At 60.6% G+C, this 115,343-nt stretch carries 101 protein-coding genes (2 of these 101 running past the window's edge); 53 read left to right on the plus strand and 48 right to left on the minus strand.

Annotation, left to right across the window (positions count from 1 at the left end; translation table 11 throughout):
- Nucleotides 1–2,190, plus strand: the 3' portion of a protein-coding gene (locus KCG87_RS22860; protein ID WP_210558931.1) for an RHS repeat-associated core domain-containing protein. The gene continues 663 nt to the left of window position 1, outside the view; only the last 2,190 of its 2,853 coding nucleotides appear in the window; the start codon falls outside the window, past its left edge; the stop codon is at nt 2,188–2,190.
- A 74-nt stretch (nt 2,191–2,264) separates the two neighbouring features.
- On the opposite strand, the gene KCG87_RS22865 is transcribed toward KCG87_RS22860, so the two are convergent.
- From KCG87_RS22865 to yaaA, 13 genes are all read right to left on the minus strand, one after another.
- A complete protein-coding gene (locus KCG87_RS22865; RefSeq protein WP_090281856.1) occupies nt 2,265–3,716 on the minus strand; it encodes a mannose-1-phosphate guanylyltransferase/mannose-6-phosphate isomerase in 1,452 nt (483 codons plus the stop codon).
- Nucleotides 3,717–3,841: 125 nt separating this feature from the next.
- Entirely contained in the window at nt 3,842–4,498 is a 657-nt protein-coding gene (locus tag KCG87_RS22870) for an alginate O-acetyltransferase AlgF (protein ID WP_007969549.1), read from the minus strand.
- A gap of 15 nt (nt 4,499–4,513) precedes the next feature.
- Nucleotides 4,514–5,686: an alginate O-acetyltransferase gene (locus tag KCG87_RS22875; protein WP_210558932.1), complete on the minus strand. Its 1,173-nt coding sequence runs from the start codon at nt 5,684–5,686 to the stop codon at nt 4,514–4,516.
- A 10-nt stretch (nt 5,687–5,696) separates the two neighbouring features.
- Entirely contained in the window at nt 5,697–7,262 is a 1,566-nt protein-coding gene (locus tag KCG87_RS22880) for an MBOAT family protein (RefSeq protein WP_007969546.1), read from the minus strand.
- 322 nt (nt 7,263–7,584) lie between these two features.
- Complete coding sequence (locus KCG87_RS22885) at nt 7,585–8,697, minus strand: mannuronate-specific alginate lyase (RefSeq protein WP_098967296.1); 1,113 nt, start codon at nt 8,695–8,697, stop codon at nt 7,585–7,587.
- 8 nt (nt 8,698–8,705) lie between these two features.
- The gene (locus tag KCG87_RS22890) at nt 8,706–10,166 is read right to left on the minus strand and encodes an alginate O-acetyltransferase (protein WP_210558933.1); all 1,461 of its coding nucleotides are present in this window, start codon (nt 10,164–10,166) and stop codon (nt 8,706–8,708) included.
- A 10-nt stretch (nt 10,167–10,176) separates the two neighbouring features.
- A complete protein-coding gene (gene algG, locus KCG87_RS22895; RefSeq protein WP_097086741.1) occupies nt 10,177–11,748 on the minus strand; it encodes a mannuronan 5-epimerase AlgG in 1,572 nt (523 codons plus the stop codon).
- 26 nt (nt 11,749–11,774) lie between these two features.
- Nucleotides 11,775–13,256 (minus strand): alginate export family protein, encoded by a 1,482-nt coding sequence (locus KCG87_RS22900; protein ID WP_027610925.1) that lies wholly within the window; start codon nt 13,254–13,256, stop codon nt 11,775–11,777.
- Nucleotides 13,253–14,758, minus strand: coding sequence for an alginate biosynthesis TPR repeat lipoprotein AlgK (gene algK / locus KCG87_RS22905; protein WP_210558934.1), 1,506 nt, complete (start codon nt 14,756–14,758; stop codon nt 13,253–13,255). The genes KCG87_RS22900 and algK overlap by 4 nt, the downstream gene beginning before the upstream one ends.
- Nucleotides 14,759–14,773: 15 nt before the next feature.
- Nucleotides 14,774–15,943: an alginate biosynthesis protein Alg44 gene (locus tag KCG87_RS22910; protein ID WP_098967301.1), complete on the minus strand. Its 1,170-nt coding sequence runs from the start codon at nt 15,941–15,943 to the stop codon at nt 14,774–14,776.
- 35 nt (nt 15,944–15,978) lie between these two features.
- Nucleotides 15,979–17,460, minus strand: a complete 1,482-nt coding sequence (gene alg8 / locus KCG87_RS22915; protein ID WP_171061828.1) for a mannuronan synthase — start codon at nt 17,458–17,460, stop codon at nt 15,979–15,981.
- An 83-nt stretch (nt 17,461–17,543) separates the two neighbouring features.
- A complete protein-coding gene (locus KCG87_RS22920; RefSeq protein ID WP_047601441.1) occupies nt 17,544–18,860 on the minus strand; it encodes a UDP-glucose/GDP-mannose dehydrogenase family protein in 1,317 nt (438 codons plus the stop codon).
- Between the two features lie 811 nt (nt 18,861–19,671).
- Nucleotides 19,672–20,451 (minus strand): peroxide stress protein YaaA, encoded by a 780-nt coding sequence (yaaA, locus tag KCG87_RS22925; protein ID WP_108181747.1) that lies wholly within the window; start codon nt 20,449–20,451, stop codon nt 19,672–19,674.
- Between the two features lie 325 nt (nt 20,452–20,776).
- Between yaaA and KCG87_RS22930 the strand changes: the two genes are divergently transcribed.
- The 6 genes from KCG87_RS22930 (at nt 20,777) to KCG87_RS22955 (ending at nt 26,055) form a co-directional block, all read left to right on the plus strand.
- Nucleotides 20,777–21,901, plus strand: coding sequence for a polysaccharide deacetylase family protein (locus KCG87_RS22930; protein ID WP_210558935.1), 1,125 nt, complete (start codon nt 20,777–20,779; stop codon nt 21,899–21,901).
- Nucleotides 21,902–22,238: 337 nt separating this feature from the next.
- On the plus strand, nt 22,239–23,633 hold the full coding sequence (locus KCG87_RS22935) for a PhoH family protein (protein WP_027610931.1): 1,395 nt from the start codon (nt 22,239–22,241) through the stop codon (nt 23,631–23,633).
- A gap of 237 nt (nt 23,634–23,870) precedes the next feature.
- A complete protein-coding gene (moaC, locus tag KCG87_RS22940; RefSeq protein ID WP_027610932.1) occupies nt 23,871–24,344 on the plus strand; it encodes a cyclic pyranopterin monophosphate synthase MoaC in 474 nt (157 codons plus the stop codon).
- Nucleotides 24,341–24,583, plus strand: coding sequence for a molybdopterin converting factor subunit 1 (moaD, locus tag KCG87_RS22945; protein WP_027610933.1), 243 nt, complete (start codon nt 24,341–24,343; stop codon nt 24,581–24,583). The genes moaC and moaD overlap by 4 nt, the downstream gene beginning before the upstream one ends.
- 3 nt (nt 24,584–24,586) lie before the next feature.
- Complete coding sequence (gene moaE / locus KCG87_RS22950) at nt 24,587–25,039, plus strand: molybdopterin synthase catalytic subunit MoaE (protein WP_103484926.1); 453 nt, start codon at nt 24,587–24,589, stop codon at nt 25,037–25,039.
- Between the two features lie 239 nt (nt 25,040–25,278).
- The gene (locus tag KCG87_RS22955; RefSeq protein ID WP_027610934.1) at nt 25,279–26,055 is read left to right on the plus strand and encodes an ABC transporter substrate-binding protein; all 777 of its coding nucleotides are present in this window, start codon (nt 25,279–25,281) and stop codon (nt 26,053–26,055) included.
- A gap of 100 nt (nt 26,056–26,155) precedes the next feature.
- Here the strand turns inward: KCG87_RS22955 and KCG87_RS22960 are convergent, their stop codons facing one another.
- From KCG87_RS22960 to KCG87_RS22980, 5 genes are all read right to left on the minus strand, one after another.
- Nucleotides 26,156–26,782: a PAS domain-containing protein gene (locus KCG87_RS22960; RefSeq protein WP_098967310.1), complete on the minus strand. Its 627-nt coding sequence runs from the start codon at nt 26,780–26,782 to the stop codon at nt 26,156–26,158.
- A 92-nt stretch (nt 26,783–26,874) separates the two neighbouring features.
- Complete coding sequence (locus KCG87_RS22965; RefSeq protein WP_210558936.1) at nt 26,875–28,002, minus strand: FAD-binding oxidoreductase; 1,128 nt, start codon at nt 28,000–28,002, stop codon at nt 26,875–26,877.
- 150 nt (nt 28,003–28,152) lie between these two features.
- Nucleotides 28,153–29,097: an ornithine cyclodeaminase family protein gene (locus KCG87_RS22970; protein WP_210558937.1), complete on the minus strand. Its 945-nt coding sequence runs from the start codon at nt 29,095–29,097 to the stop codon at nt 28,153–28,155.
- 137 nt (nt 29,098–29,234) lie between these two features.
- Nucleotides 29,235–30,707, minus strand: a complete 1,473-nt coding sequence (gene rhlB / locus KCG87_RS22975) for an ATP-dependent RNA helicase RhlB (protein ID WP_210558938.1) — start codon at nt 30,705–30,707, stop codon at nt 29,235–29,237.
- Between the two features lie 96 nt (nt 30,708–30,803).
- A complete protein-coding gene (locus tag KCG87_RS22980) occupies nt 30,804–31,460 on the minus strand; it encodes an alpha/beta fold hydrolase (RefSeq protein ID WP_134785490.1) in 657 nt (218 codons plus the stop codon).
- Nucleotides 31,461–31,928: 468 nt separating this feature from the next.
- On the opposite strand from KCG87_RS22980, the gene KCG87_RS22985 reads away from it, so the two are divergent.
- The 4 genes from KCG87_RS22985 to KCG87_RS23000 all read left to right on the plus strand — a co-directional run bounded on the left by KCG87_RS22985 (nt 31,929) and on the right by KCG87_RS23000 (nt 36,093).
- The gene (locus KCG87_RS22985; RefSeq protein WP_007965188.1) at nt 31,929–32,960 is read left to right on the plus strand and encodes an amino acid ABC transporter substrate-binding protein; all 1,032 of its coding nucleotides are present in this window, start codon (nt 31,929–31,931) and stop codon (nt 32,958–32,960) included.
- A gap of 65 nt (nt 32,961–33,025) precedes the next feature.
- Entirely contained in the window at nt 33,026–34,207 is a 1,182-nt protein-coding gene (locus KCG87_RS22990; RefSeq protein WP_027610940.1) for an amino acid ABC transporter permease, read from the plus strand.
- A 10-nt stretch (nt 34,208–34,217) separates the two neighbouring features.
- Nucleotides 34,218–35,315 (plus strand): amino acid ABC transporter permease, encoded by a 1,098-nt coding sequence (locus KCG87_RS22995; RefSeq protein WP_007965184.1) that lies wholly within the window; start codon nt 34,218–34,220, stop codon nt 35,313–35,315.
- Between the two features lie 13 nt (nt 35,316–35,328).
- Complete coding sequence (locus tag KCG87_RS23000; protein WP_003221897.1) at nt 35,329–36,093, plus strand: amino acid ABC transporter ATP-binding protein; 765 nt, start codon at nt 35,329–35,331, stop codon at nt 36,091–36,093.
- Between the two features lie 69 nt (nt 36,094–36,162).
- On the opposite strand, the gene KCG87_RS23005 is transcribed toward KCG87_RS23000, so the two are convergent.
- Entirely contained in the window at nt 36,163–37,788 is a 1,626-nt protein-coding gene (locus KCG87_RS23005) for a S8 family serine peptidase (RefSeq protein WP_210558939.1), read from the minus strand.
- A 261-nt stretch (nt 37,789–38,049) separates the two neighbouring features.
- Between KCG87_RS23005 and KCG87_RS23010 the strand changes: the two genes are divergently transcribed.
- The 5 genes from KCG87_RS23010 to KCG87_RS23030 all read left to right on the plus strand — a co-directional run bounded on the left by KCG87_RS23010 (nt 38,050) and on the right by KCG87_RS23030 (nt 42,022).
- Complete coding sequence (locus tag KCG87_RS23010) at nt 38,050–38,709, plus strand: FadR/GntR family transcriptional regulator (RefSeq protein WP_098967322.1); 660 nt, start codon at nt 38,050–38,052, stop codon at nt 38,707–38,709.
- Nucleotides 38,699–39,985, plus strand: coding sequence for a CynX/NimT family MFS transporter (locus tag KCG87_RS23015; RefSeq protein ID WP_139053794.1), 1,287 nt, complete (start codon nt 38,699–38,701; stop codon nt 39,983–39,985). The genes KCG87_RS23010 and KCG87_RS23015 overlap by 11 nt, the downstream gene beginning before the upstream one ends.
- A 204-nt stretch (nt 39,986–40,189) precedes the next feature.
- A complete protein-coding gene (locus KCG87_RS23020) occupies nt 40,190–40,660 on the plus strand; it encodes a nuclear transport factor 2 family protein (RefSeq protein ID WP_027610944.1) in 471 nt (156 codons plus the stop codon).
- Nucleotides 40,661–40,699: 39 nt separating this feature from the next.
- The gene (locus KCG87_RS23025) at nt 40,700–41,002 is read left to right on the plus strand and encodes a GIY-YIG nuclease family protein (RefSeq protein ID WP_115986582.1); all 303 of its coding nucleotides are present in this window, start codon (nt 40,700–40,702) and stop codon (nt 41,000–41,002) included.
- An 84-nt stretch (nt 41,003–41,086) separates the two neighbouring features.
- Complete coding sequence (locus KCG87_RS23030; protein WP_098967328.1) at nt 41,087–42,022, plus strand: glutathione S-transferase family protein; 936 nt, start codon at nt 41,087–41,089, stop codon at nt 42,020–42,022.
- Between the two features lie 165 nt (nt 42,023–42,187).
- On the opposite strand, the gene KCG87_RS23035 is transcribed toward KCG87_RS23030, so the two are convergent.
- On the minus strand, nt 42,188–42,538 hold the full coding sequence (locus KCG87_RS23035) for a glutaredoxin family protein (protein ID WP_210558940.1): 351 nt from the start codon (nt 42,536–42,538) through the stop codon (nt 42,188–42,190).
- The gene (yejK, locus tag KCG87_RS23040) at nt 42,538–43,542 is read right to left on the minus strand and encodes a nucleoid-associated protein YejK (RefSeq protein ID WP_003221908.1); all 1,005 of its coding nucleotides are present in this window, start codon (nt 43,540–43,542) and stop codon (nt 42,538–42,540) included. The genes KCG87_RS23035 and yejK overlap by 1 nt, the downstream gene beginning before the upstream one ends.
- A 395-nt stretch (nt 43,543–43,937) precedes the next feature.
- Here yejK and KCG87_RS23045 point away from each other — a divergent pair, with 395 nt between their 5' ends.
- Nucleotides 43,938–44,219, plus strand: a complete 282-nt coding sequence (locus tag KCG87_RS23045) for an HU family DNA-binding protein (RefSeq protein ID WP_003221909.1) — start codon at nt 43,938–43,940, stop codon at nt 44,217–44,219.
- Nucleotides 44,220–44,405: 186 nt separating this feature from the next.
- Here KCG87_RS23045 and rlmF read toward each other — a convergent pair whose 3' ends face one another.
- The 5 genes from rlmF to KCG87_RS23070 form a co-directional block, all read right to left on the minus strand.
- On the minus strand, nt 44,406–45,425 hold the full coding sequence (gene rlmF, locus KCG87_RS23050) for a 23S rRNA (adenine(1618)-N(6))-methyltransferase RlmF (protein ID WP_098967331.1): 1,020 nt from the start codon (nt 45,423–45,425) through the stop codon (nt 44,406–44,408).
- Between the two features lie 234 nt (nt 45,426–45,659).
- A complete protein-coding gene (locus KCG87_RS23055; protein ID WP_210558941.1) occupies nt 45,660–48,506 on the minus strand; it encodes a valine--tRNA ligase in 2,847 nt (948 codons plus the stop codon).
- 252 nt (nt 48,507–48,758) lie between these two features.
- Nucleotides 48,759–49,145 carry a DNA polymerase III subunit chi gene (locus tag KCG87_RS23060; RefSeq protein ID WP_210558942.1) on the minus strand — a complete coding sequence of 129 codons (387 nt, stop codon included), beginning with the start codon at nt 49,143–49,145 and terminating at the stop codon, nt 48,759–48,761.
- Between the two features lie 8 nt (nt 49,146–49,153).
- Nucleotides 49,154–49,582 carry a DNA polymerase III subunit chi gene (locus tag KCG87_RS23065; RefSeq protein ID WP_210558943.1) on the minus strand — a complete coding sequence of 143 codons (429 nt, stop codon included), beginning with the start codon at nt 49,580–49,582 and terminating at the stop codon, nt 49,154–49,156.
- 61 nt (nt 49,583–49,643) lie between these two features.
- Nucleotides 49,644–51,134, minus strand: a complete 1,491-nt coding sequence (locus KCG87_RS23070; protein WP_210558944.1) for a leucyl aminopeptidase — start codon at nt 51,132–51,134, stop codon at nt 49,644–49,646.
- A gap of 308 nt (nt 51,135–51,442) precedes the next feature.
- Here KCG87_RS23070 and lptF point away from each other — a divergent pair, with 308 nt between their 5' ends.
- From lptF to pdxJ, 8 genes are all read left to right on the plus strand, one after another.
- Nucleotides 51,443–52,564 (plus strand): LPS export ABC transporter permease LptF, encoded by a 1,122-nt coding sequence (gene lptF, locus KCG87_RS23075; protein ID WP_098967341.1) that lies wholly within the window; start codon nt 51,443–51,445, stop codon nt 52,562–52,564.
- Nucleotides 52,557–53,618, plus strand: coding sequence for an LPS export ABC transporter permease LptG (gene lptG / locus KCG87_RS23080; RefSeq protein ID WP_007965162.1), 1,062 nt, complete (start codon nt 52,557–52,559; stop codon nt 53,616–53,618). Before lptF ends, lptG begins: the two co-directional genes overlap by 8 nt.
- Nucleotides 53,619–53,790: 172 nt before the next feature.
- On the plus strand, nt 53,791–55,587 hold the full coding sequence (gene lepA / locus KCG87_RS23085) for a translation elongation factor 4 (protein WP_003221926.1): 1,797 nt from the start codon (nt 53,791–53,793) through the stop codon (nt 55,585–55,587).
- 9 nt (nt 55,588–55,596) lie between these two features.
- Nucleotides 55,597–56,451, plus strand: a complete 855-nt coding sequence (gene lepB, locus KCG87_RS23090; RefSeq protein ID WP_096795193.1) for a signal peptidase I — start codon at nt 55,597–55,599, stop codon at nt 56,449–56,451.
- Nucleotides 56,452–56,634: 183 nt separating this feature from the next.
- On the plus strand, nt 56,635–57,324 hold the full coding sequence (gene rnc, locus KCG87_RS23095) for a ribonuclease III (protein WP_024011703.1): 690 nt from the start codon (nt 56,635–56,637) through the stop codon (nt 57,322–57,324).
- Complete coding sequence (gene era, locus KCG87_RS23100; RefSeq protein WP_003221935.1) at nt 57,317–58,219, plus strand: GTPase Era; 903 nt, start codon at nt 57,317–57,319, stop codon at nt 58,217–58,219. The genes rnc and era overlap by 8 nt, the downstream gene beginning before the upstream one ends.
- Nucleotides 58,220–58,388: 169 nt before the next feature.
- Entirely contained in the window at nt 58,389–59,078 is a 690-nt protein-coding gene (gene recO, locus KCG87_RS23105) for a DNA repair protein RecO (protein ID WP_007965159.1), read from the plus strand.
- A gap of 39 nt (nt 59,079–59,117) precedes the next feature.
- The gene (gene pdxJ / locus KCG87_RS23110) at nt 59,118–59,861 is read left to right on the plus strand and encodes a pyridoxine 5'-phosphate synthase (RefSeq protein WP_122595029.1); all 744 of its coding nucleotides are present in this window, start codon (nt 59,118–59,120) and stop codon (nt 59,859–59,861) included.
- A 127-nt stretch (nt 59,862–59,988) separates the two neighbouring features.
- Here pdxJ and mltF read toward each other — a convergent pair whose 3' ends face one another.
- A complete protein-coding gene (gene mltF, locus KCG87_RS23115) occupies nt 59,989–61,449 on the minus strand; it encodes a membrane-bound lytic murein transglycosylase MltF (protein WP_097086355.1) in 1,461 nt (486 codons plus the stop codon).
- Between the two features lie 285 nt (nt 61,450–61,734).
- On the opposite strand from mltF, the gene purL reads away from it, so the two are divergent.
- The 4 genes from purL to KCG87_RS23135 all read left to right on the plus strand — a co-directional run bounded on the left by purL (nt 61,735) and on the right by KCG87_RS23135 (nt 68,128).
- A complete protein-coding gene (gene purL, locus KCG87_RS23120; protein ID WP_210558945.1) occupies nt 61,735–65,631 on the plus strand; it encodes a phosphoribosylformylglycinamidine synthase in 3,897 nt (1,298 codons plus the stop codon).
- A gap of 5 nt (nt 65,632–65,636) precedes the next feature.
- Complete coding sequence (locus KCG87_RS23125; protein ID WP_098967364.1) at nt 65,637–65,948, plus strand: YqfO family protein; 312 nt, start codon at nt 65,637–65,639, stop codon at nt 65,946–65,948.
- Nucleotides 65,949–67,180: 1,232 nt separating this feature from the next.
- Entirely contained in the window at nt 67,181–67,543 is a 363-nt protein-coding gene (locus KCG87_RS23130) for a DUF6124 family protein (protein ID WP_210558946.1), read from the plus strand.
- A 138-nt stretch (nt 67,544–67,681) separates the two neighbouring features.
- Nucleotides 67,682–68,128 carry a hypothetical protein gene (locus KCG87_RS23135; protein WP_007967820.1) on the plus strand — a complete coding sequence of 149 codons (447 nt, stop codon included), beginning with the start codon at nt 67,682–67,684 and terminating at the stop codon, nt 68,126–68,128.
- Nucleotides 68,129–68,181: 53 nt separating this feature from the next.
- On the opposite strand, the gene nagE is transcribed toward KCG87_RS23135, so the two are convergent.
- From nagE to KCG87_RS23170, 7 genes are all read right to left on the minus strand, one after another.
- The gene (nagE, locus tag KCG87_RS23140) at nt 68,182–69,897 is read right to left on the minus strand and encodes an N-acetylglucosamine-specific PTS transporter subunit IIBC (RefSeq protein WP_210558947.1); all 1,716 of its coding nucleotides are present in this window, start codon (nt 69,895–69,897) and stop codon (nt 68,182–68,184) included.
- 35 nt (nt 69,898–69,932) lie between these two features.
- Complete coding sequence (gene ptsP / locus KCG87_RS23145) at nt 69,933–72,446, minus strand: phosphoenolpyruvate--protein phosphotransferase (protein ID WP_210558948.1); 2,514 nt, start codon at nt 72,444–72,446, stop codon at nt 69,933–69,935.
- 34 nt (nt 72,447–72,480) lie between these two features.
- Nucleotides 72,481–73,491, minus strand: a complete 1,011-nt coding sequence (locus tag KCG87_RS23150; protein ID WP_210558956.1) for an SIS domain-containing protein — start codon at nt 73,489–73,491, stop codon at nt 72,481–72,483.
- Nucleotides 73,484–74,590 (minus strand): N-acetylglucosamine-6-phosphate deacetylase, encoded by a 1,107-nt coding sequence (gene nagA, locus KCG87_RS23155; protein WP_210558949.1) that lies wholly within the window; start codon nt 74,588–74,590, stop codon nt 73,484–73,486. Before nagA ends, KCG87_RS23150 begins: the two co-directional genes overlap by 8 nt.
- Nucleotides 74,591–74,620: 30 nt before the next feature.
- Entirely contained in the window at nt 74,621–75,361 is a 741-nt protein-coding gene (locus tag KCG87_RS23160) for a GntR family transcriptional regulator (RefSeq protein WP_161794889.1), read from the minus strand.
- A 273-nt stretch (nt 75,362–75,634) separates the two neighbouring features.
- Nucleotides 75,635–76,150 (minus strand): L,D-transpeptidase family protein, encoded by a 516-nt coding sequence (locus KCG87_RS23165; protein ID WP_027610965.1) that lies wholly within the window; start codon nt 76,148–76,150, stop codon nt 75,635–75,637.
- A gap of 49 nt (nt 76,151–76,199) precedes the next feature.
- Nucleotides 76,200–76,751 carry an NUDIX hydrolase gene (locus KCG87_RS23170; RefSeq protein ID WP_210558950.1) on the minus strand — a complete coding sequence of 184 codons (552 nt, stop codon included), beginning with the start codon at nt 76,749–76,751 and terminating at the stop codon, nt 76,200–76,202.
- A gap of 146 nt (nt 76,752–76,897) precedes the next feature.
- Here KCG87_RS23170 and KCG87_RS23175 point away from each other — a divergent pair, with 146 nt between their 5' ends.
- The 5 genes from KCG87_RS23175 to purT all read left to right on the plus strand — a co-directional run bounded on the left by KCG87_RS23175 (nt 76,898) and on the right by purT (nt 80,195).
- Entirely contained in the window at nt 76,898–77,497 is a 600-nt protein-coding gene (locus KCG87_RS23175; protein ID WP_007967803.1) for a CoA pyrophosphatase, read from the plus strand.
- A gap of 47 nt (nt 77,498–77,544) precedes the next feature.
- Entirely contained in the window at nt 77,545–78,069 is a 525-nt protein-coding gene (locus KCG87_RS23180; protein ID WP_042606912.1) for a gamma carbonic anhydrase family protein, read from the plus strand.
- A complete protein-coding gene (locus tag KCG87_RS23185; protein WP_098967375.1) occupies nt 78,066–78,281 on the plus strand; it encodes a DUF1289 domain-containing protein in 216 nt (71 codons plus the stop codon). Before KCG87_RS23180 ends, KCG87_RS23185 begins: the two co-directional genes overlap by 4 nt.
- A 165-nt stretch (nt 78,282–78,446) precedes the next feature.
- On the plus strand, nt 78,447–78,914 hold the full coding sequence (locus tag KCG87_RS23190) for a VUT family protein (RefSeq protein WP_007967799.1): 468 nt from the start codon (nt 78,447–78,449) through the stop codon (nt 78,912–78,914).
- A gap of 99 nt (nt 78,915–79,013) precedes the next feature.
- Nucleotides 79,014–80,195 (plus strand): formate-dependent phosphoribosylglycinamide formyltransferase, encoded by a 1,182-nt coding sequence (purT, locus tag KCG87_RS23195; protein ID WP_115986555.1) that lies wholly within the window; start codon nt 79,014–79,016, stop codon nt 80,193–80,195.
- A gap of 105 nt (nt 80,196–80,300) precedes the next feature.
- On the opposite strand, the gene KCG87_RS23200 is transcribed toward purT, so the two are convergent.
- The 3 genes from KCG87_RS23200 to ccsA form a co-directional block, all read right to left on the minus strand.
- Nucleotides 80,301–81,617, minus strand: coding sequence for an MFS transporter (locus tag KCG87_RS23200; RefSeq protein ID WP_098967376.1), 1,317 nt, complete (start codon nt 81,615–81,617; stop codon nt 80,301–80,303).
- Between the two features lie 358 nt (nt 81,618–81,975).
- Nucleotides 81,976–83,208 (minus strand): transporter associated domain-containing protein, encoded by a 1,233-nt coding sequence (locus KCG87_RS23205; RefSeq protein WP_134785508.1) that lies wholly within the window; start codon nt 83,206–83,208, stop codon nt 81,976–81,978.
- A 12-nt stretch (nt 83,209–83,220) separates the two neighbouring features.
- The gene (gene ccsA, locus KCG87_RS23210; RefSeq protein WP_027610969.1) at nt 83,221–84,033 is read right to left on the minus strand and encodes a cytochrome c biogenesis protein CcsA; all 813 of its coding nucleotides are present in this window, start codon (nt 84,031–84,033) and stop codon (nt 83,221–83,223) included.
- Nucleotides 84,034–84,228: 195 nt separating this feature from the next.
- On the opposite strand from ccsA, the gene ffh reads away from it, so the two are divergent.
- The 6 genes from ffh (at nt 84,229) to KCG87_RS23240 (ending at nt 88,317) form a co-directional block, all read left to right on the plus strand.
- Nucleotides 84,229–85,605: a signal recognition particle protein gene (gene ffh, locus KCG87_RS23215; RefSeq protein ID WP_007967791.1), complete on the plus strand. Its 1,377-nt coding sequence runs from the start codon at nt 84,229–84,231 to the stop codon at nt 85,603–85,605.
- Nucleotides 85,606–85,866: 261 nt separating this feature from the next.
- Nucleotides 85,867–86,118: a 30S ribosomal protein S16 gene (gene rpsP, locus KCG87_RS23220; protein WP_003185073.1), complete on the plus strand. Its 252-nt coding sequence runs from the start codon at nt 85,867–85,869 to the stop codon at nt 86,116–86,118.
- 5 nt (nt 86,119–86,123) lie between these two features.
- Entirely contained in the window at nt 86,124–86,660 is a 537-nt protein-coding gene (gene rimM / locus KCG87_RS23225; protein WP_003221979.1) for a ribosome maturation factor RimM, read from the plus strand.
- A 3-nt stretch (nt 86,661–86,663) separates the two neighbouring features.
- Nucleotides 86,664–87,416 (plus strand): tRNA (guanosine(37)-N1)-methyltransferase TrmD, encoded by a 753-nt coding sequence (gene trmD / locus KCG87_RS23230; protein ID WP_003221981.1) that lies wholly within the window; start codon nt 86,664–86,666, stop codon nt 87,414–87,416.
- Nucleotides 87,417–87,461: 45 nt separating this feature from the next.
- Nucleotides 87,462–87,812: a 50S ribosomal protein L19 gene (gene rplS / locus KCG87_RS23235; RefSeq protein WP_003175895.1), complete on the plus strand. Its 351-nt coding sequence runs from the start codon at nt 87,462–87,464 to the stop codon at nt 87,810–87,812.
- A gap of 91 nt (nt 87,813–87,903) precedes the next feature.
- A complete protein-coding gene (locus tag KCG87_RS23240; protein WP_098967381.1) occupies nt 87,904–88,317 on the plus strand; it encodes an acyl-CoA thioesterase in 414 nt (137 codons plus the stop codon).
- 118 nt (nt 88,318–88,435) lie between these two features.
- Here KCG87_RS23240 and KCG87_RS23245 read toward each other — a convergent pair whose 3' ends face one another.
- Nucleotides 88,436–90,244: a sodium:proton antiporter gene (locus KCG87_RS23245; protein ID WP_098967382.1), complete on the minus strand. Its 1,809-nt coding sequence runs from the start codon at nt 90,242–90,244 to the stop codon at nt 88,436–88,438.
- 108 nt (nt 90,245–90,352) lie between these two features.
- Between KCG87_RS23245 and xerD the strand changes: the two genes are divergently transcribed.
- The 7 genes from xerD (at nt 90,353) to KCG87_RS23280 (ending at nt 97,657) form a co-directional block, all read left to right on the plus strand.
- The gene (gene xerD / locus KCG87_RS23250; protein WP_007967784.1) at nt 90,353–91,249 is read left to right on the plus strand and encodes a site-specific tyrosine recombinase XerD; all 897 of its coding nucleotides are present in this window, start codon (nt 90,353–90,355) and stop codon (nt 91,247–91,249) included.
- A 312-nt stretch (nt 91,250–91,561) separates the two neighbouring features.
- On the plus strand, nt 91,562–92,293 hold the full coding sequence (dsbC, locus tag KCG87_RS23255) for a bifunctional protein-disulfide isomerase/oxidoreductase DsbC (protein WP_007967782.1): 732 nt from the start codon (nt 91,562–91,564) through the stop codon (nt 92,291–92,293).
- Nucleotides 92,294–92,424: 131 nt separating this feature from the next.
- Nucleotides 92,425–93,729 (plus strand): homoserine dehydrogenase, encoded by a 1,305-nt coding sequence (locus tag KCG87_RS23260; protein ID WP_007908972.1) that lies wholly within the window; start codon nt 92,425–92,427, stop codon nt 93,727–93,729.
- 66 nt (nt 93,730–93,795) lie between these two features.
- Nucleotides 93,796–95,205: a threonine synthase gene (gene thrC, locus KCG87_RS23265; RefSeq protein WP_027610971.1), complete on the plus strand. Its 1,410-nt coding sequence runs from the start codon at nt 93,796–93,798 to the stop codon at nt 95,203–95,205.
- Between the two features lie 119 nt (nt 95,206–95,324).
- The gene (locus tag KCG87_RS23270; protein ID WP_210558951.1) at nt 95,325–96,689 is read left to right on the plus strand and encodes a transporter substrate-binding domain-containing protein; all 1,365 of its coding nucleotides are present in this window, start codon (nt 95,325–95,327) and stop codon (nt 96,687–96,689) included.
- A 116-nt stretch (nt 96,690–96,805) separates the two neighbouring features.
- A complete protein-coding gene (locus tag KCG87_RS23275; RefSeq protein ID WP_204894964.1) occupies nt 96,806–97,213 on the plus strand; it encodes a DNA-binding protein in 408 nt (135 codons plus the stop codon).
- 162 nt (nt 97,214–97,375) lie between these two features.
- A complete protein-coding gene (locus KCG87_RS23280; RefSeq protein ID WP_041063178.1) occupies nt 97,376–97,657 on the plus strand; it encodes a DUF3509 domain-containing protein in 282 nt (93 codons plus the stop codon).
- A gap of 175 nt (nt 97,658–97,832) precedes the next feature.
- On the opposite strand, the gene KCG87_RS23285 is transcribed toward KCG87_RS23280, so the two are convergent.
- Both KCG87_RS23285 and KCG87_RS23290 read right to left on the minus strand, forming a co-directional pair.
- A complete protein-coding gene (locus KCG87_RS23285; RefSeq protein ID WP_225137657.1) occupies nt 97,833–98,792 on the minus strand; it encodes a TIGR02285 family protein in 960 nt (319 codons plus the stop codon).
- Entirely contained in the window at nt 98,740–99,939 is a 1,200-nt protein-coding gene (locus KCG87_RS23290; RefSeq protein WP_095138297.1) for a CaiB/BaiF CoA-transferase family protein, read from the minus strand. The genes KCG87_RS23285 and KCG87_RS23290 overlap by 53 nt, the downstream gene beginning before the upstream one ends.
- Before the next feature lie 146 nt (nt 99,940–100,085).
- On the opposite strand from KCG87_RS23290, the gene KCG87_RS23295 reads away from it, so the two are divergent.
- The 3 genes from KCG87_RS23295 (at nt 100,086) to KCG87_RS23305 (ending at nt 103,768) form a co-directional block, all read left to right on the plus strand.
- Nucleotides 100,086–100,628 (plus strand): YaeQ family protein, encoded by a 543-nt coding sequence (locus KCG87_RS23295; protein WP_003222001.1) that lies wholly within the window; start codon nt 100,086–100,088, stop codon nt 100,626–100,628.
- 55 nt (nt 100,629–100,683) lie between these two features.
- On the plus strand, nt 100,684–102,393 hold the full coding sequence (recJ, locus tag KCG87_RS23300; RefSeq protein ID WP_097086375.1) for a single-stranded-DNA-specific exonuclease RecJ: 1,710 nt from the start codon (nt 100,684–100,686) through the stop codon (nt 102,391–102,393).
- A gap of 268 nt (nt 102,394–102,661) precedes the next feature.
- The gene (locus KCG87_RS23305) at nt 102,662–103,768 is read left to right on the plus strand and encodes an NADH:flavin oxidoreductase/NADH oxidase (RefSeq protein ID WP_134785512.1); all 1,107 of its coding nucleotides are present in this window, start codon (nt 102,662–102,664) and stop codon (nt 103,766–103,768) included.
- Nucleotides 103,769–103,975: 207 nt separating this feature from the next.
- On the opposite strand, the gene KCG87_RS23310 is transcribed toward KCG87_RS23305, so the two are convergent.
- On the minus strand, nt 103,976–105,604 hold the full coding sequence (locus tag KCG87_RS23310) for a glucan biosynthesis protein D (RefSeq protein ID WP_115988137.1): 1,629 nt from the start codon (nt 105,602–105,604) through the stop codon (nt 103,976–103,978).
- Nucleotides 105,605–105,996: 392 nt separating this feature from the next.
- Here KCG87_RS23310 and KCG87_RS23315 point away from each other — a divergent pair, with 392 nt between their 5' ends.
- Complete coding sequence (locus KCG87_RS23315) at nt 105,997–106,182, plus strand: hypothetical protein (protein WP_003222012.1); 186 nt, start codon at nt 105,997–105,999, stop codon at nt 106,180–106,182.
- A 49-nt stretch (nt 106,183–106,231) separates the two neighbouring features.
- On the opposite strand, the gene KCG87_RS23320 is transcribed toward KCG87_RS23315, so the two are convergent.
- Complete coding sequence (locus KCG87_RS23320) at nt 106,232–106,744, minus strand: Bro-N domain-containing protein (protein WP_210558952.1); 513 nt, start codon at nt 106,742–106,744, stop codon at nt 106,232–106,234.
- Between the two features lie 419 nt (nt 106,745–107,163).
- On the opposite strand from KCG87_RS23320, the gene KCG87_RS23325 reads away from it, so the two are divergent.
- On the plus strand, nt 107,164–107,409 hold the full coding sequence (locus KCG87_RS23325; RefSeq protein WP_082341390.1) for a type II toxin-antitoxin system PrlF family antitoxin: 246 nt from the start codon (nt 107,164–107,166) through the stop codon (nt 107,407–107,409).
- A complete protein-coding gene (locus KCG87_RS23330) occupies nt 107,409–107,810 on the plus strand; it encodes a type II toxin-antitoxin system VapC family toxin (RefSeq protein WP_103306411.1) in 402 nt (133 codons plus the stop codon). The genes KCG87_RS23325 and KCG87_RS23330 overlap by 1 nt, the downstream gene beginning before the upstream one ends.
- A 75-nt stretch (nt 107,811–107,885) precedes the next feature.
- Here KCG87_RS23330 and KCG87_RS23335 read toward each other — a convergent pair whose 3' ends face one another.
- The 6 genes from KCG87_RS23335 to ydcS form a co-directional block, all read right to left on the minus strand.
- Entirely contained in the window at nt 107,886–109,370 is a 1,485-nt protein-coding gene (locus tag KCG87_RS23335; RefSeq protein ID WP_210558953.1) for an amino acid permease, read from the minus strand.
- Nucleotides 109,371–109,589: 219 nt separating this feature from the next.
- On the minus strand, nt 109,590–111,014 hold the full coding sequence (locus KCG87_RS23340) for a gamma-aminobutyraldehyde dehydrogenase (RefSeq protein ID WP_097086388.1): 1,425 nt from the start codon (nt 111,012–111,014) through the stop codon (nt 109,590–109,592).
- 172 nt (nt 111,015–111,186) lie between these two features.
- On the minus strand, nt 111,187–111,996 hold the full coding sequence (locus tag KCG87_RS23345; RefSeq protein WP_007967757.1) for an ABC transporter permease: 810 nt from the start codon (nt 111,994–111,996) through the stop codon (nt 111,187–111,189).
- Entirely contained in the window at nt 111,986–112,921 is a 936-nt protein-coding gene (locus KCG87_RS23350; RefSeq protein WP_045122310.1) for an ABC transporter permease, read from the minus strand. The genes KCG87_RS23345 and KCG87_RS23350 overlap by 11 nt, the downstream gene beginning before the upstream one ends.
- 1 nt (nt 112,922) lies before the next feature.
- Nucleotides 112,923–113,960, minus strand: coding sequence for an ABC transporter ATP-binding protein (locus KCG87_RS23355; protein ID WP_134785514.1), 1,038 nt, complete (start codon nt 113,958–113,960; stop codon nt 112,923–112,925).
- Nucleotides 113,961–114,212: 252 nt separating this feature from the next.
- A protein-coding gene (gene ydcS, locus KCG87_RS23360; protein ID WP_096795797.1) for a putative ABC transporter substrate-binding protein YdcS crosses the window boundary here: on the minus strand, nt 114,213–115,343 show its 3' portion. It continues 21 nt past the right edge of the window; 1,131 of the gene's 1,152 nt are visible here — the last part of the coding sequence; the start codon falls outside the window, past its right edge — the gene reads right to left on this strand; it ends in the stop codon at nt 114,213–114,215.

A 115,343-nucleotide genomic window follows, 5' to 3' on the forward strand; every position in this document is an offset into this window, starting at 1 on the left:
CTGGGGCAGGTACTCGAACAAGTCGATGCACGTGATAATCGACAGGACCGCGAGTTGACGCTGGACGGTCAGTTGCGCGCCTGCCATCTGCAATTGCGGCACCAGACCAAAGCGCAAACGCTGGTGAGCGACATTCGTTACAACGCTGATGGGCAAGTCACTCAGGAACTGGCGGGCAATGGTGTGCTGACGACGCTGACCTATCAGCCCGAGGATGGTCTTCTGCTAACCCGCCATGCGAGGAAAGCCGGGGGCGAGATATTGCAACATCTGATCTACGACTACGACCCGATGGGCAACTTGCTGAGCATCGAGGACAAGTCACTGCCGATCCGGTATTTCGCCAACCAGCGTATCGATCCTGCCAGTCGTTTCGACTATGACAGCTTCTACCAGTTGCATGTGGCCACCGGTTGGGAAGCAGGTGCTGCTACTCAAGGTCCGGCGTCCATCGGACGTGACGATCCGGCAGCAGTGAGCAATTATCGACAGACCTTCGACTACGATGAATCCGGCAATCTGCTGCTGCTGACGCATGTTGGCGCGCGCAATGGCCGCGAGCTCAAAGCTGCGCGATCAAGTAATCGCTGTTTGCCTTACCGTAATGGCGTGCCACCGACGGAAGAGGAGATTGCCGCGGCGTTCGATCCCCGTGGCAATTTGCGAGCGCTGTACGCGGGGAGTTCATTGACGTGGAATCTGCGTAATCAGCTGCAATCGGTGACGCCGGTCGAACGTGCCAGCGGCCCCAATGACCGTGAACACTATTGCTACGACGGTGCCGGCCAACGTGTGCGCAAGATTCGCTCACTCCAGACGAATACCCGCGGCGTCACGGCCCAGGTGCGCTATTTGACTGGGCTGGAGCTACGTACCGACACGGCCACCGGTGAACAACTGCAAGTGATCTGCGTCGAGGGCCACATCAGCCGTGTACACGTGCTGCACTGGGAAAGTGCTCCGCCCACCGGTTCCAATGACCATTATCGGTACACGCTGACGGATCATCTCGGATCGACCTGCCTGGAACTGGGCGAGGATGCCCGGCTCATCAGTCAAGAAACATTCTTCCCGTTCGGTGAAACGGCGTGGAGCAAGGACACCGAGGCCAGTTACAAAACCCTGCGTTATTCGGGCAAGGAGCGCGATGCCACAGGTCTTTATTATTATGGCTATCGCTATTACATGCCGTGGTTGCAGCGTTGGTTGAATCCTGATCCGAAAGGCTTTATCGACGGGCCGAACCTGTATCAGATGGTGGGTAACTCGCCCATGAACCATGTCGACCCCGATGGGGGCGGGAAGACCGCCACATCTGAGTTGGCTGACAGTGTGCAAAAGCAGCAGGCATTAATGAGCACGATGACCTCGGCGGCAGCGGACGTCAGAAACTCATTGCTCAACCACACTCAGGCGCGACACCGGTTTCAGGCCCTGGTCAGGCGCGTCGGGACGCAACTGGCCAGCAGCATGTTCAGCGCAGGCGCTCAAGCCGCAGGGGGCACGATTGGCACTGCAATGGGCACCGTGTTCGGACCGGTAGCCGGTTCGCTTGGGGGCAAGATTGGCACGAAGGTCGCCGATAAGTTGGCGGGTGCAGCCATCGACAAGGTGGTGGACACCTATCAGTTGAACCGACCTATCCATTTCAAGGGCAGCGAATTGAATCCCAAGGCTCTGGTTGAAAGCGTCGAGCCGAAAAAGAAGCTGAGTCTTGCCACAGTGAAACTGCAATTGGCAGCGCATGATCCGCGCACAGCCGACGGTCGATCACGATTGACCCAAATGGCGCGCGCCAAGGTCGAGGGCAAAGTGATCGAGGCAGTCTCTGAAAAACTGGGACCAGAAACTCGGGGGCTGTTCCAGACGGGGCGGGAATTCATCCATGCAGCGCAGGGACTGAATGCTGAGGCGTTAAGCAACACTTACGAACATCTTTCGGCAGGCATCGACATGGTCGAGTTCAGGACGCAGGCCATCCTTACCGAGCTGGCAACCACCGGCAGCGCGGATCCGGAGCTTTTCGAAGCGGTCTCCGACTTGTCGATGCAAACGTCCAGTACGCTGCAGAGCCTGCAGCGGACCCAGGACTTTATCGGACTGCTCGCACCGGCTCCCTACGCGGGAAGGCGGCAATCGCTGGGGGGACATTTCCGGCCAAGACTGACTCGACAACATTCGTTGAGTTGAAAAAAAGCCCCCGCCCAACCCACTGCGGATAGGGGACGCAGCGGGCTGGACGGGGGCTTCTCATTGCCGGGTGATCACTGCGCGATGGTTTTCACCGACACGCCGCGTTCGATCGGGGTGGAGCGGCCGTAGATATCTTCGAAGCGCTCGATATCGTCTTCACCGAGATAGCTGCCCGATTGCACTTCGATGATTTCCAGCGGGATCTTGCCCGGGTTGCGCAGGCGGTGCACCGAGGCGATCGGGATGTAGGTCGACTGGTTTTCAGTGAGCAGAAAGACGTTCTCGTCGCAGGTCACTTCAGCAGTGCCACTGACCACAATCCAGTGCTCGGCGCGGTGGTGGTGCATCTGCAGCGACAGGCACGCGCCCGGTTTGACCGAGATGTGCTTGACCTGGAAGCGGCCACCCATGTCCACCGAGTCATACGAGCCCCACGGACGGTAGACCTCGCAGTGGTTCTGGGTTTCGCTGCGACCCTGCTCGTTGAGGGTGTTGACCATCTGCTTGACGCCCTGAACCTTGTCCTTGTGGGCGATCATCATCGCGTCCTTGGTTTCGACCACGACGATGTTTTCCAGACCGATCACCGACACCAGTTTGCCGTTGCCGTGGATCATGCAGTTTTTGCTGTCCTGGATCACCACGTCGCCTTTGCTGACGTTACCGTTGGCGTCTTTCTCGTTGACTTCCCACAGCGACGACCAGCAGCCGACATCGCTCCAGCCAGCGGTCAGCGGCACCACGCAGGCGCGCTGGGTTTTTTCCATCACCGAGTAGTCGATGGAGTTGTCCGGGCAGCAGGCGAAAGTGGCTTCATCCAGTGTGACAGTGTCGGCGTCCTGCTGGCTGCGCTCGAGGGTCAGCAGGCAGGTGTCGTAGATGTCCGGATCGTGCTTTTTCAGCTCTTCGAGGAAGCGGCTGGCGCGGAACAGGAACATGCCGCTGTTCCAGTAGTAGCCGCCGGATTCAACGTACTCGGTGGCACGTTTGACGTCGGGTTTCTCGACGAAGTGCGAGACGCGGCTGACGCCTTCCGGCAGCAGCGAATCGCCGGTGGACTTGATGTAGCCGTAACCGGTTTCCGGCTTGGTTGCCGGCACGCCGAACAGCACCATCTCGCCGTTTTCGGCGGCAACGGTGGCCAGGGCGAGGGCGCGTTGCAGGGCTTTCTGGTCTTCCAGTACGTGGTCGGCCGGCAGCACCAGCATCAGTTCGTCACGCCCTTCGTTGACCAGCATCATCGCGGTCAGCGCCACCGCCGGCGCGGTGTTGCGGCCGAACGGTTCCATCAGGATGCGCTGGCATTCGAGGTTACGGTTGGCCAACTGTTCGTTGACGATGAAGCGGTGATCCTTGTTGCAGACCACGATCGGCGTGTCCATGCCTTCGAACACCAGACGTTCCAGGGTTTGCTGGAACAGCGTGTGTTCACCGGTCAGGGCGAGGAATTGTTTAGGGAATTGCTTACGCGAAAGCGGCCAAAGACGTGAACCGCTACCACCTGACAAGATCACCGGAATCATATTGTTTACTCCATAAAATCGATTGGTTAGAGGCACGAACGTTGTGTCGTTTCACTCTTGTTTTTGTCTCGTATCCGAACTGACAACCCGATCAAGGGTGGGAGGGGGTCAGTCAGGAAAAATGATTAGCGAGTCGACACCGGGCGTTTCACCCAGACTGGCGACAGGCTGCTGCCGGAACCGGTGACGTACAGCACCGCTGCTTCACCGCGCTCCAGCGCGACCGGTTTCACGTCGCCGACTTTCTTGTCGCCTTCGTACAGCGCCAGGCTGACTTTCACCGGGTTGATTTCACGTTCGCCACGGCCCTTGGCCGCCACGTTCGGCACCACGTCGGTCTTGCCGTCGGCGGTCTTCAGGGTCAGCGGCTTGTCGCTGAGGTTCTGCACGCGCACCAGGGATTTCTGCTTGTTCTTGAACGGCGGCTCTTCGATCAGCTGCGGCGCGCCGGACGCGTTGTTGACCAGGGTGTAGTAGTGGTCGCCGGCGAGTTTGACCGGCAGGGTCTGGCTGCCGACCTTGGCGCTGTAGTCACCGCCCGGCATGAAGCTGAAGTCGCTGCTGGCCAGTGGTGCAACGTCGCTCAGGTTGGTGCTGCCGACGGTGGCGCTGACTTCGGCGTTGCTGGCGTTGTAGACCCGCACGAAGGTCGAACCTTTCGGTGCGGTCGGGCCGTACAGCGCGGCGTCGCCACCGGCGAAAGCCTGGACGGAAAGCACGCTGAGGCCTGCAACCAGTGCGAAGCGTTTTGCGAGACGACGAGGAGTAGTTGTGAAAGTCATGGTGTTACCTCTCTTTCAGTTTTGCGCCCGATCGGGCGTCTCGGATTTAGTGTTGATGGCTACGTTTTGTTGGCGAGCACCGGCTTGTTTGAGCTCTGCGACCCACTGTGGGTCGGCGTCGCCGATTTCGTTGTTCACAGGCAGATATCGTTCAGGAAACTCCCAGATCAGCACCTGTGGCGGGCTGTTCTTGAAGTCGTCGCTTTTCAGGTAGCTGAGCATCGGCAGGATCGGGCCGTGGCCGTCCTCGGCGTAATTGACCACGTCGCTGTGCAGCGCTTGTTTCAGCGCACCGACGAAGTTCCAGTTGGGGTTGGCGCTGTAGCTGGTACCGATCAGCGCGACCGGTACTTCGCTGCTGGCGAACAGCGCGTCGTCACCGGCAGGCTGCTCGGCGGCCACGGTGTTGCGCTTTTGCAGCGGCTCTTGCGCCGGCATCAGGTTTTCGAACAGCGGATCCAGCGGCAGGAACAGACGCAGGTCGCCCTTGTGCGTGACCTTCTCCGCTGGCGTGGTGACAAAGCGCTGTGGCTCGCCGCTGAGCGGGAACTTGTCGGCGATAGTCTTGGCCAGGGTGTTGGCGGCGATTTCAGCGCCTTCCGGGGTCCAGTGGGTGTCGGTGCGCAGGAACACTTGCTGACCGTTCTGCTTGGCCTGTTGCAGCGGGCCGAGCAGGTCCGGGGCGAGGATCTTGTCCGCCGCGACACGGGCGTGGAAGTCCTGATAGAGGTTAGCGTGGATGCTCGCCGGCTTCACTTCACCCAGGTGTTCCGGGTACAGGCGCACCTTGGCCGGCACGATCGCCATCACCAGTTTCACGCCTTTCTCTTTCAGGGTCTGGCGCACGCCTTCGACCAGCGCGTAGTTGCCTTGCAGGTTCAGCTCTTCGTTGACGATCGGGTTGAATTCCTCGTCGCTGTACAGCCACTGATCGCGACCAAGCACTACGCCCGGACGACCTTCGTTGAACAGTTTGAAATCCAGCGCCGCCCAGAGGTTGGTGCCCAGACGCTTGATCGGAAACTGATCGTCGTAGTGGGTTTCCACGGCTTTGGTCCAGCGACCGTTAAGCACGGTCGCATCGGCGTTGGTGCTGAAGCCGAAGAAGCTGCGCACCGACCACAGACCGAGCACCAGCAGGGTCAGCAGAAACAGCGCGATGTAGAAGATGCGTAATGAGCGGGTCATGTCAGATCCCTCAGAACTGGAAGTAAAGGAACGGCGAGAAGCTTTGCGCCGAGAGTTTGAGAATCGAGGCGATGAACAGCAGCAGGATCAGCCCGCGCATCACGTAGCGTGACCAGTCCGCCGTCCAGTAGGCCGGTTGCACCTGCGCCTCGACGCCGACGGTGTAGCCAGGCTCGTGGATGCTCGCCGGGTTTTCGCCAGGCGCGGCTTTGATCATGCCCGGGGTCGCGGTGGCAGGGCCGTTGGCTTCGACGTTGACTTCAGGTTTGCTCTTCACCGGAGGCTGGTTGGTGTACAGATCACGCAGGCCGAAGAACGCCAGGGTTGCGTACGCCACCACCAGGGTCGCCACTTGCAGACCGGTGAGGCTGGCGCGGTTGAGTTCCGACAGCGACCAGTCGCTGAAGCTGAACATCGCGCCGTACATGCGCCCGGCGACGTGCAGGTTTTCGGCACGGAAGATCACCCAGCCCATCACCACCAGCAGGAAGGTCAGCGCCCAGCGGATCGGGTTCAGGCTGCGCGGCGAGGTGTTGATGCCGAGCATTTTTTCGATCGCCAGCCACATGCCGTGCCAGGCGCCCCAGACGATGTAAGTGATGTTCGCGCCGTGCCACAGACCACCCAGGAGCATGGTCAGGAACAGGTTGCGATAGGTCATCAGCGTGCCTTTACGGTTACCGCCGAGGGTGATGTACAGGTAGTCACGCAGCCAGGTCGACAGGCTGATGTGCCAGCGGCGCCAGAACTCGGTGATCGACTGGCTGATGTACGGCTGCTTGAAGTTTTCCATGAAGCGGAAACCCATCATCAGGCCCAGACCAATGGCCATGTCGCTGTAGCCGGAGAAGTCGAAATACAGCTGCGCGGTGTACGCCAGCGCACCAAGCCAGGCATCCCCGGTGGTCGGGTTTTGCAGGGCGAAGCAGTGGTCGGCGACCACGGCGAGGGTGTCAGCGATGAAGACTTTCTTGATGAAACCCTGCATGAACCGCGTGCAACCTTCGGAGAACTTGTCGAGGGTGTGGGTGCGGTTGTTGAACTGGTCGGCGAGGTCGCGAAAACGCAGGACCGGGCCGGCAATCAGGTGCGGGAAGATCGCCACGAACGCCGCGAAGTCGATCAGGTTGCGGGTGGCCGGGGTGTCGCCGCGATACACGTCGATGATGTAGCTGATCGATTCGAAGATGTAGAACGAGATGCCGATCGGCAGCAGCACGTGGGTCAGGATGAACGGTTCCAGACCGAACGAGGTCATGATCGCGTTGATGCTGTCCACGCCGAAGTTGGCGTATTTGAAGTAGCCGAGGATGCACAGGTCGACCGCCACGCCGAGCAGCAGCCAGCGCTGTGCCGGTTTGGTGCGCACGCCGGCGGCACCGACTTTCAGGCCGATCCAGTAGTTCCACAGGGTGACGCCGGCGAACAGCGCCAGGAAGTCCACCCGCCACCACGCGTAGAACACGTAGCTGGCGATCAGCAGCAACAGGTTGCGATAGCGTTGCCCGCTCAAGTAGTACAAGCCGAGAAAGATCGGCAAGAACAGAAACAGGAACACGTTGGATGAAAATACCATCCCGATCTCTCCATGTTTGAACCAACAGTCAAGGGCCAAAGCCCCCCCAAACCCCCCGTGCTATTGGAGGGGTGATGCGTGTTTCTTTCAGGGTTGCGGAGGGACTTGAAATCTTTCCCTCACCCCCCGCCCTCTCCCGGAGGGAGAGGGAGCCTGATCTCTGGCGCTGCCAATATCGAGATCGACTCGGTATTTCTGTGCAGCCTGATCTCGATTGTTTTTCAACACCTGAGATCGACTGGATGTATCAGGTCGGCGGATTTCTCAAAAACACCTCGGTCAGTCCCCTCTCCCTCCGGGAGAGGGTTAGGGTGAGGGGCTTTTAGCCCTTCTCGTGGGACGGGTCGTAGACCTTGGTCAGGTCGCCACCGAGGCGGAAGGTCTTGAACGGTTGCATGCCGTGCTTCTTCTCGATCACATCCGCCGGGCAGGTGTAGAGGGTGCAGAACGGTTCGAGCCAGGCGAATTTCATGTCCTCTTTCAGGTCGGTCATGTCCTGCTCTTTGCCGTTCTTCTTCTCGAACTGATCCGGGTCTTTTACCCCGGCCAGCACCCGGTCACCCAGACGCTTGAGCGCGCTGTTGTTTTCCTGACGCAGATCGACACCGTTGACCTGGGCGAAACTGGCGATCATCGCCAGTGGCGGCAGGGCGTAGTTGTGATAGGCGAGGGCGCGTTGCTGGCGCTTCAGTTCGTTGGGCAGGAAGCCGTCGGCGTCGATTTGATTGACCCCGACCTTGTATTCCTTCACCGCCCAATCAAACAGGTCGCGACGGTTGGTGGCGATCGAGGTCGCCATCACCGACCACGCGGCCCAGTACGAGTGATTGTTGGTTTTTTCCAGCGGCAGGTTGTCCCAGTCGCTGACCACCTGATCGGCCATCTTGCTGAACCACGCCTCGATCTGCTGCGCTTCTTGCTGATGCGTGGCCAGCGGATGCGAGTCGGAGAACTTCAGGCGAATGTACGAAGAGGCCATGCTGCCCAGCGCCCATTTGCGCATCGATTTGCCGGTGTGGTTGAAGTCTTTCGACATCAACGCATCGGCCTTGGCCCACGCGGTCAGCCAGTTCAGCGTGCAGTCGAGCTGCTCCGGACGACCGTCGCGCATGAACTGCATCACTCGTTTGGCGGTGCCGCGCTCCAGCGTGGTGATGTCCTTGGTGGTGTCGCGGAAGGCTTTTTCCGACTGCACGTTCAGGGTCGCGCGGGCCTTGTCCGAGCCTTCGTACTTGCTGCGAAATTGCAGCGGCCCGGTGTACGGCGCGGGCATCGCATCGCAGCCTTCGCTGTTGTCGCCGCTCTTGAATTTATCCACAGGAGCAAAGTAGCCCTGCGGCGGACGCAGTGGCGCGGCGGCCTGAGTGGCCCCGGCGAACATCGCCAGGGTCAGCAGGGATGGCGCAAGCAAGTGTTTGATCGTTCGATTTCGCATAGCAGACCTCATTGCCCGAGCTGAGCGGTTTGTGGCCCAGCGCCCGGGAATACGTTGCGTTTGCAGATTTTCGCTTCGACTTTTTGCGGCGCGGTGCCCGCTTCCGGGCCCTGGACTTCGACTGCCAGCAGATTTTGCGAGGCCCAGTCTTCGTCCGTGCGCAGCTCAAAGGCGAAACGACCGTCGGTGTCGGAGGTTTCCGGTTTCTCGATCTTGATGTCCTCGTGGCGACCGTTCATGTACCAGAGGGTGGCTTGCAGGGTTTTCACCGAGGTGTCGGCGAAGCGGATGTCGACCTGATGGCTGCTGTTCTGCAGGTTCAGGTTTTTGCTGTTGACCAGCAGTTCCTGTTTGCCGCCAGGCTTGAGCGTGGTGCTGGCGGACATTTGCGCGTCTTTGCCTTCGCAGCCGTTGTCGAGAAGAGACATCATCTGGCGATAGATGGTTTCCTGGTCGAGGCGGTACAGCGGCGAGAATTCCCAGATCAGAATCTTCGGCGGAGTCTTCTGGAATTCGTCGCTACCGAGGTACTGCAGCATCGAACCTTCGAGACCACCGCCGGGGAAGGCGACGTTGAGAATGTCGGCGCCAATGGCCTCTTCGAGGAAGCCGGCGAAGTTGTAGTTCTTGCCGCTGTGCGAGGTGCCCACGAGGGTGATTTGCGGGTTGCCGGAATCACCGAACAGGTCGCCGTCACCGGCCTCGCCTTTCGGCTCGGTGGTGAACTGGTCCATGTACTGGATCGCGTAACTGGTGCCGCACAGTTGCCCGGCCATGTTGTGCAGGGTGCCGGTCTTGCCCATGCGTCCGGTGCGTTTGGTTTCGAATTCACGCTTGGGAATGTCGGCGAAGGCCGGGATCTGCTTGACCTTCTCGGCGACGATTTTCGCTGTGCGCTGAGCGCCGTATGGCGTCCAGTGCTGGTCGCCGCGGAAGTAGAAATCGTGGGCGGGCAGGGTGTCCGGCAGCGATTCGTTGGTCAGCGGCGACAGGTCCGGCACCACGTAACCCATCTGCGCGAAACGGCCGAGCATGGTCTTGTAGTTGCCCAGCGCTTTCTCGTAATCGAACGCGGCTTTTTCCTGCGGGTTGAGCTTGTTGCGGTTCACCAGGCCACGGGTCGGCTGATAGACGATCACCAGTTCGACGCCTTTGGCCTTGAACGCATCGTGCAGCTGTTGCAGGCGTTTGTAGCCGGCCGGGGTGGTGTTGAACTCGGTGCGCAAATCTTCCTGGGTACGGAACAGCCAGTCGCCCTGCGCCTGCACCAGGGTGGTGAAGTTTTGCTGATAACGCGTGGTGTAGTTCTTCGCGTCGTGCGCGGCCGGGCACAGGTTGCAGCACGGTTCGGCGCTGAATTTTGGCGGGGTGGCGCCCGCCGCGTCATCGGCGCGGGCAGCATTGCTGGCCGCCAGAATGCCCACGGTCAGGGCCGACAGGCTGAGTAATCTGATCAAGTGTGGGTGCATAAAATTATCCTCAGTCCTGCAATTCGGTCTGGCGTTCGACAGGGTCGATCAGCACGGCTTTCTGCTGGCGCACCAGCAGGTCGAGAATTTCATCCTGGCGCTCGCCGAGGATGCCGTTGAAGCTGATGCCGCTGGATTTGGTCGGCGCCAGCATCGATACGCGATACAGCTCGACGCTCAATGGCGAGTCGATGGCCATCGGGCCGCTGCCGTTGGCCGCCAGTTCACCGCCGACCACGATCAGCGAGACTTGCGCGTCGAACGGGTCGAGCTTGATGTCACGGTCGGTGTCGGTCAGGTCCTTGATGTGGCCGTAGACGCCGGTCAGCCCGTTGGCCATGGCGACGTTTTCGTAGAGGCGGATGTTCACGCTGTTACGAATGCGGATGCCGTGACGTTTGTTGCTGATGACCTTGTTGCCCCACAGCAGGTTGTCGGCGGACTCGTAAAGCGTGATGCCGTCCGTGTGGTTCTTGTAGATCTCGTTGTAGGCGATGATGTTGTTGACGCTGTTACGGTCGATCACCAGGCCCGAGAGGTGGTTGTCGTAGCTCTTGTTGTTGAAGATGAAGCTGTCGTTCACTTCTCGGGAAATGATGATGCCGTGCTTCTTCTTCGTACCGTGGACGGTGTTCTCGGCAATGATCAGACCGTGGGAACGGTCGTGCGGGTCGATGCCGTAGACGATGTTGTCCTTGTAGGTGTTGCCCTTGACCACGAAGTCGCGGGTCTCGTAGCAGTAGAAGCCGTACCACATGTCGGAGAACTCGGAGCCGACGATCCAGCCGGTCGGTTCAGGGCGCTTGAGCACCTTGGCCATGTTCGGCGTGTACTGGGAAATACTCACCCCGTACGACTTACTGTTGGCGTAGCCGAAACTGGCCATCTTGCTGTTGACGATGTAGGTCTCGGTGCCGCCCCAGGCCAGCAGAAACGGCCGGAATTCCTTCGGCGAACGGAAGGTGGCCGGGCCGTTGTCCTTCTCGCGCCAGCCGGTGACTTTGGTGTCACGCACGAACAGCTGACCGTCGTTGACCAGGAACGAGCCGGCCTCTTGCGACAGACGCAACTCCTGGGTCTGGCCGTCGATTTCGAGGATGCCTTTACGGCCTACCACGATTGGCAGCTTCGCCAGGTACACGCCCGGCGAGGTCTCGCTGAAGTACTGCTTGGGCAGCTTCTGCGCCAGATCCTTGAGGTTCAGGTAACCGTCGTCGACGAAGATCGCCTGCGGGATGCCGTGCTGACGCACCACCCATTCGGCCATCTTGTTGTCGCCGCCGATGAAGTCCTTCAGGGCGTCTTCCTGCATCATCCGGCGCACGCTGATCTTGCCCGGTTTGCTGCGATTGATCTTCGCGGCAGCGGCTTCGGCGGTGAAGCCGGAGAGGTCGGGCAGTTTCGGCTTGGCCAGTTCCAGCGCCTCGGTCGGCGCGCTGCTGACGGTGTAGGTCTTGGCTTGTTGCAGCTCTTTGGCGGTGGTCACAGGCTTGGCCGGTTCCACCGTGGCGAACGCGCCAGCGGAGGCCAGCAGCATGGCGCCGGCCAACAGGCTGAGCGAGCCTTTCCTTGCATGGTGCATGTCGGGCACTCCCTTGGCGGTTTGCATCAGAAGCGCCAGATCACGTCGATGAACGCGCGGTGCATGTACGAATCGACCTGGCTGCCATAGGCATCACCCGGCTTGAACACGCCGCCACGGAAACGCACCAGCGCCGACGGTTCGTCGATCGACTGGCTCAACGCCGCCGGCAACAGGCCTTGCTTGAAGTACTTGGTCACCACCAGATCCATTTCCTGGCCCAGGTCCTTGTTGCCATCCTGCAGCGGCAGCGAGGTGCTGGAGAGGATCGCGCCAGTGACGTCGTCGGTGTTGTTTTCCACGGCGTTGATGCCGTTGCTGCCCACCGGCTTGTTGCCGTCCACGCGCCAGAACTTGTGGTAGATCAGGCTGGCGTCGTACTGGTCGTTGAGCATCCACGAACCGAACAGGGTGGCAGTCTGCATGTTGTTCATTTCGCCACGGAACGCTTCGCCGAAACGGTGCACGCGCGAGCGGGTACCGGTGTAGTTGGAGCGGTTGCTTTCCAGACCGTTCTGCTGGTAATCGGCGCTGGCGCGAGCGTAGGCCGCACCGACCTGCCACTGCGGATCGAGGCGCAGGCGCACGCCCAGGTCGGTGGCCCAGCCGTTGATGTCATCACTGCGCTTGGCTTGGGCCGGACGGCTGCCATCGGCGTTCAGCGGGTTGACCGAATCGAGGTCGCCGCTCATGCCAGTGATGCTGCCCCAGTAGTTGACGGTGTTGGTGTTGCGCCAGTTGTAGGCGTCGCTGTCGGCGGTCAGACCGAGCCAGCTGATGTCGCCGTTCTGGGTTTTGTCGAGGGTGTCGCGGGGCACGCCCGGTTCGGCGTAATCGAGCTTGCCGTTGTCGTGGGTGTGATGACCGCGAATGCCGACCCAGTTACCCGGGGTCCACTGATAGGCGGCATCGGCGTAGGCGTGCAGGCGATCCTTGTCTTTCGGCGCGAGCTCTTTGAGGTCGGTGCGGTATTCGCTGAAGCGTTCGGCGACACCGACGTTGGCGCGCAACAGGGTGGTGTCGAAGGTCCAGTTCAGCGCTTCGATGTTGGTGTCGCGCCATTGCCCGTCGTCATTGCGCAGGCGCTGGCGACCGAGCTTGAGCATCTCGCCGGGGTACGGCGTCAGGCCGCTGTAGCCGACCCAGAACTCGCGCATCGCCAAGTAGTTTTTCTTGGTTTTGCGGTCGCTGTTGTCGGTGGTTTGCTCACCGTCCGACTGCTGCAAGGTGTCGGTCTCGATGATGTCGGTCGAGGTCACGGCCTGACCCATGGCGTAGGCACTCCACGCGCCGCTTTCGCCGTAGATCCAAGGACGCAGGTCGAGGCCCACACCGTTGACGTCGCCACCGCTGGCGGTGCCGAGGTCGCGGTCGTCTTCGGACTGGCCGGTGATTTTTACTTCCAGACCGAAGTTCTTGGTTTCAGTGATCGCGGCCAGTGTCGGGCAAGACCAGATCAGCGCGAACGTGAGGCCAATGCCGGCCTTCACAAAGGGATTCAACTTCATAGGGATTCCTCGCCGTCTTCTTCTTGCAGGGCGTGCAGTTGCAGCGTGTTCTGGTTCAGGGCGCCACGGCTGGCCTGTTCCTGTTGCAGCAGGCGCTGGGCTTCGGCCAGACGCTCGGGCGGCAATTGTGCTGCCAGGGTGGTCGCCAGTTCATCGGCTTGCGGGGTGTTCTGCGCCTTGGCCAATTGGCTGAATACGTAGGCGTTGAGCGGGTCGGGCTTGGTGCCCTTGCCTTGGGAAAACAGTTGGGCGATGGCGAAATCGGCGCTGTTCTGGCCATTGCGCGCAGCGGTCAGCAGGTGGTCGAGGGCCTTCTGCGGGTAGACCTTGCCCAGGTAACCACGGCGATAGATCTGGCCGAGGTAATAGTCGGCGGCGACTTCGCGGCCGACGGCTTTCTGGAAGTGTTCTTCGGCGACTTTCGCGTCGGCCGGCACCAGTTTGCCTTCGTAGTAGAGCTTGCCCAGCAACAGTTCGGCGCGCGGCTGGTCGGCGGCGCGGCCGTTGTCCAGGTACTTCATCATCTGATCGACGTCGCCCAGTTCCGGGAAGTCGTAGAGCAGTTGCGCGAGGGTCACCCACGATGCCGGGTAGCCCGGTGCGACCGGTTCGAGCAGCGACTGCGCGGTCTTCTCGTCGGTCTTGCCCAGGGTCGAATCGGCCAGCACGCGGGCCACCGAATCGACGCGCTGCGCGCTGACCGTGCCACGGCTGTAACCGGCCTGCATCTGCTTGATCAGCTCGGCCTGTTGCTCCGGCTGGGCGCGTTTCTGATAGACCGTGGCCAGTTCGACGTAGCAGATGTCGGTGGTGTTGAGCGCGGCCTTGCAGATCTTTTCCACGTCATCCAGATGCTGGTCGTAAGTGCCTTGGGTGCGATACAGCAGCACCTGCGCCAGACCGGCTTCCGGGTAACCGGATTTGCGCCACTGATCGATCTGCTGCTGAGCGTTGATGTTCGGGAAGCTGTGCGGGTATTGCAGGTACAGCATCGCCAGCGGGATCAACGTGTTGCCTTCGCCATTGGCGGCGGCTTTTTTCAACAGGCTTTCGGCTTCGTGGTGCTCGGCTTCGGTGGAACCCGGCTTGGCTACCAGCAGGCGCCCGAGACGGGCCTGGGCCCGTGGCGACACGTCGGCGGCGGCACGGTAAGTCGCCTCGGCCTGTTTGATCTGCTCGGGGTCGCGGCTGTCGACCTGGATATCGGCGAGACCGACTTGCGCCTCGCTGTAACCCAGATCCGCCAATGCGCGGTAGTTCTGCGCGGCGGTGGCAGTGTCGCCACGCTTGAGCGCTTCGTTGGCCAGGCGTTGGTCGGGCAGGCCGGCGCAACCGGCCAGACTGACTGCCAGTGCGACTGCACACAGCGGACCCATGTGGGAGCGGGCTTGCTCGCGAAGGCGGTGTGTCAGCCCAAACTGATTTTGAATGTTGAACCGCATTCGCGAGCAAGCCCGCTCCCACAAGGGCTGCGGCGTGTTCAAAAGAGTAGGAATCGTCACAGGCATGTCCTCGACTTAAAGACCGGCAGCCATGGCTTTGTCGATCAGCCAGTTCAGGTTCGGGCCACGGTCGCTGTTCACTTCCACCGGGCGGCCGGCGAAGCTGCTGTCCAGCGGTTCGTCCGGCTGGATCTGCACGCGGATGTCGGAGGACAGGTCGGCGCTTTTCAGGCTGGTGCTGCTGACGATCTTGCCGGTGCGGGTCTGGTCTTCGCCGGCAATCTGGAAGCTCACTGGCGTACCTGGGCGCACGTCGCCGAACTGGCGATAGGAGAAGCGTGCATCGACGGTGGCCTGGGTGTTGCGCGGCACCAGGGTGAAGATCACATCGCCCTTGCTCGCGTACTGACCGTCCGCCACCAGTTGCTGGGCCACGGTGCAATCGCACGGCGAAGTCAGGGTGCCGGTCATCTGCTTGCCGAACAGTTCTTCAACCTTGGCCGGTTGCAACTGGTCTTCGTCCAGATGGCCCTTGAGCACGTCGAGCATGCTGGTGCTGAAGGTCGCCAGCGGCGCGCCTTTGGCGGCCACGCCGTCAGACTTGACCAGGCTCTGCACGGTGCCGTCACGCGGCATGGTGATGTTCATTCCCGGCACGCTGACCAGACCTGCTTGCGCGTGGCTGACGAAGTACATGCCGTACACCGACTTGAAGACGAAACCGAAAGCGACCAGACCGATGGCGAAAATGCCGGCGCTGAAGGTCACCGCTTTCAGACGCCCGAACGGGGTCATGCCGCTGCCGCCGTCCTTGACCTTGCGCGCCTTGGTGAAGTTGTCGCGCTGCAGGGTCGCCAGCACTTCACCCATGCTGACGATGTCGCCGGCCAGGTGCGAAGTGATCAGGTGGCGCAGGGTGGAAATATCCTGCGGTTCCAGGTTCTGGAACTGGCAACCGGCGCGGCCGCTCTGGCGATCGTAGGAGCGCACTTGAAGTTCGACGTCCATGGCCAGACCGAGGTTGTCGATGACGAATTGCAGGCGTGCCTTGTACACCTCGCCGAGGGTCAGCGGCAGTTGCCCGGCGTTGAACGCCAGACCACCGGCGGACAGGTCGAGGACCCGCGCTTCGACCGGCGTCCGGTCGGGGCCGAAGAAACGCAGTTTGGCCGGGATTTTCACTCGGGCGTGCTGACGCTGGGCTTCGGATTCATGCACTACGTTGGCGTTGACGGCGGTATTCATGGGGGCGATTTCCTTGTTAATTCAATAGGGGCAGGTCAGACCATCATCAGCAGCACGGCGACGAAAATGCTGCCGGCGGAGAAGGTCATGGTCCGAGACGACCAGGTGTTGAACCAACGTTGAAAGCTGGCGAGATCACGGGTCAGGGAAGTGGGTTGGCGCGTCCAGGATTGCTGGTCGAGGCGGAAGAACACGTAGATCTTCACCAGCGCACCGACGATCTGGTTGTAATACAGAATCACGGGATAGGCCGGGCCGATCCGGTGACCGGAGCACGACAGCAGCAGGGTCAGAATCAGGCGGGTGATACCGATCCACAGCAGGTAGGCGAGGATGAACGCGCCGCCGTACTTGAAGCTGGCGATGATCGCCACGGTCAGGCCCAGCAACGACGTCCACATCGATACGCGCTGATCGAACAGCACCACCGAGGTGAAGGCGCCGAGGCGTTTCACACCCAGGCCCAGCGCTCGCGAGTTCTGGCGCAGGTTGTTGCCGTACCAGCGGAACATCAGTTTGCGGCTGGCCTTGATGAAGCTCTTTTCCGGCGGATGCTCAACGGTGTTGATCGCGGCGTCCGGCACGTAAAAGGTGTCGTAACCCAGGCGCATCAGGCTGAACCAGCTCGACTTGTCGTCGCCGGTGAGGAACTTGAAACGGCCCAGGCGCCAGTGTTGCAGGGAGTCGCTTTCGACGTCGGCGATGAATTCCGGGTCGGTGACCACGGTGGCACGGAACACCGACATGCGCCCGGTCATGGTCAGCACGCGCTTGGACAGGGCCATCGAGCACATGTTGATGTGACGCTGGGCGAAACGCAGCTTGTGCCATTCGCTCATGATGTAGCCGCCGCGCACTTCGCAGAACTCGTTGGTGGTCAGGCCGCCGACATTGCCGAACAGCTGGAACCACGGCACGGTCTTGCGTACGGTGCCTTCGCCAAGCACGGTGTCGCCGTCGATCACGGCCACCACGGCGCGGTCGTCCGGCAGGTGGCGAGAGATCGCGCGGAAACCGTAGGCCAGGCCATCGCGCTTGCCGGTGCCGGGAATGCGCACGAAGTCGAGCTTCACGCGGTCCGGCGGATTCATCCGCGCCCACAGCGCTTTCACCAGCAGCTCATCGGACATTTCGACGATCGAGCAGACCACGGTGGTCGGCAGTTCGCAGTCGATGGCTTCGCGGATCACCGAGCTGTAGACCTGCGCGGTGGTGAGCGCGTCGATGCGGAAACTGGTGACCATCAGAAACACATGCGACGGATCCGCCGCTTTACCCAGCTTGCGCACTTTGCGGCGCAGGTGCGGGTAAACGATGTAGAGAAAAATCATGCCGCGCACAAAGTGCGTTGCACCCATCGAATAGCGCCAGATACCCACGGCGCCAATCAGGAAAATAAAGTCCTTCGACTCGGAGTCGAACGTGGACGTGGGCAGCATCAAGGCCAGGCCCAACAACAGGCTTAGAAACAAAAGCCAGCCGGCGGATTGCAGAAAGAAATGTTTGAGCTTGGTCATCGACGTCATCCGAGGTAAGAGAGGCTTCGAGCTGCAAGCGAAACGCTTTGCTTGCAGCTCGAGGCTTGTCGCTTGGCGCTGCTTTACCAGCAGATACCTTCAGTGCGAGTACCCGGGTTGGTGGCTTTGGCCATGAAGCCGACCAGGTCGATGACCTGTTTGCCTTGCGGTGCTTCCTGGGCCAGCGCGCGGAATTTCTCGTCGCGGTTGCCGAGGATGATCACGTCGGAGTTGTCGATCACCGAATCGAAGTCCGAGTTGAGCAGGGACGACACGTGCGGGATCTTCGACTCGATGTAGTCCTTGTTCGCGCCGTGAACACGGGCGTACTCGACGTTGCTGTCGTAGATGCTCAGGTCGTAGCCCTTGCCGATCAGCATTTCGGCCAGTTCCACCAGCGGACTTTCGCGCAGGTCATCGGTACCGGCCTTGAAGCTCAGACCGAGCAGGGCGACTTTGCGTTTGTCGTGGCTTTCAACGATGTCGAAGGCGTTCTGCACTTGCGATTCGTTACTGCGCATCAGCGAGTTGAGCAACGGTGCTTCGACGTCAAGCGAACCTGCACGGTAGGTCAGGGCGCGCACGTCTTTGGGCAGGCACGAACCGCCGAAGGCGAAGCCCGGGCGCATGTAGTACTGGGACAGGTTGAGGGTCTTGTCCTGGCAGACCACGTCCATCACTTCACGACCATCGACGCCGACCGCTTTGGCGATGTTGCCGATCTCGTTGGCGAAGGTGACCTTGGTTGCGTGCCAGACGTTGCAGGTGTACTTGATCATCTCGGCGACCGCGATGTCCTTGCGGATGATCGGCGCGTCGAGTTCTTCGTACAGCGATTGCAGAACGTCGCCCGAGGCTTTGTCGAACTCGCCGATGACGGTCATCGGTGGCAGGTCGTAGTCCTTGATCGCGGTGGATTCACGCAGGAATTCCGGGTTGACCGCGACGCCGAAATCGACACCGGCCTTCTTGCCCGAGCAGTCTTCGAGGATCGGGATCACCACGTTGGCGACGGTGCCCGGCAGCACGGTGCTGCGTACCACGATGGTGTGGCGGGTGGTTTTTTCACGCAGTACGAAACCGATCTCGCGGCACACCGCCTCGATGTAGTTCAGTTCCAGGTCGCCGTTCTTCTTACTCGGCGTACCGACGCAGATCATCGACAGGTCGGTGTCACGAATCGCCTCGGCGAAGTTGGTCGTACCGCGCAGACGACCGGTCTCGATACCCTGAGCCAGAAGTTCGCCCAGACCCGGTTCCACAATCGGCGACTTGCCGGCGTTGATCATGTCGATCTTGTCTTTGGCAACATCGACGCCAACCACGTCATGGCCCCGTGCAGACAGGCAACCGGCACACACTGCGCCAACGTAACCCAAACCAAATATGCTGATGCGCATCGCAATTACCTCTGTGTTTTATCAAGCCATTAGATGGCCGGAGTTAATGGTGTTCAGCGGTCATAGTGCACTCGAAAGTGCGGCATACAGGCGCCACAATGCCGTGTGCAGGCATACTAAGTTCCGAGTGTCTAAATAAGTGCACTCAAGATGTGCGCAACTAGGCCTTAGTTGTTATGACTTGCCCTGTTATGCAGCGGATCTTCTTGCTGGAAGACTCTCGTGCATGTGTTCAGTCCACCTGATGTCGGACGAAAGGCCCGTAGATCAAGCGGTTGGGTGCTCAGGCGAGCACAATTACAGGGGCGCAGCCTTGGCCTTGTAGAGGATGTTTATGGTGCGTATCACCTATCCATCGTTAGTTGATCAGATGAGTGAACCATCTAGGCAAGTTGCTGTGACAACTTGGTTACATGGTTCTCCGCTCTGCGTAAGTTATCTCGTACAAACTCGGCGAGAATCGTTACCGGTGGTATGAGCTATGCATTTGGACATAGTTCCTACCCGCTCATCGCGAAATCTGAAATTTTTTGAAATATTGCCAAAGATGGCACTGGTCTCAATTTGATAGCACTTTCGATTTGGGCCTTTGTTAATCGGTGCGTAATCGAGCTAGATAGTTTTGTGCCACTACCGTAAAAAAATTTACGTGCCACTACTGAAAAAAAGTGCGGCTGTCGAGTGAAACTAAAATTAGAATTGGGCAGGACGATTTTATGGCGCCAATAAAACGGCGAAATGTTGCGAGGGATTTTTGACGTCGTGCGAGCTGCACGACTCTTTATAGAAAGAGTCGTGCAATGGGCATGCTTTATTCCGGGGCGTGGTCGCGCAGAAATACCAGATTGTCCGGTTTCGATTGCTCGGCGCTGTAGCGATAACCCTGCACATCGAACTGCTTGAGCAGGGCAGGATCGTTGATTTTTTCCTGAATCACGAAACGGCTCATCAGGCCGCGGGCCTTCTTCGCGTAGAAGCTGATGATCTTGTACTGGCCGTTCTTCAGGTCCTTGAAATCGGTGTTGATGATCCGGGCGTTCAGGGCGCTGCGTTTGACCGCCGAAAAGTACTCGTTGGAGGCCAGGTTCAGCAGCACATCGTCGCCCTGATCGGCCAGCGCTTCGTTGAGCCATTCGCTGATGCGCGTGCCCCAGAACGCGTACAGGTCCTTGCCACGGGCGTTGGCCAGTTTGGTGCCCATTTCCAGACGATACGGCTGCATCAGGTCCAGCGGACGCAGCAGGCCATAGAGACCGGAGAGCATGCGCAAGTGCTTTTGCGCATAGTCGAACTGAGCTTCGCTGAACGATTGCGCGTCGAGGCCGGTGTACACGTCACCCTTGAACGCGAGCAGCGCCTGCTTGGCGTTTTCCGGGGTGAAGGCGGGCGTCCAGCTGCCGAAACGCGCGGCATTCAGGCCGCCGATCTTGTCGGACACGTGCATCAGTTCGCTGATCTGTGCCGGGCTCAGTTCGCGCAGCTGCTGGATCAGCTCCTGAGAGTGATCGAGGTATTGCGGCTGGGTAAAGCGCTGGGTCGCCGGCGGTGTTTCGTAATCGAGGGTCTTGGCGGGGGAAATCACCATCAGCATGAAGTCGTCTCCTTTTATCGTGGGGGCGATTCTAGGGGGTTGGCCGAGTGGACTCCAGCTATGAGGGTAATAGGTATCAGGAAGCTCGGGCTTTTGCGACGGCTGGTGGATTTTCCCCTCACCCCAGCCCTCTCCCGGAGGGAGAGGGAGCTGACCGTGTTGTTCTAGAGTCATACATCGACCTGAAATATCCAGTCGAACTCAGGTTTGAAAACATGAAGATCGGCTCCCTCTCCCTCCGGGAGAGGGCTGGGGTGAGGGCAGCGTCCTTGAAGCTTGCACATCAGCTATAGTGCCGCGCGGGTTTGGTTATGGAGACACCCCTTTGCGCATTGTTCTTTTATTCACCGCGTGGCTGTTGAGCTTCGGGGCCATGGCGGCGCCGGGCGATGTGGCGACGCTGGATCGCAGCACCTGGCCGGAGCAACTGAGCAGCCCGACGCTGTTCGACGTCGCCTCGCGCGCGGAAATCCTCATGTTCGCCCGGGGCCTGCTCGGCACCGAGGCGCTGGACGAGGCCGCGCTGGCCCAGCGCCTTGGGCTGCGCACGGTCAACGTCGACGCGATCAGCCACCTGCGTCAGCGGCTTTGGGAACGTCTGTTGGCCAACTACAACTTCGCCCAGCAGAGCTGCGATCAGGATGCCTCGTTCTGCTTCCTCGTCGAAGACCTGCCTACCCTGCGCGAGCAGGCCGCCAAGTTCGTGGTCAGCGACGACAGCTATTACACCAAGTGGGCCGAGCCGAGCCGCTTGTTCCATCTGCAGTACCTGGACGAGCTGATGCGCAAGGCCGCGCTGTCGCCGCAGACCAGCAGCGAAGTCGATCATTTCGGCGACTACGAGCGCAACGGCGACGAGATGCACGATCGATTGTTTCTGCTGAGTTTCGACAGCGCTGCAAACCTGCAGCCGGACAACACCGACTGGATCGCCGACTACCTGCGCAAATCCAATCTCAGCGGCACGTTCTTCCTGTTGGGCAAGGATGTGCAGGCGCGTCTGGCCGATCGCTCGGTGAGCAACCTGCAATCGGAGTTCTCGAAACAGTGTGTGGGCGTGCAGGGTTGGGAGTTCCGTTCCCACAGCTATTGGCAGGACTGGCAGGACTCGGTGCGCCGCAGCGCCGATCTGGTGAAGAACAAGTTGCCGGAGAACTATGTGCCACTGTTCCGTCCGCCGGAGGGGCAGCGCCGCAGTGATGCCGGCAGCTTCTTCCGCAATCAGGGCCTGCAAGTGGCGCTGTGGGACATCGATGCCCAGGACGGCGCCGGCAAGCTCAAGGGCGCGCAGAGTGCGCAGCGGGTGCTGACCCTGATGCTGCTGTGGCGTCACGGGGTGATCAATTTCAACATGAAACAGGATGCGGTGAAGACCGCGTTGCCGTGGCTGATCACGCAAACTGCGCAAAGCGGCATCGGCTTTGAGGACTGTCAGGACGGGCTTCGCTGACAAACGGAAAAAGCCCGGAAACATTGGGCTTGGGGCGATTTTTCTAGAGAGTTCGATGCAGGCGGACTTCCGACTTTAGCGGGGTCTGGACGGTCCGCCAAGGGCTTTTCGTCACTCTGCAAAATAAACTTAAAAAAACCGTCAAAGTGCTTTTTTATGTCATGGGTTTTGGAGTATTACGAAGACAGACCGCCGAAACCTGCAACACAGGTGGCGTCTTCCAAGACTCCTTTTGTGTGCAGTTCATCCAGGCCCTCGTGGATGAATTCGGCAGTCACTTCGAGGCGCAGCACCGCCCAGGTATTGCGTCGAATGGCTCCCACAAAGGTGACCGAGTATGGATGATCACGGACGTAGCCCTTCTTCCAACCAGCCAATCCTTTATGTACTCGATACCAACGTATTGATTCACGATCCAAATGCCCTGCTGAATTTCGAAGAACACCACGTCGCGATCCCGATGACCGTGCTCGAAGAGCTGGACAAGCTCAAGAGCGGCCATCACAGCGTTGCTGCCGAATGCCGCCAGGCGATCCGGCTGATCGACAAGACCCTGGGCGATGCCTCCCCCGAGGACGTCGAGCTGGGTGTGCCGATTCAGCGCGGCAAGGGCGGGCCGAAGGGCTTGCTGTCAATTCTGATGAGCAAACAGGCCGAATCGAACCTGATTCTGCCCGAGCATCTGAACGACAACAAAATCATCAACCAACTGATCGACCTGCACACCCGTGATCCGAAGAAGGCCGTGGTGCTGGTCACCAAAGACATCAACATGCGCCTCAAGGCGCGCGCCTGCGGGATCGATGCCGAGGACTACAGCACCGACCAGTTGGTCGATGACGTGTCCCTGCTGCCCAACGGCTACCACAACATGACCGGCTCCTTCTGGGACCGCGTGAGCAAGGTCGAAACCCGTCAGGATCACGGCCGCACCTGGCATCAGGTGCAGTTGATCGACAACCTGCCGGCGGTGCACATCAACGAGTTCATCATTGACGAACAAGGCTTTGTCGGCTGGATCAAGGAAATTCAGGAAGACAAGCTGCTGATCCTCGACCTGCATCAGGAACCGTTGCTGCATCAGGAAGCCTGGGGCCTCAAACCGCGCGACATCTACCAGAGCCTGGCGCTGTATGCGCTGCTGGATCCGGATATCCACCTGGTCAACCTGTCGGGTGCCGCCGGTTCCGGCAAAACCATTCTGGCACTGGCCGCGGCGATCGAGCAGACCATGGTCAGCAAACGCTATCGCCGCATTATCGCGACCCGCAGCGTGCAGGGCCTGGACCAGGAAATCGGCTTCCTGCCGGGTACTGAAGCGGAAAAAATGGAACCTTGGCTGGGCGCCATCACCGACAACCTCGAAGCCTTGCACATGGATGACGAAAACACCCATGGCAGCGTCGATTACATCCTCAGCAAAGTGCCGTTGCAGTTCAAATCGCTCAACTACATTCGTGGTCGCAGCTTCCAGCAGAGCCTGATCCTGATCGACGAATGCCAGAACCTCACGCCGCACCAGATGAAAACCATCATCACCCGGGCCGGTGCCGGTTCCAAAGTGGTGTGCCTGGGCAACCTGGCACAGATCGACACCCCTTACCTGTCCGCGACCAGTTCCGGGCTGACCTACCTGACCGAACGCTTCAAGGATTTCCCCAACGGGGTGCACATCACCCTGCAAGGGGTGCCACGCTCGATTCTGGCCGAATACGCCGAATCGCATTTGTAACCCTCCACCAGAAAACGGGCGGCCTGACAGCCGCCCGTTTTTTATGGATGAACACATCACCCAATGTGGGAGCGGGCTTGCTCGCGAAAGCGGTGTGTCAGCCACCAAATGTGTGCCTGATACACCGCTTTCGCGAGCAAGCCCGCTCCCACAGGGGATAGTGGTGAATTCATAATCAGTGATGCGGAAATTTGACCCACAGGTTTACAATCCCTGCTCCTGATCAGGAGTAATCCCGTGCTGACTCATCTCGATTCCCAAGGTCGCGCCAACATGGTCGACGTCACCGAAAAAGCCGTGACGTTCCGTGAGGCGACGGCCCAAGCGCTGGTGCGCATGCTCCCCGAAACCCTGCAGATGATCGTTAGCGGCGGCCATCCCAAGGGCGACGTGTTTGCCGTGGCGCGCATTGCCGGCATTCAGGCGGCGAAGAAAACCAGTGATCTGATCCCGCTGTGCCATCCGCTGATGCTGACCGGGGTCAAGGTCGAACTCAGCGCTGAAGGTGACGACAGCGTGCGTATCGTCGCCCGCTGCAAGCTGTCGGGGCAGACCGGCGTCGAGATGGAAGCACTGACCGCTGCCAGCGTCGCCGCACTGACCATCTATGACATGTGCAAAGCGGTGGATCGCGGCATGATCATCGAAAGCGTGCGTCTGCTGGAGAAGGTCGGCGGCAAGAGCGGGCATTTTCAGGCGGAGCAGCCATGAAGCTGACGGTTAAATTCTTTGCCCGTTATCGTGAAGCGCTGGGCGTGGACTCGGTGGAGGTCGAAGGCGATTTCGCCACGGTCGACGCTGTGCGTGCACTGCTCGCGCAACGCGAGGGCGCCGAAGTGCTGAGCGAACAGAACCTGATGTGCGCACGCAACGAAGACCTGTGCCAGCTCGACGAGCCGGTGAGCGATGGCGACGAAGTGGCGTTTTTCCCCACCGTGACCGGAGGCTGAGGCATGGCGATTCGGGTGCAGTCCACGGCGTTCGATCCCGGCGCTGAAGTCAACGCGATGCACGCGGCGAATGTCGGTGTCGGCGCGGTGGTGAGTTTTGTCGGCTACGTGCGCGACTTCAATGACGGGCTGGATGTGGCGGGTATGTTCCTCGAGCATTATCCGGGCATGACCGAAAAAGCCCTTGGCAAGATCGCCGTCGAGGCCGAGCAGCGCTGGCCGTTGCTGAAGCTGGAAGTGCTGCACCGCATCGGCGCGCTGGAGCCTGGCGAGCCGATCGTGTTTGTCGGTGCGGCCAGCGCCCATCGCCAGGCGGCGTTCGACGCCTGCGCCTTCGTCATGGACTACCTGAAAACCCGCGCGCCGTTCTGGAAAAAAGAAACCACCAGCGACGGCCCGCGCTGGGTCGAGGGGCGTGACAGTGATCATGCCGCTGCGGATCGCTGGAAAAAATAGTTTTTATAGCGCCTTCAAGTCCGTCTTCGCGAGCAAGCCCGCTCCCACAGGAGAACGCATTCCAATGTGGGAGCGGGCTTGCTCGCGAAGGCGTCATCCGCCACGCAAAAAATCCTGCCTCTTTCATCTGATTGACGGTTTGTACGTAAAAGTCCAGTATGGATTTACAAGTACAAAATTCCGTTCCAGCTCTTTTCTTCTGTCTTGCCAAACCAACAACAACCCGCGAGAGAACGAACATGAAGAAACTCCCCCTGATCACCGGTCTGGCCCTGAGCCTGTTGGCGTGCACCAGCTCGTTTGCCGCCGAGAAAACCCTGCGCATCGGCATCGAGGCCGCTTATCCACCGTTCGCTTCGAAAACCGACAAGGGTGAAATCGTCGGTTTCGACTACGACATCGGCAACGCCCTGTGCGCGCAGATGAAGGTCAAGTGTGTGTGGGTCGAGGGTGAGTTCGATGGTCTGATTCCTTCGTTGAAAGTGAAGAAAATCGACATGGCTTTGTCGTCGATGACCATCAACGAAGACCGCAAGAAGTCGGTGGATTTCACCCACAAGTACTACTTCACGTCGTCACGGCTGGTGATGAAGGAAGGCGCCACGGTCGACGACCAGTACGCCAGCCTCAAGGGCAAAACCGTCGGCGTGCAGCGCGCCACCACCACCGATCGTTATGCTACCGAGGTGTTCGAACCGAAGGGCATCAACGTCAAGCGCTACGGCAATAACGAAGAAATCTACATGGACCTGGCGGCCGGGCGGCTCGATGCGATTTTCGCCGACACCATCCCGCTGAACGATTTCCTGTCGATGCCACGCGGCAAGGGCTATGCGTTTGTCGGGCCGGAGCTGAAGGATCCGAAGTACGTGGGCGAGGGCGCGGGGATCGCGGTGCGCAAGGGCAATACCGAGCTGGTCAGTGAGTTGAACACGGCCATCGACGGGATTCGGGCGAGTGGCGAGTATCAGAAGATTTCCCAGAAGTATTTCAAGTCCGACATCTACGGCGACTGATAGTCCGCTATCGCGAGCAGGCTCACTCCTACAGGGGAACGCATTCCAACTGTAGGAGTGAGCCTGCTCGCGATGGGGCCAGAACTGCCAATGCAGATCTTCAGCCCTTCAATTCCTTCAAATGCTTGTACACCGTCGCCCGCCCCATGTTCAGCACATTGGCCACATAGTTCGAGGCGCTCTTGCCCTTGAACGCGCCTTCGGCGTGCAGGGCCAATACCAGTTCGCGCTTGTGATCGCGGGTCAGCAGATTCAGGCTCAGCTGCCGCTCGCGCAGCCAGGCGTGGAGGAAGGTGTTGATGCGTTCCTGCCAGTCATCGCGAAACAGTGAATCCGGCTGCGGGATCAGTTTGCTCGGCGACAGGAACAGATCCAGCGCAGCCTTGGCATTCTCGAACAGCGAAATATTCAGGTTGATGCACAGCACCGCCAGCGGCCGCTCATCGTGGTCGCGCAGCACGGTGCTCAGGCTGCGGATTTTCTGGCCGTCCCAATTGAGCTTTTCGTACGGGCCGATGTTGCGCTCGCTGACCTCCTCGCTGAGCATGTCTTCAAGCGATGAATCGTCGCCGATCTCGCGCTTGGACAGGTTGTTGGCGATGTAGTCGACCTTCTGCGTGCGCAGGTCGTGCAGCACCACTTCGGCGTGGGGAAAGAACAGCGTGGCGATGGCGTCGGCGATGGCACGGAAGTTATCCAGTGCCGGATCGAATTCGGGGGCGGTCATGATTGTGGAGCTCCAGGCGGCGTCAGCGCCCCCGTGCACGGGGGCGCTGCGAGTGTGCCGCAATCCGTTGGGCGCGTCATCCGCAGGGGGCATCAGCGCAGTCGTGAAGGGGAGAGCATGGCGCTGCTCAGGCCGAACTGCTGCAACGACTCAGGCAACGGCTGACCACGCACCAATGCCGCGCTGGCCTGGCCCATGGCCGGTGAAGTCTGAATACCGTAACCGCCCTGGGCCGCGACCCAGAACAGCCCCGGCACCTGCGGATCGAAACCGCTGAGCAGATCACCGTCGGCGACGAAGCTGCGCAGTCCGGCCCAGGTGCGGGTCGGGCGGCGGATAGTCAGGGTCGTAGCCTCTTCGATCTGATAGATGCCCATGGCGATGTCCAGCTCTTCCGGTTGCACGTCATGCGGTTCGACCGGGTCGGCGTTGGCCGGCGAGCCGAGGAACATCCCGGCGTCGGGCTTCATGTAGAACGATTCGTCGAGGCTGACCAGCATCGGCCAGTGATGAATGTCCACGCCCTCGGGGCCGGCGAAAATGAACGCCGCACGGCGTTTCGGTTGCAGGCCCAGCGCCTGGGCGCCAGCCAGCGCGCCGATCTGGTCAGCCCAGGCGCCGGCGGCGTTGATGATGACCGGCGCGCGGAAGGTCTGACCGTTGGTTTGCACCTGCCAGAGGCCAGCGGCGTCGCGCGTCAGGCCCAGCACTTCGCAATCGGTGTGCACCTCGCCGTTGTTGCGGCGGATACCGCGCAGGTAGCCCTGATGCAGGGCGTCGGTGTCGATGTCACTGGCGGTCGGATCGTAGATCGCGCCGTGGACTTTTTCCCGACGCAGGATCGGCAGACGGGCGCAGGCTTCGTCGGCGCTGAGCAGCTGCATTTCTGGCACTGTGGCTTTGGCGCTGAGGTACTGGTTGTTCAGCTCGGCGGCGTCACCGCTGAAGTCCACGGTCATTTCGCCGCGCGGTGTCAGCAATGGGTGCTCACAGAAACCGCTCGGCGGATGGTCGAAAAACTCACGGCTGGCCAGTGTCAGCGCCCGCACCTGCGGCGTACCGTAGGCGGCGGTGTACAGCGCGGCAGAACGCCCGGTGGAGTGATAGGCCGGGTGCGATTCACGTTCGAGCACGATCACTTTGGCGTGGGGCGACAGCCAGAAACCGGTGGAAGCGCCGGCAATCCCGCCGCCGATGATGATGAAATCTGCCTGGCTCATGAAAGTCTCCAGTTGCTCGCAATATTGGAAAATTCGCTGATCCCCTGTGGGAGCGGGCTTGCTCGCGAAGGCGGTATGTCATTCGGCAAATGCGTTGCCTGATACGGCCTCTTCGCGAGCAAGCCCGCTCCCACAATGGGATTTGTGGTGTCAGTGGGTTAAGAGATAAACCGCATTCGCCAGCGCAATGTCTTCCAGGCCCAGGCCGATTGAACGGAAAAATACGTGACGGTCGTAATCAGGGCGCGGCACTTTCTCGCTGAGCAGGTCAGCAAGGTCACCGACAATCAAATCCTTGCTCCAGCCATGCTGCTCGGTCGCGATCAACATCTCACCGGCCGAGCCCGGCGTGGTCAGCCGATAGTCACAGAACACTTGCATGTCGCTCAGGCTCTGCGGCGGCACCTCATGGGCGCGTGGCGCGTTGGTGCTGATCGAGGTGATCAGCGCCGGTTTGCTCAAGCTGGCCGGGTCGATCACTGGGCCGGCGGACGAGGTGCAGAGCATGATCACGTCCGCGTCTATGTGGGCGACATCGCGGCTGTCGGCAATCTTCACCCCCGGGTAGATCTCTTTCAGCAGCGCCCGGGTTTCAGCGTCTTCCGACAGGCTCGGCGAATACACGCTGATGTTCTGCCAGTCGCGCAGACCTTTCACGTAATGCAAATGAGCCTGGGCAACCTTGCCGCTGCCGATGATCGCCAGTCGTTGGGCATTCAGCGGGGCGAGGGCATCGACTGCAACGGCGGTGGTCGCTGCAGTACGCGCGGTGGTCAGTTCACCGGCATCGCAAAGCAGCAGCGGTTGGCCGGTTTTCATCGACATTAATAGGGTCCACGCTGTCACCAGTGGCCCTTGCTCGCGGACGATGTAGGGCGAGGTCTTGACCCCGTACACGCCGTCCTCGGCCAGCACCCCCAGATAATTGATGAAGTCGCCGGCGCCCTGCGGAAACTCCACCAACTGCTGCGCCGGTTGCACGGCGTGGCCGGCGGCGAGGTCGCGGAACAGTTTGCGCAGGATCTGCGGCACGTCGATGCGCGCCAGCAGCTCGCGGGCCTGGGTGTGGTCGATCACGTAGGGTGTACTGGACATGTCAGGCTCCGCGGTCTGGATATAAACTAATTTGTCCATTATGGACTTTTAGTTGTCTATCGCAAGCGCCTGTTGAAAACGCCGGGCAAAAAAAAGCGCAGTCCGTTGCCGGCTGCGCTTTTTGCGTTACGGGGCGTTTACTGCGGCTGCGGACGCTTGCGCTCAACAGCGCGCAACAGGTGCGTCGGTGGTGTTTCGCAGCTGATCTTGCGACCGAGTTTCTCTTCGATCGACGGCAGTTGGTAGGAGTCGTCCTCGCCGGCGAAGCTGATCGACACGCCGTCAGCGCCCGCGCGACCGGTGCGGCCGATGCGGTGCACGTAGTCGTCCGGCACTTCCGGCAGGGTGAAGTTGATCACGTGGCTGATGCCGTCGATGTGGATGCCGCGACCGGCGACATCGGTGGCCACCAGCACGCGGATCTTGCCTTCGCGGAAGCCTTCCAGGGTCTTGATGCGCTTGTGCTGCGGCACGTCGCCGGACAGTTGCGCGGCGTTGATGCCGTCCCGCACCAGGCGTTCTTCGATACGGCGCACTTCGTCCTTGCGGTTGGCGAAGACGATCACGCGCTCCCAGCCGTTATCGTTGACCAGGTTGTAGAGCAGTTTGTATTTGTCAGCCGCGGCCACCGCATAGATGTGCTGCTCGACGTTTTCGTTGGCCACGTTGGTGACTTCGATTTCGACGATTGCCGGATCGGTGGTCCATTGCTTGGCCAGGTTCATCACGTCTTCGGTGAAGGTCGCGGAGAACAGCAGGGTCTGACGCTCGGACTTCGGCGGGGTCTGGCGAATGATCTGCCGCACTTGCGGGATGAAGCCCATGTCGAGCATGCGGTCGGCTTCGTCCAGCACCATCACTTCGACCATGTCCAGGTGCACGTCGCCGCGCTGGTTGAAGTCGAGCAGGCGGCCCGGGGTGGCGACGAGGATGTCGCAGTGGCGCGCTTCGAGGTGCTTGAGCTGCTTGTCGAAGTCCATGCCGCCAACGAACGTCATGACGTTGAGGCCGGTGTACTTGGTCAGGTCGGCAGCATCCTTGGCGATCTGCACCACCAGCTCACGGGTCGGTGCGATGATCAGCGCACGGGGTTCACCCATGTAGCGTTCTTTCGGCGGTGGCGTCTGCAACAACTGAGTGATGATCGAGATCAGGAACGCAGCGGTCTTGCCGGTGCCGGTCTGCGCGCGGCCGATGGCATCTTTGCCGGCGAGGGTGAAACCCAGCACCTGCGCCTGGATCGGCGTGCAGTACGGGAAGCCCAGGTCCTGGATGGCGTGCATCAGTTCCGGAGCGAGCTTGAAATCGTGAAAGCGGGTTTTGCCTTCCTGGGGTTCGACGACGAAATCTTCGAGTTTCCAGGGAATGACCGGTGCCTTGGGCTTCGGTTCGCGGCGCGGCCGGGGTGGTTTCGGCGCTTCGGCGCGGACCGGTTCGGTGGCGACGGCAGGTTGCGGCTCAGGCTGGGGTGTCGCTACCGGAGCCGGACGTTCAGCCTTGGGCACATCGCTGCGAGGGCCGGGGGCGTGCGACGGCGCACTGGGGACTGGCGCGAGCTGCTCAGCCTCGCTTTTACCGAACATTTTCTTGAGTGCTTTGAGCACGGTCATCTCATCAATTGGTTAAGGAATGTACGCCGGCCAGTGTAATGCAAGAAACGGGCGCGGCGTAGTGGGATGATCAAAGGGGCGTTCGCGCTGAAACGATCAACGCAGGCGTTCGCCCAGCCAGACGCCGATATCACGAATTTCTTCGGGTAACACTTCGTGCTCCATTGGGTATTCCTGCCATGTCACGGTGACACCATGCTTCACCAAATGCTCATAGGCACTGCGCCCCATCGAGTTCTGCACCACGCTGTCGAACTGGCCGTGCAGGCACAGCGCAGGAATACGCTGCTGACTGGCTGAAAGCTCCATCTCGTCAGTGAAGGTCGGGGCGTAGGTGGACAGGGCAAGTACGCCACCCAACGGACCTTGCCACTTTATATAAGCGGTGTGCAGAACGACGGCGCCGCCTTGGGAAAACCCGGCGAGAAAAATCCGCGAAGCGTCTATTCCGCTGGCGCGCTCCTTTTCGATCAATTCAATGATGCGATCCGCCGACGCTTCCAACTGGTCACGGTCAATCGACCGCGCCGGGCTCATGGCCTTTATGTCGTACCAGCTCGGCATCTCGTAACCACCATTGATGGTGACGGGCAGGGTCGGCGCTTGCGGCAATACGAAGCGCGTACTCAGCAGGCTTTCCTGCAGCGCTTCGGCGACCGGCAAGAAGTCATAGCGGTCCGCGCCGAGGCCGTGCAGCCAGATTACGCAGGCGTCTGCAGGCTTTACGGGTTGAAGAATCAGGGGCTCGGTCATGGCTGCTCCAAAAATGTGCGGGCGCTCTCAATAAGTGCGTGATTGAGGTGCGCGTCCGGTCGATCCGTTAAGAAGATGTCGCAAGGCTACAAGTTTTGCTATTGACCTGTCGCGCAATCGCTTCAGCAAGCGGTGTGGTACGGGCTTTGCTATGGAGGATTCTGTACGAAGCGTCCTACGCCTTGCGGTAACACTATCAGTGTACGTCTTGCGACGGGATTGCAAAGAATCCGGTGATGGATGTTCGCCAATGGCCGCTACGGGCAAAGCGAACGTGAAAGGGCTACAGCCCGTTCGGCCGATTGGTGAGAAGTGAGTTGTCCATGATGTGGATTTTCTCCTACTAGACTCATAGCGAAGGTCTTACGTCGGTTGACCCCAAAAAAAGCCAACACGGGTCAACAACGCCTCAAAAGGGTGCGACTGGACTCAAGCTCCGACACAACAAGAGCAAAACTGGAGGTTTGAATGAAGATGTTGAAATCCACTCTGGCGGTCGTGACTGCAGCAGCAGTACTCGGCGTCAGCGGGTTCGCTCAGGCGGGTGCAACCCTGGATGCCGTGCAGAAGAAAGGTTTCGTGCAGTGTGGCGTGAGCGACGGTCTGCCGGGTTTCTCGGTGCCGGACGCTTCGGGCAAGATCCTCGGGATCGACGCTGACGTCTGCCGCGCTGTGGCCGCTGCCGTATTCGGCGACGCCAACAAGGTCAAGTTCAGCCAGTTGAACGCCAAGGAGCGCTTCACCGCGCTGCAGTCCGGCGAAATCGACCTGCTCTCGCGCAACACCACCATGACCAGCTCGCGTGACGCCGGCATGGGCCTGAAATTCCCGGGCTTCATCACTTACTACGACGGCGTGGGCTTCCTGGCCAACAACAAGCTGGGCGTGAAAAGTGCCAAGGAACTGGACGGTGCAACCATCTGTATCCAGGCCGGTACCACCACCGAACTGAACGTCTCCGATTACTTCCGCGCCAACGGCCTGAAGTACACCCCGATCACTTTCGACACCTCCGATGAAAGCGCCAAGTCGCTGGAATCCGGTCGTTGCGACGTGCTGACCTCCGACAAGTCGCAGCTGTACGCACAGCGCAGCAAACTGGCTTCGCCAAAAGACTACGTGGTGCTGCCGGAAACCATCTCCAAAGAACCACTGGGCCCGGTCGTGCGTAACGGCGACGACGAGTGGCTGGCGATCGTTCGCTGGGTTGGCTACGCGCTGCTGAACACTGAAGAAGCCGGCGTGACCTCGAAAAACGTGTTGGAAGAAGCCAAATCCACCAAGAACCCGGACGTCGCTCGTCTGCTGGGTGCTGACGGTGAATACGGCAAGGACCTGAAACTGCCGAAGGACTGGGTTGTGAAAATCGTTTCGCAGGTCGGTAACTACGGTGAAATCTTCGAGAAAAACCTCGGCAAGAGCACTCCGCTGGAAATCGACCGTGGCCTGAACGCGCTGTGGACCAACGGCGGCATTCAGTACGCACCACCAGTGCGCTAATGGTTCTATCACCCGGCGGGCCAACCGCCGGGTGATGTTCTGTTCCATTTCTTCCGGGGCACTTCATGCAAAATTCAATCGGCGCACCAAAGCAGAGGCTCAGCCTCAGCGATCCGCGAGTGCGTGCGTGGCTGTTTCAGATCATCACCGTCGTGGCGGTGGTCGCCATGGGCTGGTATCTGTTCGATAACACCCAGACCAACCTGCAACACCGGGGCATTACCTCCGGTTTCAGCTTTCTGGAGCGCAGTGCCGGGTTCGGCATCGCTCAGCACCTGATCTCCTACACCGAAGCGGACAGTTACGCTCGGGTGTTCGTGATCGGCTTGCTCAACACCCTGTTGGTGACCTTCATCGGCGTGATCCTGGCGACCCTGCTGGGCTTCATCATCGGTGTGGCGCGGCTGTCGCCGAATTGGATCATCAGCAAACTGGCGACCGTGTACGTGGAAGTGTTCCGCAACATTCCGCCGCTGCTGCAGATCCTGTTCTGGTACTTCGCGGTATTCCTGACCATGCCGGGACCGCGCAACAGCCACAACTTCGGCGACACCTTCTTCGTCAGCAGCCGTGGCCTGAACATGCCGGCCGCGCAAATGGCTGACGGCTTCTGGGCGTTCTTCATCAGTGTGGTGCTGGCCATCGTCGCCATCGTGCTGATGTGCCGCTGGGCCAACAAGCGTTTCGAAGACACCGGCGTACCGTTTCACAAGTTCTGGACCGGCCTGGCGATCCTGCTGGTGATCCCGACCTTGTGCGCGCTGATCTTCGGTGCCCCCCTGCACTGGGAAATGCCGCAACTCAAGGGTTTCAACTTCGTCGGCGGCTGGGTGCTGATCCCGGAACTGCTGGCGCTGACCCTCGCCCTGACCGTGTACACCGCAGCGTTCATTGCGGAAATCGTCCGTTCGGGGATCAAGTCGGTCAGCCATGGCCAGACCGAAGCGGCGCGTTCGCTCGGCCTGCGCAACGGCCCAACCCTGCGCAAGGTGATCATTCCGCAAGCCTTGCGAGTGATCATTCCGCCGCTGACCAGCCAATACCTGAACCTGGCGAAGAACTCGTCGCTGGCCGCCGGTATCGGTTATCCGGAAATGGTTTCGCTGTTCGCCGGCACCGTGCTCAACCAGACCGGTCAGGCCATCGAAGTCATTGCCATCACCATGAGCGTGTACCTGGCGATCAGTATCAGCATTTCCCTGCTGATGAACTGGTACAACAAGCGCATTGCGCTGATTGAGCGGTGAGGAAACGCGCATGACAACCCATACTTTCAAACCCGACATGCCACCGCCGGCCAAGGTCTTCGGCCCGATGGCATGGATACGCGCGAACATGTTTTCCAGCTGGCTCAACACCCTGCTGACCCTGTTTGCGTTTTACCTGATCTACCTGGTGGTACCACCGATCCTCAGTTGGGCGATTCTCGATGCCAACTGGGTCGGCACCACCCGCGCCGACTGCACCAAGGACGGCGCCTGCTGGGTGTTCATTCAGCAGCGTTTCGGCCAGTTCATGTACGGCTACTACCCGACCGGCCTGCGCTGGCGCGTCGACCTGACCGTGTGGCTGGCGGTGATCGGTGTGGCGCCGCTGTTCATCTCGCGCTTCCCGCGTAAAGCGGTGTACGGCCTGAGCTTCCTGGTGATCTACCCGATCGTCGCCTGGTGCCTGCTGCACGGTGGCGTGTTCGGCCTCGACGCCGTGGCGACCAGCCAGTGGGGCGGTCTGATGCTGACCCTGGTCATCGCCACCGTGGGTATCGCCGGCGCCTTGCCGCTGGGGATCATTCTGGCGCTGGGCCGGCGCTCGAACATGCCGGCGATTCGTGTGGTCTGCGTGACCTTCATCGAGTTCTGGCGCGGCGTGCCGTTGATCACGGTGCTGTTCATGTCCTCGGTGATGCTGCCGCTGTTCCTGCCCGAAGGCATGAACTTCGACAAGCTGCTGCGGGCGCTGATCGGGGTGATCCTGTTCCAGTCGGCCTACGTTGCCGAAGTGGTGCGCGGCGGTCTGCAAGCGATCCCCAAAGGTCAGTACGAAGCGGCAGCGGCGATGGGCCTCGGTTACTGGCGCGCCATGGGCCTGGTGATTCTGCCGCAAGCCCTGAAGCTGGTGATTCCGGGCATCGTCAACACCTTCATTGCGCTGTTCAAGGACACCAGCCTGGTGATCATCATCGGCCTGTTCGACCTGCTCAACAGCGTCAAGCAAGCCGCTGCCGACCCGAAATGGTTGGGCATGGCCACCGAAGGCTACGTGTTCGCCGCCCTGGTGTTCTGGATTTTCTGTTTTGGTATGTCGCGCTATTCCATGCATCTGGAACGCAAGCTCGACACTGGCCACAAGCGTTAGGAGTTCTCTGTAAATGAGCGAAGCAATCAAAAAGCCTGTCGGCCCTGAAGGCATTATCCAGATGCAGGGCGTGAACAAGTGGTACGGCCAGTTCCACGTGCTGAAAGACATCAACCTCAACGTCAAACAGGGCGAGCGTATCGTCCTGTGCGGCCCGTCGGGTTCCGGCAAATCGACCACCATCCGCTGCCTCAACCGTCTGGAAGAGCACCAGCAGGGCCGCATCGTGGTCGACGGCGTGGAGCTGACCAACGACCTCAAGCAGATCGAAGCGATCCGCCGCGAAGTCGGCATGGTGTTCCAGCACTTCAACCTGTTCCCGCACCTGACCATCCTGCAGAACTGCACGCTGGCGCCGATGTGGGTGCGCAAGATGCCCAAGCGCAAGGCCGAGGAAATCGCCATGCATTATCTGGAGCGCGTACGCATTCCGGAGCAGGCGCATAAATTCCCGGGGCAACTGTCCGGCGGTCAGCAACAGCGTGTGGCGATTGCCCGCGCGCTGTGCATGAAACCGAAAATCATGCTGTTCGACGAACCGACCTCGGCCCTCGACCCGGAGATGGTCAAAGAGGTGCTGGACACCATGATCGGCCTCGCCGAAGACGGCATGACCATGCTCTGCGTGACCCACGAAATGGGCTTCGCCCGCACCGTGGCCAACCGGGTGATCTTCATGGACAAGGGCGAAATCGTCGAACAGGCGGCGCCGAACGACTTCTTTGACAACCCGCAGAATGACCGTACCAAACTGTTCCTGAGCCAGATCCTGCATTGATTGCCTGAGAAGCTCGCCTGACAAAAAGCCCTGCCGGTATGCCGACAGGGCTTTTTTCATGGGGGCGAATCAGCCCGCATTTGTTTTGCGTTCAAGTGCCAGGTGCACGGCACGCAGCGCGTTGAGTCGGCCGTGCCCGTAGTAGTGACTGTGGCCGTTTTCGTCGTACTGGCCGCGCGGCCCGTCATCGGGGTGGCCGATCTTGTCGCAGCAATCGGCAAGTATCTGGCGTACCGCAGAGCGATCAAGCTCGGGATTGACGCCGAGCACCAGCGCAGCGATGCCCGCGGCGCCGGGGCAGGCGCTGGAGGTACCGCTGAAGGTGTCGGTGTAGGCCGGCAATGTGGCGGCGGCAAACTTTGCGCTCAAATCAGTGGTACGGATACCCCGGGTCTGCGGGATCGAAGTCGCAGGCTTGAACTTCGGATCGGGGTGTTGCTGATCTCCGCTGGGAAAGCAGCACCAGAGCGACTTGCCATAGTCACTGTAGGCACTGCGCCGGTTCTGATCGTTGCAGGCACCTACCGCAATGACGTGGGGGTGGCTGGAATAGCCATCGTTATCGGCGCACTCGTTACCGTTTCCCGCGCCAAAAAAGATCACACAGCCTTTGCCATTGCGGCCCTTGGTGGCGGCGTATTCGATTGCCAGCCGCGTGCTGGCGGCCAGGGGAAACACTTGCGTGTGACGCGGGTCCGCCGGGTCGGCCCAATGCCCTTCAGCCGGCCCCCAGCTGCAGGAAATGACGTCGGCTCCCTGATCGGCCGCCCAGAAAAAGGCGTCGGCCTCCGCGCGGGCTCCCAAGGGTTTGGTGAGTTTCAATGGCATCAGGCTGGCTTTGGGGGCGACACCGCTGGCGCCGTCCTCGCCATTGGCGCAAGCCACCCCGGCAGCGGCCGTACCGTGGCGTTCCAGGGCGTTCAGTGGGCGCGGCCCGCCTTTGGCGTTACGTCGGTCAAAGTTCTTTGCACCGACCACTTTGCCTTCTCCGGAAAATTCGGGATGGTCAATATCAAACGCGTCATCGATGACTGCGATGACGATGCCTTCGCCCTGCGCGAGCTCATGCGCGGCTTCGACGTTGGCGCTGGCATCGATTTCAACCTGATAGGTCACGGTGGTTTTCTTCAGGTGCCACTGATTGGCATGGATCGCTCGGCGTTGACCCTGGCGCAGCAGCTCCGGGTGGCAGTACTCGATCTCGTCGCGTTCCAGCCATTCACTCGTGAGGGTGCAGATATCGATGCCATGGGTGGCGGGGTGATGCACAAAAAAGGCATTTTTTGCATACGGCACCTGTTGCTTGATCATCAGGCCCAGCGCTTGAAGTATGACCATGCACTCAGTGGCTTTCAGTGAGTCGATGAACTTCAAAAAGATATTTTCGGTATAGAGCACCGGCTCCTGATTGATGGGATCCACCAGCACGCTGCCCGCGAAGCGCACGTCGGGCAATTCGCGTAGCAGCGCCTTGCGTTGCGATGCGTCCGAGTGTCCAGGCAGTTTGAAAATCTGCACATCAGCGTCCTCGACATGCAGCAACAGCTCGCAACCTTCCAGCGCTGCGTGAGCAGATTCGCAGCAAAGCGTTTGGGCCAACTGCGTTCCCGCGTGGCTGCGGACTGCCAGCAATTGGCGATTTTTCTGCAGAACAAAAGGGCGGTCGTGCTGCTTGCCGAAATTGACTTCTACCATGAGCGTGCTTCTTCCTTTGGATAATGACGGGGCAAAATGCCCCTGGATCAATGTCCAAAGTCTGCAGTCCAGCGTCCGCAAGTGATGTCGGCAGTATTCCTGCGGAATGTGGGAAATCACTTCGCCTGTCAGCGGTTTTTACAACTCGACATGTAGGATTGGTGTCCCGGTTGTTCCTTCCTGCGTGGGGTTGTGTGGGGCGCCGCAGCTGACTAAGATGTCAGAAAATTCATCCTATGATTGGATGAAAGGGCGAATTTCATGACAGACATCTCACCTTTGATCAAGCGATCCCTGGTCGATCAGGCTCTGGATCAGTTGCGTCAGCGCATCAGCGATGGCGTGTGGCAGGTCGGCGAACGGCTGCCGACCGAGCCTGAGCTGTGCGCCGATCTGGGCATCAGCCGCAACACCGTGCGCGAAGCCATGCGCGTGCTGGCGTTTTCCGGGTTGATCGAAATCCGTCAGGGCGACGGCAGTTATTTGCGCGCAGTGGTCGATCCGATGGACACGCTCAAGGCGTTGTCCCGCTGCTCGCTGGAGCAGGCGCGCGAGACCCGGCACATTCTCGAAGTCGAGGCGATTGGCCTGGCCGCGTTGCGCCGCACCGATGAAGATCTCGCCGCATTGCGCGCAGCGCTCGGCACCAGCGGCAGCCACTACCACGGTGATCTCGACACTTACATTGCCTGCGATCTGGTGTTCCACCGCCGTCTGGTGGACGCCGCGCACAACCCCACCCTCAGCGAGTTGTATCGCTATTTCTCCAGCATCGTCGGCGCGCAATTGCGCCAGACGCTGAACATCGTCCCGCGCCGTCAGGAAGTGTTCGACCTGCACATCGAGTTGCTCGATGCCGTCGAACAACGCGACCCGGAACGGGCCAAAGCCATATCGAGGCAGTTGATCAATGAACCTTGAAAGCGAGAAAAACTTTTCAACCCCCAAGCGCACGGCGGAGCTCGAAGAGCTGCTGATCGACGCCGAGGCTGACGACGAACAAGTACAGCAAAGCCATCCGCTGGTGCGCCGGCCGTGGCTGTTGTTGCTGGGGCTGATTCTGGTGGCGCTGAACCTGCGCCCGGCGCTGTCGAGCATGGCGCCGCTGCTCAGCGAAGTGTCGAAAAGCCTTGGTCTGTCTGCGGCTCAGGCCGGTTTGCTGACCACGTTGCCGGTGTTGTGCCTGGGACTGTTCGCGCCGCTGGCGCCGATTCTGGCGCGGCGTTTCGGCGCCGAGCGGGTGGTGCTGGGGATTCTGCTGACTCTGGCTGGCGGGATCATTGTGCGCAGCAACTTCGGTGAGATCGGGCTGTTTGCAGGTAGCGTGCTTGGCGGTGCGAGCATCGGCATTATCGGCGTGCTGCTGCCGGGCATCGTCAAACGCGACTTCGCCAAACACGCCGGAACCATGACCGGCGTCTACACCATGGCCCTGTGCCTGGGCGCGGCAATGGCCGCGGGTTCGACCGTGCCGTTGAGCGAGCACTTCGACCACAGCTGGGCATTGGGCCTGGGCTTCTGGGTGATTCCGGCGCTGGTGGCGGCGCTGTTCTGGCTGCCGCAAGTCGGGCAGAAACACGGCGCGCACAACGTCGCCTATCGGGTGAAAGGTCTGCTGCGCGATCCGCTGGCGTGGCAAGTGACCTTGTACATGGGCCTGCAATCGTCGCTGGCGTACATCGTGTTCGGCTGGTTGCCGTCGATCCTGATCGGTCGTGGCCTGACTCCGACCCAGGCCGGCCTGGTGCTGTCCGGTTCGGTGATCATCCAGCTCGCCAGCTCCCTGGCTGCACCGTGGCTGGCGACCCGTGGCAAGGACCAGCGCCTGGCGATCGTGGTGGTGATGGCGCTGACCCTCGGTGGTCTGTTCGGTTGCCTGTATGCGCCGATTGAAGGGCTCTGGGGCTGGGCGATTCTGCTGGGGCTGGGGCAGGGCGGTACGTTCAGTCTGGCGCTGACCCTGATCGTGCTGCGCTCGCGGGATTCGCATGTGGCGGCGAACCTGTCGAGCATGTCCCAGGGCTTCGGCTACACCTTGGCGTCGATGGGGCCGTTCGCGGTCGGCGTGGTGCATGACTGGACCGGCGGCTGGAATGCCGTGGGCTGGATCTTCGGCATCATCGGCACCGGTGCGATCATTGCCGGCCTTGGTGCCGGCCGGGCGCTGTACGTGCAAGTGCAAAGCGAAAAGATCTGACACGGTTCAACTTGTAGGAGTGAGCCTGCTCGCGATAACGGTGTGTCGGTCAACATTGCGCTGACTGATACACCGCTATCGCGAGCAGGCTCACTCCTACAGTGGTTCTGTGTGCGGCTGATATTCGCTTTGCGAATGCCGATAGTGTTTCTGCGATTTGCAGCTTATCGTGCTGGCAATCTGTCCATTTCCTGGAGTTTGCCCATGAGCGAAGCCCACGCCGCCCTGATCACCCGCTTCTACCAGGCCTTCCAGCGCCTCGACGCCGAGGCCATGGCCGCCTGCTACACCGACGACGTGGTGTTCAGCGATCCGGCGTTCGGCGAGTTGCGCGGGCGGGATGCCGGCGACATGTGGCGCATGCTCACCACCCGCGCCAAGGACTTCTCCCTGACCTTCGACAATGTCCGCGCCGACGAGCGCAGCGGCGGTGCGCACTGGGTGGCGACTTACCTGTTCAGCCAGACCGGCAACGTGGTAATCAACGATATCCAGGCGCGCTTCGTCTTTCGCGACGGCAAGATCTGCGAGCACCACGACCACTTCGACCTGTGGCGCTGGTCGCGTCAGGCCTTGGGTTTCAAAGGCCTGCTGCTCGGCTGGACACCGCTGGTGCGCAACGCGGTCCGGGCGCAGGCGCTGAAAGGTCTGAAGGCATTTCAGGCTACTCGCTGATAAGATCGCGGCCTGTTTCCTACACGTCCAGATCCCGAAGTGACTAGCCTCAGCGAAAAACCGGTTGAAGTCGTCGAGCCAGTGAGCAAGTCCTGGTTCGTCTACCTCGTGCGCGCGGCCAACGGTTCGCTGTATTGCGGGATCAGCGACGACCCGGTGCGCCGCTTCGCCAAGCATCAAAGCGGCAAGGGCGCGCGCTTCTTCCTGTCCAGCCCGGCGATGGCGCTGGTCTACACCGAGCGTTGCCGCGACAAAAGCGACGCGCTGCGCCAGGAACGGCTGATCAAAAAGCTGCGCAAGAGCGCCAAGGAATGTCTGGTCGCGTCTTATCAATCTGACTGATTGGTTCCCATCAGGCAGATCTGTAGGCTGCTAATCAAATGCACGCTAAGCTGCCGACTCACTTTCTGTGCGGCGGAGCCGAGCATGTCCGAGTTGATTCTGCATCATTACCCGACCTCTCCATTTGCTGAAAAGGCTCGTCTGCTGTTGGGCTTCAAAGGCTTATCCTGGCGCTCGGTGCACATTTCGCCGGTGATGCCCAAGCCGGATCTGACCGCGTTGACTGGCGGCTACCGCAAGACCCCGGTGTTGCAGATCGGCGCCGACATCTATTGCGACACATCGTTGATTGCCCGTCGTCTGGAGCAGGAAAAAGCCCTGCCGGCGTTTTTCCCGGAAGGGCAGGAAATGACCAGCGCCAGCTTCGCCGCTTGGGCCGATTCGGTGGTGTTCCAGCACGCGGTCAGCCTGGTGTTCCAGCCGGAGTCGGTGGCCGTGCGTTTCGGCAAGTTGCCGCCGGAAGCGATCAAGGCGTTTATCGCTGACCGTGCCGGGCTGTTCAGTGGCGGCAGCGCCACGCGGCTGTCGGCCGAGCAGGCCAAGCATCAATGGCCAACGATCATGGCGCGGCTGGAGCAGCAGTTGCAGCGCGAGCAGGGCGACTTCCTGTTCGGTGAACCGTCGATTGCCGACTTCGCCCTGGCGCATCCGCTGTGGTTCCTCAAGGCGACGCATGTCACTGCGCCGTTGGTCGATGAGTATCCGGCCGTGACTGCCTGGCTGGCGCGCGTGCTGGGCTTTGGTCATGGTGCCGCGAGTGAGATGACTGCCGAGGAGGCGCTGGAAGTCGCGCGCAGTTCGACGCCGGCGGCGTTGCCGGATGAGCAGTTTGTCGATCCGAACGGTTTCAAGGCCGGGCAGCAGGTGGCGATTGCCGCGACAGATTACGGGGTTGATCCGGTGGTGGGTGAGTTGCTGTTTGCTGGCCGCGAAGAGCTGATCCTGCGCCGCGAAGACCCGCGTGGCGGCGTGGTGCACGTGCACTTCCCGCGCTTTGGATTCCGCATCGAAGCCCGCTGATCAGCAAGTAGCCTCTGCTTGAGGGGAGGGGCGCAATTGTGGTGAGGGGATTTATCCCCGATGGGGCGCGAAGCGCCCCCAAAAAACTGCACGCTTTACCATGCAGATTTTGCGACGGCTTCGCCGCCGATCGGGGATAAATCCCCTCACCACAGAGGAGCTGTGTTATTTCAGGGCAGCGAGAATTTCGTCCGGGTCAAACCCGCGAATCAACGTGCCATTCACGTCGATCAGCGGAATCCCGCGCCCGCCCAGCGCCTCATACGCCTTGCGCGCCTCGGCGTCCTTCTCGATGTCGAATTCCCTGAAAGGAATCCCCTTGCTGTCGAGAAAGCGCCTGGTCTGTTTGCAGTAGCCGCACCAGTCGGTGGCATACAGCACGACATGGGCCTGCGCCCGCGTCTGCTCAGAGACCATCTGCGACGGGTTGAACACCCGCTCGATCTTGCCCCAGTTCTGATAGACCACGACCACCAGCAGAACCAGCGCAACCTTCTTCAGCACATTGCCGAGCATCAGTTGCGGCGCTTGAGCTGATCGGTGAGCGAGGTCGGCAGGCCCTTGATGATCAGGGTGCCAGCCTCTTCGTCGTACTCGATCTTCGAGCCCAGCAGGTGCGCTTCAAAGCTGATCGATAGACCCTCGGCGCGGCCGGTGAAGCGGCGGAACTGGTTAAGGGTGCGTTTGTCTGCCGGAATCTCCGGCGACAGGCCATAGTCCTTGTTGCGGATGTGATCGTAGAAGGCTTTCGGCCGTTCTTCGTCGATCAGCTCCGACAGCTCTTCCAGGCCCATCGGCTCGCCGAGCTTGGCCTGGCTGCTGGCGTAATCGACCAGGGTCTTGGTTTTCTCGCGGGCGGAGTCTTCCGGGAGGTCTTCGCTCTCGACGAAGTCGCTGAAGGCCTTGAGCAGGGTGCGGGTCTCGCCCGGGCCATCGACGCCTTCCTGGCAGCCGATGAAGTCGCGGAAATACTCCGAAACCTTCTTGCCGTTCTTGCCCTTGATAAACGAGATGTACTGCTTGGATTGCTTGTTGTTCTGCCACTCGGAGACGTTGATCCGCGCCGCCAGATGCAGCTGGCCGAGGTCGAGGTGACGCGATGGGGTCACGTCCAGTTCATCGGTCACCGCCACGCCTTCGCTGTGGTGCAGCAGGGCAATCGCCAGGTAGTCAGTCATGCCTTGCTGATAGTGGGCGAACAGCACGTGGCCACCGACCGACAGGTTCGATTCTTCCATCAGCTTTTGCAGGTGCTCGACCGCGACTTTGCTGAACGCGGCGAAGTCCTTGCCACCGTCCATGTATTCCTTCAGCCAGCCGCTGAACGGGAACGCACCGGATTCCGGGTGGAACAGGCCCCAGGCTTTGCCCTGTTTGGCGTTGTAGCTCTCGTTGAGGTCGGCGAGCATGTTCTCGATGGCCGCGGACTCAGCCAGTTCGGAGTCACGGGCGTGCAGAACTGCGGGCGTGCCGTCGGGTTTTTTGTCGATCAGGTGGACGATGCAATGACGGATCGGCATGGGCTTCTCGGCTGGTGGAAGGGAGGAGGGCAGGCTCCCCCGAAAAAGCGCCCAGTGTACCGCAACCACTGGTTTTGGCGCGGGGTGAAGGGCAAATCCAGGGCGGGTGGGTGCCCTTATGCAGTTTTTTACCGATTTAGAGCAATAAACCTGACCAAATGGGTAGCTAGAGGCGGATATTTCCCCGTCTCTGTGCTAGTTTTGCCCGGTCTTACGCGAAGTCACTGCGTTAAGCGTGCAATCAGCATTTGTCAGGTCGAACCAAACCCTGATTTCGGCATCTATAACCCGACTCGTCGTGGTTATCGCCGAGGGTGCCAGATCCAGAAGATCGGGCTCGATGGCTGACACTGCACTCTGCAATCCATATGAATTTGATAGGGAAGGAACACTACATGGCTCTTACTAAAGACCAACTGATCGCCGACATCGCTGAAGCTATCGACGCGCCGAAAACCACCGCGCGTAACGCTCTGGACCAACTGGGCCAAATCGTTGCCGATCAGCTGGAAAACGGCGGCGAAATCACCTTGCCAGGTATCGGCAAGCTGAAAGTGACCGAGCGTCCTGCCCGCACTGGCCGTAACCCTTCGACTGGCGCTGCCATCGAAATCCCTGCCAAGAAAGTGATCAAGCTGGTTGTGGCCAAAGGCCTGACCGACGCTGTGAACAAGTAAGACGCAGCGATAAAAAAACCGTGCACCGGAGTGATCCGGGCACGGTTTTTTTGTGTCTGCGATTTGGCGATGCACCTCGAACCTTTGTAGGAGTGAGCCTGCTCGCGATAGCGGTGTGTCAGTCACCTTGATGTCGGCTGATACACCGCTTTCGCGAGCAAGCCCGCTCCCACAAGTAGCTCAGTGTCAGCGAACCCAGCGCTCGCGACGCCAGATCTGCTGCTCGGACTTGGTCTGGAAGGTCCAGGCCACGAAGCGGCTCTGTTTCTGCCCTTGCGACATCTCCACCACCTGGCTTTCCAGTACGCCGGCCTTTTTCAGCGCGGTTTCGATGGCAGGCAGGTTCGAGGCTTTCGACACCAGGGTGCTGAACCACAGCACCTTGTGCTGGAAGTTCGCGCTTTCGGCGATCAGTTGGGTCACGAAACGTGCTTCGCCGCCTTCACACCACAGCTCGGCGGACTGGCCACCGAAGTTCAGTACCGGCAGTTTGCGTTTTGGATCGGCCTTTCCCAGTGCGCGCCATTTGCGCTCGCTGCCCTTGGTCGCTTCCTCCATCGAAGCGTGGAACGGCGGGTTGCACATGGTCAGGTCAAAGCGCTCGCCCGGCTCCAGCAAGCCGATCAGGATGTGCTTGCGGTTTTCCTGCTGGCGCAGCTGGATCACCTTGTTCAGCCCGTTGGACTGGACGATGGCCTTCGCGGCAGCCACTGCGGTCGGATCGATTTCCGAACCGAGGAAGTGCCAGCGGTATTCGCTGTTACCGATCAGCGGATAAACGCAGTTGGCGCCCATGCCGATGTCCAGCACGTTGACGATCGCACCGCGCGGCACTTTGCCGTCGTTCATGCTGGCCAGCAGGTCGGCGAGGAAATGCACGTAATCGGCACGGCCCGGGACCGGTGGGCACAGATAATCCGCCGGAATGTCCCAATGCTCGATGCCGTAGAACGACTTGAGCAGCGCCCGGTTGAACACACGCACCGCATCGGGGCTGGCGAAGTCGATGCTTTCCTTGCCGTACGGGTTGGTGATCACGAACTTCGCCAGTTCCGGCGTGGTCTTGATCAGCGCCGGGAAGTCATAGCGACCCTGGTGGCGATTGCGCGGGTGCAGGCTGGCCTTTTCACGCGGCTCGACGGCTTTGGCCGGGGTCGCGGCATCAGGCTTCTTGCGCGCAGGTTTGGGTGTGCGGGGGGCGTTCATGGGTGTGATCGATTCGGGTATGGCTGAAAGTGGCGGGTATTGTCCCACATCTAAAGGCAACACCGTTCAAACTGTGGGAGCGGGCTTGCTCGCGAAAGTGGTGTGTCCGCCAACACATAGGTTGAATGACACACCGCATTCGCGAGCAGGCTCGCTCCCACAGGGGATTCGTGGCGATTCTTGAATAAAAAAGGGAGGCCTTTGCGGGCCTCCCTTTTTCATTGCGGCTTGCCCTTACAGGCTGGAAATCCGCGCGTGCTGCTCGGCCAGTTTGCCCAGGGCCTGTTCAGCCTCGGCCAGTTTGGCGCGTTCCTTCTCGATGACTTCGGCCGGGGCCTTGTCAACGAAACCGGCGTTCGACAGCTTGCCGCCAACCCGCTGGACTTCGCCCTCCAGACGCAGGATTTCCTTATCCAGACGTGCCAGCTCGGCGCCCTTGTCGATCAGACCGGCCATCGGCACCAGCACTTCCATCTCGCCAACCAGCGCGGTGGCGGACAGCGGCGCCTCTTCGCCGGCGGCGAGTACGGTGATCGATTCCAGACGCGCCAGTTTCTTCAGCAGCGCTTCGTTTTCGGTCAGGCGACGCTGATCTTCAGCGCTGACGTTCTTCAGGTAGATCGGCAGCGGTTTGCCCGGGCCGATGTTCATTTCGCCACGGATGTTGCGCGTGCCGAGCATCAGACCCTTGAGCCATTCGATGTCGTCTTCGGCGGCCGGATCGATGCGCGCCTCAACGGCCACCGGCCAAGGTTGCAGCATGATCGTCTTGCCCTGAATGCCGGCCAGCGGCGCGATGCGCTGCCAGATTTCTTCAGTGATGAACGGCATGAACGGGTGCGCCAGACGCAGCGCCACTTCCAATACGCGCACCAGGGTGCGACGGGTGCCGCGCTGACGCTCGACCGGAGCGTTTTCGTCCCACAGCACTGGCTTGGACAGTTCCAGGTACCAGTCGCAGTACTGGTTCCAGATGAACTCGTACAGCGCTTGCGCGGCGAGGTCGAAACGGAACTGATCCAGTTGACGGGTCACTTCGGCTTCGGTGCGTTGCAGTTGCGAGATGATCCAGCGATCCGCCAGCGACAGCTCATAGGCTTCGCCGTTCTGGCCGCAGTCTTCGCCCTTGTCCAGAACATAACGCGCGGCGTTCCAGATCTTGTTGCAGAAGTTGCGATAGCCTTCGACGCGGCCCATGTCGAACTTGATGTCGCGACCGGTGGACGCCAGCGAGCAGAAGGTGAAGCGCAGGGCGTCGGTGCCGTAGCTGGCGATGCCGTCGGCGAACTCGTCGCGGGTCTGCTTCTCGATCTTCTTCGCCAGTTTCGGCTGCATCATGCCGGAGGTGCGTTTCTGCACCAGGGCTTCCAGCTCGATACCGTCGATGATGTCCAGCGGGTCCAGGACGTTGCCCTTGGACTTGGACATCTTCTGGCCCTGGCCATCACGCACCAGGCCGTGCACATAAACGGTCTTGAACGGTACTTGCGGGGTGCCGTCCTCGTTCTTGATCAGGTGCATCGTCAGCATGATCATCCGGGCAACCCAGAAGAAAATGATGTCGAAACCGGTGACCAGCACGTCGGTGGAGTGGAATTTTTTCAGGAACTCGGTCTTTTCCGGCCAACCGAGGGTGGAGAACGTCCACAGCCCCGAACTGAACCAGGTGTCGAGCACGTCGTTGTCCTGTTGCAGCGCAACGTCCGGGCCGAGGTTGTGCTTGGCCCGCACTTCGGCTTCGTCGCGACCGACGTAGACCTTGCCCGACTCGTCGTACCAGGCCGGAATCCGATGGCCCCACCACAGCTGACGGCTGATGCACCAGTCCTGGATGTCGCGCATCCACGAGAAGTACATGTTTTCGTACTGCTTCGGCACGAACTGGATACGGCCGTCTTCAACGGCAGCAATCGCCGGCTCAGCCAGCGGCTTGGTGGAAACGTACCACTGGTCGGTCAGCCACGGCTCGATCACGGTGCCGGAACGGTCGCCTTTCGGCACTTTCAGGTTGTGATCGTCGACGCTGACCAGAAGGCCGGCGGCGTCGAACGCCGCGACGATCTGCTTGCGCGCTTCGAAACGCTCGAGACCGGCGTACTGGGCCGGGATCTGGCCATCGATGCTGTCGTTCAACGTGCCGTCGAGGTTGAACACCTGGGCTGCGGGCAGCACGTTGGCGTTCTTGTCGAAGATGTTCAGCAGCGGCAGGTTGTGGCGCTTACCGACTTCGTAGTCGTTGAAATCGTGGGCCGGGGTGATCTTCACGCAACCGGTGCCGAACTCTGGATCGCAGTAATCGTCGGCGATGATCGGGATGCGGCGGCCAACCAGTGGCAGCTCGACAAACTTGCCGATCAGGGCTTTGTAGCGTTCGTCGTTCGGGTTAACCGCGACGGCGGAGTCGCCGAGCATGGTTTCCGGACGGGTGGTCGCGACGATCAGGAAATTGTTGCCTTCAGCGGTTTTCGCGCCGTCGGCCAGCGGGTACTTGAGGTTCCACAGGAAACCTTTCTCGTCGTGGTTTTCCACTTCGAGGTCGGAAATCGCCGTGTGCAACTTGGTGTCCCAGTTGACCAGACGCTTGCCGCGGTAGATCAGGCCGTCTTCGTGCAGGCGTACGAAGGCTTCTTTAACCGCTTCCGAGAGACCGTCGTCCATGGTGAAGCGCTCGCGGCTCCAGTCCACGGACGAACCGAGGCGGCGGATCTGACGGCTGATGTTGCCGCCGGACTGATCCTTCCACTCCCAGACTTTCTCGAGGAATTTCTCGCGGCCCAGGTCGTGGCGGTTCTGGCCGGTGGCTTCCAGTTGACGCTCCACCAGCATCTGCGTGGCGATACCGGCGTGGTCGGTGCCCGGCTGCCACAGGGTGTTGCGACCCTGCATGCGGCGGAAACGGATCAGGGCGTCCATGATCGCGTTGTTGAAACCGTGACCCATGTGCAGGCTGCCGGTGACGTTCGGCGGCGGGATCATGATGGTGTAGGAATCGCCCGCGCCTTGCGGTGCGAAATAGTTCTCGGACTCCCAGGTGTTGTACCAGGAAGTTTCAATGGCGTGCGGCTGGTAGGTCTTATCCATGCGCGGCGGGACCCTATTGGCATTTATTCAGGAAAAGCCGGGAAGTATAGCGGGGCATGGGGCCGAGGGCGAGCGGGGGGGCGTCTGGGCGGACACTAATGTTGGAAGGAAACCTTTGTGGTGAGGGGATTTATCCCCGATGGGCCGCGCAGCAGCTCCAATATTTCATTCACGCTGCGTATTTGCAGGGTTCACGACTGCTGCGCAGCCGATCGGGGATAAATCCCCTCGCCACAAGGAGATCCATCCGGGTTATTCGTACTGGCTGAGGAGCCGCTCCATCCGCGCCTCGAGGCGGCGTTTGATTTCGGTTTCGATGTGCGGCGCGAAGTCGTCGATCACGTCCTGCATGATCAATTGCGCGGCGGCGCGCAGTTCGCTGTCCAGGTGCAGCAAGACGTCCGGGCCTTTATCCACAGGTGCAACAGCAGGTGCCGGGGCCGGAGCGGGTGGTGGTTCGATGGCGGGCGGCGTGGCGTCGACGGCCTCGAACAGCATCGGAATCTGTTCCTGTTCACCGTCATCGACCGTGTCGGTCAGCAGTGGCGGTTGCAGGTTGTCATCGCCGAGCAACTGGCGGATCGATTCGAGATCGTCCAACAGGTGTGCAGGCTTTTGCAGCGGTTTTGGAGTGTCCATCGGCGTACTCAGAGTCGCTGTAAACGGTGATCTTGCAGAGGATAGCCCTGTTCGCGGTAGAAACGGAAACTCTCCCGTGCCGCCGCGCGAATCGCCGGATCTTCCACCACCACTTCCGCCACGCGGGCGAATTGGCTGGCGAAAGCCGGGACTTTCAGGTCGAGGTTGACCAGCAGATCCTGATGCTCGCCGCAGTCAGCGCCCAGTCCCAGCACGATCAAACCATCCGGCTCGCTCTCGGCAGGGCCGTGCGGCACGAACGTTTCGCCCTTGAACGCCCACAGGCGCGCATCGAGATCGCCACGCTGAGCAGCATCGCTGCAATGCAGGTAGATGCGGTGGCCCATGCGCCAGGCTTTCTCGGTGAGCTTGCAGGCAAAGTCCAGGCGAGCCGAAGGATCGGCGCTGGGCAGGATATAGAAGTCGACTTTGGTCATTGCGGTTCCCTGAGCCTTGAGCGGCGTCACCGCAAAGTGACGCCGCCCAGGTTCATCGGTTTCAGGCTTTGGCGCGGTCCAGCAGGTATTGGGTCAGCAGCGGAACCGGACGGCCGGTGGCGCCCTTGTCCTTGCCGCCGCTGGTCCACGCGGTGCCCGCGATGTCCAGGTGCGCCCAGTTGAGGTTCTTGGTGAAGCGCGACAGGAAGCACGCGGCGGTGATGGTGCCGGCCTTCGGCCCGCCAATGTTGGCGATGTCGGCGAACGGGCTGTCCAGTTGTTCCTGGTATTCGTCGAACAGCGGCAGTTGCCAGGCGCGGTCGTCAGCAGCCTTGCCAGCGCTGAGCAGTTGCTCGATCAGTTCGTCGTTATTGCCCAGCAGGCCGGAAGTGTGTGCACCGAGTGCAACCACACAGGCACCGGTCAGGGTGGCGATGTCGATCACTGCTTGTGGCTTGAAGCGCTCGGAGTAGGTCAGGGCGTCGCACAGCACCAGACGGCCTTCGGCGTCGGTGTTGAGGATTTCCACGGTCTGGCCGCTCATGGTGGTGACGATGTCGCCCGGACGCGAAGCATTGCCGCTCGGCATGTTTTCGGCGCAGGCGAGGATGCACACCAGGTTGATCGGCAGTTTCAGTTCGAGCACGGCACGCAGGGTACCGAACACGGAGGCCGCGCCACCCATGTCGTACTTCATTTCGTCCATGCCGGCGCCCGGCTTGAGGCTGATGCCGCCGGTGTCGAAGGTGATGCCTTTACCGACCAGCGCGTAAGGCTTCTCGGACTTCTTGCCTCCGTTGTATTGCATGACGATCAGGCGCGGCGGCTGGGCGCTGCCCTGGCCGACGGCGTAGAACGAGCCCATGCCCAGGGATTTGATCTTCTTCTCGTCGAGGACTTCGACTTTCAGATCCTTGAACTCTTTGCCGAGGTTCTTCGCTTGCTCGCCGAGGAACGTCGGGTGGCAGATGTTCGGCGGCAGGTTGCCCAGATTACGGGTGAAGGCCATGCCGTTGGCGATCGCGGTGGCATGGTTCACGGCGCGCTGCACTTCGGCCTGCGCAGCCTTGATGGTCAGCAGGGTGATTTTCTTCAGGGCGCGCGGTTCGGCTTTCTGGCTCTTGAACTGGTCGAAGGTGTATTCGCCGTCCACTAGGGTTTCCGCCAGCAGACGGATCTTGCCGTAGCTGTCGCGGTTCTTGACGATGATTTCATCCAGGGCCAGCACGGCATCGCTGCCACCCAGACCTTTCAGGGTGTTGAGGATGCCAGCCACGATTTTACGGAACGGACGGTCGCCCAGTTCTTCATCCTTGCCCGCGCCGACCAGCAGCACGCGCTCGGCTTTCAGGTTCGGCAGGCTGTGCAGCAGCAGGCTCTGACCGACCTTGCCGGCCAGATCGCCACGCTTGAGCACGGCGCTGATCGCGCCACCGCTCAGCTCGTCGACCTGTCTGGCGGCGACGCCGAGTTTGCGGCCTTCGCCGACGGCAACCACCAGGGTGGCGGTTTTCAACGTTTCTGGGCTAACGCTTTTTACAACCAGTTCCATGTCCGGATCCCTGAATGAATGGTCAACACACAGGCGTTCGACGGTGTCCGCAGTCGCCTGCTTATAGATAGAAGAGGCGCAGGTCTGTGCCTGCGACGAAGGCGGCAGTTTGAACCTCGCTCACCGCGCCTGACAACCCTCGGTTGTGCGATCTTCAACGGAATCTACGCTTGGGTGAGTGTGCGCAGTGACAGGCGCCCTCAATCACAGGATAATGCCGCATCTTTTTTCGACGGCTCTGCCTTGCGGGTCGCTCGAAACGTTTGCTTGTTTGGCCGCCTTAGCCTGACAACCCTGGAGTGTCTGGTTTGATCGTCTTCCGTTATCTGTCCCGTGAAGTAATGTTGACCCTGAGCGCCGTCAGCGCCGTGCTGCTGGTCATCATCATGAGCGGTCGCTTCATCAAATACCTTGCCCAGGCCGCTGCGGGCCAACTCGATCCGGGATCGCTGTTCCTGATCATGGGTTACCGTCTGCCGGGTTTCATGCAACTGATCCTGCCGTTGGGTCTGTTTCTCGGGATCCTGCTGGCTTACGGCCGGTTGTACCTCGAAAGCGAAATGACCGTGCTCTCGGCCACCGGCATGAGTCAGCAGCGTCTGCTGCGCATGACCCTGTTCCCGGCGACGCTGGTGGCACTGGTGGTGGCGTGGCTGAGCCTGAGTCTGGCCCCGCAGGGCGCCAACCAGTTCCAGCTGCTGCTGAACAAGCAGGACGCCCTGACCGAATTCGATACCCTCGAACCTGGCCGTTTCCAGGCGTTGCGAGACGGCACTCGGGTGACCTACACCGAAAGCCTGACCGACGATCGCGTCAACCTCGGTGGCGTGTTCATCTCGCAGAAAAACCTCGGCTCCGATCAGAAGGACCGCGGGATTTCCGTGCTGGTGGCCGAAAAAGGCCGCCAGGAAGTTCACTCGGACGGCAACCGCTATCTGATCCTGCACAACGGCTATCGCTATGACGGCAGCCCGGGTCAGGCCGATTACCGCGCGATCAAATACGACACCTACGGCGTATTGCTGCCAAAACCTGATGCCAGTGACGAAGTCACCGACCGTGACGCGATCCCGACTTCGACCCTGCTGGGCGCCGACGACGAGCGTTCCAAGGCCGAACTGCAATGGCGGATTTCCCTGCCGTTGCTGGTGTTCATCGTGACCCTGATGGCGGTGCCGCTGTCGCGGGTCAATCCGCGTCAGGGCCGTTTCCTGAAGCTGCTGCCGGCGATTCTTCTTTATATGGCTTACCTGACCATCCTGATTGCCGCCCGCGGCGCCCTCGAAAAAGGCAAGATCCCGCCGGCCCTTGGCCTGTGGTGGGTGCACGGGATCTTCCTGGTCATCGGTCTCGGCCTGCTGTACTGGGAGCCGATGCGTCTGAAGCTGGCCAGCCGTCGCAGCGCTGCGCTGGAGGTGGCCCGTGGTTAAACTCGACCGCTACATCGGCAGCAGCGTATTCGTGGCGATCATCGCCGTGCTGGCGATCATTCTGGGTCTGGCGACCCTGTTTGCCTTCATCGACGAGATGAGCGACGTCAGCGATACCTACACGCTGACCGATGTGCTGAGCTTCGTCCTGCTCACCGCGCCGCGTCGCCTGTACGAAATGCTGCCGATGGCCGCGCTGATCGGCTGTCTGATCGGCCTCGGCAGTCTGGCCAGCAGCAGCGAACTGACGGTCATGCGTGCCGCGGGTGTGTCCATCGGGCGCATCGTCTGGGCCGTCATGAAGCCGATGCTGGTGCTGATGCTGGCCGGCGTACTTATCGGCGAATACGTGGCGCCGGCCACCGAAAGCATGGCCCAGGCCAATCGCTCGCTGGCGCAAGGCAGCGGCGACGCGCAGAGCGCCAAGCACGGCATGTGGCACCGTCAGGGTGAGGAATTCATCCATATCAACGCCGTGCAACCCGACGGCCTGTTGTATGGGGTGACCCGCTATCACTTCGACAAAGAGCGCCACCTGCTCAGCTCCAGCTTCGCCAAGCGTGCGGAGTTCGACGGCAAGCGCTGGCTGCTCAGCGACGTGACCACCACGGTGTTCCACGAGCGCAGCACCGAAGTGGTGAACGCGCCGAGCGAGGAGTGGGACGTGTCGCTGAGCCCGCAACTGCTCAATACGGTGGTGATGGCGCCTGAGTCGCTGTCGATTTCCGGTCTGTGGGGCTATATCCACTATCTGGCGGATCAAGGCCTGAGCAATGGCCGCTATTGGCTGGCATTTTGGGTCAAGGTGTTGCAGCCGCTGGTCACCGCCGCGCTGGTGCTGATGGCGATCTCCTTCATCTTCGGTCCGTTGCGCTCGGTCACCCTCGGTCAGCGAGTGTTCACCGGTGTGCTGGTGGGCTTCACCTTCCGCATCGTCCAGGATCTGCTTGGCCCTTCGAGCCTGGTGTTCGGTTTCTCGCCGCTGTTCGCGGTGCTGGTGCCAGCCACGGTCTGTGCGCTGGCGGGTGTGTGGTTGCTGCGACGGGCCGGCTGATGGCCGCGTTGTTGCCAACGCTTTAACCGCGAAAACGCCTCGGTCGACAGATCGGGGCGTTTTCGTATGCAATCGGGGTGACAGGCGAACGTGACGCTTGCGCCGTGTATCAGGTACAATTCCCGGCTATTTTTCGGCGGGCCAAGCCTGCAGCCTTTTTGAGTGTTGATCCGTGAGTGATTTGAGTCATATCCGCAATTTCTCCATCATCGCCCACATTGACCATGGCAAGTCGACGCTGGCTGACCGTTTCATCCAGATGTGCGGTGGCCTGGCCGAGCGTGAAATGGAAGCCCAGGTACTGGATTCCATGGATCTGGAGCGCGAACGCGGGATCACCATCAAGGCCCACAGCGTTACCCTCTATTACAAAGCCAAAGATGGCGTCACCTACCAGCTGAACTTCATTGACACCCCGGGCCACGTCGACTTCACCTACGAAGTCAGCCGTTCCCTGGCCGCGTGTGAAGGGGCGTTGCTGGTGGTCGATGCCGGTCAGGGTGTTGAAGCCCAGTCCGTGGCCAACTGCTACACCGCCATCGAGCAAGGCCTCGAGGTCATGCCGGTGCTGAACAAGATCGACCTGCCACAGGCCGAGCCGGACCGCGTCAAGGACGAGATCGAGAAGATCATCGGCATCGACGCCACCGACGCCGTCACCTGCAGCGCCAAGACCGGCCTGGGTGTCGACGAAGTGCTCGAGCGTCTGGTCGCGACCATTCCTGCGCCGACCGGCAACATCGAAGATCCGCTGCAAGCGCTGATCATCGACTCCTGGTTCGACAACTACCTGGGCGTTGTCTCCCTGGTGCGCGTGCGTCATGGCCGCGTGAAGAAGGGCGACAAGATCCTGGTGAAATCCACCGGCAAGATCCACCTGGTCGACAGCGTTGGTGTATTCAATCCGAAGCACACTGCTACCGCTGACCTCAAGGCTGGCGAAGTGGGCTTCATCATCGCCAGCATCAAGGACATTCACGGTGCACCGGTCGGTGACACCCTGACCCTGAGCTCGACTCCAGATGTACCGGTACTGCCCGGCTTCAAACGCATCCAGCCACAGGTTTACGCCGGTCTGTTCCCGGTCAGCTCCGACGACTTCGAGGACTTCCGCGAAGCGCTGCAGAAACTGACCCTGAACGACTCGTCGCTGCAGTACACCCCGGAAAGCTCCGACGCACTGGGCTTCGGCTTCCGTTGCGGGTTCCTCGGCATGCTGCACATGGAGATCATCCAGGAGCGCCTCGAGCGCGAATACGACCTGGATCTGATCACCACCGCGCCAACGGTAATTTTCGAGCTGGTGCTGAAAACCGGTGAAACGATTTACGTCGACAACCCGTCCAAACTTCCGGATGTGTCGGCCATCGAAGACATGCGCGAGCCAATCGTGCGCGCCAACATCCTGGTTCCGCAGGAACACCTGGGCAACGTCATCACCCTGTGCATCGAGAAACGCGGCGTACAGGTCGACATGCTGTTCCTCGGCAATCAGGTCCAGGTGACCTACGACCTGCCGATGAACGAAGTGGTCCTGGACTTCTTCGACCGTCTCAAATCCACCAGCCGCGGCTATGCTTCGCTGGATTACCATTTCGATCGTTACCAATCGGCTAATCTGGTGAAACTGGACGTGCTGATCAACGGTGACAAGGTCGACGCCCTGGCGTTGATCGTGCACCGTGACAATTCGCACTTCAAAGGTCGCCAGTTGACCGAGAAGATGAAAGAACTGATTCCTCGTCAGATGTTCGACGTGGCGATCCAGGCGGCCATTGGCGGTCAGATCGTTGCCCGGACCACCGTCAAGGCACTCAGAAAGAACGTATTGGCCAAATGCTACGGCGGTGACGTAAGCCGTAAGAAAAAGCTGCTTGAAAAGCAAAAGGCCGGTAAGAAACGCATGAAGCAGGTCGGCAACGTGGAAATTCCACAAGAAGCCTTCCTTGCCGTGCTCAGGTTGGAATAGTCAGGTCCTATGTCACTAAATTTCCCGCTGTTGCTGGTCATCGCCGTGTTGGTCTGCGGCCTGTTGGCGTTGCTCGATCTGCTGTTCCTGGCGCCGCGTCGGCGTGCTGCCATTGCCTCTTATCAAGGCAGTGTCAGCCAGCCCGAGCCCGTGGTGGTCGAGAAGCTGAACAAAGAGCCGTTGCTGGTTGAATACGGCAAGTCGTTCTTTCCGGTGCTGTTCATCGTGCTGGTGCTGCGTTCGTTCCTGGTGGAACCGTTCCAGATCCCGTCCGGCTCGATGAAACCGACCCTGGACGTGGGCGACTTCATTCTGGTGAACAAGTTTTCTTACGGGATCCGCCTGCCGGTGATCGACAAGAAAATCATCGAAGTCGGTGATCCGCAGCGTGGCGATGTGATGGTGTTCCGCTACCCGAGCGACCCGAACGTCAACTACATCAAGCGTGTAGTCGGTCTGCCGGGCGATACGGTGCGTTACACCGCCGACAAGCGTCTGTTGGTCAATGGCGAGTCGATTGCCGAGCAACTGGTCGGCTCCGAGCCGGGCACGCTGGGTAGCGCGGAACTCTACAAGGAAAAACTCGGCGCTGCCGAGCACCTGATCCGCAAGGAAATGAGCCGCTACCGCGCTACGCCGGACCATACCTGGACCGTGCCGGCCGGGCACTACTTCATGATGGGCGACAACCGCGACAACTCCAACGACAGTCGCTACTGGGATGACCCGAACATTCCCAAGGATCTGCTGGGCATGGTTCCCGACCAGAATATCGTCGGCAAAGCCTTCGCTGTCTGGATGAGCTGGCCGGAACCGAAACTCAGCCACCTGCCGAATTTCTCGCGGGTTGGCCTGATCAAGTAATCAATCACGGCGCTGTTGACCACAGCGCCGAATGCATTTCTGGAGTCGACACAAATCGGCACCAGGGCATGAAGCCACGATATTCAGGACGTCATTTTTGAACACAGCGTTAATTGTCCCAGGCCTGCGCCGTACCCCGGCGATGGCAGTGGAATCCAGCCACGAACTCAGCGTGGGTAAACCGTGAGCGTTTCTCTAAGCCGTCTCGAGCGCCAGCTCGGTTACACCTTCAAGGATCAGGAGCTGATGCTGCTGGCCCTCACGCACCGCAGCTTTGCCGGGCGTAACAACGAACGCCTGGAATTCCTCGGCGATGCCATCCTCAACTTCGTCGCTGGCGAGGCGCTGTTCGATCGCTTCCCGCTGGCCCGCGAAGGCCAGTTGTCGCGTTTGCGCGCACGTTTGGTGAAGGGTGAGACACTGGCGGTGCTGGCCCGTGGTTTCGACTTGGGCGACTACCTGCGTCTGGGCTCGGGCGAACTGAAAAGCGGTGGCTTCCGTCGCGAATCGATTCTGGCCGATGCCCTCGAAGCGCTGATCGGTGCGATCTACCTCGATGCCGGCATGGACGTCGCTCGCGAGCGCGTACTGGCCTGGCTGGCCGGTGAGTTCGAAGGCCTGACGCTGGTCGACACCAACAAGGATCCCAAGACCCGTCTGCAGGAACATCTGCAATCGCGCGGTTGCGAACTGCCACGCTACGAAGTGGTGGATATCCAGGGTGAGCCGCACTGCCGTACCTTCTTCGTCGAGTGCGAAGTGGTCTTATTGAATGAAAAAAGCCGAGGTCAGGGTGTGAGCCGTCGTATTGCCGAACAGGTAGCGGCCGCCGCAGCACTGATTGCCCTGGGCGTGGAGAATGGCAATGACTGATACAAACGCAACTCGCTGTGGCTACGTTGCCATCGTCGGCCGTCCCAACGTCGGCAAATCGACGTTGCTGAACCACATCCTCGGCCAGAAGCTCGCGATCACCTCGCGCAAGCCGCAGACCACCCGTCACAACATGCTCGGGATCAAGACCGAGGGTGACGTGCAGGCGATCTACGTCGACACCCCCGGCATGCACAAGGGTGGCGAAAAGGCCCTGAACCGCTACATGAACAAAACCGCTTCGGCAGCATTGAAAGACGTCGACGTGGTGATCTTCGTGGTTGATCGCACCAAGTGGACCGAAGAGGACCAGATGGTGCTGGAGCGCGTGCAGTACGTGACCGGCCCGCTGATCGTCGCACTGAACAAGACCGACCGCATCGAAGACAAGGCCGAGCTGATGCCGCACCTGTCGTGGTTGCAGGAACAGCTGCCGAACGCACAGATCATCCCGATTTCCGCGCAACACGGGCACAACCTCGACGCGCTGGAAAAGGTCATCGCCGATCACCTGCCGGAGAACGATCACTTCTTCCCGGAAGACCAGATCACCGACCGCAGCAGCCGTTTCCTCGCCGCTGAACTGGTGCGCGAGAAAATCATGCGCCAGATGGGCGCCGAGCTGCCGTACCAGATCACCGTCGAGATCGAAGAGTTCAAGCAGCAGGGCAAGACCCTGCACATCCACGCGCTGATCCTCGTCGAGCGTGACGGGCAGAAGAAGATCATCATTGGTGACAAGGGCGAGCGCATCAAACGCATCGGCACCGAAGCGCGCAAGGACATGGAGCTGCTGTTCGACTCCAAGATCATGCTCAACCTGTGGGTCAAGGTGAAGGGCGGCTGGTCCGACGACGAGCGTGCTTTGCGTTCGCTGGGTTACGGCGACCTGTAAGCAGCGGTTTTCCGAGACACCGGAGAACCCCCTGTGGGAGCGGGCTTGCTCGCGAATGCGCAGTGTCAGTCGACCTATGCTTTGACTGATTCAGCGCTTTCGCGAGCAAGCCCGCTCCCACAGTAGTTTTGGGTTGTGAGTAAAACCGCGTTTCTTCATCGAGAACTCCATGTCGCAAACCCCACCTCCCGCCCAACTCGCCTACGTCCTGCATTCGCGCGCCTACCGCGAAACCAGCGCGCTGGTCGACTTCCTCACGCCGCAAGGGCGGCTGCGGGCGGTGTTGCGCAGTGCGCGGGGCAAGGCCGGGACACTGGCGCGGCCGTTCGTGCCGCTGGAAGTCGAGTTTCGTGGCAAGGGTGAACTGAAGAATGTCGGGCGCATGGAAAGTGCCGGCAATGCGACCTGGATGGTCGGTGAGGCGCTGTTCAGTGGCCTCTATCTCAATGAGCTGCTGATCCGCCTGCTGCCTGCCGAAGACCCGCACCCGGCGGTGTTCGACCATTACGCTGCAACACTGCTGGCCCTGGCCGAGGGTCGCCCGTTGGAGCCGCTACTGCGTTCTTTCGAATGGCGCCTGTTGGACGATCTCGGTTACGGCTTCTCCCTGAATACCGATATCCACAGCGAACCGGTCGCGCCGGACGGTCTGTATCGTCTGCAAGTGGACGCCGGACTTGAGCGGGTGTTTCTGTTGCAGCCGGGCTTGTTCAACGGCACCGAGCTGCTGGCCATGGCCGAAGCCGACTGGACCGCGCCCGGCGCACTGTCGGCGGCCAAGCGGCTGATGCGTCAGGCACTGGCCGTGCACTTGGGCGGTCGCCCCCTCGTCAGCCGCGAGCTATTTCGCAAGCCCTGATATGCTGTGCGCCGAATCTTTCCCTTCAGGAGCGCATCCGTGACCACCAGCAATCGCATTCTTCTTGGCGTGAACATCGACCACGTCGCCACCCTGCGTCAGGCCCGTGGCACACGCTACCCGGATCCGGTCAAGGCAGCGCTGGACGCGGAAGAGGCGGGCGCCGATGGCATCACCGTGCACCTGCGCGAAGACCGCCGGCACATTCAGGAGCGCGACGTGCTGCTGCTCAAGGATGTGCTGCAGACCCGCATGAATTTCGAAATGGGCGTCACCGAAGAAATGATGGCGTTCGCCGAACGCATCCGTCCGGCGCACATTTGCCTGGTCCCGGAAACCCGTCAGGAGCTGACCACTGAAGGCGGTCTGGATGTAGCGGGGCAGGAAGAACGCATCAGGGCAGCGGTCGAGCGCCTGTCGAAGATCGGCAGCGAGGTGTCGCTGTTCATCGATGCTGACGAGCGCCAGATCGCTGCGTCGAAGCGCGTCGGTGCGCCGGCCATCGAACTGCACACCGGGCGTTACGCCGATGCCGAAACCCCGACTGAAGTTGCTGAAGAATTGAAGCGTGTGGCCGACGGCGTAGCGTTTGGTCTGGCGCAGGGCCTGATCGTCAACGCCGGGCATGGCCTGCATTATCACAACGTCGAAGCCGTGGCGGCGATCAAAGGCATCAACGAATTGAACATCGGCCATGCGCTGGTGGCGCATGCGTTGTTCGTGGGCTTCAAGTCGGCAGTGTCCGAGATGAAAGCGCTGATTCTGGCTGCCGCCAAGCCCTAAGCAACACCCCAGAACCCAATGTGGGAGCGGGCTTGCTCGCGAAGGCGGTGTATCAGTCAAAGAATATGTCGACTGACACACCGCCTTCGCGAGCAAGCCCGCTCCCACATTGGATTTATGCTGTTGGTTAGAGCGGGGCAGGCTCTTGAGCCGGTTTTGACTTGTCGATACCGGGCACATGCAGATTGCCCTCGGCCACCTGATCGCCTTCAAGCTGCGGCTGGGTCACCCAGGTCAGGATGTCGTAGTAGCGACGGATGTTCGCCACGAAATGCACCGGCTCGCCGCCCCGGGCGTAGCCGTAGCGGGTCTTGCTGTACCACTGTTTCTGCGACAGGCGCGGCAGCATCTTCTTCACGTCCAGCCACTTGTCCGGGTTCAGGCCTTCGCGGGACGCCAGTTTGCGTGCGTCATCGAGGTGACCGCTGCCGACGTTGTACGCCGCCAGGGCAAACCAGGTGCGATCCGGCTCCTGAATCGATTCGTCGAGCTGATCCTTCATGTAGGCCAGGTACTTGGCGCCGCCCATGATGCTTTGCTTGGGATCGAGACGGTTCGACACGCCCATCGCCTGAGCGGTGTTCTGGGTCAGCATCATCAAACCGCGCACGCCGGTTTTCGAAGTGACTGCCGGTTGCCACAGCGATTCCTGATAACCGATGGCCGCCAGCAGGCGCCAGTCGACTTTCTCTTTCTTGGCGTAGGTTTTGAAGTGCTGTTCGTATTTGGGCAGGCGCTGCTGCAAGTGCTGGGCGAAGGTGGTGGCGCCCATGTAGCCGAGGACATCGACATGGCCGTAATAGCGGTCTTTCAGGCGCTGCAGGGTGCCGTTCTTCTGCACCTTGTCGAGGTAGGCGTTGATCTCGTTGAGCAGGCTGTTGTCTTCGCCGGCGGCCACCGCCCAACTCTGGCTGCGCGCATCGCCGAGGTCGAAGGCCACGCGGATGTTGGTGAAGTACACCTGGTTCATCGCCACTTCGTTGGAGTCGACCAGCGTCAGGTCGATCTGGCCTTCATCGACCATGCGCAGCAGGTCGACCACCTCAACGGCGTCGGACTCTTCGTATTCGATGCCTGGAAATTTCTTTTTCAGCTCCGCCAGTTGTTCGGCGTGGGTGCTGCCCTTGAGCACCATGATCTTCTTGCCGACCAGATCGCCTGGGTCGGTAGGGCGCGACTGGCCGTTGCGGTAGATGATCTGCGGGGTGACTTCGAGGTAGGAGTGGGAAAAGCGCACCTGCTTCTTGCGATCCTCGCTGCTGACCAGACCTGCCGCCGCCAGCACCGGGCCGTTCGGCTTGCCGATCTGATTGAACAGGTCATCGAGGTTGTCGGCGGTCTCGATCTTCAGTTCAACCCCCAAATCGTCGGCGAAGCGCTTCACCAGCTCGTATTCGAAGCCGGTTTCACCGCTGCGATCCTGAAAGTAGGTGGCGGGGCTGTTACGGGTAATCACCCGCAGCACACCATCCTCCTTTACGCGCTCGAGTGTGTTGGGTTTATCAACACAGCCACCGAGCATCAGGAAGAGTCCGGTTGCGATCAGCCATTTGGCGTACCGCGGACGCAAAGCCGTTGGGAAAAACATCTGCGCAGTATACGCAAACGGCTGCGGGCGCCATATCTCGACAGTGAGCGGCTTGTCTGCTAGAGATCACAAAACCGCACGAAACCCCGCAGGAATGGGGCTGAACGGCATTTTGTGACAGGAAAAATAAGCGCGGCTCGTGCACCCTCGGAATTTGACTTCAAAGGCAGAAACACAGATTGATATCCGAGTGCAACCGTGCGTAGCGTTTCGGGTGATGTTGAGGGCGGTTTAGGCTAGAATGCACGGCCTCAAAGCACACCCCTTCCCGAGGCTGTCCCGAAGATGTTGATCCTGCGCGGCGCTCCTGCCCTTTCTGCCTTTCGCCACAGCAAACTCCTTGAGCAACTGAGCCAGAAGGTTCCAGCTGTCAGTGGCCTGTATGCTGAATTCGCTCACTTCGCCGAAGTCACCGGCGTCCTGACCGGCGACGAACAGCAGGTGCTTGCGCGCCTTCTGAAGTACGGCCCAAGCGTTCCGGTACAAGAGCCGACCGGCCGTCTGTTTCTGGTGTTGCCGCGTTTCGGCACCATCTCGCCATGGTCGAGCAAGGCCAGCGACATCGCTCGCAACTGCGGCCTGAGCAAGATCCAGCGCCTGGAGCGCGGCATCGCGTTCTACGTGGCCGGCCAGTTCAGCGACGCCGAAGTCCAGCAAATCGCCGACGTGCTGCATGACCGCATGACCCAGATCGTTCTGGGCAATCTGGAACAGGCCGCCGGTCTGTTCAGCCACGCCGAGCCGAAGCCGCTGACCGCGATCGACATCCTTGGTGGCGGTCGCGCCGCGCTGGAAAAAGCCAACACCGAGCTGGGCCTGGCCCTGGCCGAAGACGAGATCGACTACCTGGTCAACGCCTTCAACGGTCTCAAGCGCAACCCGCACGACATCGAACTGATGATGTTCGCCCAGGCCAACTCCGAGCACTGCCGCCACAAGATCTTCAACGCCAGTTGGGATATTGATGGCGAGAGCCAGGAAAAAAGCCTGTTCGGCATGATCAAGAACACCTATCAGATGCACAACGAAGGCGTGCTGTCCGCTTATAAGGACAACGCTTCGGTGATCGTCGGCAACGTCGCCGGCCGCTTCTTCCCGGATCCGGAAACCCGCCAGTACGGCGCGGTGCAGGAGCCGGTGCACATTCTGATGAAGGTCGAGACCCACAACCACCCGACCGCGATTGCCCCGTTCCCGGGCGCGTCCACTGGTTCCGGTGGCGAGATCCGCGACGAAGGTGCAACCGGTCGTGGCGCCAAACCGAAGGCTGGTCTGACCGGTTTCACCGTATCCAACCTGCAGATCCCGGGCTTCGAACAGCCGTGGGAAGTGCCGTACGGCAAGCCTGAGCGCATCGTTACTGCGCTGGACATCATGATCGAAGGCCCGCTGGGCGGCGCCGCATTCAACAACGAATTCGGTCGTCCGGCCCTGACCGGCTACTTCCGTACCTTCGAACAGTCGATCACTACTCCGCACGGTGACGAAGTTCGTGGTTACCACAAGCCGATCATGCTCGCGGGTGGCATGGGCAATATCCGTGAAGAACACGTCAAGAAAGGCGAAATCGTCGTTGGCTCCAAGCTGATCGTGCTCGGCGGCCCGGCGATGCTGATCGGTCTGGGCGGCGGCGCCGCGTCCTCGATGGCCACCGGCACCAGCTCGGCGGATCTCGACTTCGCTTCCGTACAGCGTGAAAACCCTGAGATGGAGCGTCGCTGCCAGGAAGTCATCGACCGTTGCTGGCAACTGGGCGACAAGAACCCGATCAGCTTCATCCACGACGTGGGTGCGGGCGGTCTGTCCAACGCCTTCCCGGAACTGGTCAACGACGGCGACCGTGGTGGCCGTTTCGAACTGCGCAACATTCCAAACGACGAGCCGGGCATGGCCCCGCACGAAATCTGGTCCAACGAATCCCAGGAGCGTTACGTTCTGGCGGTCGGCCCGGCCGACTTCGAGCGCTTCAAGGCGATCTGCGAACGTGAGCGCTGCCCGTTCGCCGTGGTCGGCGAAGCCACTGCCGAGCCGCAACTGACCGTGACCGACAGCCACTTCGGCAACAACCCGGTGGACATGCCACTGGAAGTGTTGCTGGGCAAGGCCCCGCGCATGCACCGTTCGGTGGTTCGCGAAGCCGAGCTGGGCGATGACTTCGATCCGTCGAACCTCGACATCAGCGAATCCATCGAGCGCGTCCTGCATCACCCGGCCGTGGCGAGCAAAAGCTTCCTGATCACCATCGGCGACCGCACCATCACCGGCCTCGTGGCCCGTGACCAGATGGTTGGCCCATGGCAGGTTCCGGTGGCCGACGTCGCAGTTACCGCCACCAGCTTCGACGTCTACACCGGTGAAGCGATGGCGATGGGCGAGCGGACTCCGCTGGCGTTGCTGGACGCTCCGGCGTCGGGCCGCATGGCCATCGGCGAAACCCTGACCAACATTGCCGCTTCGCGCATCAACAAGATCTCCGACATCAAACTGTCGGCGAACTGGATGTCCGCTGCCGGCCACCCGGGCGAAGACGCGCGTCTGTACGACACCGTGAAAGCGGTGGGCATGGAACTGTGCCCTGAACTGGGCATCACCATTCCGGTCGGCAAGGACTCGATGTCCATGGCCACCCGCTGGAACGACAACGGCGAAGAAAAAACCGTGACCTCGCCGATGTCACTGATCGTGACCGGTTTCGCCCCAGTGGCTGACATCCGTCAGACCCTGACCCCGGAACTGCGCATGGACAAGGGCACCACCGACCTGATCCTGATCGACCTCGGTCGCGGTCAGAACCGTATGGGTGCCTCGATCCTTGCCCAGGTTCACGGCAAGCTCGGCAAACACGCGCCGGACGTTGATGACGCCGAAGACCTGAAGGCCTTCTTCGCGGTGATCCAGGGCCTCAACGCCGACGGTCACCTGCTGGCTTACCACGACCGTTCCGACGGTGGTCTGCTGACCTCCGTGGTGGAAATGGCGTTCGCCGGCCACTGCGGTCTGAGCCTGAACCTGGACAGCGTTGCCGAAAACTCGGCCGAAATCGCTGCGATCCTGTTCAACGAAGAACTGGGTGCAGTGATCCAGGTTCGTCAGGACGCCACCCCGGACATCCTCGCGCAGTTCAGCGCGGCCGGTCTGGGTGACTGCGTGTCGGTGATCGGTCAGCCGATCAACAATGGCCAGATCAACATCACCTTCAACGGTGACACCGTGTTCGAAGGCCAGCGTCGTCTGCTGCAACGTCAGTGGGCCGAGACCAGCTACCAGATCCAGCGTCTGCGCGACAACGCCGACTGCGCCGAGCAAGAGTTCGACGCGCTGCTGGAAGAAGACAACCCGGGCCTGAGCGTCAAGCTGAGCTACGACGTCAACCAGGACATCGCCGCGCCTTACATCAAGAAGGGTATCCGCCCACAGGTTGCCGTGCTGCGTGAGCAGGGCGTCAACGGTCAGGTGGAAATGGCGGCAGCGTTCGACCGCGCCGGTTTCAACGCGATCGACGTGCACATGAGCGACATTCTCGCTGGCCGCGTCGACCTGAACGAGTTCAAAGGTCTGGTGGCCTGCGGTGGCTTCTCCTACGGCGACGTACTCGGCGCCGGTGAAGGCTGGGCCAAGTCGGCGCTGTTCAACAGCCGTGCCCGCGATGCGTTCCAGGGCTTCTTCGAACGTAACGACAGCTTCACCCTCGGCGTGTGCAACGGTTGCCAGATGATGTCCAACCTGCACGAGCTGATCCCGGGTAGCGAGTTCTGGCCGCACTTCGTGCGCAACCGCTCCGAGCAGTTCGAAGCGCGCGTGGCGATGGTGCAGATCCAGGAGTCGAACTCGATCTTCCTGCAGGGCATGGCCGGTTCGCGTATGCCGATCGCCATCGCTCACGGTGAAGGCCATGCCGAGTTCTCCAGCGAAGAAGCGCTGCTGGAAGCCGATCTGTCCGGTTGCGTGGCGATGCGTTTCGTCGACAACCATGGCAAGGTCACCGAAGCCTACCCGGCCAACCCGAACGGCTCGCCGCGCGGGATTACCGGTCTCACCAGCCGCGACGGTCGTGTGACGATCATGATGCCGCACCCGGAGCGGGTGTTCCGCGCGGTGCAGAACTCGTGGCGTTCGGAGGACTGGACCGAGGATGCTCCTTGGATGCGCATGTTCCGTAACGCGCGCGTCTGGGTGAACTGAGGCCTGTGTACAAGCTCGGGTTTTTTGTTCCTGACAGTCATGTCGAGGTGGTCAAGGACGCTGTATTCGCTGCCGGTGGTGGGCGGATCGGGGACTATGACCACTGTGCTTGGCAGGTGCTTGGGTCTGGTCAGTTTCGGCCTTTGGACGGCAGTCAGCCGTTCATTGGTGAGGCGGGGCAGGTTGAGCGGGTCGAGGAATGGAAGGTTGAGCTTGTCGTTTGTGACGAGTTGATTCGTGATGTGGTGGCGGCTTTGAAGTTGAGTCACCCTTACGAGACGCCGGCTTATGAGGTGTGGCGGCTGGAGGATTTCTGATCTTTTTGCCGCTGGAACGGGAAACCCGCAGATGAGTGATTGTCTGCGGGTTTTTTGTTGGCTGCGATTTGCTTTTCTGTAGGAGTGAGCCTGCTCGCGATGGCGCCCTGACAGGCGACCATGCTCTGTCTGATTGAGTGAATATCCGTTTCTGCGGGTGCTGCGGCTGGCGGTTTCGCTCTTACAGCGAGTCACTTTTGACAAACGCCTCAAAAGTAACCAAAAAGTCTTGCTCCTGCGTTCGGCCCGCTCGCTGAGGCTCGGGGTCCCTTCGCTCCGGGATTGATCCGGGCGCAGCGCCTCCGGTTTGCTTCGCTGCACCTCCTCTCGCTGTGTTTGGCTTCGCCAAACGGTCGCTGCGCTCCCACCCCCGGATCAATCCCTCCACTCAGCCTTCCGACGTCGCCCGTGGATCAAGATCAAGAGCTGCAGCCGAGCTTGCGCTCATCCTGGAGTGGGGCGGCTTCGCCGCATGGGGTGTGCGCTTGCTAAATTGTAGGAGCCAGCCTGCTGGCGATGGCGGCCTGATAGCCGACCAATTTCTATCTGAATAAACCGGGTTGAAATTGTGGGAGCGGGCTTGCTCGCGAAGGCGTCCTGCCAGCTCACTGATCCATTGCAGATGTACTCAACCCCTGTGGGAGCCTGGCTTGCCAGCGATGGCGGCCTGACAGCCAACCAATCTCTACCTGAATACACCGGGTTGAAATTGTGGGAGCGGGCTTGCTCGCGAAGGCGTCCTGATAGCTCACTGATCCATTGCAGATGTACTCAACCCCTGTGGGAGCCTGGCCTGCCAGCGATGGCGGCCTGACAGCCGACCAATCTCTACCTGAATACACCGGGTTGAAATTGTGGGAGCCAGCCTGCTGGCGATGGGGTCAGTCTGGTCACCAAGGGCATTGGTCCTGTTTAAATCTGTGTCAAATAACCAGAACCTTCCCACAAGGTTTTCAGGTTGTCCCTCGGACGCCCGGTCTCTAGGCTTTGCTTGTCGCTGCCAATTCAGCGACCGGGAGGTGAGATACCCGATTTGGATCCCCAGACAAGTGCCCCCATAATTGCGGTCAGCTTTCGCTGTCAGCAATTCCTTATGGCGGCTATGTACGGGCGGACTTCGGTCCGGCCGGATTTGGGGTCCTTACCGGTAATCTCACTCCGTACATGGCTGCCACCTCTTCTCCGAGTGAGATCGGGAGCAAGTGGCTGCAACACTTAAAAGGACTTGTTCGATGGACAAACTGATCCCCGACCCACCCCACGAAGCTACAACGCCACCCGTCGACGCCATCCGGGTCGAAGACCTAGCCAAAGACCGTGAAGCCATCAAGCGCGCTGTCGATTTCTACTTCACCCCGCAACCCGCCAAACCCCGACAACCCAGCACGATGTTCCTCGTCCACCCCAACGTCGACACCGAAACCCTGCTAGCCCACGCCTACGAATCGTTGGCCTCTGCCAGTGCCATGGCGAGCAACTTCGCCAACGAACTCAGCGGCCTGCAACGCAGCACCGCTCTGGCGATCCAGCAAATCATCATGCTCGCCGAACTCGCGGTAAACCGGGCGCTGGATCGGGTCGATCCACAAACCTGATAACGCGACATCGTTGATCGCCAGCAGGCGGGCTCCCACAACGTCGTGCAGGATTTTGAGAACACTGCTCAACCTGTGGGAGCGAGCCTGCTCGCGAAGCTCTTCTAATTAACTGGCAAGACTATCTGGAGAAGGGAGATGACGAAGGTGAATGACGCGCACGTCCTCTCATCCGCGTTGGATACTCTCGTCAGGAGCCCGCTCAATCAGGCCGATGACGTCGCGCTGGTGAACGCTGCGAAAGAAGTGTGGTACTCGAATTCTAGTGTTGAAAGCGAGGTTAAGGCGTTTCTGAAAAATCACAGTGACGATATAGAACGCCGTCGCGCGGCTTACCTGTTGGAGCGGTTTACGCGCTTCTCTTGTGTGTCTGATAGTCGCGTGCTGGAAACGCTGCATGCGTTGCAGCTTTTCGCGCACTCGACGCCAAAGCAGGATGTTGCACCTCCAAAGATGGTTTCGTTACGCAATCGCAAGGATCAATTAGCCGTCTCTTGGGGGTTAGCAGAAAGCCTTGGATTGAAGGTTCAAACGCTGATGCCATTCCAGACTCGCCATTACCAGGCAGAACAGCATTTACCCTGAGCTGAACGTGTCAGCGATAAAAAAACCGGCCTGAGCCGGTTTTTTTGTGTTGATTAAACCTTGACGCTGACCTCACTCCGATTAACCAACGCCTCAATCGCCCCACTCAAACTCGCCGCTTTCTCGCCAATCAACAAATGCCAGACCCCACCCTCCAGCGGGCTGACACCTTGGCAACCCAGCTCTTTCAACTGAGCCTCGGACAACGCTTTACCATCGACCAGTTGCAGGCGAATGCGGGTCAGGGCGATGCAGTCCAGCTGCAGCACATTCTCGCTACCGCCCAACGCCGTCAGCCATTGTTGGGCTTCCGGTGCAGCGACCATTGCAGCTTTCGGTTCCTCGACCACCACCGCAGGCGCAGCCACCAACGCATGCCCCAGCGTCGGCATGGCGAGGCGGATCTCGTCGGCGATGCTGTCGGCCAATGGCCCGACCACCACCTGCAAGCTGCCGCCCTTGCCCGGGCGTACCACGGCCATCGCACCCAGAGCCTTCAAGTCAGCGTCGGAAGCCTTGTTGCGATCGACCATTTCCAGGCGCAGACGAGTCGTGCAGGCGCCAACGGTGAGCAGGTTCTCGGCACCGCCCAAGGCCTTGATGTACGCAGCGGCACGTTCGTTTTCCGTAAGCACCGACTTCTCGGTGGCGGCCACGTCCTCACGCCCCGGCGTTTTCAAATTGAAGCGGCGGATACAGAAATCAAACACTGCGTAATACACCACGGCGTACGCCAGCCCGACCGGGATCACCAGCCAGCCATTGGTCGAGCGCCCCCAACCCAGCACCATGTCGATGAAGCCGCCGGAGAAGGTGAAACCGAGGTGGATGTTCAGCGCATTGGTGATCGCCATCGACAGGCCGGTCAGCAACGCATGCAGCAGATACAGCAGCGGGGCGAGGAACATGAAGGCGAATTCGATGGGCTCGGTTACCCCGGTCAAAAACGAGGTCAGCGCCATCGACAGGAAGATCCCGCCCATGACCTTACGGCGCTCCGGCAGCGCGTTGCGGTACATCGCCAGGCACGCAGCAGGCAGGCCGAAGATCATCATCGGGAACATGCCGGTCATGAACTGGCCGCCCTTTGGATCGCCAGCGAAGTAGCGTGACAGGTCGCCGGTGACCAGTGCGCCGGTGGTCGGGTCGGTGAAGTTGCCGAACACGAACCACGCCATGTTGTTGAGGATGTGGTGCAGGCCAGTGACGATCAGCAGGCGGTTGAACACGCCGAAGACGAAGGCGCCGAAGCTGCCGCTTTCCATCATCAAGGTGCCGAAGCTGTTGATGCCGTGCTGGATCGGCGGCCAGATGTAGCCGAACACCACGCCCAGCGCGACGGCGGCGAAACCGGTGACGATCGGCACGAAGCGCCGGCCGCCGAAGAATGCCAGGTACTCCGGCAGCTTGATGTCCTTGAAGCGGTTGTACAGCGCGCCGGCCATCAGGCCGCTGACAATCCCGGCGAGCATGCCCATGTTGATGCTCGGGTCGAGCACCTTGAGCGTGGAGATCATCACCAGGTAACCGATCACCCCGGCCAGGCCTGCGGTGCCGTTGTTGTCCTTGGCAAACCCGACAGCGATGCCGATGGCGAAGATCATTGCCAGGTTGGCGAAGATCACTTGCCCGGCATCGTGGATGATCGCGATGTTCAGCAGGTCGGTGTCACCCAGACGCAGCAGCAGGCCGGCAATCGGCAGGATCGCGATTGGCAGCATCAGCGCACGGCCGAGGCGTTGCAGGCCTTCGATGAAGAGTTGGTACATGGTGGTTCTCCCTGCTCTTTATAGAGAGCTTGTTGTTAGTGCAGAGGCCAATGCTGGTGGCAGGCGTGACGTACCGCAGCGGCGCTGTTGAGTTTCAACAGGTCGCGGCTGAGGCGTTGGCATTCGGCCTCGTGCAACTGGCGCACGCGATCCTTGATTTCACCGATCTGCACCGGGCTCACCGATAGTTCGGTCACACCGAGGCCGATCAGCACCGGCGTCGCCAGTGGGTCGGAGGCGAGGGCGCCGCACACGCCGACCCAGCGCTTGTGCACCGCCGCACCTGCGCAGGTCATGGCGATCAGCCGCAGCAGCGCCGGGTGCAGGGCATCGACGCGAGCGGCGAGGCCGGCGTGGTCGCGGTCCATGGCCAAGGTGTATTGCGACAGATCGTTGGTGCCGATCGACAGGAAATCGGCGTGCTCGGCCAGTTGTTCGGCTTGCAGCGCGGCGGCGGGGACTTCGATCATCACGCCGATTTCCGGGCGCTGATTGATGCCCAACTCCAAGCACAGCGCATCGACCCGTTGGCGGATGTGCAGCAGTTCGTCGACTTCGGTGACCATCGGCAACAGGATCCGGCAACGGCGCAGCGGGCTGACTTGCAGCAGTGCGCGCAGTTGCTGATCGAGGATTTCCGGACGGGCCTGGGCCAGACGAATGCCACGCAGACCCAAGACCGGGTTGGCTTCGGCGGGCAGCGGCAGGTAGTCGAGTTGCTTGTCGCCGCCGACGTCGATGGTGCGGATGATCACCGAGTGCTCGCCCATGGCATCGAGCACGGCTTGATAGGCGGCACGCTGCTCTTCGATGTCCGGCGCGGTCTGCCGGTCGACGAACAGAAACTCGGTGCGCAGCAGGCCGACGCCATCGGCACCATTGGCAAAAGCGTCTGCCGCTTCATGGCTGGAGGCGACATTGGCGACCACCTCGATCGCCACGCCATTGCGGGTTTCGGCGGGCAGATGCGCCTTGGCTTGTTGCGCATCGCGGCGTTGCTGACGCTCGATTTGCGCCTGTTGCACTTCGGCCAGGCGTTCGGCGTTCGGCGTCAGTTCGAGGCGGCCGCCATCGGCATCCAGCACCACCGATTGATCCTGTGCTTGATCGAGTAAAGCGGCGCCCAGTGCAACCAGGCACGGCAGACCTTTGCCGCGCGCCAGGATCGCCACGTGCGAGGTCGCGCCACCCTCGGCCATGCACAACCCGGCGACCCCCTGCGCGCTGAGTTGCAGCAGATCCGACGGCGTCAGTTCATGCGCAGCGACGATGGCGCCGGCCGGCACGTCGTAATGCCAGGCTTCGCCGAGCAGGGCGCGCAGCACCCGTTGCTTGAGGTCGCGCAGGTCGTTGGCGCGTTCGGCCAGCAGCGCACTGCCGGTGTGTTGCAGCACTTCGCACTGCACGTCGATCGACTGGCTCCAGGCGTGGGTCGCCGCTGTGCCTTGGTCGATGGAATGCTGCGCGGCGTCGAGCAGGGCCGGGTCTTCGAGCAGTGCCAGATGCGCGGCGAAGATCGCTTCTTCGTCGGTGCTCTTGTGCTTTTTCGCTTGGGCGAGGGTGGCGTTGATTTCGCCGCGAACCTGATTCAGCGCGGCTTCAAGTTTCTGCAGTTGCTCAAGCGGAGCATGATTGCCCGCATCTGCCGGCAGGCTGATCGCGTTCAGGCGAAACAGCGGCCCGCCGACCAGTCCCGGCGCGGCGCACACACCCTGCAGCACGCCAGCTTCGGCCGGGCGCTTGCGCGGTGCGGCGCTGACCGGTGCAGCGGCGTGATGATCGTCGGGCAGGGCAGTCGCCAACGCATTGAGCAGGGCTTGCAGCGCGGCTTCGGCGTCCGGCCCCTGACAGCTGACGTGCACTTCATCCTGCTCGCCGATGGCCAGTCCCATCAAGCCGATCAGGCTGTTGCACGGCGCCGATTTGCCGGCGAAGTGCAGCTGCGACTGGCTCTTGAAACCTTGTGCGGTCTGGCGAATCAGCGCGGCGGGGCGCGCATGCAAGCCGCCGCGATGCGCCACCAGCACCTGACCCTGAACCTCTGGCCCGCCAACCGCTTCGGCAGTCGCCGCAGAGCTGCTGCGGGCAATAATGTGCAGCAACGGCTCGCCGACCTTCACCGCTTTGAGTGTGATCGGGCGCACCTGGAAGTCCTGGCTGTTGGTCAGGATCAACAGGCTGACCAGGCTTTTGCACTGCTGGCCGACCTTGTCCAGGTCGTAGCGCAACAATGGTTGGCCCTTGCTGACCCGCGTACCTTCCTTGACCAGCATCGAGAAGCCTTCGCCGTTCAGTTCAACGGTGTCGAGGCCCAGGTGCAGGAGGATTTCCGCACCGTTGTCGGCACGCACGGTCAGTGCGTGGCCGGTGCGGGCGACGTGGATGATCTCCCCGGCGCAGGGCGAATACAGGGTGTCGTTCAGCGGGTCGATGGCGATGCCGTCACCCATCGCGCCGCTGGCGAACACCGCGTCCGGGACTTTGGCGAGCGTGAGCACCGGGCCGCTGAGCGGGGCGCTGAGGGTCAGCTCTTTATTGTTGTTGTGCATGGCTCGGTCTCATCAGGTGCGCAGTCATTCGGACTTAGTGCGTACGGGTCACTTTGCTCAGGTGGCGCGGCTGGTCCGGGTCCATGCCTCGGGCCACGGCCAGGTTGGCGGCCATCACGTAGAAGCTCTGGATCGCCAGAATCGGATCGAGGGCCGGGTGTTCGGCGCGGCTCAGGGTCAGGTCGCGTTCGAGGATGTCGTCCGGCGCCGCCAGCAGCACACGGGCGCCGCGTTGACGCATCTCTGCCGCAAGGCTGATCAGACCGGCCTGTTCGGCACCGCGCGGGGCGAACACCAGCAACGGGTAATGCTCGTCGATCAGCGCCATCGGGCCGTGACGGACTTCGGCGCTGCTGAAGGCTTCGGCCTGGATCGCCGAGGTTTCCTTGAATTTCAGCGCGGCTTCCTGAGCGATGGCAAAACCGGCGCCACGGCCAATGACCATCAGGCGTTCACAGTCGCGCAAGGCGTCGATCGCGGTGCTCCAGTCCTGCTGCGCCGCGTCGCGCAGGCCTTCGGGCAGGGCGTTGTGCGCTTCCAGCAGTTCGCTGTCTTCTTTCCAGTGCGCGATCAGGCGGGCGCTGGCGCTGAGGGTGGCGATAAAACTCTTGGTCGCGGCGACGCTGCTTTCGGTGCCGGCGAGCAGCGGCAGGCTGAATTCACATGCCGCTTCCAGTGGCGAATCGGCGGCATTGACCATCGATACGCTCAGTGCGCCGCGCTTGCGTAGCAGACGCAGACTGTTGACCAGATCCGGGCTCTGACCTGATTGGGAGAACGCGAACGCCACCTGACCGCTGACCTTCAGCGGCGCCTGCTGCATGGTCACCACCGACATCGGCAACGACGCCACCGGTACGCCCAGTTGCTGCATGGTCAGGTAGGCGAAGTAGCTCGCCGCGTGGTCGGAGCTGCCGCGCGCAACGGTCATCGCCACTTGTGGCGGCTGACGGCGCAGGCGCCCGGCGATCTCGATCATCTGCGGGTCGAGCTGTTGCAGTTGGGCTTGCACGGCCTCGAACGAGGACAGCGCCTCTTCAAGCATTTTTGAAGTCAATGTCTTCTCCTTCGACCATGACGGCGGTCAGTGTGAGTGAGCGATCCAGCCGCACGCAGTCGGCCCAGGCCCCCGGTTGCAGGCGCCCGCGTTCAGTGATGCCGAGGTAGTCGGCGGGAAATTGCGAAAGACGTTGCGAGGCTTCGGCGATCGGCAAACCGATCTTCACCAGATTGCGCAGGGCCTGATCCATGGTCAGGGTGCTGCCGGCCAGCGTGCCGTCGGGCAGGCGCACGCCGCCCAGGCATTTGGTCACGGTGTGGCTGCCGAGCTTGTATTCACCGTCGGGCATGCCGGCGGCGGCAGTCGAATCGGTGACGCAATACAGGCATGGGATCGATCGCAGGGCCACGCGGATCGCGCCGGGGTGCACGTGCAGCAGATCCGGGATCAGCTCGGCGAATTTGGCGTGAGCCAACGCGGCACCGACGATGCCCGGCTCGCGGTGATGCAGCGGGCTCATGGCGTTGTACAAGTGAGTAAAACTGGTCGCGCCAGCCTCCAAAGCGGCGACGCCTTCCTCGTAACTGCCGAGGGTGTGGCCGATCTGCATGCGGATGCCGCGGCTGCTGAGTTCGCGGATCAACCCGTCGTGGCCGGCGATTTCCGGGGCGATGGTGATTACCCGGATCGGCGCCAGCGCGAGGTATTCCTCGAGCTCGGCCATCAACGCGGTGTGGGCGAAATTCGGTTGCGCGCCTAGTTTGCCGGGGTTGATGTACGGGCCTTCCAGATGCACACCAAGGACGCGGGCGGCACCTTGCGGACGCTGTTCGCAGAACTCGCCGACCTCTTTCAGCACGCTGGAGATCTCAGCACTCGGCGCGGTCATGGTGGTGGCCAGCAGCGAAGTGGTGCCGAAGCGCACGTGGGTGCGGGTGATGGTCTCGAAGGCGCTGGCACCTTCCATGATGTCTTTGCCGCCACCGCCGTGGACGTGCAGGTCGATGAAACCCGGCAGCAGGTAGGGCAGATCATTGTCGGCCGGATCGCAGGGCACGCCTTCGATCGACACGACTTTGCCGTGTTCGTGGATCAGCCGGCCGCGAACCCAGCCGCTGGCGGTGAGGATGTTGTCTTCGGACATTTTGCTTCTCTCGTTTGGCCTGGCTGCTGATCAGCGGCGAAGCTCTGCAACAAAGTCGTAGTAGTCGTTGCGGCAATAGGTGTCGGTGACTTCGATCGGCGTGTTGTCTTCGAGGTAGCCGACCCGGGTCATCAGCAGCATGGCGGTGCCGGGGGCGATGCCGACCAGCGCGGCGAACTCGTCCGAGGCGTTGATCGCCTGGATGTGCTGCAGGGCGCGGACGATCGGTTTGCCGATGCCGTCGAGGTATTCGTAGAGTGAATCGCCGACCAGGTGCGGCTTGGGCATGATCGAGGCGGGCAGGGTGCTCATCTCGATGGCCATCACCGTGTCGTCAGCCTTGCGCAGGCGTTTCATGCGCGCGACCTTGTCGTTCGGCGACAGGCTCAGGCGGATCAGTTCTTCGTGAGTCGGCAGGGTGATTTCGCGTTCCAGCCACTGCGAGCTGGGGACAAAGCCCTTGAGGCGGAGCATTTCGCTGAAGCCCGAGAGGCGTGACAGCGGTTGTTCCAGACGGGGTGTGATGAACGTGCCGGAACCTTGCAGGCGGCGGATCAGACCTTGATCGAGCAGCACTTCCAGCGCTTTGCGTGCGGTGACCCGGGAGATACCCAGTTGCTCGCTGAGGTTGCGTTCGGACGGCATCGCCTGCTCGGCCTTCCACTGCCCGGAATGGATCGCCGATTCCAGATTGCGCGCCAGCTGCAGGTACAGCGGCGTCGGCTGGGAGTCATCTGGGCGTAGGGCCTGGAGGTCGTTCATGTAGGTCATTTCCGACGCGAGTATAGGATTGTTGTGGCTCGCTTATGGGGCGGAAATTAATACCACTTGAATACCATGTCAACGCAGGGAATTGGCGTGTAGCCCAATGAAATGGCGGGTTTCGGGGGTTGTGGTTTGAAGTGGTATTAGGGGTTGGCTGTAAAAAGCAAAAGATCGCAGCCTGCGGCAGCTCCTACAGTGGGAAGTGGTATCAACCCTGTAGGAGCTGCCGCAGGCTGCGATCTTTTGATTTATTTTTTTCAGGTGACCAGTGGTCGCTGGTTAAGGACGGATCTCGATCATCGTGCCGTCCGGCACCAGACCCCAGACTTCACGCATGTCCATGTTGCGCATGGCGATGCAGCCGTCGGTCCAGTCCAGGGTGTGGAACAGGTCTTCGGGGGTTTCTTCCGAATCCGGGGTGCCGTGGATCATGATCATCCCGCCAGGCTCGACGCCTTCGCGGCGGGCGCGGGCCGAATCGCTGATGTTCGGGTAGGAGATGTGCATCGCCAGGTTGAATTTTTCACTGACCTTGCGCCAGTCGATCCAGTAGAAACCTTCGGGCGTGCGTTTGTCGCCTTCAATCAGTTTCGGTCCTTTTTTCGCGCCCTTGCCCAGGGAAATGCGATAGGTCTTGATCGGCTTGCCGTCGGCGATCAATTGCAGTTGATGAGCCGATTTGAGCACCAGGATTTTTTCGATCATCGGGGTATTCGATGGCGTCACGGTGGTCACGAATGACGCTTGGGATACGGTGACGAACGACAGGCAAAACAGGGCAAGCAACCAGCGCATTGAAACGATTCCCCAGGGAGTGACGCAGATATTTTATTTATAGAAGCTTTTAGGTGATGGCAGGCTGCGTCAACGGCGGAATCGATTCGGAGCGAACCGGGTAGCTTTCGGCGCGGCGATCAGCGAAGAAGCATTCTAAGGTACGCCCCACCGTGCGAAAAGCCAGCTCGTCCCACGGGATGTCGGCTTCGTCGAATAGTTGTACTTCGAGGCTTTCGGGCCCGGCAGCAAAGTCCAGATCGGCCAGTTCGGCACGGAAAAATACGTGCACCTGACTGATGTGTGGCACGTCGATCAACGTATAGATGCTCAGATTGCGTACCCGGGCGCAGGCTTCTTCGGCGGTTTCGCGGATCGCGGCTTGCTCGATGGTTTCGCCGTTTTCCATGAAACCGGCGGGCAGCGTCCAGTAACCGAGTCGTGGCTCGATGGCGCGGCGGCAGAGCAACACTTGGCTGCCCCAGGTCGCGACGCAACCGGCGACGATATTGGGGTTTTGATAGTGAATGGTCTGACAGCTGTCACAGACAAATCGCAGCCGCGAATCGCCTTCGGGAATGCGCTGGGTCACCGGGTTGCCGCACTGGCTGCAAAATTTCATGCTGGGGTTCCTGAATGCTGCGCCTATCTTGGCGTGCAGCGGTGCCGGTCGGCAAGTTGTCGTTTCGCGACATGGCCCGGTCAGGGGCTTGGGCGGCTGCCATGATTGGTGCATGATGCAGAGTAAGGCACAGATCGAGAACACTCATGCTGGACGAGCTACTGCATAGGGTAAGCAACCACACACCGCGCACGCTGGAGACCGATAAACGTTTCCCCGAGGCCGCTGTTCTGGTGCCGATCACCCGCAGTGACGAGCCCGAGCTGGTGCTGACCCTGCGCGCCAGCGGCCTCTCGACCCATGGCGGCGAAGTGGCCTTCCCCGGCGGACGCCGTGACCCGGAAGACCCCGATCTGATCTTCACCGCTCTGCGCGAAGCCGAGGAAGAAATCGGCCTGCCACCGGGGCTGGTCGAAGTGATCGGCCCGCTCAGCCCGCTGATCTCCCTGCATGGCATCAAAGTTACGCCGTATGTCGGGGTGATCCCGGACTTCGTCGAATACCAGGCCAACGATGCCGAGATCGCAGCGGTATTCAATGTGCCGCTGGAGTTCTTCCGCAAAGACCCGCGCGAACACACGCACCGTATCGATTACCAGGGCCGCAGTTGGTATGTGCCGAGTTATCGCTACGGCGAATTCAAAATCTGGGGTTTGACCGCTATCATGATCGTCGAACTGATCAATCTGCTCTATGACGAACAGATCAGCCTGCATCATCCGCCCAAAAGCTATATCAACACCTGAAGCCATCGCTCGAATGGCCCGTCATCGTGAGCCCTGAGGAAAACAAGATGAAATACCGCCTGGGCGACGCCCGCGTCGAAACCCATCCACAGAGCTGGGTCGCGCCCAATGCCGTGCTGGTGGGCAAGGTCAGACTGGAAGAGGGCGCCAACGTCTGGTTCAACGCCGTATTGCGCGGCGACAACGAACTGATCCTGATCGGCAAGAACAGCAACGTCCAGGACGGCACGGTGATGCACACCGACATGGGCTATCCGCTGACCATCGGCACCGGCGTGACCATCGGTCACAACGCCATGCTGCATGGTTGCACCGTCGGCGATTACAGCCTGATTGGGATCAACGCGGTGATCCTCAACGGCGCGAAAATCGGCAAGAACTGCATCATCGGCGCCAATTCGCTGATCGGCGAAGGCAAGGAAATTCCCGATGGCTCGCTGGTGATGGGCTCGCCGGGCAAGGTCGTGCGTGAACTCACCGAGCCGCAGAAAAAAATGCTCGAAGCCAGCGCCGCGCACTATGTGCACAACTCGCAGCGCTATGCGCGTGACCTGGTAGAGCAGGAAGAATGAACACGCCTGAAAGACCCGTTGCCTCGCCGTGCGTGAATATCTGCGCACTGGATGAGGACGATATTTGCACCGGCTGCCAGCGCACGGTCGCGGAGATCACACGCTGGGGACGCATGACCAATGACGAGCGGCGGGTGGTGCTGGGGTTGTGTCATGAGCGTGCGAAGGCGAGTGGGTTGGTGTGGATGGTTCCCGGAAAATCAGGCGCCTGACAGGCCGCCTTCGCGAGCAAGCCCGCTCCCACATTGGATTTGTGTTCACCTTCGATCAACTGTGGGAGCGGGCTTGCTCGCGAAGAGGCCAGAACAGCCGCTACTTCTTATTGGCCCAACTCAAAGCCTGAAGTAACCTGTGCGCCAATTTGACAGGTCGCCCCCATGATTTTCCTCATCGCCTACATCAGCAGCGTCGTGCTGATCAACTTCGCTTTCTCCACCGCGCCACACCTGGACATCATCTGGTCGGCCTGGGGCGGGTTGGTGTTCGTGTTGCGCGACATGGTGCAAACCCGCTTCGGCCACGGTGCGCTCGTGGCGATGCTGGCGGCGCTGGTGTTGTCCTACGTCACTTCCGATCCATCCATCGCGTTGGCCAGCGCCACGGCGTTCGCGGTGTCGGAAATCATCGATTGGCTGGTGTTCAGCGTCACCAAACGGCCGTTGCGCGACCGCCTGTGGATCAGCTCGGCGCTGAGCATTCCCCTCGATACCTTCATCTTTTTCGGCATGATCGACCTGATGACGCCACCGGTGATCATCACCGCACTGGTCTCGAAGTTTGCCGGCGTCACTGCCGTCTGGCTGATCATGGCCTGGCGCGAGCGCAAACAGGCTGTCGCCAGCTGAGCCAAACCCTGCGGTTCATGTAAAATGCCGCGCTTTCTCCCCATGGAAAGCGCGTCTGGCGTTGCTTTCCTCGATGATCCGCTTCTTTGAGGACCTGAGATGACCCGTATCGGAACTCCATTGTCGCCGACCGCGACCCGCGTATTGCTGTGTGGCTGTGGTGAGTTGGGCAAGGAAGTGGTGATCGAGCTGCAACGCCTGGGCGTTGAAGTGATTGCCGTCGACCGTTACGCCAACGCGCCGGCCATGCAGGTGGCGCACCGCAGCCACGTGATCAACATGCTCGACGGCGCCGCGCTGCGTGCAGTCATCGAAGCCGAGAAACCGCACTTCATCGTGCCGGAAATCGAAGCCATCGCCACCGCCACGCTGGTCGAGTTGGAAGCCGAAGGCTTCACCGTGATCCCGACCGCCCGCGCCGCGCAACTGACCATGAACCGCGAAGGCATCCGCCGTCTGGCCGCTGAAGAGCTGGACCTGCCAACCTCGCCGTACCACTTTGCCGACACCTTCGAGGACTACAGCAAAGCCGTTCAGGATCTGGGCTTCCCGTGCGTGGTCAAGCCAGTCATGAGCTCGTCGGGTAAAGGCCAGAGCCTGCTGCGCAGCGCCGAGGATGTGCAGAAGGCCTGGGATTACGCGCAAGAGGGCGGTCGCGCCGGCAAAGGTCGGGTGATCATCGAAGGCTTCATCGATTTCGACTACGAAATCACCCTGCTGACCGTGCGCCACATCGGCGGCACCACGTTCTGCGCACCGGTCGGTCACCGTCAGGAGAAGGGCGACTATCAGGAATCCTGGCAGCCGCAGGCCATGAGCCCGATTGCTCTGGCTGAGTCCGAGCGCGTGGCCAAAGCCGTGACCGAGGCCTTGGGTGGTCGCGGGCTGTTCGGCGTCGAACTGTTCATCAAGGGCGATCAGGTGTGGTTCAGCGAAGTTTCGCCGCGCCCGCATGACACCGGTCTGGTGACCCTGATTTCTCAGGATCTGTCGCAGTTCGCCCTGCACGCGCGCGCCATTCTCGGTCTGCCGGTGCCGCTGATCCGTCAGTTCGGCCCTTCGGCTTCGGCAGTGATTCTGGTGGAAGGGCAGTCGACCCAGACCGCGTTCGCCAACCTGGGCGCAGCGCTGAGCGAGCCGGATACGGCGTTGCGTCTGTTCGGCAAGCCTGAAGTCAATGGTCAGCGCCGGATGGGCGTGGCGTTGGCGCGGGATGAGTCGATTGAGGCAGCGCGTGCCAAGGCGACCCGGGCTGCTCAGGCTGTTGTTGTAGAGCTGTAAACCGAGGCGCGGCATTCGCGAGCAAGCCCGCTCCCACATTGGATCTGTGGCGTACACAAAACCAATTGTGGGAGCGGGCTTGCTCGCGAAGCTTTTGATCTTCTGTCAGGCAACCTGATTCAGATCGTTATTGCGCGTTTCCTTCAGGCACAGCACAGCAATCAGGCTGAGCACCGCTGCCGCCGACACATAGCCGCCGACATAACTCAAACCACCCATTGCCACCAGTTTCTGCGCGAAGAACGGAGCCGCCGAGGCGCCGACGATCCCGCCGAGGTTGTAAGCGGCCGATGCGCCGGTATAGCGCACGTGGGTCGGAAACAGTTCCGGCAGCAGCGCGCCCATCGGGGCAAACGTCACGCCCATCAGGAACAGCTCGATGCACAGGAACAGCGCCACGCCCCAGGTCGAACCTTGCGTCAGCAGCGGCTCCATCAGGAATCCGGACAGAATCGCCAGTACACCGCCGACGATCAGCACCGGTTTGCGCCCGTAACGGTCGCTGGCCCAAGCGGACAACGGCGTTGCGGCGGCCATGAACAGCACGGCAAAACACAGCAGTCCAAGAAACGTTTCACGGCTATAGCCGAGGGTGGACACGCCGTAGCTCAGGGAAAACACCGTCGAGATATAAAACAGCGCATAGCACACCACCATGGCCGCTGCGCCAAGCAGGGTTGGCGCCCAGTATTGGCTGAACAGCTCGACCAGCGGCACTTTCACCCGTTCCTGACGAGCAATGGCGTTGGCGAATACTGGCGTTTCATGGAGCTTGAGGCGCACGTACAGGCCGACCATCACCAGTGCCGCGCTGAGCAGAAACGGAATCCGCCAGCCCCAACTGCGGAACTGCTCGTCGTCGAGGGTCATGGCCAGGGTCAGGAACAGGCCATTGGCTGCAAGAAAGCCGATTGACGGGCCAAGCTGCGGGAACATGCCGAACCACGCCCGTTTGCCCTTGGGCGCATTCTCCGTGGCCAGCAATGCCGCGCCACCCCATTCGCCACCCAATCCCAAACCCTGACCGAAACGCAGCACACACAACAAAATCGGTGCCCAGGCGCCAATGCTGGCGTAACCCGGCAGCACGCCGATCAGCGTGGTGCACACGCCCATCAGCAAGAGCGAGGCGACCAGTGTCGACTTGCGCCCGATACGGTCACCGAAGTGGCCGAACAAGGCCGAACCCAGCGGTCGGGCGAGGAAGGCGATGCCGAAGGTGAGAAACGCCGAAAGCATCTGCGCGGTGCCGGACGTCTGCGGAAAGAACACCGGCCCGATCACCAGTGCAGCGGCGGTAGCGTAAACGTAGAAGTCGTAGAACTCGATGGCGGTGCCGATGAAACTCGCTGTCGCCACGCGGGTGGCGGAGTTGGTCGGCTGGGCAGGCGCGGTGGCGCTGTAAGCGGTACTGGTCGTCATGCGGTGATCCCTGACAGTCATGAGCTCCGTTGGAGCGAATTATTATGGTTGAACACCCAGGGATGTGGGATGAGACGCGAGCGCTGTTTCGAGTAGGAACAGTCGTCGGGGTGGTGCGGAAAATTACCGAAACCGTTGGCGTGCGGGGTAAGCACAGGGCTCGGCGGCGCTTGGGTAAGCGGCTCGATTATAGGAAGGGGGCTAACAATCAAACAAGAGCAAAAGATCGCAGCGGATTGACGTCGATTGATCTTCCTGTGGCGAGGGAGCTTGCTCCCGCTGGGTTGCGAAGCGACCCCAACACATTTACGGCCGTTGCGCGCCCGAGCGGGAGCAAGCTCCCTCGCCACAAAAGCGCCTAAACCTTGGCGGGCACCGCGCTCGTATGCCAGATCAGCACCTTGCTCACCCGGTTGTCCTCGGTCTCGAGAATCTCCAGCCGATAACGCCCGATCTTCAGACACACCGCGCTGTCCGGAATGGTCTCCAGCGCTTCGGTCACCAGACCGTTGAGGGTTTTCGGGCCGTCGCTCGGCAAATGCCAGCCCAGGCATTTGTTCAACTCGCGGATCGACGCAGTGCCGTCGATCACCATGCGCCCGTCGGGCTGCGGATGGATGTGCGGGTTGTCGAGGCTGTGCTCGCTTTCGAATTCGCCGACGATTTCTTCGAGAATGTCTTCCAGAGTGACGATGCCCAGCACTTCGCCGTACTCGTCCACCACCATGCCCAAGCGGCGCTGCTGCTTGTGGAAGTTCAGCAGTTGCAGTTGCAGCGGGGTGCTTTCCGGAACGAAGTACGGCTCGTAGCTGGCGGCCAGCAGCGCTTCGCGGGTCAGCTGGCCATCGTTGAGCAGATGGCGGATCTGCCGGGTGTTGAGCACCGCTTCGACCTGGTTGATGTCGCTGTGGAACACCGGCAGGCGCGTGCGCTTGTTGTGGCGCAGTTGTTCGATGATCTCTTCGATCGAGTCGTCGAGGTTGATGCCGTCGACATCGCTGCGTGGCACCAGAATGTCGTTGACCGTGATGTTGTCCAGCGCATGGATGCCTGAGACCGGGTGGGTGCGAGACGGGTGTTCCGGATCGTTATCAGGGTCGGCAGGTTCTTCGTCTTCACTTTGCTGCACCACCTGGGGTTTGCGCGCGAAGGGACGCAGCAGCAGACCGCTGATGCGGCTCAGCAGCCAGGCCAGCGGGTAAAGAATCTTCAGCGGAACGGCCAGCAGGGTATTGCCGAACGACAGCACTGCATCCGGATAGCGCTGGGCCACGCTGCGCGGAAAGTAGTCGGCAAACACCAGCAATACGGCACCCGCACCGAGGCAGGCGGCCCACGGGCCGTTCTCTTCGCAGAGGAAGATCGCCAGCAGCGTGGCAATGATTACCGCGAGGGCGCGGCACAGGGTGTTGCACAGGATCAGACTGTCGAGCGGGAAGCTCAGCTTCGCCAGCGGTTTATCGCTGGCGCGCGAGGCGGTGCGTTGCGCGAGCAAGTGCTGCTGCGCGATTTCGACGGCGGTAAACAGCCCCGACCATAAAATCAGCAGGACAAATACCGCGAGCATCGGCCCTATGGGCAAACCGTCCATTTATGCCGCCCGTCAGATGTGCAGGATGTATTCACGAACCAGTTTGCTGCCGAAATACGCCAACATCAGCAGGCAGAAACCGGCGAGGGTCCAGCGAATCGCCTTGTGGCCACGCCAGCCGAGGCGATTGCGGCCCCACAGCAGCACGCTGAACACGATCCAGGCCAAGCACGCCAGCAAGGTCTTGTGCACCAGATGCTGGGCGAACAGGTTCTCGACGAACAGCCAGCCGGAGATCAGCGACAGCGACAGCAGCGTCCAGCCGGCCCAGAGGAAGCCGAACAACAGGCTTTCCATGGTTTGCAGCGGCGGGAAGTTCTTGATCAGGCCCGACGGGTGCTTGTGCTTGAGCTGGTGATCCTGCACCAGCAGCAACAAGGCCTGGAACACCGCGATGGTGAACATGCCGTAGGCGAGGATCGACAGCAGGATGTGGGCGAGGATGCCCGGCTCTTCGTCAATGATCTGTACCGTACCGGCCGGGGCGAACTGCGCCAGCAGCACCGTCGCCGCGCCGAGCGGGAACAGCAGCACCAAGAGGTTTTCCACCGGGATCCGCGAGCAGGCCAGTAGCGTCAGGGCGATGACAGCCGCGGCGATCAGACTGGCGGCGCTGAAGAAGTCCAGGCCCAGGCCGATCGGCGTCAGCAGGTGAGTGAGCAGGCTGGCGCTGTGGGCGAGCACGGCGAGGATGCCGAGCGTAACCAGCAGGCGCTTGTTCGCCTTGGCGCCGGAGGCCAGGCGGGTGCCCTGATAAAGGGTCGCAGCGGCATAAAGAAGCGCGGCGGCGATGGTAGTCAGCAAACTGGGTGACAAGGGGAGCATAAATCCTGTTAGGCAGGCCCGAAAGGCGCTGAGTTTGGCATAGAACCGCCACACCACGAAAGTGCGAGGTGTCCGCCCGACGCAGTCTTCGCTATAATCCGCGACCTGCCCACGCCGCAGGCTCGCCGAGCACATGTTGAATCCGGTCTGGGCCGCCATTATCCCGGTCTACACAGGGCCTGAAAGGATCGCGCAATGTTTGAAAACTTAACCGACCGTCTCTCGCAGACGCTGCGCCATGTCACCGGCAAGGCGAAGCTGACTGAAGACAATATCAAAGACACCCTGCGCGAAGTGCGCATGGCGTTGCTCGAGGCCGACGTCGCCCTGCCGGTGGTCAAGGACTTCGTCAATTCGGTCAAGGAGCGCGCTGTCGGCACCGAGGTGTCGCGCAGCCTGACGCCGGGCCAGGCCTTCGTGAAGATCGTCCAGGCCGAACTCGAAAGCCTGATGGGCGCGGCCAACGAAGACTTGAACCTGAGCGCCGTGCCGCCCGCCGTCATTCTGATGGCCGGTCTGCAGGGGGCCGGTAAAACCACCACCGCCGGCAAACTCGCGCGCTTCCTTAAAGAACGCAAGAAGAAGTCGGTGATGGTCGTGTCGGCGGACATTTACCGTCCGGCTGCTATCAAGCAGCTGGAAACCCTGGCCAACGACATCGGCGTGACGTTCTTCCCGTCCGACCTGAGCCAGAAGCCTGTCGACATCGCCAATGCGGCTATTAAAGAAGCAAAACTGAAATTCATCGACGTGGTCATCGTCGACACCGCCGGTCGTCTGCACATCGATGAAGAGATGATGGGCGAGATCAAGGCGCTGCACGCCGCGATCAACCCGGTCGAAACCCTGTTCGTGGTTGACGCCATGACCGGTCAGGACGCGGCCAACACGGCCAAGGCCTTCGGTGATGCGCTGCCGCTGACCGGTGTGATACTGACCAAGGTCGACGGCGATGCCCGTGGCGGTGCCGCGCTGTCGGTACGCGCGATCACCGGCAAGCCGATCAAGTTCATCGGTATGGGCGAGAAGAGCGAAGCGCTCGATCCGTTCCACCCTGAGCGCATCGCTTCGCGGATCCTGGGCATGGGCGACGTGCTCAGCCTGATCGAACAGGCTGAAGCGACCCTCGACAAGGACAAGGCCGACAAACTGGCCAAGAAGCTGAAGAAGGGCAAGGGCTTCGACCTCGAAGACTTCCGCGATCAGCTGCAACAGATGAAGAACATGGGCGGCCTCGGCGGCCTCATGGACAAGCTGCCGAGCATCGGCGGCGTCAACCTGTCGCAAATGGGCAATGCCCAGAACGCGGCAGAGAAGCAGTTCAAGCAGATGGAAGCCATCATCAACTCCATGACCCCGGCCGAGCGCCGCGACCCTGAGCTGATCAGCGGTTCGCGCAAGCGCCGGATCGCCATGGGTTCCGGCACTCAGGTGCAGGACATCGGTCGCTTGATCAAGCAGCACAAGCAGATGCAGAAGATGATGAAGAAATTCACCGCCAAAGGCGGCATGGCGAAAATGATGCGCGGCATGGGCGGTATGTTGCCCGGCGGCGGCATGCCGAAAATGTGATTCAGGACACCAAGACTTCGCCGGTCGTCGCACCGGCGCAGACCCTGCAAGGACGCAGGATCAACAGCAAACCCGCACTCGGCGGGAGCTGACTGGCCGTTTTCATCGACGGCTCTATATGCAAATCCGCACGGCATGCCATAGGCGCCGGAAAAAGTCATTTGCAAAAGTCCGGATATTCCTTAGAATATGCGGCCTTTCGGGCACCCATGCCCGCTGTGCATTTAGATTTGCAGCACCGACTACAGGAACGATGTTCACATGCTAACAATCCGTCTTGCCCTTGGCGGCTCCAAAAAGCGCCCGTTTTACCACCTGACCGTAACCGACTCGCGTAACCCGCGTGACGGCTCCCACAAAGAACAGGTTGGCTTCTTCAACCCTGTTGCCCGTGGTCAGGAAATCCGTCTGTCCGTGAACCAAGAGCGCGTAGCCTACTGGCTGAGCGTTGGTGCACAGCCATCTGAGCGTGTTGCTCAGTTGCTGAAGGAATCTGCCAAGGCTGCAGCCTGAGCAGTATGAGCGCGACGCCAGAAAAAGCTGATGACCTGATCGTTGTCGGCAAGATTTTTTCGGTTCACGGCGTTCGCGGCGAGGTGAAGGTCTTTTCCTTTACCGATCCGATTGAAAACCTGTTGGACTACCGCAACTGGACGCTTCGGCGCGAAGGCGTGGTGAAACAGGTCGAGCTGGTCAGCGGCCGATCCACTCAAAAGGATCTGGTTGCCAAGCTCAAAGGCCTCGACGATCGCGATGAAGCCCGTCTTCTGAGCGGTTATGAGATTTGCATCTCGCGAAGCCTTTTGCCCAACCTGACAGGCGACGAGTACTACTGGTACCAGTTGCAGGGTCTGAGCGTCATCAACCAGGACGAGCAATTGTTCGGCAAGGTTGATCACCTGTTGGAGACCGGCGCGAACGATGTATTGGTGGTCAAGCCCTGCGCGGGCAGCCTGGATGATCGCGAGCGGTTGTTGCCCTATACGGAGCAATGCGTGCTGGCAATCGACCTGGATGCAGGCGTGATGCGGGTGGAATGGGACGCGGACTTCTAAGCAATGGCCAGCCTGCGCGTAGACGTCATTACGCTGTTCCCCGAGATGTTCTCGGCCATCAGTGAGTACGGCATTACCAGTCGTGCGGTCAAACAGGGGCTGTTGCAGCTGACCTGTTGGAATCCGCGGGATTACACGACGGATCGGCATCACACTGTGGACGATCGCCCGTTTGGCGGTGGTCCGGGCATGGTGATGAAGATCAAGCCCCTGGAAGATGCTCTGGTTCAGGCCAAGGCAGCAGCCGGGGAGGCGGCGAAGGTGATTTACCTGTCCCCCCAAGGCCGTCAACTGACTCAGTCGGCGGTACGCGAGTTGGCAAAATCGGATGCATTGATCCTGATTGCCGGCCGCTATGAAGGCATTGACGAGCGCTTTATTGAGGCTCATGTCGATGAAGAGTGGTCGATTGGTGACTATGTACTGTCTGGCGGCGAGCTGCCGGCCATGGTCATGATCGATGCGGTTACACGACTGCTGCCCGGAGCTTTAGGGCATGCGGATTCCGCTGAGGAAGATTCCTTTACGGATGGTCTGCTGGATTGCCCGCACTACACCCGACCTGAGGTGTATGCGGATCAGCGTGTTCCCGACGTGTTGCTAAGTGGCAATCACGCGCATATCCGGCGTTGGCGTTTACAGCAGTCCCTTGGTAGGACCTATGAACGACGCGCCGATCTTCTGGAAAGCCGCTCGCTTTCTGGAGAAGAGAAGAAGCTGCTCGAGGAATACATCCGCGAGCGGGACGATAGTTAACAACGTATCGATGGTAGATCAGTTGATTTACCTTAGGAGCACAGCATGACCAACAAAATCATCCTTGCACTCGAAGCAGAGCAGATGACCAAAGAAATCCCTACCTTTGCCCCAGGCGACACCATTGTCGTTCAGGTGAAAGTGAAGGAAGGCGATCGTTCCCGTCTGCAAGCGTTCGAAGGCGTTGTCATCGCCAAGCGTAACCGCGGCGTGAACAGTGCGTTCACCGTTCGTAAAATCTCCAACGGTGTTGGCGTAGAACGTACTTTCCAGACCTACTCCCCGCAGATCGACAGCATGGCTGTTAAACGTCGCGGTGACGTACGTAAAGCCAAGCTGTACTACCTGCGCGACCTGTCGGGTAAAGCAGCTCGCATCAAGGAAAAACTGGCTTAAGTCCAGCTTCCGATGCAGAAAAAAGCAGCCTACGGGCTGCTTTTTTGTTGCCTGCAATTTATCCACAGCATTTTTGTTTCAGGCCAGAACCATGACCACCCGTGACCAGGAAATCGAACGCCGCACCGAACTCTCGGTGACCCGCGTGACCAAAGCCGTCTTCCCGCCGACCACCAACCACCACAACACCCTGTTCGGCGGCACCGCGCTGGCGTGGATGGATGAAGTGTCGTTCATCACCGCTACGCGTTTCTGCCGTTTGCCGCTGGTGACCGTGTCCACCGACCGCATCGACTTCAATCACGCGATCCCGGCCGGCTCCATCGTCGAACTGGTGGGCAGGGTGATCAAAGTGGGTAACACCAGCCTCAAGGTCGAGGTGGAAGTATTTGTTGAGAGCATGAGTTGCGATGGCCGCGAGAAGGCGATCCATGGGCAATTCAGCTTTGTGGCCATCGACGATGACAAGCGGCCGGTGCCGGTGCTGCCCGGATTTCCTGCCTGATCCGGAACCGAGTCGCGGCCTTCGCGAGCAAGCCCGCTCCCACAGGTTTTGTGTCGTCTACAACGTTTATGTACGACACGGACACTGTGGGAGCGGGCTTGCTCGCGAATTCGTCAGATCAGGCGCCGCTGCTCTCAGGCTGGATCAACGCCAGCAACGTCCACCCGGATCCCGGTTTCAAAGCAGTCTCCGGCGTCACCACATGCACCCAGCCACTGTCATCGCGCATGAACAGCAGCGTCGCCCGATTGCCATGCAATGCCTGGTAATCCTCCCAACCGAAACCGTCCGTCAGCGTCGTGCTGTACACCTCGGCGCCGTTGCTGATCAGGCTGGCCAGCTTGGCGTAGGTCAGCGCCTCGCTCCCCAGCTGATTGCCGCGATGTTCCAGGCTTGCCCGATGCTTGTCACTGCGACGACTTTCCTGACCACTGGCCAGACCAAACAGGCGTTGATGACCAAAGTCGTGTCGAAAACGCATCGCCGCCAGGGTGTTCAGTTCGCCCGACGGCGATAGCGCCAGCAGATGCCCCAGCCCGACCAGATCCAGATGCGCATCGGCATGCTGCGAAGCCGGGTTACCAAAGTACGTCGGCAAACCCTCCATGCGCGCCGCACGAATATTCTCCCAGCTCGAATCGGTCAACAGTACGCGGCTGCCCAGTTGCTGCAATGACTTGCCCAGCAACCGCGCCGGGCCGTTGGCGCCGACGATCAGGAAGCCGCTCGGCGCCGGTTCAGCGACGTTCAGCAAGCGTGCAAGTGGCCGAGCGGTTGCGCTTTGCAGCACCACGGTGCCGATGATCACCGCGAAAGTCAGCGGCACCAGCAGCAGCGCACCTTCGTGCCCGGCTTGATCCAGACGAATCGCGAAAATCGCCGACACCGCCGCCGCCACGATCCCGCGCGGGGCGATCCAGCACAGCAGGGCGCGTTCACGCCAGCTCAGGCTGGAGCCGGCAGTGCTCAACAGCACGTTCAGCGGGCGCGCGATCAGTTGAATCACCAGCAGCAGAATCAGCACCAACGGCCCGAGGCCGATCAAAGCATGCAGGTCCAGCCGCGCCGCCAGCAGAATGAACAACCCGGAAATCAGCAGCACGCTGAGGTTTTCCTTGAAGTGCAGGATGTGCCGCACATCCACGCCCTTCATGTTCGCCAGCCACATGCCCATCAGCGTCACCGCGAGCAGGCCGGACTCGTGCATCACCTGGTTGGATGCAATGAAGATCCCCAACACCGCCGCCAGCGAGGCGAGGTTATGCAGGTATTCCGGCAACCACTGGCGCCGGATGATGGTGCCCAGCACCCAGCCGCCGACCACCCCGAATACGCTGCCGCAGACAATCACGCCGCCGAAGGTCAACAGGCTCTGTTCGAGGCCGTTGCCCTCGGAGCGGGCGATGATGAAGCTGTAGACCACCACCGCGAGCAGGGCGCCGATCGGGTCGATGACGATGCCTTCCCAGCGCAGGATGTTGGCGATCGAGGCTTTCGGCCGCACCACCCGCAGCATCGGCACGATCACCGTCGGGCCGGTCACCAGCGTCAGGCTGCCGAACAGGATCGCCAGCAGCCAGTCGAAGCCGAGCAAAAAATGGGTGGCGACGGCAATCACCACCCAGGTCGTGAACGCGCCGATTGTCACCAGCCGATGCACGACGCTGCCGATCTCGCGCCATTCCGACAGGTGCAGGGTCAGACTGCCCTCAAACAGGATCAACGCTACCGCCAGCGACACCAGCGGCATCAGCAACGGGCCGAACATTTCCTGCGGGTCGAGCCAGCCCAGCACCGGCCCGGCGAGAATCCCGGTCAGCAACAGAAACAGAATCGCCGGCAGCTTCAGGCGCCACGCCAGCCACTGGCAACCCAACGCAGCGACGCCGATCCCGCCAAATGCCAGGAGAATTTGCTGCTCGTTCATTGAAGCTCCCTGTTCCTTGAAATTGCGGGCTATGAAAGACTAGCGGCCATTCCTACAGTTCACTCTACATTTGCGCACAGCCCCGGAGGTTGTGTGCCTTGAGCGCCCATGCCTGCCATCGACCATCCACTGATTGACCAATTCCTCGACGCCCTGTGGCTGGAAAAAGGCCTGTCCGACAACACCCGTGGCGCCTACCGCAGCGATCTGGCGCTGTTCAACGGCTGGCTGCAAGAGAAAAACCTCGAGCTGATCAATGCCGGTCGTGAGTTGATCCTCGATCACCTGTCCTGGCGCCTGGAGCAGAACTACAAGCCGCGTTCCACCGCCAGATTTCTTTCCGGTGTGCGTGGTTTTTATCGCTATCTGCTGCGAGAAAAGCTGATTACGGTCGATCCGACCTTGCGCGTCGACATGCCGCAACTCGGTCGGCCTTTACCCAAATCATTGTCGGAAGCCGACGTCGAAGCGCTGCTCAAGGCGCCGGATCTGAGCGAAGCCATCGGCCAGCGTGACCGCGCCATGCTTGAGGTGCTGTACGCCTGTGGTCTGCGCGTGACCGAACTGGTCAGCCTGACGCTGGAGCAGGTCAACCTGCGTCAGGGCGTGCTGCGGGTGATGGGCAAGGGCAGCAAGGAGCGCCTGGTGCCGATGGGCGAGGAGGCGATTGTCTGGGTCGAGCGCTATATGCGCGATGGTCGCAGCGAGCTGCTCGGCGGGCGCCCCAGCGATGTACTGTTCCCCAGCCAGCGCGGCGAGCAAATGACCCGTCAGACCTTCTGGCACCGGATCAAGCATTGGGCCAAGGTCGCCGGGATCGGCAAATCGCTGTCGCCGCACACCTTGCGTCACGCCTTCGCCACGCACCTGCTCAACCACGGCGCCGATCTGCGGGTGGTGCAGATGTTGCTCGGGCACAGTGATCTGTCGACCACGCAGATCTACACCCATGTGGCCCGCGCGCGCTTGCAGGACCTCCATGCCAAACACCACCCAAGAGGCTGATGCAACCTTCAATGTTGGAGTCATTACCTGTGGCGAGGGGATTCATCCCCGACGGGCTGCGCAGCAGCCCCAAAAACTTTGCGTTCAATAAAATTCCAAAGTATCCATTTACGACCGCAGCGCCTGCATCGGGGATAAATCCCCTCACCACAATAATGTGTGCCAGTCAGCCTTGAGTGTCTTGTGTCAGGCGCATTCGGCCATGCGAGCCTTATGTGGTAGGCTTTGCCGGTTTGCACGATGGACGGTTATGACCCGGTGTTCCGGCACGGGCGTTCTGACCGTTTCATTTGTCCGCCTTCAGGAGTTCTCATGCGTCTGACCCAGATTTTCGCCGCCGCAGCCATTGCGTTGGTCAGCACCTTTGCCGTCGCCGATGACGCGGCCGACAAAGCCATTCGTCAAAGCCTGGAAAAACTCGAACTCGAGGTTCCGGTAGAAAGCATCAGCGCCAGCCCGTTGCCGGGCATGTATGAAGTCAAGCTCAAGGGCAGCCGCGTGCTGTACGCCAGCGCCGACGGCCAATACATCGTTCAGGGCTACCTGTTCCAGCTCAAGGACGGCAAACCGGTCAACCTGACCGAGAAGACCGAACGCCTGGGCATCTCCAAACTGATCAATGCCATTCCAGTGGCCGAAACCGTGGTTTACCCAGCCGTGGGCGAGACCAAATCGCACATCACCGTGTTCACCGACACCACCTGCCCGTACTGCCACAAGCTGCACGCCGAAGTGCCTGAGCTGAACAAGCGCGGCATCGAAGTGCGCTACGTGGCGTTCCCGCGTCAGGGCCTCGGCTCGCCGGGTGACGAGCAGTTGCAAGCCGTGTGGTGCTCGACCGACAAGAAAGCCGCCATGGACAAAATGGTCGATGGTAAGGAAATCAAGGCCGCCAAGTGCGCGAACCCGGTTTCCAAACAGTTCGCTTTGGGTCAGTCGATTGGCGTGAACGGCACACCGGCTATCGTTTTGGCCGACGGACAGGTCATTCCGGGCTACCAGCCGGCGCCACAAGTCGCCAAACTGGCGCTGGGCGCCAAGTAATTCGCATCGTCACGGTCCGCCGTTGACGATCATGGTCCGGCAGCAACATCGCCGGGCCATTAATAGAGAGCCGCGAACACGCGGTTGTTTTCCGGCCGACCTTGCGTCGGCCGTTTCATGGGGAGTTCACAGTGAATCCGGTCAAAGTAGGCATCTGTGGGTTAGGGACCGTCGGTGGCGGTACCTTCAACGTACTTCAGCGCAACGCCGAGGAAATTGCTCGTCGTGCCGGGCGTGGGATCGAAGTGGCACAAATTGCCATGCGCACGCCAAAGCCTCAGTTCCAGACGACCGGTATTGCGATTACCAACGATGTCTTCGAAGTGGCCACGAACCCTGAGATCGACATCGTCATAGAGCTGATGGGCGGCTACACCGTTGCCCGCGAGCTGGTACTCAAGGCCATCGAGAATGGCAAGCATGTGGTCACCGCGAACAAGGCACTGATCGCCGTTCACGGTAATGAGATTTTCGCCAAGGCACGCGAGAAAGGCGTGATCGTGGCGTTCGAAGCGGCCGTGGCCGGTGGCATTCCGGTGATCAAGGCGATCCGTGAAGGCCTGTCCGCCAACCGCATCAACTGGGTCGCCGGGATCATCAACGGCACCGGTAACTTCATCCTCACCGAAATGCGCGAGAAGGGTCGCACCTTCGAAGACGTGCTGGCCGAAGCGCAAGCGCTGGGCTACGCCGAAGCCGATCCGACCTTCGACGTCGAAGGCATCGACGCCGCGCACAAACTGACGATTCTGGCTTCCATCGCGTTCGGCATTCCGCTGCAATTCGACAAGGCCTACACCGAAGGCATCACCAAGCTGACCACCGCTGACGTGAACTACGCCGAAGCGCTGGGCTACCGCATCAAGCACCTCGGTGTGGCGCGCAGCACCGCTGCCGGTATCGAGCTGCGCGTACACCCGACGCTGATCCCGGCCGATCGTCTGATCGCCAACGTCAACGGCGTGATGAACGCCGTGATGGTCAACGGTGACGCTGCCGGTTCGACGCTGTTCTACGGCGCCGGTGCCGGCATGGAGCCGACCGCTTCGTCGGTGATCGCCGACCTGGTGGACGTGGTTCGCGCCATGACGTCCGATCCGGAAAACCGCGTGCCGCACCTGGCCTTCCAGCCGGACTCGCTGTCGGCGCACCCGATCCTGCCGATCGAAGCCTGCGAAAGCGCCTACTACCTGCGCATCCAGGCCAAGGACCATCCGGGCGTACTGGCTCAGGTGGCGAGCATCCTCTCGGAGCGCGGCATCAACATCGAGTCGATCATGCAGAAGGAAGTCGAGGAACACGACGGTCTGGTACCGATGATCCTGCTGACCCACCGCGTGGTCGAGCAGCGTATCAACGATGCGATCGCTGCCCTCGAAGCCCTGGCCGGCGTGAATGGTCCGGTTGTACGGATCCGCGTCGAGCACCTGAACTAAGTCGTTGTCCTGCAATGGCCCCGTGAAAGGGGCCACTGTTGTGCACACTCTCCATTGGAGTCAGTCATGCGTTACATCAGTACCCGCGGCCAGGCACCGGCCCTGAATTTCGAAGACGTCCTGCTGGCCGGTCTGGCCACTGACGGCGGTCTGTACGTCCCGGAAAACCTGCCACGTTTCACCCAGGAAGAAATCGCTTCCTGGGCCGGCCTGCCGTATCACGAGCTGGCCTTCCGCGTGATGCGCCCGTTTGTCACCGGCAGCATTCCTGACGCCGATTTCAAAAAGATCCTCGAAGAAACCTACGGTGTGTTCTCGCACAGCGCCGTTGCGCCGCTGCGTCAGCTCAACGGCAACGAGTGGGTGCTCGAGCTGTTCCACGGCCCGACCCTGGCGTTCAAGGACTTCGCCCTGCAACTGCTCGGTCGTCTGCTCGATTACGTGCTGGAAAAGCGCGGCGAGCGCGTGGTCATCGTCGGTGCCACCTCGGGTGACACCGGTTCGGCCGCCATCGAAGGCTGCAAGCACTGCGAAAACGTCGACATCTTCATCCTGCACCCGCACAACCGCGTGTCCGAAGTGCAGCGTCGGCAGATGACGACGATTGTCGGCGAGAACATCCACAACATCGCCATCGAAGGCAACTTCGATGACTGCCAGGAAATGGTCAAGAACAGCTTCGCCGACCAGAGCTTCCTCAAGGGCACGCGTCTGGTGGCGGTGAACTCGATCAACTGGGCGCGGATCATGGCCCAGATCGTCTACTACTTCCACGCAGCCCTGCAGTTGGGCGGCCCGGCGCGTTCGGTGGCGTTCTCGGTGCCGACCGGCAACTTCGGCGACATCTTCGCCGGTTACCTGGCGCGCAACATGGGCCTGCCGATCAACCAGTTGATCGTCGCGACCAACCGCAACGACATCCTGCACCGCTTCATGAGCGGCAACCAGTACGTCAAGGAAACCCTGCACGCCACGCTGTCGCCGTCGATGGACATCATGGTTTCGTCGAACTTCGAACGCCTGCTGTTCGACCTGCACGGTCGTAACGGCGCGGCGATTGCCGGGCTGATGGATTCGTTCAAGCAGGGCGGTGGTTTCAGCGTCGAGCAAGAGCGCTGGACCGAAGCCCGCAAGCTGTTCGACTCGCTGGCCGTGGATGACGCGCAAACCTGCGAAACCATCGCCGAAGTCTACGCGCAATGCGGCGAAGTGCTGGACCCGCACACCGCCATCGGCGTCAAGGCCGCGCGCGAATGCCGCCGCAGCCTGGACATCCCGATGGTGATCCTGGGTACCGCACATCCGGTGAAATTCCCGGATGCCGTGGAGAAAGCGGGTGTAGGAAAAGCTCTCGAACTGCCTGCACATCTTTCTGATTTGTTTGAGCGAAACGAGCGCTGCACCGTTCTGCCAAACGAGCTGAAAGCCGTACAGGCCTTTGTCAGCCAGCACGGCAACCGCGGCAAGCCGCTGTAAGCCGAAAAAGCTGTCACATTTTGAAGCCCGTCTCCTGACGGGCTTTTTTGTTTCTGCTGCCACACTGCTCGGGTTTTCGCCCATGAAGGACGGGTGAGTCGATCACGAAGGAAGTGGCAATGCTGTTTGAAAGAGGATGGAAACACGCCCTGAAGCGGGTTTTTCTGTTGTGCCTGTTGGTTGGCTGGCGCGTGGGCGTTGCGGCGCATCTGGCGCATGATGAAGAGCAGTTGAACATCGGCACCGTTGTGCTGAGTGAAGCCGAGCGGCAATGGGTTCGCGATAACCCGACGGTGATCGTGGCGGCGGAGCAGTACCCGTTGTACCTGTTTCTGGATGAGCATGGTCATTGGAGCGGCTTGAACAATGATGTGCTCAAACGCATCAGCGCCATGACCGGGTTGCAATTCGTTTACCGGGAGTCGTTTTCCACCGCGCAGATGCTCGAACGCCTGGAAACCGGTGCCGCAGACATGAGCACGACCCTGGCGATGAATGATGAGCGCCGGTTGAGCCTGGATTTCAGTCATGCCTTTGGCGGTGCCGGCTGGGTATTTGTCGGCCGCGCCAGCGAGCCTGGAGTGCAATCGCTGGAGCAGTTGGCCAAACGGGTGCTGGTGTTGCCGGGTCGGCATGCGCTGGAGGGGGTGATCCGACGCGATTATCCGTCCATCGAATTACGTTCGGTGAAAACCTATGCCGAGGCACGGGCGCTGGTCGAAAGCGGTGAGGCCTATGCCACCATCGAAAACGAAATCGGTGCGCAGCTCTATCCCTCGGGATTGCTGAAGGTTGGCGAATTGCTGGAGGGAAAATGGGAGGCAGATCTTCTGGCCGTGCGCAAGGGTCAGCCGCAATTGCTGAGCATCCTGAACAAGGCGCTTGAAGCGTTCCCGGCTTCCGAACTGCGGGCCATTCGCCTGAACTGGCTGGGCGGCATCGGGCCGAAACCAGCTGCTGCGGGCTGGCAACACTGGTCGCGTTTGGGCTACTGGGGTGTGTGTGTGGTGGGGGCTTTTTGTGGGTTGTCGCTGTTATGGCATCGGCGAATGGCGGCGCTGATCAAACAGCATCGAGACGTACAAAGCCAACTCGGTGATCAATTGGTCTTCCAGCGCGCGCTGATAGACGCCATGCCTTACCCGGTGTTCGTTCGCGACCTGGAAGGGCGTCTGATCCTCTGTAACAAAAGCTACGAAGAGGCGTTGTCGATCCGCTTTGAGCAGGTGCAGGGGTGTCGCTTGATCGACGTCGATGCCCTGCCGCGTGCCACCGCCGGCATGCTGCATGAGGAGTTCATGATTCAGCTGAGAACCCGCCGAACCCGCTTCAGCAGACGTCGCCTGCAATTCAAGCAGGGTAATCGCGACATCTATCAATGGACGGTGCCGTTTTACTGCGCCAGTGGGGAGTTGCGAGGCTTGCTCGGCGGGTGGACGGACATCACCCGGCGTGATGCGGCAACGACGGGACATCCGCATTGATATAGGGAAATTTCCTATATCACGCGCTTCCTTTTCCGATGGGGGACTGAAGGAGGCTGCCCTAAAGTGGGCAGCAACTGCGGACGAGTCCGCGATTGCCGTTTCAGAGGTCGTCCATGCGCTCGCTCAAAGTACTGATTCTCGAACCCGATCCTTATCGAATGATGGCGTTGCACCAGATGCTCAATGCGTTCGGTATCTATGACGTACTCACGGCGCCATCGCTGGCCTCGGCACGTTGCTCGCTGGAGCGTCGCACCCGGGTCGACATTGCGATCTGCGATCCGCAGTTGAAAGGCGGGGAAGGCCTGGCGCTGATCCACCATCTGGCGGCCGAAGGGGAGGCCAATGCGCTCATTCTACTGGGGCGTGTAGCGCCGGGCTTGCTGAGCGATCTCGAAAGCCTGCTGCAAACACACGAGGTGATGCTGCTGGGGCGCCTGCAAACGCCGGTTTCGGCCGTGCTGATGCGCGGGCTGCTGGACAGCTACCTGCAAGCGGCAGCCCATCCGGCGGGGGCTTGAGCCGACGGTTATGTTTCTGTCATCTTCACCGTGCATGCTCTGACAGACCGCTAACTGCTCCGGGAGCAGCGCGGTATTCAGAACTTTCTTCTCGGGCCGGTGGTCATTTATTGTGAACACGCCCCAGGCACAATGTTTTCGGACTATTGAGTGGAGATCGAGATGGAAAGTATCAGTCTATTGCTCGGTGAGGCTCTGAGCCCGTATCAGGTGACGTTGACTCCGTGTGGCGCCCATGGCGAATGCCTGGTGACGCTGAAGAACAGCAACGGCGCCCTCGTGGTGGAGCGCGAATTCAATCAGGCGCAGTTGACCGACAAACGCCTTCTGACAGATGTGGTTGACGGTTTGCACCGTGACGTCCTGATCGCCGAAGGGCGGCTGGAGCCCTGTGTGATCGCGGCCTTGCGCAATGCGGCGCTGGATAAGCGTGCGGCCCTGTAAAGATGAAATATTTTTTGTGGGAACCTTCCTGCATCCCCGTCAGTCAGACCCCATAACAGCAGGATCAAGCATTGTGCTCCGGTGCTTGTCGCTTGCTGCTACGGGTCTTTAAGCAGACCGCGTTTAACCCCGAGTTGTCTCCCCACTGCTCGGGGTTTCTTTTTGCCCGCAGGTTTTACTGCGTGGCCTGTTGCTCGAAAAAAATCCGCGCCTGTTGCAGATAATCCGTGCGCATTTCGGGGTCCAGCCAGTCGGCATACGACTGGTTCAGTTGCTCGTGGGGCAGGGTCCGCAGCAGTTGGTTGATCTCGCTGATCGCCTGACGGCCCTGAGGAGTATCGGAACACCCGACAAAGCCAGACAGATACTTGCCGGTGCCACGAATCGGAAAGAACACCAGTTCGTCTTCGGCAATTTGCGCCTGCTGCGCCTGATAGCGGATCTCCGGCCAGTAACCCAGCACCACTTGCAGACGCCCCAGGCGCTGCATCGACAGCAGGCTGCTCAGGGCGTCGTTGCCATAATGCGGCGTCAACGCACCGCCGGGAGCCTGCTTGAGCAGACTGTCGAGATACTCGCCGTAACTGCGTTCCGCGACGACTCCGACCTTGATCTCGCCATTGGCCAGAAATGCCGGCAGATCGACTTCACCGTCGATCAGGTACGGCGCCAGTACGTCGCGATCTTTCTGACGCACCACCAGACCATTACTGACAGCGCGAAACGCCGGGATAGAGAAAGTGATCCATTGCGTGCGCTCCTTGCTCCAGATCAGCGACGGATCGCAGGTGAAGGACGGCTCGTGCAGCATCTGCATGCCGCGGGCGCGATTGACCCGCATCAGCGTGTGTTCGTATTGCGGCATGCCGGCGATCAGCATCGGCATCAGTTGATCGATGACGCCCTGGCCCTTTTTCGGGCCTTCGAAGATGGTCAGGGGCGGCAGGTCGCGCAGCAACCAGACCAGCGTGGGTTTCGCTTGCGCCCAGGCGGGCAGGGCGAGCAGAAACAACAGGCCGAACAGCCGCCACGTCCACCAGTGGTGGGCGCGGTTGGCGTCCGATGTCTGCCGATGTTTCAGCTTAGATAGCTCCGTCTGCGCGCAACCGGGCGATCTGCTGTTCGTCGTAGCCAAGATCGTGCAGTACCTGCGCATTGTGTTCACCGAGCTGCGGCCCGACCCATTCGGAAGTGCCCGGTGTCTCAGAGAGTTTCGGCACGATGCCCGGCATCTTGAAAGGCTTGCCGTCCGGCAGCTTCGCCTGCAGGAACATTTCCCGGGCGAGGTACTGCGGATCGCTGAACATGTCCTCGGCACTGAAGATCCGGCTAGCCGGCACTTCCGCCTGATTGAGCAGGTCGAGCACGCTTTGCAGCGGCAGCGAATTGACCCAGCGGTCGATCACGCCATACAACTCGTCGCGGCGACTGTCGCGACCGTCGTTGCTCGCCAGTGTCGGGTCGTTGGCCAGATCCTCGCGGCCGATGATCAGCATGAAGCGCTTGAAGATTGCGTCGCCATTGGCGCCAATCTGCACGTGCTTGCCGTCGGCACTGGTGTGGATCGATGACGGCGTGATGCCCGGCATGATGTTGCCGGTGCGCTCGCGGATGAAGCCGAACACGTCGAACTCCGGCACCATGCTTTCCATCATGGCGAAAATCGCCTCGTACAACGCGACATCGACTACCTGGCCGAGACCGCCGTTGACCTCACGATGACGCAGCGCCATCAGCGCGCCGATCACGCCCCACAACGCGGCAATCGAATCGCCGATGGAGATTCCGGTGCGCACCGGTGGCCGGTCTTCGAAGCCGGTGATGTAGCGCAAACCGCCCATGGACTCGCCGACCGCGCCGAAGCCCGGTTGATCCTTCATCGGCCCGGTCTGGCCGAAACCGGAGAGGCGCACCATCACCAGTTTCGGATTCAGCGCGTGCAGGGTTTCCCAGCTCAGCCCGAGTTTTTCCAGCACGCCGGGGCGAAAGTTTTCGATCAGGATGTCGGCTTCGCCCAGCAGTTTTTTCAGGATCGCCAGGCCCTCGGGGTGCTTGAGGTTCAGCGTCAGCGACTTCTTGTTGCGCGCCTGGACGAACCACCACAGCGAGGTGCCTTCATACAATTTGCGCCACTTGCGCAGCGGATCACCGCCGTCGGGCGATTCGATCTTGATCACTTCGGCGCCGAACTCGCCGCAAATGCGCGAGGCAAACGGCCCGGCAATCAACGTACCCAATTCAATGACTTTCACACCGCTGAGCGGTTTGTTGGCGAACGGCATACTGAATCCTGTAGGACAAGGCTGAGCGGATACAGCGTTTTAACATAGCCGGCTGTCAGACGCCGCAGGTTGATCGCCATCAATTCGATGATTGCCTACGGCATCGGTTAGACTTGCCGACTTTCCTCGTATCAAGAAGCCCGTTCATGGCCCAGCCGTCTACCACGTACAAATTCGAACTGAACCTCACCGACCTCGACCGTAGCGTCTACGAGAGCGTCAAGCAGACCATCGCCCGTCACCCTTCGGAAACCGAAGAGCGCATGACCGTGCGGCTGCTGGCCTACGCGCTCTGGTACAACGAACTGCTGTCGTTTGGCCGTGGTCTGTCGGACGTGGATGAACCAGCGCTGTGGGAAAAAAGCCTGGATGACCGCGTTCTGCACTGGATCGAAGTTGGCCAGCCGGACGCCGATCGTCTGACCTGGTGCTCGCGTCGCACCGAACGCACCAGTCTGCTGGCCTATGGCAGTCTGCGCGTGTGGGAAGGCAAAGTGGTGCCGGTGGCGAAGAACCTGAAAAACGTCAACATCGCCGCCGTGCCGCAGGAAGTACTGGAAACCCTGGCCAAGGACATGCCGCGCGTCATCAAGTGGGACGTGATGATCAGCGAAGGCACGATCTTCGTCACTGACGACCGTGGTCAGCACGAAGTCCAGCTGGAATGGCTGGCCGGTGAACGCGGCTGATCCTGCGCCGCTTACTGATTAATCCCACGTATTCAAGAGAAGTTTCCGTTAGCCCATGCGTATTGATCCTCGACCGTTGCCTGCCACGCTGCCGTTTCTCGGTGACCTGCCACCTTTGCTGACCCGTTTGTACGCGGCGCGGGGCGTGCAATCCGAGGCGGAGCTGGATAAAAGTCTGGCGCGGCTGATTCCGTTCCAGCAGCTCAAGGGCATCGAGGCAGCGGTGGATCTGCTGGTGACGGCGCTGGAGCAGCGTCAGCGGATTCTGATCGTCGGTGACTTCGACGCCGATGGCGCGACGGCCAGTACGGTCGGCGTGCTTGGCTTGCGTCTGCTGGGCGCGGCGCATGTCGATTATCTGGTGCCGAACCGCTTCGAATACGGCTATGGCCTGACCCCGGAAATCGTCGAAGTCGCCCTGACCCGCGAACCGCAGTTGCTGATCACCGTCGACAACGGCATCTCCAGCGTCGAAGGCGTGGCGGCGGCGAAGAAGGCCGGGCTCAAGGTGTTGATCACCGACCACCACTTGCCCGGCGATGAACTGCCGCTGGCCGATGCGTTGGTCAACCCGAACCAGCCCGGCTGCGAGTTTCCGAGCAAGGCGCTGGCCGGGGTCGGGGTGATTTTCTACGTGTTGATGGCCTTGCGTGCACGCCTGCGCAGTCTCGGCTGGTACGAGAGCAAGCCGCAGCCGAACATCGGCGAACTGCTGGATCTGGTGGCGCTGGGCAGCGTTGCCGACGTGGTGCCGCTGGATGCCAACAACCGGATTCTGGTGCATCAGGGCCTCGAGCGGATTCGCGCCGGGCGTGCACGACCGGGGATCAAGGCAATTCTTGAAGTGGCCAAGCGTGACGCGGCGCGAATCACTTCCACCGACCTTGGATTTATCGTCGGCCCGCGCCTGAACGCGGCGGGGCGCCTGGACGACATGAGCCTCGGGATCGAATGCCTGCTCACCGCCGACGCCAATCTGGCGCGGGAAATGGCCGCGCAACTGGATGGCATGAATCAGGATCGCAAATCCATCGAGCAGGGCATGCAGCGCGAGGCGCTGGCCCAGCTCAAGGACTTGCCGGTGGAATCGATGCCGTTCGGCCTGTGCCTGTTCGATCCAGAGTGGCATCAGGGCGTGATCGGCATTCTCGCCTCGCGGATGAAAGAGCGTTATTTCCGCCCGACCATTGCCTTCGCCGATGCTGGCGACGGGCTGCTCAAGGGCTCGGGGCGTTCGGTGCAGGGTTTCCACATTCGCGATGCTTTGAGCGTGGTGGCGGCGCAGCATCCGAACCTGATTGCCAAGTACGGTGGCCACGCGATGGCGGCCGGTCTGACTTTGCCGCAAGAGAATTTTCCGCTGTTCGCCGAAGCTTTCGATGCCGAAGTGCGTCGGCAACTTCGTGAGGAGGACCTGACCGGGCGCATGCTTTCGGATGGCACGCTGGCGGTCGAGGAATTCCATCTGGAACTGGCCCGCGCCCTGCGCCATGCCGGGCCTTGGGGCCAGCACTTCCCGGAGCCGCTGTTCCATGGCGTGTTCCAGTTGGTCGAGCAACGGGTGGTCGGCGAGCGGCACCTGAAAGTGGTGCTGAAAAGCGAGTGCGGGTCGGTGAAGCTGGATGGCATTGCCTTTGGTATTGACCGCGATGTCTGGCCGAACCCGACCATTCAGTGGGTCGAGCTGGCCTACAAACTCGACGTCAACGAATTTCGGGGCAACGAGACGGTGCAACTGATGATTGCCCACATCGAACCGCGCTGACGCCATTCGCGAGCAGGCTCGCTCCCACAGGCACGGTGTTGTCTTTGTGGGAGCGGGCTTGCTCGCGAAGGCGCTCTTTCACACACAGAATTACTCTGAACCCTCCCTCATCCCCGGTTGTCGACTAGGCTCTAAGCACTGCTTGATTGGCCTTGTGACGTCTTGTCGAATTTTTTGCCCGCGGGGGCGGGTGCTGCACCTTTTCCTGTCACTCGTCGACTTTTCAAACAGAACCCTGGAGCCTGCCCACTGATTTGAGAGGTGCCCCATGAGTCTGCTGCTCGAACCCTTTACCCTTCGCCAACTGACCCTGCCCAATCGCATCGCCGTCTCGCCGATGTGCCAGTATTCCAGCGTCGACGGTCTGGCCAACGACTGGCATCTGGTGCACCTGGGCAGCCGCGCGGTGGGCGGTGCCGGACTGATTTTCACCGAGGCCACGGCGGTCACCGCCGACGGGCGGATCACCGCCGAAGACCTCGGTTTGTGGAACGACGAACAGATCGAACCGCTGCAACGCATCACCCGTTTCATTACGGCTCAGGGCGCTGTCGCCGGCATTCAACTGGCTCATGCCGGGCGCAAGGCCAGCACCCATCGGCCATGGATCGGCAAACACGGTAGCGTCAAGCCGGAGGATGGCGGCTGGACCCCGGTCGGGCCGTCGCCGATTGCCTTCGACCCGCAGCACACGCAACCGAAACAGCTGGATGAAGGGCAAATCGCCGAAGTCATCCAGGCCTTCGTCGCTGCGGCCAAACGTGCGTTGACCGCAGGTTTCAGCGTGGTCGAGGTGCATGCCGCCCATGGTTATCTGCTGCATCAGTTTCTGTCGCCATTGAGCAATCAGCGCCGCGATCAATACGGTGGTTCGTTCGAAAACCGTATTCGGCTGGTGCTGCAAGTCACCGAGGCCGTGCGCGAGGTCTGGCCACAAGAGTTGCCGGTGTTTGTCCGGGTTTCGGCCACCGACTGGGTCGAAGACGGCTGGAACCCGGATGAAACCGTGGAACTGGCGCGCCGCCTCAAGGCATTGGGAGCGGATCTGATCGACGTCTCTTCCGGTGGTACCGCCGCCAACGCCGAGATTCCTGTGGGGCCGGGTTATCAGACGCGCTTCGCCGAACGGGTGCGCAAGGAGTCAGGCATCGCCACCGGCACCGTCGGCATGATTACCGAGCCGGCGCAGGCTGAGCACATTCTGCGCACCTGTCAGGCCGACATCATCTTCCTCGCCCGCGAGCTGCTGCGTGACCCGTACTGGCCGCTGCATGCCGACGATGATCTGGGTGGGCGCAAAGCGGTATGGCCTGCGCAGTATCAGCGCGCGACCCATCGTGATCAGCCGATTCACGAGTCTGACTTGCGCGATTGAGTCGGTTGCGGTAAAGCAAAAAGCCCCGGTCAGTGATGGCCGGGGCTTTGTTTTGTCTGGTTGTCGTTGCGCTGCCTGGTCGAACGCTATCGCGAGCAGGCTCACTCCTACAGTTGATCTGCGTCGAACACTCATTTTGTGAACGATAGATCCCCCTGTAGGAGTGAGCCAGCTCGCGAAGAGGCCAGGTCAGGCGCTACATAACCCTCAAGGGTATTTACGCTTGTCCGGCGCCGGCGGGAAGTACTGGTACAACCAGGTCTCGCTCAATGTGCGGTCATTGGTGCGGATGAACAGGCGCAGTTCCACCGGGTCGACGCTGTCGCTGGTCGGGTACCAGTCGAACAGGATCCGGTAACCCTTGATGTCATCGAGCACCAGCACGCTGAAGTCCTGCACCTTGCCGTTGGAGCAGGTGACCACCGGTTCGATCCCGGTGCCCTGCGGCAGGCGATCGAGGCCGCCACCGGTGAAGTCCACGGCAAAACGACGGGCCCAGACCGGCGGGTAATGCTCGCCTGGTGCCCAGCCTTCGACGAATCCACCCATACCCGACCGGGTCGCATGCACCCGCGCCAGCGGCGTGCCGACCGGTGGCAGGGCGCTCCAGTAGAGCTTGTAGCCATAGTTCAGCGAGTCGCCGGCGGCCACTGGCTTCTTCGGCGTCCAGAACGCGACGATGTTATCGAGGGTTTCGCCGGTGGTAGGAATTTCCAGCAGATCGATGGAGCCTTCGCCCCACGCGGTTGTAGGCTCGACCCACAGGCTCGGGCGTTTGCTGTACCAGTCAACGGTGTCCTGATAGTTGGCGAACTCGTGGTCGGTCTGCACCAGACCGAAGCCCTTCGGATCGGTGTCGGCGAACGCGTTGAACTGCAGGGTCGCCGGGTTGTTCAGCGGACGGCAGATCCACTCGCCGTTGCCGCGCCACATCGCCAGGCGATCGGAGTCGTGAATCTGCGGGTGGATGGTGTCGCACATGCGGCGTTCGTGGGTGCCGCAGCTGAACATGCTGGTCATCGGCGCGATGCCCAGTTGTTCGATGGCGGTACGCGCGTTGATGTGGGCGTCGATCTCCATCACCACGCGCTCGGCCTGGCAATCGATGTCGAAGCGGTAGGCACCGGTGGCGCTCGGCGAGTCGAGCAGCGCATAGACCACAAAACGCGTGGCGTTCTGATCCGGGGTCTCGAACCAGAATTTAGTGAAGTCCGGGAATTCTTCGCGCTTTTTCGCGTAGGTGTCGACGGCCAGGCCGCGAGCGGAGAGGCCATATTGGCCAGTCGCATCCACCGCGCGGAAATAACTGGCGCCGAGGAACGACACCACGTCATGGCGATCCAGCTCCGGCGCCTTGAACAGCTTGAAGCCGGCAAACCCCAAGTCGCCCTTGAGCTGCTGGGTGTCGACTGAGGTGTTCTCGTAATTGAACAGCGTCGGGCGGAAATGCACTTCGCGGGCGGTGCGGGTCTTCGGATCGACGCTGTACATGCGCACCGGTTGACGGAAACCCATACCGACGTGGAAGAACTGCACGTCCAGCTGACCCTTGTTCTCTTTCCACAGCGAATGATCGCCGTCGTAGCGGATCGCGTTGAAATTCTGCGGGGTCATGGTCGCCAGGGTCGGCGGCAGCACCTGTTTAGTGTCCTGATAGGCCGAGCCGGCCAGTTGCTTGGCCTGACGCTTGAGCGCTTCGAAGTCGAAAGCCTGGGCCTCGCCATCGGCGGCGCCACCATTGGCTGCCCAGGCACGGGCGGCCAGCAGGCCGGAAGCCGAGAGACCGGTGTAAGCCGCAATGGCCATCGACGCTTTGAGCAAATTCCTGCGGTGCATAAATACAACCTGTCGTGAGCAATCCCGCGCCGTTCCTGGCACGTGCTGGATCAGAAATTACGGTTCGGACAAGCCTTCGGCCAAACGCAACGGACTATAAACAGATGCCGGCTAGCTTAAACGGTTCGCTCGCCGAGCAAAATTCGTTGATTCACAGTGACAGAGTGTCAATGAAACAAGACATGTCGGTTAAAAATCTGACAGGGCGTTCTGATTTATGCGGCATATCTGCTTTTTTCGACTAATTACTCTAAAAACCGCTTTTCAGCGCCGATTTAATTTCTATTCTATGGGCATGACCGGTGTTGACCGGTAGGGCACACGGCGCTGCTGTAAGGGGCAGGGCGATGTGGTGGTTTAGCAATTCTTTGAAGTATTGAAGGACATCGTCCATGGCAAAAATACAAGGTATCGCCGAAATGCTCGGCATCTTCCCCTGCCTCGGCAGCGGCCGTAGAAGGCGTCGTTTGAGTTCTGAAGAGCTGAAGCTGGTGGAGCGTTATCGCGAGTTGTCGGAGAGTGACCGGATAGCGATGCGGTATCTGGTGGATGCGATGCGGAGTGTTTCGCGGTTTTGAGTGGAAATAAAAAGGGGCGGACTGAAAGGTCCGCCCTTTTTTATTTGGATCAGCTACACGTTCCCAGGACTGGATACGGCCGCTGGCCGCGTATCAACTCCGGCACATCCCGCCATTTGACCCACGCCTGCTGTTGCCAGTGCAGCAGCGGTACGGTAACGCCTGCCCAATGCATTGAGCTCAAGCTCGGGTGGTTTTCCACAGGGCTTGATTGAGTTTCGCGCAGCATCGGGATGACTTCATGGCTCAGCCATTGGCGCAGGTGTCGGTTTTCCGGGACGAAGTGATGGACGAGCAGGGCGAACAGGCCGGACTCGCTGACCATCGCGCAATCGATGATTTCGCCGTCCCGACGCAGGAGGACATGGCGACGCTGGTCGGGATCGAGTTTCAGGGTGAGGCGTTCGTTCAGCGGATAGCCCATCAGACGACCGAGATCCTGAACACAGAACCAGGCTTCGTGGTCTTGCATGAAGGCGTGGAGGAAGCGGTTGTGGCGGGTGAAGATTGTGGGGGTGAAGAAGTCAGAACTTTCAGAAAGATTTTGGACGTGGTTAGGCATTTGTCGACTCCAATGTTGAGAATAGAGCCGCCACTCAAATGAGTGCGGTCACGCCGTTTTGATATTTACTCCGGCTCCGACACCGGGCCGCTGATTTCGCCGCCGAGAGAAAGCCTATCGGCTAGCCACCCAAGACGCCAAGTCGGCTCTATCGATACCTTCTGTAGGAAAGCGGGCTTATTTCTGAAGGCAGTATCTGTAGGAAATGCCTGATTTTGTAGTGTCAGCAGCAACCGACCGCCCAAGCCTTAGTTTTTCCTTTATCTATTTGGGTCCACGGAATGAACTGCATGGGTGCCATCAGGGCTAAGAGGTCGAGGCCTGCAATACGGTAAAAATAATCCTGCGATAAGCGGCGGTTGCGGATATCTCGATCAAGTAATACGTTGTTCCATTGAGTAATACTTTAGGGGTATGACATGTCGACGACCATGACCAGCAAGGGGCAAGTCACAATTCCCAAGCCAATTCGTGATGCTTTGCATCTTACGCCGGGCTCGGCCATTGAGTTCAGCGTCAACGATCATGGCGAAGTGGTTCTGCATAGTGCTAAGCGCGAATCGGGAAAAGCGCGAGCTCCTGATCGATTTGATGCCGTAAGGGGCAAAGCCGATATCAAATGGCGAACCGATGATTTAATGGCCTTGCTCCGAGGGGATGATTGATGGTGCTGGTCGATACGAATGTGTTGATTGATGTGCTCGAAGACGATCCGGTCTGGGCCGATTGGTCGATTCAGCAACTTCGTGCTCAATCACTGATCCATGAGTTAGCTATCAATCCGATAGTTTATGCAGAGCTATCACAGACATTTTCGACGTTTGAGGCATTGGACGGAGTAGTGAATCAACTGGGATTGGTCATGCAGGACATTCCCAGACCCGCACTGTTTTTAGCTGGTAAGGCCTTCGTGAAGTATCGGAAGGTTGGCGGTGGAAAGCATAATGTTCTGGCGGATTTTTTCATCGGAGCACATGCGGCCGTTAAAAAATTGCCCTTGTTGACAAGAGACTCCAAGCGTTACCGCAATTATTTCCCTTCAGTCGAATTGATAACGCCGTCCTGAGCTTATGGATTGCTACACGACGTGCGGTCTCGCAAATCGCCCCGGTAACAATGAATCTACCGGGGCGATTCTGCTTTATCGACTCACCTTCCACGCATCCCCAGCCGGCGCCTTGCCATGGTCATACGGCTTGCCAATCCACATGTAAATCAGCCCCAAACCAATCACGATCGCAGTGCTAAGCACCATCGCATAGTTCACATACCAAGCCGCATCCGGCGTACGCGGCCAGGCCATGTTGATGATTGCGCCGACGCCATACACCAGCGCGCCGATGTTCACTGGCCAGCCCCAGGCGCCGAGGGTGAATTTGCCGCTGGGTTTCCAGCCTTTCATCCGCGCATACAAAGCAGCCAGCACGATCATCTGGAACGCGAGGTAAATGCCGATGGCGGCGAAGCTGACGATGGTGGCCACGGCGTCTTGCAGGAAGAAGCCGAGGGCGATGATCAGGGCGGGCAGGACGCCGGACACGAACAGCGCGGCAACGGGCACCTGAGTGGTAGGAGAAATCTTTTTCAGCAGTCGGCTGCCGATGACCATTTCATCGCGAGCGTAGGAGTACAGCAGACGACTCGCCGCAGCCTGCAGGCTGATGACGCAGGAGATGAAGGAAATCATCACCACGCCCATCACCACTTTCGAACCGATCGGGCCGAAGGCGTTGTTGAGGATGGTGGTGACCGGGTCCTTGTCGGTGCCGTTGATCACCGCTTGCATGTCCGGCACGGCGAGGATCAGCGCCAGGCAGGCGAACATCGCCGCGATGCCGCCGATGTAGATGGTCATGCGCATGGCCACCGGGATTTTGGCGCTGGGGTTCGGGGTTTCTTCGGCAACGTCGCCGCAGGCCTCGAAGCCGTAGTAGAGGAACATCCCGGCCAGCGAAGCGGTGAGGAACGCCGGCAGGTATGAGCCATCAACGCTGATGTCGAAGGTGTTGAACAGCACGCTCAGCGGTTGGTGACGTTCGAAGATCAGCAGGTACACGCCGACGATCACCGCGCCGACCAGTTCGCAGAGGAAGCCGAACATGGCGATGCGCGCCAGCACTTTGGTGCCGCTCAGATTGACCAGCGTGGCGAACAGGGTCAGCACCAGTGCGATGACGATGTTGGTGTTGTTGCTCGGCTCAAACCCGAGCATCGCCGCCAGATACGGGCCGGCACCGACAGCCACCGCCGCAATGGTCACGCACAGGGCGATGGAGTAAATCCAGCCGACCATCCACGCCCATTTCTTGCCGACCAGACGCCGCGCCCACGGATAAACGCCACCGGAAATCGGGAACTGCGAGACCACTTCGCCGAAGATCAGGCACACCAGCAACTGGCCGCAACCGACCAGCAAGTAAGCCCAGAACATCGGTGGCCCGCCGGCCGCGAGGCACAGGCCGAACAGGGTATAAACCCCCACGACCGGTGACAGATAGGTGAACCCTAAAGCGAAGTTTTCCCACAGGCTCATGCTGCGGTTGAAGTTCGAGGTGTAGCCGAGTTTGCGCAGTTGTTCGGCATCGCTGTCGGCAACGGCGGCCGAGAGTTCGGGTGAGGCACTCATGTGTTTTGCTCCGGGAAATCGGCAGATTTCGGATGGCCGAAGCCGTGGCGGGGCTTTGTGGGCGCCGCCCGGGTCGGTAGTTATTGTTTTGGGATCCTGGTGGTGCGTAATGCCGGTTTTCTTCCTGAAACCGAGGTGACGCCTTCGCGAGCAAGCCCGCTCCCACCTTGGAATGCGTCCCCGTGTGGGAGCGGGCTTGTTCGCGAAGCTTTTAAAGGCTTAGTGCTTGAACATCACATGCCGAACCGTGGTGTAGTCCTCCAGCCCATACATGGACATGTCCTTGCCGTAGCCGGACAATTTCTGCCCGCCATGGGGCATTTCGCTGACCAGCATGAAGTGTGTGTTGACCCAGGTGCAGCCGTACTGCAACCGTGCGGACAAGCGATGGGCGCGTCCGACATCCGCCGTCCATACCGAGGAGGCGAGGCCGTAGTCCGAATCGTTGGCCCACTCCAGCGCCTGCGCTTCATCGGTGAATTTGGTTACTGACACCACCGGCCCGAACACTTCGCGGCGGACGATCTCGTCATCCTGTTGCGCGTCGGCCAGCACCGTCGGCTCGAAGAAGAAACCGTCGCCTTCCACAGCCTTGCCACCGGTGATCAAGCGAATGTGCGACTGTGCTACGGCGCGCTCGACGAACGCGGCGACGCGGTCGCGATGCTGCGCGGTGATCAGCGGCCCCAGTTCGGTCGATGGATCATCCTGCAAGCCGTACTTGATGCTGCTCACCGCCGCGCCGAGCTTCTCGACAAACTTGTCGTAAATGCCTTGCTGCGCATAGATCCGGCACGCGGCAGTGCAGTCCTGTCCGGCGTTGTAGAAACCGAAGGTGCGGATGCCTTCGACGGCGGCATCGATGTCGGCGTCGTCGAAGATGATCACCGGCGCCTTGCCACCCAGCTCCATGTGCATGCGTTTGACGCTGTCGGCGGTGCTGGAAATGATGTTCGAGCCGGTGGCGATGGAGCCGGTCAGCGAGACCATGCGTACTTTCGGATGCGTGACCAACGGGCTGCCGACGCTAGGACCGCGACCGAATACCAGATTGAGTACACCGGCCGGGAAGATTTCCGACGCCAGTTCGGCCAGACGCAACGCGGTCAGCGGGGTTTGTTCCGACGGCTTGAGCACCACGGTATTACCGGCAGCGAGGGCCGGGGCGATTTTCCAGGCGACCATCATCAACGGGTAGTTCCACGGCGCGATGGAGGCGATCACGCCCACCGGGTCGCGGCGGATCATCGAAGTATGGCCGGGCAGGTATTCGCCACCGGCCGAACCGCTCATGCAACGGCTGGCGCCAGCGAAGAAACGGAACACGTCGGCAATCGCCGGGATCTCGTCGTTCAGTGCGGCGCTGTAGGGTTTGCCGCAGTTGTCGGATTCGAGTTTCGCCAGTTCCTCGCCATGGGCTTCGATGGCGTCGGCGAGTTTGAGCAGCAGCAGCGAACGGTCTTTCGGCGTGGTTTGCGACCACTCGGCGAAGGCGTTGTCGGCGGCGCGCACGGCGGCGTCGACCTGGGCCTCGGAGGCTTCGTTGATCTCCACCAGTATGCTGCCGAGCGCCGGGTTGAGCACCGGTTGGGCCGGTCCTTCGCCGTTGACCAGGTGGCCGTTGATCAAGAGTCTGGTTTGCATGTCTGTTGTCCTCTTCGAAGCAATTGTTATTTTTCTGAAGAAACCGGGTTCCATTGTGGGAGCGGGCTTGCTCGCGAAAGCGGTGGGTCAGCCGACATCAATGCTGAATTTGATTGCCTCTTCGCGAGCAAGCCCGCTCCCACATTTCGATCCAGTTTCTTCAGTTATTCGGTTATTTCCCACCACTGCCCGCGACACTCTCGCCACCCCGGGTCAGGTAATACGCGCCGAGAATCGGCAGCATGGTCACCATCATCACCAGCATGGCGACGACGTTGGTCACCGGCACATCCCGTGGGCGGCTGAGCTGGTTGAGCAGCCACAACGGCAACGTGCGCTCATGCCCGGCGGTGAACGTGGTGACGATGATTTCGTCGAACGACAGCGCAAAGGCGAGCATGCCGCCGGCCAACAGCGCCGAGCCGAGGTTCGGCAGGATGATGTAGCGGAAGGTCTGCCAACCATCGGCACCCAGATCCATCGAGGCTTCGATCAAACTGTGCGAAGTACGCCGCAGACGGGCGATGACGTTGTTGTAGACGATCACCACGCAGAACGTCGCGTGACCAACGATGATGGTGAACATCCCCGGCTCGATCCCCAGTGTCTTGAACGTCGCCAGCAGCGCGATCCCGGTGATGATCCCCGGCAGCGCGATCGGCAAAATCAGCATCAGCGAAATGCCCTGCTTGCCGAAGAAATCGCGGCGGTACAACGCTGCCGAAGCCAGCGTACCGAGCACCATCGCGATCAACGTGGCGATGGCTGCGATCTGCAATGAGAGCTTGATCGCCTCCAAAACATCCGGCCGCGAAAACGCCACGCTGAACCAGTGCAAGGTGAAGCCCTTCGGCGGAAAGCTGAACGCCGCTTCCTCGGTGTTGAAGGCGTATAGAAAGATGATCAGGATCGGGAAGTGCAGAAACACCAACCCGCCCCAGGCTGCAATACGCAAACCTAATGAAGCCTTTTCAGAGTGCATCGAAGGCCCCCAGACGTTTGACGATGGACAGGTAAACCGCGATCAACACAATCGGTACCAAGGTGAACGCCGCCGCCATCGGCATGTTGCCGATCGCACCTTGCTGCGCATACACCATGCTGCCGACGAAATAGCCCGGCGGTCCGACCAATTGCGGCACGATGAAATCGCCCAGGGTCAGCGAAAAGGTGAAGATCGAGCCGGCAGCAATTCCGGGAATCGACAGCGGCAGAATCACTTGCATGAAGGTCTGACGCGGCTTGGCGCCAAGGTCGGCTGAGGCCTGCAACAGCGACGGCGGCAAGCGCTCCAGCGAGGCCTGAATCGGCAAGATCATGAACGGCAGCCAGATGTAGACGAACACCATGAACCGCCCCAGATGCGAGGTCGACAAGGTGCTGCCACCCACCCCGGGAATCCCCAGAATGAACTGCAACACCGGCTCCAGCCCCAGATGCTGGACGAACCATTGCGCGACGCCGCCCTTGGCCAGCAGCAGCGTCCAGGCGTAGGCCTTGACGATGTAACTGGCCCACATCGGCATCATCACCGCGATGTAGAAAAACGCCTTGGTCTTGCCCGTGGTGTAGCGCGCCATGTAGTAGGCAATCGGGAACGCGACGATGGCGCTGGCGATCGACACGACGATGGCCATGCTCAGCGTGCGCAGGATGATGTCGAAGTTCGACGGCTGAAACAGCGCGGCAAAATTCGCCAGCGTCAGGTCAGGGGTGACTGCCATGGTGAAGTCGTCGAAGGTGTAGAAACCCTGCCACAACAGCACCAGCAACGAGCCGAGATAGATCGCGCCGAACCACAGCAACGGCGGCACCAGCAGCAGCGACAGATAAAGATTCGGCTTGCGATAGAGCAGGTTGGAAAACCGGCGCAGGGGCGGTGCTTGAGTCATCGCGAGCGTGCTCATTTCACACCCCGCTCGCCACGGTGTCGTGCAGCGGGATCATCGCTTCCCGCGCCCAGCGTGCGCTCAGGCGCTGGCCGGTCTGGTGCTGCGCGCTGCTGTCGATCCACTGATTGTTGGCGTGGCTGATGCTCAGGGTCTGGCCGTTTTCCAACGTCAGTTCATAGCGCGTGGCGCTGCCCTGATACTGGATGTCGTGGAGCAGACCGCTGACTTCGATTTCATGGCTGGCGAGCGGACCTTCGGCGAAACGCACGTGTTCCGGGCGAATCGAAAACGGCTGCGGATGCCCGCTGAGCTGACGCGCCAGATCGCCACGAATCACGTTCGAAGTACCGACGAATTCGGCGACGAAGGTGGTGGTGGGTTTCATGTACAGATTGCGCGGGGTGTCGACCTGTTCGATGCGGCCCTTATTGAACACCGCCACGCGGTCGGACATCGACAGTGCTTCGGTCTGGTCGTGAGTGACGAAGATGAAAGTGATGCCGAGCTGGCGTTGCAGCTTCTTCAGTTCACTCTGCATCTGCTCGCGCAGTTTCAGGTCGAGGGCGCCCAACGGCTCATCAAGCAACAGCACCCGTGGGCGATTGACCAAGGCGCGGGCGAGGGCGACACGCTGGCGCTGACCGCCGGACAACTGCACCGGTTTGCGTGCGCCGTAGCCACCGAGGGCGACCATGTCCAACGCCTCTTCGGCGCGCTTGTGGCGTTCGGTTTTGCTCACGCCTTTGACCTTCAAACCGTAGGCGACGTTGTCCAGCACGTTCATGTGCGGGAACAGTGCGTAATCCTGGAATACCGTGTTTACATCACGTTGATACGGCGGCAGACCGGCCGCTTCGGCGCCGTGAATGCGGATCGAGCCGGCGCTCGGTTGTTCGAAACCGGCGATCAGGCGCAGGCAGGTGGTCTTGCCCGAGCCGGAAGGGCCGAGCATGGAAAAGAACTCGCCGTCCTGGATGTCGATGGAAACCCGGTCAACGGCCTTCACCTCGCCGAACTGCCGGGAAACGTTGGTGAACTGGACTGCAAGCGTCATGGTGCGGTGCTCCAAAAAGGCGTGGGCCGTCGCAGCGGTCCTCGCCTGGACTTCTGAAAAAACTGAAACATCTAACGGTGAATGCGATCCGCTTTTAGCTCCCTCTCCCTCCGGGAGAGGGCGGGGGGTGAGGGTGGCCTCATTGGCCGTCGCCCTTCAATCAAGAGCAAAGTCAAAAGCCACCCCCTCACCCCAGCCCTCTCCCCCAGGGGGGAGAGGGGGAAAGGGAGTTAGACCAAGTTGCTCTCGGGCTTACCTGCCGCCCATGATCGCAATGTAATCCTGAGTCCAGCGGCTATAAGGCACAAACTTGCCGCCCTCGGCCTGCGGGGTTTTCCAGAAGGCGATCTTGTCGAACTGGTCGAAGCCATTGGTCTTGCAACCCTCGGCGCCGAGCAGTTCGCTCTCCTTGCACGCCGCGGGCACGGCTGGCAGCGAACCGAACCACGCCGCCACGTCACCCTGGACTTTCGGCTGCAGTGACCAGTCCATCCACTTGTAGGCGCAGTTCGGGTGCTTGGCCTCGGCGTGCAGCATGGTGGTGTCGGCCCAACCGGTGGCGCCTTCTTTCGGAATGGTCGAAGCGATCGGCTGTTTCTCGTTGATCAGGCCGTTGACCTGATACGGCCACGCGCTCGACGCCACCACGCCTTCGTTCTTGAAGTCGCTCATCTGTACCGTGGTGTCGTGCCAGTAACGGTGAATCAATGGCTGCTGCGCGCGCAGCAGATCGAGCACGGCCTTGTACTGCGCTTCGGTGAGTTGATACGGATCCTTGATCCCCAGCTCAGGTTTGGCGGTCTTCAGGTACAGCGCCGCATCGGCGATGTAGATCGGGCCGTCATAAGCCTGCACGCGGCCCTTGTTCGGTTTGCCGTCGGGGAAATTCTGCGCGTCGAACAGTACGTTCCAGCTGGTCGGCGGCGTCTTGAACACGTTGGTGTTGTACATCAGCACGTTCGGGCCCCACTGATACGGGGTGCCGTAGGTCTGGTTGTTGACCACGTACCACGGCGCATCTTTCAGCCGTGGGTCGAGGGTTTTCCAGTTCGGGATCAACGCGGTGTTGATCGGTTGCACACGCTTGCCGACGATCAGGCGCAACGAGGCATCGCCCGAAGCGGTGACCAGATCGTAACCACCCTTGGCCATCAGGCTGACCATCTCGTCGGAGGTCGCGGCGGTCTTGACGTTGACCTTGCAGCCGGTTTCTTTCTCGAAACCGCTCACCCAGTCGTAAGCCTTGTCGCTCTCGCCACGTTCGATGTAGCCCGGCCAGGCGACAATATCCAGCTGACCCTCGCCGGCGCCCACCGCCTTCAGCGGCTCGGCAGCTTGCAGGCTGGCGCTGGCCAGCAGGGCTGTGGTGATTGCACTGAGCAG

It is taken from the genome of Pseudomonas sp. MWU347 (genome assembly GCF_017947305.1).
Classification (GTDB): Bacteria; Pseudomonadota; Gammaproteobacteria; order Pseudomonadales; family Pseudomonadaceae; genus Aquipseudomonas; species Aquipseudomonas putida_A.

What these genes read in the sequence shown, in the direction of transcription:
- KCG87_RS23315 (WP_003222012.1), top strand. Translation starts at nt 105,997, where the DNA reads ATGGCAAAAATACAAGGTATCGCCGAAATGCTCGGCATCTTCCCCTGC.
- purT (WP_115986555.1), top strand. Translation starts at nt 79,014, where the DNA reads ATGACCCGTATCGGAACTCCATTGTCGCCGACCGCGACCCGCGTATTG.
- KCG87_RS23345 (WP_007967757.1), bottom strand. Translation starts at nt 111,996, where the DNA reads ATGCACTCTGAAAAGGCTTCATTAGGTTTGCGTATTGCAGCCTGGGGC.
- KCG87_RS22990 (WP_027610940.1), top strand. Translation starts at nt 33,026, where the DNA reads ATGCAAAATTCAATCGGCGCACCAAAGCAGAGGCTCAGCCTCAGCGAT.
- yaaA (WP_108181747.1), bottom strand. Translation starts at nt 20,451, where the DNA reads ATGCTGATGGTGATTTCCCCCGCCAAGACCCTCGATTACGAAACACCG.
- KCG87_RS23280 (WP_041063178.1), top strand. Translation starts at nt 97,376, where the DNA reads ATGGAAAGTATCAGTCTATTGCTCGGTGAGGCTCTGAGCCCGTATCAG.
- mltF (WP_097086355.1), bottom strand. Translation starts at nt 61,449, where the DNA reads ATGTTTTTCCCAACGGCTTTGCGTCCGCGGTACGCCAAATGGCTGATC.
- era (WP_003221935.1), top strand. Translation starts at nt 57,317, where the DNA reads ATGACTGATACAAACGCAACTCGCTGTGGCTACGTTGCCATCGTCGGC.
- moaE (WP_103484926.1), top strand. Translation starts at nt 24,587, where the DNA reads ATGGCGATTCGGGTGCAGTCCACGGCGTTCGATCCCGGCGCTGAAGTC.
- recJ (WP_097086375.1), top strand. Translation starts at nt 100,684, where the DNA reads ATGCGTATTGATCCTCGACCGTTGCCTGCCACGCTGCCGTTTCTCGGT.
- KCG87_RS22920 (WP_047601441.1), bottom strand. Translation starts at nt 18,860, where the DNA reads ATGCGCATCAGCATATTTGGTTTGGGTTACGTTGGCGCAGTGTGTGCC.
- KCG87_RS23275 (WP_204894964.1), top strand. Translation starts at nt 96,806, where the DNA reads ATGCGCTCGCTCAAAGTACTGATTCTCGAACCCGATCCTTATCGAATG.
- nagA (WP_210558949.1), bottom strand. Translation starts at nt 74,590, where the DNA reads ATGTCCGAAGACAACATCCTCACCGCCAGCGGCTGGGTTCGCGGCCGG.
- KCG87_RS23200 (WP_098967376.1), bottom strand. Translation starts at nt 81,617, where the DNA reads ATGACGACCAGTACCGCTTACAGCGCCACCGCGCCTGCCCAGCCGACC.
- KCG87_RS22935 (WP_027610931.1), top strand. Translation starts at nt 22,239, where the DNA reads ATGGATGATCACGGACGTAGCCCTTCTTCCAACCAGCCAATCCTTTAT.
- KCG87_RS23150 (WP_210558956.1), bottom strand. Translation starts at nt 73,491, where the DNA reads ATGCTTGAAGAGGCGCTGTCCTCGTTCGAGGCCGTGCAAGCCCAACTG.
- KCG87_RS22885 (WP_098967296.1), bottom strand. Translation starts at nt 8,697, where the DNA reads ATGCGAAATCGAACGATCAAACACTTGCTTGCGCCATCCCTGCTGACC.
- dsbC (WP_007967782.1), top strand. Translation starts at nt 91,562, where the DNA reads ATGCGTCTGACCCAGATTTTCGCCGCCGCAGCCATTGCGTTGGTCAGC.
- KCG87_RS23320 (WP_210558952.1), bottom strand. Translation starts at nt 106,744, where the DNA reads ATGCCTAACCACGTCCAAAATCTTTCTGAAAGTTCTGACTTCTTCACC.
- KCG87_RS22870 (WP_007969549.1), bottom strand. Translation starts at nt 4,498, where the DNA reads ATGACTTTCACAACTACTCCTCGTCGTCTCGCAAAACGCTTCGCACTG.
- KCG87_RS22980 (WP_134785490.1), bottom strand. Translation starts at nt 31,460, where the DNA reads ATGACCGAGCCCCTGATTCTTCAACCCGTAAAGCCTGCAGACGCCTGC.
- KCG87_RS23340 (WP_097086388.1), bottom strand. Translation starts at nt 111,014, where the DNA reads ATGCAAACCAGACTCTTGATCAACGGCCACCTGGTCAACGGCGAAGGA.
- KCG87_RS23355 (WP_134785514.1), bottom strand. Translation starts at nt 113,960, where the DNA reads ATGACGCTTGCAGTCCAGTTCACCAACGTTTCCCGGCAGTTCGGCGAG.
- KCG87_RS23015 (WP_139053794.1), top strand. Translation starts at nt 38,699, where the DNA reads ATGAACCTTGAAAGCGAGAAAAACTTTTCAACCCCCAAGCGCACGGCG.
- KCG87_RS22910 (WP_098967301.1), bottom strand. Translation starts at nt 15,943, where the DNA reads ATGAATACCGCCGTCAACGCCAACGTAGTGCATGAATCCGAAGCCCAG.
- alg8 (WP_171061828.1), bottom strand. Translation starts at nt 17,460, where the DNA reads ATGACCAAGCTCAAACATTTCTTTCTGCAATCCGCCGGCTGGCTTTTG.
- KCG87_RS23160 (WP_161794889.1), bottom strand. Translation starts at nt 75,361, where the DNA reads ATGACCTACATGAACGACCTCCAGGCCCTACGCCCAGATGACTCCCAG.
- KCG87_RS23175 (WP_007967803.1), top strand. Translation starts at nt 76,898, where the DNA reads ATGCTGGACGAGCTACTGCATAGGGTAAGCAACCACACACCGCGCACG.
- KCG87_RS23335 (WP_210558953.1), bottom strand. Translation starts at nt 109,370, where the DNA reads ATGAGTGCCTCACCCGAACTCTCGGCCGCCGTTGCCGACAGCGATGCC.
- KCG87_RS22970 (WP_210558937.1), bottom strand. Translation starts at nt 29,097, where the DNA reads ATGTCCAGTACACCCTACGTGATCGACCACACCCAGGCCCGCGAGCTG.
- KCG87_RS23185 (WP_098967375.1), top strand. Translation starts at nt 78,066, where the DNA reads ATGAACACGCCTGAAAGACCCGTTGCCTCGCCGTGCGTGAATATCTGC.
- KCG87_RS23170 (WP_210558950.1), bottom strand. Translation starts at nt 76,751, where the DNA reads ATGAAATTTTGCAGCCAGTGCGGCAACCCGGTGACCCAGCGCATTCCC.
- KCG87_RS23045 (WP_003221909.1), top strand. Translation starts at nt 43,938, where the DNA reads ATGGCTCTTACTAAAGACCAACTGATCGCCGACATCGCTGAAGCTATC.
- KCG87_RS22890 (WP_210558933.1), bottom strand. Translation starts at nt 10,166, where the DNA reads ATGCACCCACACTTGATCAGATTACTCAGCCTGTCGGCCCTGACCGTG.
- KCG87_RS23130 (WP_210558946.1), top strand. Translation starts at nt 67,181, where the DNA reads ATGGACAAACTGATCCCCGACCCACCCCACGAAGCTACAACGCCACCC.
- rlmF (WP_098967331.1), bottom strand. Translation starts at nt 45,425, where the DNA reads ATGAACGCCCCCCGCACACCCAAACCTGCGCGCAAGAAGCCTGATGCC.
- KCG87_RS23065 (WP_210558943.1), bottom strand. Translation starts at nt 49,582, where the DNA reads ATGACCAAAGTCGACTTCTATATCCTGCCCAGCGCCGATCCTTCGGCT.
- rhlB (WP_210558938.1), bottom strand. Translation starts at nt 30,707, where the DNA reads ATGACCGTGCTCAAAGCACTCAAGAAAATGTTCGGTAAAAGCGAGGCT.
- KCG87_RS23010 (WP_098967322.1), top strand. Translation starts at nt 38,050, where the DNA reads ATGACAGACATCTCACCTTTGATCAAGCGATCCCTGGTCGATCAGGCT.
- KCG87_RS23030 (WP_098967328.1), top strand. Translation starts at nt 41,087, where the DNA reads ATGTCCGAGTTGATTCTGCATCATTACCCGACCTCTCCATTTGCTGAA.
- thrC (WP_027610971.1), top strand. Translation starts at nt 93,796, where the DNA reads ATGCGTTACATCAGTACCCGCGGCCAGGCACCGGCCCTGAATTTCGAA.
- KCG87_RS22955 (WP_027610934.1), top strand. Translation starts at nt 25,279, where the DNA reads ATGAAGAAACTCCCCCTGATCACCGGTCTGGCCCTGAGCCTGTTGGCG.
- rimM (WP_003221979.1), top strand. Translation starts at nt 86,124, where the DNA reads ATGAGCGCGACGCCAGAAAAAGCTGATGACCTGATCGTTGTCGGCAAG.
- KCG87_RS23330 (WP_103306411.1), top strand. Translation starts at nt 107,409, where the DNA reads ATGGTGCTGGTCGATACGAATGTGTTGATTGATGTGCTCGAAGACGAT.
- KCG87_RS23020 (WP_027610944.1), top strand. Translation starts at nt 40,190, where the DNA reads ATGAGCGAAGCCCACGCCGCCCTGATCACCCGCTTCTACCAGGCCTTC.
- ptsP (WP_210558948.1), bottom strand. Translation starts at nt 72,446, where the DNA reads ATGCACAACAACAATAAAGAGCTGACCCTCAGCGCCCCGCTCAGCGGC.
- KCG87_RS23035 (WP_210558940.1), bottom strand. Translation starts at nt 42,538, where the DNA reads ATGCTCGGCAATGTGCTGAAGAAGGTTGCGCTGGTTCTGCTGGTGGTC.
- moaD (WP_027610933.1), top strand. Translation starts at nt 24,341, where the DNA reads ATGAAGCTGACGGTTAAATTCTTTGCCCGTTATCGTGAAGCGCTGGGC.
- ccsA (WP_027610969.1), bottom strand. Translation starts at nt 84,033, where the DNA reads ATGCTCCCCTTGTCACCCAGTTTGCTGACTACCATCGCCGCCGCGCTT.
- KCG87_RS22900 (WP_027610925.1), bottom strand. Translation starts at nt 13,256, where the DNA reads ATGAAGTTGAATCCCTTTGTGAAGGCCGGCATTGGCCTCACGTTCGCG.
- yejK (WP_003221908.1), bottom strand. Translation starts at nt 43,542, where the DNA reads ATGCCGATCCGTCATTGCATCGTCCACCTGATCGACAAAAAACCCGAC.
- KCG87_RS23325 (WP_082341390.1), top strand. Translation starts at nt 107,164, where the DNA reads ATGTCGACGACCATGACCAGCAAGGGGCAAGTCACAATTCCCAAGCCA.
- xerD (WP_007967784.1), top strand. Translation starts at nt 90,353, where the DNA reads ATGCCTGCCATCGACCATCCACTGATTGACCAATTCCTCGACGCCCTG.
- KCG87_RS23240 (WP_098967381.1), top strand. Translation starts at nt 87,904, where the DNA reads ATGACCACCCGTGACCAGGAAATCGAACGCCGCACCGAACTCTCGGTG.
- KCG87_RS23290 (WP_095138297.1), bottom strand. Translation starts at nt 99,939, where the DNA reads ATGCCGTTCGCCAACAAACCGCTCAGCGGTGTGAAAGTCATTGAATTG.
- KCG87_RS22880 (WP_007969546.1), bottom strand. Translation starts at nt 7,262, where the DNA reads ATGGTATTTTCATCCAACGTGTTCCTGTTTCTGTTCTTGCCGATCTTT.
- KCG87_RS22995 (WP_007965184.1), top strand. Translation starts at nt 34,218, where the DNA reads ATGACAACCCATACTTTCAAACCCGACATGCCACCGCCGGCCAAGGTC.
- ffh (WP_007967791.1), top strand. Translation starts at nt 84,229, where the DNA reads ATGTTTGAAAACTTAACCGACCGTCTCTCGCAGACGCTGCGCCATGTC.
- KCG87_RS23180 (WP_042606912.1), top strand. Translation starts at nt 77,545, where the DNA reads ATGAAATACCGCCTGGGCGACGCCCGCGTCGAAACCCATCCACAGAGC.
- KCG87_RS23295 (WP_003222001.1), top strand. Translation starts at nt 100,086, where the DNA reads ATGGCCCAGCCGTCTACCACGTACAAATTCGAACTGAACCTCACCGAC.
- rpsP (WP_003185073.1), top strand. Translation starts at nt 85,867, where the DNA reads ATGCTAACAATCCGTCTTGCCCTTGGCGGCTCCAAAAAGCGCCCGTTT.
- nagE (WP_210558947.1), bottom strand. Translation starts at nt 69,897, where the DNA reads ATGTACCAACTCTTCATCGAAGGCCTGCAACGCCTCGGCCGTGCGCTG.
- trmD (WP_003221981.1), top strand. Translation starts at nt 86,664, where the DNA reads ATGGCCAGCCTGCGCGTAGACGTCATTACGCTGTTCCCCGAGATGTTC.
- KCG87_RS23270 (WP_210558951.1), top strand. Translation starts at nt 95,325, where the DNA reads ATGCTGTTTGAAAGAGGATGGAAACACGCCCTGAAGCGGGTTTTTCTG.
- lepB (WP_096795193.1), top strand. Translation starts at nt 55,597, where the DNA reads ATGTCACTAAATTTCCCGCTGTTGCTGGTCATCGCCGTGTTGGTCTGC.
- KCG87_RS23190 (WP_007967799.1), top strand. Translation starts at nt 78,447, where the DNA reads ATGATTTTCCTCATCGCCTACATCAGCAGCGTCGTGCTGATCAACTTC.
- KCG87_RS23000 (WP_003221897.1), top strand. Translation starts at nt 35,329, where the DNA reads ATGAGCGAAGCAATCAAAAAGCCTGTCGGCCCTGAAGGCATTATCCAG.
- KCG87_RS23245 (WP_098967382.1), bottom strand. Translation starts at nt 90,244, where the DNA reads ATGAACGAGCAGCAAATTCTCCTGGCATTTGGCGGGATCGGCGTCGCT.
- KCG87_RS23005 (WP_210558939.1), bottom strand. Translation starts at nt 37,788, where the DNA reads ATGGTAGAAGTCAATTTCGGCAAGCAGCACGACCGCCCTTTTGTTCTG.
- KCG87_RS22865 (WP_090281856.1), bottom strand. Translation starts at nt 3,716, where the DNA reads ATGATTCCGGTGATCTTGTCAGGTGGTAGCGGTTCACGTCTTTGGCCG.
- KCG87_RS23165 (WP_027610965.1), bottom strand. Translation starts at nt 76,150, where the DNA reads ATGCGCTGGTTGCTTGCCCTGTTTTGCCTGTCGTTCGTCACCGTATCC.
- KCG87_RS22985 (WP_007965188.1), top strand. Translation starts at nt 31,929, where the DNA reads ATGAAGATGTTGAAATCCACTCTGGCGGTCGTGACTGCAGCAGCAGTA.
- KCG87_RS23350 (WP_045122310.1), bottom strand. Translation starts at nt 112,921, where the DNA reads ATGAGCACGCTCGCGATGACTCAAGCACCGCCCCTGCGCCGGTTTTCC.
- purL (WP_210558945.1), top strand. Translation starts at nt 61,735, where the DNA reads ATGTTGATCCTGCGCGGCGCTCCTGCCCTTTCTGCCTTTCGCCACAGC.
- algG (WP_097086741.1), bottom strand. Translation starts at nt 11,748, where the DNA reads ATGCACCATGCAAGGAAAGGCTCGCTCAGCCTGTTGGCCGGCGCCATG.
- KCG87_RS23310 (WP_115988137.1), bottom strand. Translation starts at nt 105,604, where the DNA reads ATGCACCGCAGGAATTTGCTCAAAGCGTCGATGGCCATTGCGGCTTAC.
- KCG87_RS22875 (WP_210558932.1), bottom strand. Translation starts at nt 5,686, where the DNA reads ATGACCCGCTCATTACGCATCTTCTACATCGCGCTGTTTCTGCTGACC.
- rplS (WP_003175895.1), top strand. Translation starts at nt 87,462, where the DNA reads ATGACCAACAAAATCATCCTTGCACTCGAAGCAGAGCAGATGACCAAA.
- KCG87_RS23135 (WP_007967820.1), top strand. Translation starts at nt 67,682, where the DNA reads ATGACGAAGGTGAATGACGCGCACGTCCTCTCATCCGCGTTGGATACT.
- KCG87_RS22960 (WP_098967310.1), bottom strand. Translation starts at nt 26,782, where the DNA reads ATGACCGCCCCCGAATTCGATCCGGCACTGGATAACTTCCGTGCCATC.
- KCG87_RS23305 (WP_134785512.1), top strand. Translation starts at nt 102,662, where the DNA reads ATGAGTCTGCTGCTCGAACCCTTTACCCTTCGCCAACTGACCCTGCCC.
- KCG87_RS23205 (WP_134785508.1), bottom strand. Translation starts at nt 83,208, where the DNA reads ATGGACGGTTTGCCCATAGGGCCGATGCTCGCGGTATTTGTCCTGCTG.
- KCG87_RS23070 (WP_210558944.1), bottom strand. Translation starts at nt 51,134, where the DNA reads ATGGAACTGGTTGTAAAAAGCGTTAGCCCAGAAACGTTGAAAACCGCC.
- recO (WP_007965159.1), top strand. Translation starts at nt 58,389, where the DNA reads ATGTCGCAAACCCCACCTCCCGCCCAACTCGCCTACGTCCTGCATTCG.
- KCG87_RS22965 (WP_210558936.1), bottom strand. Translation starts at nt 28,002, where the DNA reads ATGAGCCAGGCAGATTTCATCATCATCGGCGGCGGGATTGCCGGCGCT.
- KCG87_RS23060 (WP_210558942.1), bottom strand. Translation starts at nt 49,145, where the DNA reads ATGGACACTCCAAAACCGCTGCAAAAGCCTGCACACCTGTTGGACGAT.
- KCG87_RS23055 (WP_210558941.1), bottom strand. Translation starts at nt 48,506, where the DNA reads ATGGATAAGACCTACCAGCCGCACGCCATTGAAACTTCCTGGTACAAC.